105 protein-coding genes (2 of these 105 only partly in view) are annotated in these 115,343 nt (G+C 62.7%); 57 read left to right on the forward strand and 48 right to left on the reverse strand.

The window, feature by feature from the left end:
* The 19 genes from CH278_RS05880 to CH278_RS05965 form a co-directional block, all read left to right on the forward strand.
* A protein-coding gene (locus CH278_RS05880) for a lipase family protein (protein WP_032366990.1) crosses the window boundary here: on the forward strand, positions 1-518 show its end. Its footprint begins 727 nt before the window's first position; the window shows 518 of its 1,245 coding nt (coding positions 728-1,245); its start codon lies beyond the left edge, outside the window; its stop codon occupies positions 516-518.
* Positions 515-1,186 carry a YveK family protein gene (locus CH278_RS05885; RefSeq protein ID WP_094621406.1) on the forward strand — a complete coding sequence of 224 codons (672 nt, stop codon included), beginning with the start codon at positions 515-517 and terminating at the stop codon, positions 1,184-1,186. Before CH278_RS05880 ends, CH278_RS05885 begins: the two co-directional genes overlap by 4 nt.
* Complete coding sequence (locus CH278_RS05890) at positions 1,183-2,427, forward strand: lipase family protein (RefSeq protein WP_256991765.1); 1,245 nt, start codon at positions 1,183-1,185, stop codon at positions 2,425-2,427. The genes CH278_RS05885 and CH278_RS05890 overlap by 4 nt, the downstream gene beginning before the upstream one ends.
* A 17-nt stretch (positions 2,428-2,444) precedes the next feature.
* Positions 2,445-3,731 (forward strand): acyltransferase family protein, encoded by a 1,287-nt coding sequence (locus tag CH278_RS05895; RefSeq protein WP_094621407.1) that lies wholly within the window; start codon positions 2,445-2,447, stop codon positions 3,729-3,731.
* 4 nt (positions 3,732-3,735) lie between these two features.
* A complete protein-coding gene (locus CH278_RS05900; protein ID WP_256991764.1) occupies positions 3,736-4,953 on the forward strand; it encodes a lipase family protein in 1,218 nt (405 codons plus the stop codon).
* A 9-nt stretch (positions 4,954-4,962) separates the two neighbouring features.
* A complete protein-coding gene (locus tag CH278_RS05905; protein WP_094621408.1) occupies positions 4,963-5,814 on the forward strand; it encodes a sialate O-acetylesterase in 852 nt (283 codons plus the stop codon).
* Positions 5,815-6,095: 281 nt separating this feature from the next.
* Entirely contained in the window at positions 6,096-7,586 is a 1,491-nt protein-coding gene (locus CH278_RS05910; protein ID WP_094621409.1) for a sugar transferase, read from the forward strand.
* Between the two features lie 55 nt (positions 7,587-7,641).
* Entirely contained in the window at positions 7,642-7,941 is a 300-nt protein-coding gene (locus CH278_RS05915) for a hypothetical protein (RefSeq protein WP_143536216.1), read from the forward strand.
* A 200-nt stretch (positions 7,942-8,141) separates the two neighbouring features.
* On the forward strand, positions 8,142-9,461 hold the full coding sequence (locus CH278_RS05920; RefSeq protein WP_094621411.1) for a UDP-glucose dehydrogenase family protein: 1,320 nt from the start codon (positions 8,142-8,144) through the stop codon (positions 9,459-9,461).
* A gap of 492 nt (positions 9,462-9,953) precedes the next feature.
* Positions 9,954-11,462 (forward strand): sugar transferase, encoded by a 1,509-nt coding sequence (locus CH278_RS05925; RefSeq protein WP_094621412.1) that lies wholly within the window; start codon positions 9,954-9,956, stop codon positions 11,460-11,462.
* A 284-nt stretch (positions 11,463-11,746) separates the two neighbouring features.
* Complete coding sequence (locus CH278_RS05930; RefSeq protein ID WP_256991763.1) at positions 11,747-12,799, forward strand: glycosyltransferase; 1,053 nt, start codon at positions 11,747-11,749, stop codon at positions 12,797-12,799.
* 137 nt (positions 12,800-12,936) lie between these two features.
* A complete protein-coding gene (locus tag CH278_RS05935; protein ID WP_306436691.1) occupies positions 12,937-13,824 on the forward strand; it encodes a glycosyltransferase family 4 protein in 888 nt (295 codons plus the stop codon).
* On the forward strand, positions 13,821-14,888 hold the full coding sequence (locus CH278_RS05940; RefSeq protein ID WP_094621413.1) for a polysaccharide pyruvyl transferase family protein: 1,068 nt from the start codon (positions 13,821-13,823) through the stop codon (positions 14,886-14,888). Before CH278_RS05935 ends, CH278_RS05940 begins: the two co-directional genes overlap by 4 nt.
* 136 nt (positions 14,889-15,024) lie before the next feature.
* Positions 15,025-16,296 carry a hypothetical protein gene (locus CH278_RS05945; protein ID WP_143536217.1) on the forward strand — a complete coding sequence of 424 codons (1,272 nt, stop codon included), beginning with the start codon at positions 15,025-15,027 and terminating at the stop codon, positions 16,294-16,296.
* Positions 16,293-16,916, forward strand: coding sequence for a CatB-related O-acetyltransferase (locus CH278_RS05950; protein WP_094621415.1), 624 nt, complete (start codon positions 16,293-16,295; stop codon positions 16,914-16,916). Before CH278_RS05945 ends, CH278_RS05950 begins: the two co-directional genes overlap by 4 nt.
* 145 nt (positions 16,917-17,061) lie before the next feature.
* Positions 17,062-18,174 (forward strand): hypothetical protein, encoded by a 1,113-nt coding sequence (locus tag CH278_RS27190; RefSeq protein ID WP_143536218.1) that lies wholly within the window; start codon positions 17,062-17,064, stop codon positions 18,172-18,174.
* The gene (locus CH278_RS05955; protein ID WP_094621416.1) at positions 18,158-19,060 is read left to right on the forward strand and encodes a glycosyltransferase family 2 protein; all 903 of its coding nucleotides are present in this window, start codon (positions 18,158-18,160) and stop codon (positions 19,058-19,060) included. Before CH278_RS27190 ends, CH278_RS05955 begins: the two co-directional genes overlap by 17 nt.
* A 152-nt stretch (positions 19,061-19,212) precedes the next feature.
* Positions 19,213-20,085, forward strand: coding sequence for a glucose-1-phosphate thymidylyltransferase RfbA (rfbA, locus tag CH278_RS05960; RefSeq protein WP_094621417.1), 873 nt, complete (start codon positions 19,213-19,215; stop codon positions 20,083-20,085).
* A complete protein-coding gene (locus tag CH278_RS05965) occupies positions 20,082-20,672 on the forward strand; it encodes a dTDP-4-dehydrorhamnose 3,5-epimerase family protein (protein ID WP_094621418.1) in 591 nt (196 codons plus the stop codon). The genes rfbA and CH278_RS05965 overlap by 4 nt, the downstream gene beginning before the upstream one ends.
* Positions 20,673-21,422: 750 nt before the next feature.
* Here CH278_RS05965 and CH278_RS05970 read toward each other — a convergent pair.
* The 8 genes from CH278_RS05970 to CH278_RS06005 form a co-directional block, all read right to left on the reverse strand.
* Complete coding sequence (locus CH278_RS05970) at positions 21,423-22,106, reverse strand: SGNH/GDSL hydrolase family protein (RefSeq protein WP_094621419.1); 684 nt, start codon at positions 22,104-22,106, stop codon at positions 21,423-21,425.
* A gap of 22 nt (positions 22,107-22,128) precedes the next feature.
* Entirely contained in the window at positions 22,129-23,223 is a 1,095-nt protein-coding gene (locus tag CH278_RS05975; protein ID WP_094621420.1) for a glycosyltransferase family 4 protein, read from the reverse strand.
* Positions 23,220-24,452, reverse strand: coding sequence for a hypothetical protein (locus CH278_RS05980; protein WP_094621421.1), 1,233 nt, complete (start codon positions 24,450-24,452; stop codon positions 23,220-23,222). Before CH278_RS05980 ends, CH278_RS05975 begins: the two co-directional genes overlap by 4 nt.
* On the reverse strand, positions 24,449-25,714 hold the full coding sequence (locus CH278_RS05985; protein ID WP_094621422.1) for a glycosyltransferase family 4 protein: 1,266 nt from the start codon (positions 25,712-25,714) through the stop codon (positions 24,449-24,451). Before CH278_RS05985 ends, CH278_RS05980 begins: the two co-directional genes overlap by 4 nt.
* Entirely contained in the window at positions 25,711-27,042 is a 1,332-nt protein-coding gene (locus CH278_RS05990) for an O-antigen ligase family protein (protein WP_179274460.1), read from the reverse strand. The genes CH278_RS05985 and CH278_RS05990 overlap by 4 nt, the downstream gene beginning before the upstream one ends.
* 55 nt (positions 27,043-27,097) lie before the next feature.
* Positions 27,098-28,498 carry a polysaccharide biosynthesis tyrosine autokinase gene (locus CH278_RS05995; protein WP_179274461.1) on the reverse strand — a complete coding sequence of 467 codons (1,401 nt, stop codon included), beginning with the start codon at positions 28,496-28,498 and terminating at the stop codon, positions 27,098-27,100.
* Positions 28,499-28,554: 56 nt separating this feature from the next.
* Positions 28,555-29,418 (reverse strand): TylF/MycF/NovP-related O-methyltransferase, encoded by an 864-nt coding sequence (locus CH278_RS06000; RefSeq protein ID WP_094621424.1) that lies wholly within the window; start codon positions 29,416-29,418, stop codon positions 28,555-28,557.
* Positions 29,419-29,484: 66 nt separating this feature from the next.
* Positions 29,485-31,626: an acyltransferase family protein gene (locus tag CH278_RS06005; RefSeq protein ID WP_179274462.1), complete on the reverse strand. Its 2,142-nt coding sequence runs from the start codon at positions 31,624-31,626 to the stop codon at positions 29,485-29,487.
* A 324-nt stretch (positions 31,627-31,950) separates the two neighbouring features.
* Here CH278_RS06005 and CH278_RS06010 point away from each other — a divergent pair, with 324 nt between their 5' ends.
* Positions 31,951-32,655, forward strand: coding sequence for an acyltransferase (locus CH278_RS06010; protein ID WP_032389830.1), 705 nt, complete (start codon positions 31,951-31,953; stop codon positions 32,653-32,655).
* Positions 32,652-33,632, forward strand: coding sequence for a glycosyltransferase family 2 protein (locus CH278_RS06015; protein WP_032389742.1), 981 nt, complete (start codon positions 32,652-32,654; stop codon positions 33,630-33,632). Before CH278_RS06010 ends, CH278_RS06015 begins: the two co-directional genes overlap by 4 nt.
* On the opposite strand, the gene CH278_RS06020 is transcribed toward CH278_RS06015, so the two are convergent.
* Positions 33,560-34,696 (reverse strand): glycosyltransferase, encoded by a 1,137-nt coding sequence (locus CH278_RS06020; RefSeq protein WP_094621426.1) that lies wholly within the window; start codon positions 34,694-34,696, stop codon positions 33,560-33,562. The genes CH278_RS06015 and CH278_RS06020 overlap by 73 nt on opposite strands.
* Positions 34,697-35,479: 783 nt before the next feature.
* Between CH278_RS06020 and CH278_RS06025 the strand changes: the two genes are divergently transcribed.
* Positions 35,480-37,084, forward strand: a complete 1,605-nt coding sequence (locus CH278_RS06025; protein ID WP_094621427.1) for a polysaccharide biosynthesis tyrosine autokinase — start codon at positions 35,480-35,482, stop codon at positions 37,082-37,084.
* A 1,161-nt stretch (positions 37,085-38,245) separates the two neighbouring features.
* Here the strand turns inward: CH278_RS06025 and CH278_RS06035 are convergent.
* Both CH278_RS06035 and CH278_RS06040 read right to left on the reverse strand, forming a co-directional pair.
* Positions 38,246-39,160: an SGNH/GDSL hydrolase family protein gene (locus CH278_RS06035; RefSeq protein ID WP_094621680.1), complete on the reverse strand. Its 915-nt coding sequence runs from the start codon at positions 39,158-39,160 to the stop codon at positions 38,246-38,248.
* 395 nt (positions 39,161-39,555) lie between these two features.
* The gene (locus CH278_RS06040; protein WP_094621429.1) at positions 39,556-41,331 is read right to left on the reverse strand and encodes a DUF4012 domain-containing protein; all 1,776 of its coding nucleotides are present in this window, start codon (positions 41,329-41,331) and stop codon (positions 39,556-39,558) included.
* A 207-nt stretch (positions 41,332-41,538) separates the two neighbouring features.
* Here CH278_RS06040 and CH278_RS06045 point away from each other — a divergent pair, with 207 nt between their 5' ends.
* On the forward strand, positions 41,539-51,399 hold the full coding sequence (locus CH278_RS06045) for a non-ribosomal peptide synthetase (protein ID WP_094621430.1): 9,861 nt from the start codon (positions 41,539-41,541) through the stop codon (positions 51,397-51,399).
* A complete protein-coding gene (locus CH278_RS06050; protein WP_094621431.1) occupies positions 51,399-52,274 on the forward strand; it encodes a cyclopropane mycolic acid synthase family methyltransferase in 876 nt (291 codons plus the stop codon). The genes CH278_RS06045 and CH278_RS06050 overlap by 1 nt, the downstream gene beginning before the upstream one ends.
* A gap of 27 nt (positions 52,275-52,301) precedes the next feature.
* Here CH278_RS06050 and CH278_RS06055 read toward each other — a convergent pair whose 3' ends face one another.
* Entirely contained in the window at positions 52,302-53,096 is a 795-nt protein-coding gene (locus tag CH278_RS06055; protein ID WP_094621432.1) for an endonuclease/exonuclease/phosphatase family protein, read from the reverse strand.
* A 162-nt stretch (positions 53,097-53,258) separates the two neighbouring features.
* Between CH278_RS06055 and CH278_RS06060 the strand changes: the two genes are divergently transcribed.
* On the forward strand, positions 53,259-53,447 hold the full coding sequence (locus CH278_RS06060; RefSeq protein WP_139278405.1) for a hypothetical protein: 189 nt from the start codon (positions 53,259-53,261) through the stop codon (positions 53,445-53,447).
* A gap of 682 nt (positions 53,448-54,129) precedes the next feature.
* Positions 54,130-54,798 carry a hypothetical protein gene (locus CH278_RS06065; RefSeq protein WP_094621433.1) on the forward strand — a complete coding sequence of 223 codons (669 nt, stop codon included), beginning with the start codon at positions 54,130-54,132 and terminating at the stop codon, positions 54,796-54,798.
* A gap of 9 nt (positions 54,799-54,807) precedes the next feature.
* Here the strand turns inward: CH278_RS06065 and CH278_RS27380 are convergent, their stop codons facing one another.
* The 4 genes from CH278_RS27380 to CH278_RS06090 all read right to left on the reverse strand — a co-directional run bounded on the left by CH278_RS27380 (position 54,808) and on the right by CH278_RS06090 (position 60,466).
* Entirely contained in the window at positions 54,808-55,299 is a 492-nt protein-coding gene (locus CH278_RS27380) for a hypothetical protein (RefSeq protein WP_179274463.1), read from the reverse strand.
* Positions 55,300-55,465: 166 nt separating this feature from the next.
* Positions 55,466-57,403: a primary-amine oxidase gene (locus CH278_RS06080; protein ID WP_094621435.1), complete on the reverse strand. Its 1,938-nt coding sequence runs from the start codon at positions 57,401-57,403 to the stop codon at positions 55,466-55,468.
* Positions 57,400-58,860, reverse strand: a complete 1,461-nt coding sequence (locus CH278_RS06085) for an APC family permease (RefSeq protein ID WP_032366964.1) — start codon at positions 58,858-58,860, stop codon at positions 57,400-57,402. Before CH278_RS06085 ends, CH278_RS06080 begins: the two co-directional genes overlap by 4 nt.
* A 172-nt stretch (positions 58,861-59,032) precedes the next feature.
* The gene (locus CH278_RS06090; protein ID WP_373557322.1) at positions 59,033-60,466 is read right to left on the reverse strand and encodes an aldehyde dehydrogenase family protein; all 1,434 of its coding nucleotides are present in this window, start codon (positions 60,464-60,466) and stop codon (positions 59,033-59,035) included.
* Between the two features lie 457 nt (positions 60,467-60,923).
* On the opposite strand from CH278_RS06090, the gene CH278_RS06095 reads away from it, so the two are divergent.
* The 4 genes from CH278_RS06095 (at position 60,924) to CH278_RS06110 (ending at position 65,653) form a co-directional block, all read left to right on the forward strand.
* The gene (locus CH278_RS06095; RefSeq protein ID WP_094621681.1) at positions 60,924-62,369 is read left to right on the forward strand and encodes an APC family permease; all 1,446 of its coding nucleotides are present in this window, start codon (positions 60,924-60,926) and stop codon (positions 62,367-62,369) included.
* Positions 62,366-63,121, forward strand: a complete 756-nt coding sequence (locus CH278_RS06100; protein WP_032367380.1) for an IclR family transcriptional regulator — start codon at positions 62,366-62,368, stop codon at positions 63,119-63,121. The genes CH278_RS06095 and CH278_RS06100 overlap by 4 nt, the downstream gene beginning before the upstream one ends.
* A 215-nt stretch (positions 63,122-63,336) precedes the next feature.
* Positions 63,337-64,044, forward strand: a complete 708-nt coding sequence (locus CH278_RS06105; protein ID WP_094621437.1) for a GAF domain-containing protein — start codon at positions 63,337-63,339, stop codon at positions 64,042-64,044.
* Between the two features lie 166 nt (positions 64,045-64,210).
* Positions 64,211-65,653, forward strand: a complete 1,443-nt coding sequence (locus CH278_RS06110; protein ID WP_094621682.1) for a sugar transferase — start codon at positions 64,211-64,213, stop codon at positions 65,651-65,653.
* A gap of 12 nt (positions 65,654-65,665) precedes the next feature.
* Here CH278_RS06110 and CH278_RS06115 read toward each other — a convergent pair whose 3' ends face one another.
* Genes CH278_RS06115 through CH278_RS06135 form a run of 5 tightly spaced genes read right to left on the reverse strand, consistent with a single transcriptional unit; the run spans position 65,666 to position 69,238 of the window.
* The gene (locus CH278_RS06115; RefSeq protein WP_094621438.1) at positions 65,666-66,730 is read right to left on the reverse strand and encodes an isopenicillin N synthase family dioxygenase; all 1,065 of its coding nucleotides are present in this window, start codon (positions 66,728-66,730) and stop codon (positions 65,666-65,668) included.
* A 50-nt stretch (positions 66,731-66,780) separates the two neighbouring features.
* Positions 66,781-67,230 (reverse strand): preprotein translocase, encoded by a 450-nt coding sequence (locus CH278_RS06120; protein WP_094621439.1) that lies wholly within the window; start codon positions 67,228-67,230, stop codon positions 66,781-66,783.
* Entirely contained in the window at positions 67,218-67,997 is a 780-nt protein-coding gene (gene tatC / locus CH278_RS06125) for a twin-arginine translocase subunit TatC (protein WP_094621440.1), read from the reverse strand. Before tatC ends, CH278_RS06120 begins: the two co-directional genes overlap by 13 nt.
* Entirely contained in the window at positions 67,994-68,200 is a 207-nt protein-coding gene (tatA, locus tag CH278_RS06130; RefSeq protein WP_032366957.1) for a twin-arginine translocase TatA/TatE family subunit, read from the reverse strand. The genes tatC and tatA overlap by 4 nt, the downstream gene beginning before the upstream one ends.
* 33 nt (positions 68,201-68,233) lie before the next feature.
* Complete coding sequence (locus tag CH278_RS06135) at positions 68,234-69,238, reverse strand: dioxygenase family protein (RefSeq protein WP_094621441.1); 1,005 nt, start codon at positions 69,236-69,238, stop codon at positions 68,234-68,236.
* A 170-nt stretch (positions 69,239-69,408) separates the two neighbouring features.
* Between CH278_RS06135 and CH278_RS06140 the strand changes: the two genes are divergently transcribed.
* Positions 69,409-70,431, forward strand: a complete 1,023-nt coding sequence (locus CH278_RS06140) for an ABC transporter substrate-binding protein (RefSeq protein WP_094621442.1) — start codon at positions 69,409-69,411, stop codon at positions 70,429-70,431.
* Between the two features lie 72 nt (positions 70,432-70,503).
* Here CH278_RS06140 and CH278_RS06145 read toward each other — a convergent pair whose 3' ends face one another.
* Positions 70,504-71,478, reverse strand: a complete 975-nt coding sequence (locus CH278_RS06145) for a GGDEF domain-containing protein (protein ID WP_094714669.1) — start codon at positions 71,476-71,478, stop codon at positions 70,504-70,506.
* Positions 71,479-71,730: 252 nt separating this feature from the next.
* Between CH278_RS06145 and CH278_RS06150 the strand changes: the two genes are divergently transcribed.
* On the forward strand, positions 71,731-72,654 hold the full coding sequence (locus CH278_RS06150; RefSeq protein ID WP_094621444.1) for a GGDEF domain-containing protein: 924 nt from the start codon (positions 71,731-71,733) through the stop codon (positions 72,652-72,654).
* A gap of 10 nt (positions 72,655-72,664) precedes the next feature.
* Here the strand turns inward: CH278_RS06150 and CH278_RS06155 are convergent, their stop codons facing one another.
* Entirely contained in the window at positions 72,665-73,459 is a 795-nt protein-coding gene (locus CH278_RS06155) for an SDR family NAD(P)-dependent oxidoreductase (protein ID WP_094621445.1), read from the reverse strand.
* A gap of 155 nt (positions 73,460-73,614) precedes the next feature.
* Between CH278_RS06155 and CH278_RS06160 the strand changes: the two genes are divergently transcribed.
* Together CH278_RS06160 and CH278_RS06165 are read left to right on the forward strand one after the other, a co-directional pair.
* On the forward strand, positions 73,615-73,938 hold the full coding sequence (locus tag CH278_RS06160) for a hypothetical protein (protein ID WP_141215110.1): 324 nt from the start codon (positions 73,615-73,617) through the stop codon (positions 73,936-73,938).
* 163 nt (positions 73,939-74,101) lie between these two features.
* Positions 74,102-75,070, forward strand: coding sequence for an AurF N-oxygenase family protein (locus CH278_RS06165; protein ID WP_094621446.1), 969 nt, complete (start codon positions 74,102-74,104; stop codon positions 75,068-75,070).
* On the opposite strand, the gene CH278_RS06170 is transcribed toward CH278_RS06165, so the two are convergent.
* From CH278_RS06170 to CH278_RS06180, 3 genes are read right to left on the reverse strand one after another with little or no spacing between them, the layout of a single operon-like run.
* On the reverse strand, positions 75,043-75,780 hold the full coding sequence (locus CH278_RS06170; protein WP_052057102.1) for a TetR/AcrR family transcriptional regulator: 738 nt from the start codon (positions 75,778-75,780) through the stop codon (positions 75,043-75,045). The genes CH278_RS06165 and CH278_RS06170 overlap by 28 nt on opposite strands.
* Positions 75,781-75,833: 53 nt before the next feature.
* Complete coding sequence (locus CH278_RS06175; RefSeq protein WP_032366952.1) at positions 75,834-76,190, reverse strand: ArsR/SmtB family transcription factor; 357 nt, start codon at positions 76,188-76,190, stop codon at positions 75,834-75,836.
* Positions 76,191-76,220: 30 nt separating this feature from the next.
* Complete coding sequence (locus CH278_RS06180) at positions 76,221-77,426, reverse strand: MFS transporter (protein ID WP_094621683.1); 1,206 nt, start codon at positions 77,424-77,426, stop codon at positions 76,221-76,223.
* 135 nt (positions 77,427-77,561) lie between these two features.
* Between CH278_RS06180 and CH278_RS06185 the strand changes: the two genes are divergently transcribed.
* A complete protein-coding gene (locus CH278_RS06185) occupies positions 77,562-78,788 on the forward strand; it encodes a GGDEF domain-containing protein (protein WP_179274465.1) in 1,227 nt (408 codons plus the stop codon).
* Positions 78,789-78,794: 6 nt separating this feature from the next.
* Here the strand turns inward: CH278_RS06185 and CH278_RS06190 are convergent, their stop codons facing one another.
* The 5 genes from CH278_RS06190 to CH278_RS06210 all read right to left on the reverse strand — a co-directional run bounded on the left by CH278_RS06190 (position 78,795) and on the right by CH278_RS06210 (position 83,385).
* Complete coding sequence (locus CH278_RS06190) at positions 78,795-79,778, reverse strand: ornithine cyclodeaminase family protein (RefSeq protein ID WP_094621449.1); 984 nt, start codon at positions 79,776-79,778, stop codon at positions 78,795-78,797.
* A gap of 2 nt (positions 79,779-79,780) precedes the next feature.
* A complete protein-coding gene (locus tag CH278_RS06195; protein ID WP_094621450.1) occupies positions 79,781-80,701 on the reverse strand; it encodes an ABC transporter substrate-binding protein in 921 nt (306 codons plus the stop codon).
* A gap of 33 nt (positions 80,702-80,734) precedes the next feature.
* Entirely contained in the window at positions 80,735-82,210 is a 1,476-nt protein-coding gene (locus CH278_RS06200) for an MFS transporter (protein ID WP_256991870.1), read from the reverse strand.
* A 179-nt stretch (positions 82,211-82,389) separates the two neighbouring features.
* Positions 82,390-83,016: a GntR family transcriptional regulator gene (locus tag CH278_RS06205; RefSeq protein ID WP_057473518.1), complete on the reverse strand. Its 627-nt coding sequence runs from the start codon at positions 83,014-83,016 to the stop codon at positions 82,390-82,392.
* A gap of 75 nt (positions 83,017-83,091) precedes the next feature.
* On the reverse strand, positions 83,092-83,385 hold the full coding sequence (locus CH278_RS06210) for a hypothetical protein (RefSeq protein WP_094621451.1): 294 nt from the start codon (positions 83,383-83,385) through the stop codon (positions 83,092-83,094).
* Positions 83,386-83,462: 77 nt separating this feature from the next.
* Between CH278_RS06210 and CH278_RS06215 the strand changes: the two genes are divergently transcribed.
* Together CH278_RS06215 and CH278_RS06220 are read left to right on the forward strand one after the other, a co-directional pair.
* Entirely contained in the window at positions 83,463-83,645 is a 183-nt protein-coding gene (locus tag CH278_RS06215; protein WP_094621452.1) for a hypothetical protein, read from the forward strand.
* Positions 83,646-83,908: 263 nt separating this feature from the next.
* Positions 83,909-84,295 carry a hypothetical protein gene (locus CH278_RS06220; RefSeq protein ID WP_143536219.1) on the forward strand — a complete coding sequence of 129 codons (387 nt, stop codon included), beginning with the start codon at positions 83,909-83,911 and terminating at the stop codon, positions 84,293-84,295.
* Positions 84,296-84,345: 50 nt separating this feature from the next.
* On the opposite strand, the gene CH278_RS06225 is transcribed toward CH278_RS06220, so the two are convergent.
* Together CH278_RS06225 and CH278_RS06230 are read right to left on the reverse strand one after the other, a co-directional pair.
* Positions 84,346-84,831 carry a hypothetical protein gene (locus tag CH278_RS06225; protein WP_094621454.1) on the reverse strand — a complete coding sequence of 162 codons (486 nt, stop codon included), beginning with the start codon at positions 84,829-84,831 and terminating at the stop codon, positions 84,346-84,348.
* 46 nt (positions 84,832-84,877) lie between these two features.
* Entirely contained in the window at positions 84,878-85,210 is a 333-nt protein-coding gene (locus tag CH278_RS06230) for a hypothetical protein (RefSeq protein ID WP_094621455.1), read from the reverse strand.
* Between the two features lie 41 nt (positions 85,211-85,251).
* Here CH278_RS06230 and lepB point away from each other — a divergent pair, with 41 nt between their 5' ends.
* On the forward strand, positions 85,252-85,992 hold the full coding sequence (gene lepB, locus CH278_RS06235) for a signal peptidase I (protein WP_094621456.1): 741 nt from the start codon (positions 85,252-85,254) through the stop codon (positions 85,990-85,992).
* A gap of 4 nt (positions 85,993-85,996) precedes the next feature.
* On the opposite strand, the gene CH278_RS06240 is transcribed toward lepB, so the two are convergent.
* The 4 genes from CH278_RS06240 to CH278_RS06255 all read right to left on the reverse strand — a co-directional run bounded on the left by CH278_RS06240 (position 85,997) and on the right by CH278_RS06255 (position 89,361).
* Complete coding sequence (locus CH278_RS06240) at positions 85,997-86,314, reverse strand: hypothetical protein (protein WP_027495536.1); 318 nt, start codon at positions 86,312-86,314, stop codon at positions 85,997-85,999.
* Positions 86,315-86,342: 28 nt separating this feature from the next.
* Complete coding sequence (locus CH278_RS06245; protein ID WP_027495537.1) at positions 86,343-86,717, reverse strand: PLD nuclease N-terminal domain-containing protein; 375 nt, start codon at positions 86,715-86,717, stop codon at positions 86,343-86,345.
* 215 nt (positions 86,718-86,932) lie between these two features.
* On the reverse strand, positions 86,933-88,261 hold the full coding sequence (locus CH278_RS06250; RefSeq protein ID WP_094621457.1) for a glycosyltransferase 87 family protein: 1,329 nt from the start codon (positions 88,259-88,261) through the stop codon (positions 86,933-86,935).
* A gap of 65 nt (positions 88,262-88,326) precedes the next feature.
* On the reverse strand, positions 88,327-89,361 hold the full coding sequence (locus tag CH278_RS06255; RefSeq protein ID WP_094621685.1) for a LacI family DNA-binding transcriptional regulator: 1,035 nt from the start codon (positions 89,359-89,361) through the stop codon (positions 88,327-88,329).
* 246 nt (positions 89,362-89,607) lie between these two features.
* Between CH278_RS06255 and CH278_RS06260 the strand changes: the two genes are divergently transcribed.
* The 6 genes from CH278_RS06260 (at position 89,608) to CH278_RS06285 (ending at position 94,392) form a co-directional block, all read left to right on the forward strand.
* Entirely contained in the window at positions 89,608-90,549 is a 942-nt protein-coding gene (locus CH278_RS06260; protein ID WP_057473529.1) for a dihydrodipicolinate synthase family protein, read from the forward strand.
* 353 nt (positions 90,550-90,902) lie between these two features.
* Positions 90,903-92,081, forward strand: a complete 1,179-nt coding sequence (locus tag CH278_RS06265; RefSeq protein ID WP_032386797.1) for an Nramp family divalent metal transporter — start codon at positions 90,903-90,905, stop codon at positions 92,079-92,081.
* Positions 92,082-92,281: 200 nt separating this feature from the next.
* Complete coding sequence (locus CH278_RS06270; protein ID WP_094621686.1) at positions 92,282-92,755, forward strand: DIP1984 family protein; 474 nt, start codon at positions 92,282-92,284, stop codon at positions 92,753-92,755.
* Between the two features lie 258 nt (positions 92,756-93,013).
* On the forward strand, positions 93,014-93,583 hold the full coding sequence (locus CH278_RS06275; RefSeq protein ID WP_256991871.1) for a cysteine hydrolase family protein: 570 nt from the start codon (positions 93,014-93,016) through the stop codon (positions 93,581-93,583).
* Between the two features lie 26 nt (positions 93,584-93,609).
* A complete protein-coding gene (locus tag CH278_RS06280; RefSeq protein ID WP_094621458.1) occupies positions 93,610-94,053 on the forward strand; it encodes a hypothetical protein in 444 nt (147 codons plus the stop codon).
* Positions 94,054-94,056: 3 nt separating this feature from the next.
* Positions 94,057-94,392, forward strand: a complete 336-nt coding sequence (locus CH278_RS06285; protein ID WP_094621459.1) for a hypothetical protein — start codon at positions 94,057-94,059, stop codon at positions 94,390-94,392.
* Here CH278_RS06285 and CH278_RS06290 read toward each other — a convergent pair.
* Positions 94,379-95,023, reverse strand: coding sequence for a TetR/AcrR family transcriptional regulator (locus CH278_RS06290; protein ID WP_094621460.1), 645 nt, complete (start codon positions 95,021-95,023; stop codon positions 94,379-94,381). The two genes, CH278_RS06285 and CH278_RS06290, sit on opposite strands and share 14 nt — an antisense overlap.
* A gap of 225 nt (positions 95,024-95,248) precedes the next feature.
* Between CH278_RS06290 and CH278_RS06295 the strand changes: the two genes are divergently transcribed.
* Genes CH278_RS06295 through CH278_RS06305 form a run of 3 tightly spaced genes read left to right on the forward strand, consistent with a single transcriptional unit; the run spans position 95,249 to position 98,696 of the window.
* Complete coding sequence (locus CH278_RS06295) at positions 95,249-96,373, forward strand: DUF5938 domain-containing protein (protein WP_027495546.1); 1,125 nt, start codon at positions 95,249-95,251, stop codon at positions 96,371-96,373.
* A gap of 11 nt (positions 96,374-96,384) precedes the next feature.
* Positions 96,385-97,944, forward strand: coding sequence for an AMP-binding protein (locus tag CH278_RS06300; protein WP_094621461.1), 1,560 nt, complete (start codon positions 96,385-96,387; stop codon positions 97,942-97,944).
* A complete protein-coding gene (locus CH278_RS06305) occupies positions 97,941-98,696 on the forward strand; it encodes an SDR family NAD(P)-dependent oxidoreductase (protein WP_045841137.1) in 756 nt (251 codons plus the stop codon). Before CH278_RS06300 ends, CH278_RS06305 begins: the two co-directional genes overlap by 4 nt.
* 16 nt (positions 98,697-98,712) lie before the next feature.
* Here the strand turns inward: CH278_RS06305 and CH278_RS06310 are convergent, their stop codons facing one another.
* Together CH278_RS06310 and CH278_RS06315 are read right to left on the reverse strand one after the other, a co-directional pair.
* On the reverse strand, positions 98,713-99,645 hold the full coding sequence (locus CH278_RS06310; RefSeq protein WP_094621462.1) for a TIGR01777 family oxidoreductase: 933 nt from the start codon (positions 99,643-99,645) through the stop codon (positions 98,713-98,715).
* Entirely contained in the window at positions 99,642-100,313 is a 672-nt protein-coding gene (locus CH278_RS06315) for a TetR/AcrR family transcriptional regulator (RefSeq protein ID WP_094621463.1), read from the reverse strand. The genes CH278_RS06310 and CH278_RS06315 overlap by 4 nt, the downstream gene beginning before the upstream one ends.
* Positions 100,314-100,413: 100 nt before the next feature.
* On the opposite strand from CH278_RS06315, the gene CH278_RS06320 reads away from it, so the two are divergent.
* Both CH278_RS06320 and CH278_RS06325 read left to right on the forward strand, forming a co-directional pair.
* Complete coding sequence (locus tag CH278_RS06320) at positions 100,414-101,088, forward strand: class I SAM-dependent methyltransferase (RefSeq protein ID WP_218828690.1); 675 nt, start codon at positions 100,414-100,416, stop codon at positions 101,086-101,088.
* A gap of 66 nt (positions 101,089-101,154) precedes the next feature.
* Positions 101,155-101,457, forward strand: a complete 303-nt coding sequence (locus CH278_RS06325; RefSeq protein WP_045841141.1) for a helix-turn-helix domain-containing protein — start codon at positions 101,155-101,157, stop codon at positions 101,455-101,457.
* Here CH278_RS06325 and CH278_RS06330 read toward each other — a convergent pair.
* Positions 101,415-102,044: a ClpP family protease gene (locus CH278_RS06330; protein WP_032383043.1), complete on the reverse strand. Its 630-nt coding sequence runs from the start codon at positions 102,042-102,044 to the stop codon at positions 101,415-101,417. The two genes, CH278_RS06325 and CH278_RS06330, sit on opposite strands and share 43 nt — an antisense overlap.
* Positions 102,041-102,649 carry a ClpP family protease gene (locus CH278_RS06335; RefSeq protein ID WP_032366937.1) on the reverse strand — a complete coding sequence of 203 codons (609 nt, stop codon included), beginning with the start codon at positions 102,647-102,649 and terminating at the stop codon, positions 102,041-102,043. Before CH278_RS06335 ends, CH278_RS06330 begins: the two co-directional genes overlap by 4 nt.
* Before the next feature lie 98 nt (positions 102,650-102,747).
* Between CH278_RS06335 and CH278_RS06340 the strand changes: the two genes are divergently transcribed.
* Both CH278_RS06340 and CH278_RS06345 read left to right on the forward strand, forming a co-directional pair.
* A complete protein-coding gene (locus tag CH278_RS06340; protein ID WP_032374961.1) occupies positions 102,748-103,215 on the forward strand; it encodes an SRPBCC family protein in 468 nt (155 codons plus the stop codon).
* Positions 103,216-103,322: 107 nt separating this feature from the next.
* Positions 103,323-103,772, forward strand: coding sequence for a YdeI/OmpD-associated family protein (locus CH278_RS06345; protein WP_048317593.1), 450 nt, complete (start codon positions 103,323-103,325; stop codon positions 103,770-103,772).
* A gap of 37 nt (positions 103,773-103,809) precedes the next feature.
* Here the strand turns inward: CH278_RS06345 and yczR are convergent, their stop codons facing one another.
* The gene (gene yczR / locus CH278_RS06350; RefSeq protein WP_094621465.1) at positions 103,810-105,273 is read right to left on the reverse strand and encodes a MocR-like transcription factor YczR; all 1,464 of its coding nucleotides are present in this window, start codon (positions 105,271-105,273) and stop codon (positions 103,810-103,812) included.
* 315 nt (positions 105,274-105,588) lie between these two features.
* Between yczR and CH278_RS06355 the strand changes: the two genes are divergently transcribed.
* From CH278_RS06355 to CH278_RS06370, 4 genes are all read left to right on the forward strand, one after another.
* Positions 105,589-106,536, forward strand: coding sequence for an AraC family transcriptional regulator (locus CH278_RS06355; RefSeq protein WP_179274466.1), 948 nt, complete (start codon positions 105,589-105,591; stop codon positions 106,534-106,536).
* Positions 106,537-106,667: 131 nt separating this feature from the next.
* Complete coding sequence (locus tag CH278_RS06360) at positions 106,668-108,455, forward strand: FAD-dependent oxidoreductase (RefSeq protein ID WP_094621467.1); 1,788 nt, start codon at positions 106,668-106,670, stop codon at positions 108,453-108,455.
* A complete protein-coding gene (locus CH278_RS06365) occupies positions 108,452-109,528 on the forward strand; it encodes a maleylacetate reductase (protein ID WP_032392236.1) in 1,077 nt (358 codons plus the stop codon). The genes CH278_RS06360 and CH278_RS06365 overlap by 4 nt, the downstream gene beginning before the upstream one ends.
* 8 nt (positions 109,529-109,536) lie before the next feature.
* Positions 109,537-110,433: a dioxygenase family protein gene (locus CH278_RS06370; RefSeq protein ID WP_094621688.1), complete on the forward strand. Its 897-nt coding sequence runs from the start codon at positions 109,537-109,539 to the stop codon at positions 110,431-110,433.
* A 4-nt stretch (positions 110,434-110,437) separates the two neighbouring features.
* Here the strand turns inward: CH278_RS06370 and CH278_RS06375 are convergent, their stop codons facing one another.
* Genes CH278_RS06375 through CH278_RS06395 form a run of 5 tightly spaced genes read right to left on the reverse strand, consistent with a single transcriptional unit; the run spans position 110,438 to position 113,849 of the window.
* Positions 110,438-111,070: a TetR/AcrR family transcriptional regulator gene (locus CH278_RS06375; RefSeq protein ID WP_094621689.1), complete on the reverse strand. Its 633-nt coding sequence runs from the start codon at positions 111,068-111,070 to the stop codon at positions 110,438-110,440.
* Positions 111,071-111,080: 10 nt separating this feature from the next.
* Positions 111,081-112,295: an NAD(P)/FAD-dependent oxidoreductase gene (locus tag CH278_RS06380; RefSeq protein ID WP_094621468.1), complete on the reverse strand. Its 1,215-nt coding sequence runs from the start codon at positions 112,293-112,295 to the stop codon at positions 111,081-111,083.
* Positions 112,292-112,465 carry a rubredoxin gene (locus tag CH278_RS06385; RefSeq protein ID WP_027495558.1) on the reverse strand — a complete coding sequence of 58 codons (174 nt, stop codon included), beginning with the start codon at positions 112,463-112,465 and terminating at the stop codon, positions 112,292-112,294. Before CH278_RS06385 ends, CH278_RS06380 begins: the two co-directional genes overlap by 4 nt.
* A complete protein-coding gene (locus CH278_RS06390; RefSeq protein ID WP_094621469.1) occupies positions 112,462-112,626 on the reverse strand; it encodes a rubredoxin in 165 nt (54 codons plus the stop codon). Before CH278_RS06390 ends, CH278_RS06385 begins: the two co-directional genes overlap by 4 nt.
* The gene (locus tag CH278_RS06395) at positions 112,626-113,849 is read right to left on the reverse strand and encodes an alkane 1-monooxygenase (protein ID WP_094621690.1); all 1,224 of its coding nucleotides are present in this window, start codon (positions 113,847-113,849) and stop codon (positions 112,626-112,628) included. Before CH278_RS06395 ends, CH278_RS06390 begins: the two co-directional genes overlap by 1 nt.
* 772 nt (positions 113,850-114,621) lie before the next feature.
* Here CH278_RS06395 and CH278_RS06400 point away from each other — a divergent pair.
* The gene (locus CH278_RS06400; RefSeq protein WP_094621470.1) at positions 114,622-114,840 is read left to right on the forward strand and encodes a hypothetical protein; all 219 of its coding nucleotides are present in this window, start codon (positions 114,622-114,624) and stop codon (positions 114,838-114,840) included.
* Between the two features lie 98 nt (positions 114,841-114,938).
* On the forward strand, positions 114,939-115,343 hold the beginning of the coding sequence (locus CH278_RS06405) for a GGDEF domain-containing protein (RefSeq protein WP_094621471.1). 705 nt of this gene lie beyond the right edge of the window; the window shows 405 of its 1,110 coding nt (coding positions 1-405); the start codon lies at positions 114,939-114,941; its stop codon lies off the right edge, out of view.

Raw genomic sequence — 115,343 nt, forward strand, 5'->3', positions numbered from 1 at the left:
CAGGCCTGGCCGACGCCGCCGCGAACGAAACCCTCACTCGGGCTCAGTACCCACTGTTGATGTACGCCCTGCATTCGTTGGCGATCTCGCATCCCGAGATGAACCTGGACGACTATCGATCCGGCTTCGCCCGGGAGCGATGGGACGACCTGATGGAGTGCGTCCCGCCCGGGTCGTTGGACGTTCCGGACCTGCAGACGCGGGTGCAGGCCGCGGATCTGAAGCCGGTGAGCGTCGAGGCGACCGATCGTCTGCGCGGGTACCTCTCGGATATGGCACTGCCGCAGCAGGGTTCGAGCACACCACTGCTGGTCATGTACGGCAGCGAGGACGATCTGATTCTTCAGCCGTGGACGGAGAAGGCGCTGCAGCGAGCGTGCGTGTCGGGCGACGTCGTCGAGTACGAGCTGCATCAGGGAGAGGGCCACGGTGATCTGGACAGCAGTAGGTCGCTGCCGTGGGTCAAGAGCATGTTCGCTGGACAGCGCCCCGTCGATACGTGCGAGTTGAATCGATGATCGCTCCTGCCGGTGTGCCGAGACTCAAGGATTACGGCCGAATGCTGTTGTCCGGCTGGGCACTGATCCTCGCGGCCGCTGTGTTGTCGGCGGGTGCCGCGTGGCTGGCGACGTATCTGGTGGAGCCGTCGTACACCGCCACCTCGCGCGTGTTCGTCACTGCGCCGGGCCCGGTGTCACCGAAGAACTCGCTCGACGGCAACCGGAGCTCGTTGGTTCGGGTGGAATCGTATGTGCAGCTGGCCACCGGTGAGCAGGTGTTGCGACGGGTCATTGCTTCGCAGGGCTTACCGGTGGAACCGGCGGACCTGAAGAACGACATCACCGTGGTGCCGAGCCCCGGTTCGGCGCTTATCGACATCTCGGTGGTGAACACCGATGCAGAGCGTGCGCGCGACATCGCCAATTCGGTTGCAGTACAGCTCATCAAGCTCGTCGGGGAGATCGATCTGGGGAACAACGGGCCGGTATCGGCGGTGACGTTGGTCGACGCGGCCACAACACCGAGCTCGGCGTCGTCCCCGATCGTGGGCAACAACGTGATGCTGGGGGCCGTCGCGGGGATCATGGTGTCCGGCGTGCTCGTGCTGGCGCGGGGCATCGCAGGGGATTCGATAGTCCACCGCGATCAGGTGGAGGACATCGTGAAGCAGAGCATGGGGGAATGACTGTGACGAAGGATCGAATACCGCTGTTGCGCAGAGCCACCGGGGCGGGTGCGCTGGCACTGATGCTTGCGGCGTCGGGCTGCTCGTCGGACGCACCCGCGGTGGACCCGGAATCGGCGGCGTTCGGTGCGTCGTTGACGGCCGATTTCAGCGACGACGGCCCAGGATCTCTCGACAGCGCGGAGGAGCTGCTCACCATCGACCGACGGTTGAGCGGTATCTCCTCCGTCGCCGCGCGGGTGGTGTACGAGTCCACCTCGGGTGTCGACGGTTCGACGCAGCGGGTATCAGGCACCATCTTCGCCCCGGAAGGCACTGCACCCGAGGGTGGTTGGCCGATCATCGCCTACGGTCACGGCACCACGGGCGTGTTGCCCGATTGCGGCCCGTCGACGGACCCGGAACTGCTCGGGAGTTCGCAGATCGTCGCCGCGCTGGTGCGTTCCGGACACGTGGTGGCGGTATCGGACTATCAGGGTCTCGGTCTGGACGGCTCGTACCATCCTTACCTGGACGCGCGGACCGTCGGAAACAACCTGATCGATTCGGTACGTGCCGCGCGCAAGCTGGTACCGAACACCTCGACGCGGTGGGCGTCGTTCGGCGGCTCGCAGGGTGGCCAAGCAGCCTGGGCGGCAAACGAACTCGCGTCCACCTACGGAGCCGGCCTGGACATGGTCGGCTCGGTCAGCCTGGTACCGGCAGCAGACATCACCGGGCTGGCGGCGGCCGCAGCGAACGGCACACTCACTGCAGACCAGAAGCCGCTGCTGCAGTGGGTGCTGGTGGGGCTGTCGAAGTCCTATCCTGAGCTCGATCTGGACGACTACCGCAGGGGAATCGTCGCCGAGAAGTGGGAGGAGTTCTCCGCGTGCGGCGGAGCGCTCGCTGCAGATCGCACCTCGCTCGCCGCGCAGATCGACGACGACGATCTGCGTCCGGCAACGCCGGAAGCCACCGCGGTGCTCGAGGGCTACCTCCGTGCGATGAGCCTGCCGAAGTCTCCTGCTGCGGCTCCGATGCTGGTGATCTACGGTGGCCAGGACACGTTGATCTCGCAGCCGTGGACCGATGCCGCCATCGCGGCCGGGTGTGGCAGCGGCGACACCATTCAATCTGTACTACAACCCAATTCCGGTCACGCAGACATCGACGGTGCTGCTGCGTTCGGATGGCTGAACGACCGGTTCGCCGGCACTCCGGCCGTCAACTTCTGCCCGGCTTCACCGCCGGCACCGTGACCTCGAAGTAGGTACCCATGACCGCCACGCCAGACAGCAGCGCAGCCGCAGCCGTCGATCCAGTAGCGACAACGCCGGCCACCCCACAGGTCGATGCGCCGAAGCGTCCGGCACGCATTCTCGGTCTCGACGGACCACGCGGGTTTGCGTGCCTGTGTGTGCTCGCCGTGCACGTCGGCGGCCATTACTCGCCGCAGACGGTGGCGACGTACAAACTCGGGCTGTTGGGGCAGGGGCTCATCTTCTTCTTCGCCCTGTCGGGATTCCTGATCTTCCTGCCAATGGTGCGAAAGTTGTTCGCTGGCAAGCCGATGCCGAACAACGTCAGCTACGCGCTGCATCGCCTGCTTCGCGTGTTTCCGGCGTATCTGTTCATCTTCCTGTTCGCGAACTTCGTGATGCGGGCGGTGTTCGTGGAGAACGCGGCCGTGGCCGAGCGTCACTTCACCGACAACGGCCTGGGTGTGCTCACCGATCCGTTGACGCTGCTGGCCAACCTGACGTTGGTGCACTCCTACATTCCGAGCATGCTGCAGACCGGCATCAACCCGTCGTGGTCGCTGTCGCTCGAGTTCGCGTTCTACATTGCACTGCCGCTGCTGACCGGTATCGCATTCTTCCTCCGCAAGCGCACCTCGATACCGGCACCGGTACTCGCGATGATTCCGGTGGTGGTGATGTTCGTCGTCGGCGTCACCGGCAAGCTCTACACCGCCTCACGGGTCGGGCCGTCGGGCATCACCGATCCGAAGCTGCTCGACTGGGGTCCCAACGAGATTGCGGTACTGAGTCGGAGCTTCTGGTCTCTGGCAGACAACTTCACGTACGGAATGCTCGCGGCCGTCGTCTTCGTAGCGATCGACACCGGCATGTTCAAGGGCGCGATCGCCACCGGAATGCGGTGGTGGACCGGTATCGCGATGATCCCGACGGCGGTGATCTCGTTGAAGCTGATCGACGACAACTCGCGCTGGCAGAGCTCCACTGTCGCCTTCGGTTCCGCGCTGCTCATCCTGTTCATCATCGTGCCGCTCGCGCGTGGGGAGAAGTCCGCACTGGCCGAGCGGGCGGACTGGGCACCGCTGAGCTATGTCGGCATGATCTCGCTGAGCGTGTACCTGTGGCACTTCCCGGTGCTGATCATGATCGGGCGCTTCGGGTGGTTGGCCGGCGACAGCGTGCCGGGCATGGCCTGGAACTTCCTCGTGATAGCCGTAGTGAGCATCGCGTTCGGTTCGTTGACGTACCGGTTCATCGAGAAGCCGGCGTTGACGTATGCACGTAGATTCAAGGCCAGCAAGTAGATCCATGCGCATCCCACGCCGCGCGGTAGCAGCGCTGCTGGTGCTGCCGCTGCTCGGCGGATGCGCCGCCGCGGTGCCGATCGGCGCTCAGGTCCAGGGAGCAGTGGCCGCTGCAGTACGGGGATCGGACCCGGAACCGCTGGTGATCGCCGATCCCGGTACGGGTAGCGGCTCCGTCGTCAGTGCCGAGACCATGCCCAATCTGCCGGTGCAGGTGCGCCTTTCGGGTGTACACGCAGCACGCGTGGTGTACCGGTCGTCGCAGACCGATGCAGGGGAGCGGGAAGTATCGGGCACAGTCTTCACCCCCGACGGCGATGCCCCCGACGGCGGGTGGCCGATCATCTCCTACGCCCACGGCACGACGGGCATCGAGAAGGAGTGCGCTCCGTCGAGGTCGGGCTCTCTGCTCGGTGCCTCGGCCCTCGTACAGGGTTTCACCGCAGCAGGATTCGCAGTGGCTATCACCGACTACGAGGGACTGGGCCACGCCGGACATCATGCGTACCTGGACAACATCACCGCCGGATACGACGTCATCGACGCGGTGCGTGCCCTGCGCACTGTGTTCCCGAGCGTCGGAACGCGATGGGCCGCATTCGGTGGATCGCAGGGCGGCGGCGCAGCATGGGCGGCGAACGAACTCGCCGCGACGTATGCGCCCGAACTGGACCTGGTGGGGGCTGCGGCTCTGGCCCCGGCAGCGAACATGGTGGGTCTGGTGGACAAGGCCGCCGCGGGTACGTTGACGACGGACCAGGGGCCGTTGCTGCAGTGGGTTCTCGAATCGTGGGCTCGACGTGACCCGCGCGTGAATCTCGACGACTATCGCAGCGGCACTGCGGCTCAGGACTGGACCGCGCTCTCGGGATGCACGCCGGACCGGGCCGGTGCCCGAGACGATGCAGTGAAACAACTGGGCAACAACGACTTTGCGCCGACGTCTCCGGCGGCCGCCGCCACGCTGCGGGACGAGCTGGCGTCGATGGCTGTGCCCCAGGGACCGGCGTCGGCACCGATGTTGGTGGCCTATGGAGATTCCGACACCTACATCGACGCGGCGTGGACGGACGACGCACTGGCGCGCGCCTGTGCGTTGGGAGACGTGATCACCATCGACCGGCAGGCGGGGCGGGGACATGGAGATGTGAACGGCGACGCCGTCACTCAGTGGCTCGCCGATCGATTCGCCGGAACGTCGGCACACAACGATTGCGGGTGAGGGGGACTCATGGGGTTACGAGAGGACCTGGTGGTTCGCGCGAAGGATGTCGTCAAGAGACGTCTCGGTCGTGGCATCCCGGTGGAGGTGTTCGACGAACCGTATCTGGTGGTCGCGGTACTGGGGCAGTCCAATGCCCACGGGGCTGGGGTGGGGCTGGATCGCGACGGGCTCGACGCCCCGCATCCGCGGGTGCATCAGTGGGCGGCCTCGGGTAGGTCGAAGAACACCGTCGTCGCGGGAAGTAACCCGCTGTTCCACGAAGTGCCCTCCAAAGCAGTCGGATTCGGGCCAACCTTCGCAGGACATCTCGCCGATGCAACCGGCAGGCCGGTGTTGTTGGTGCCGTACGCGCGTGGTGATTCCGGGTTCGCTCGCATTCACGGTATCTCGTGGGATCCCTCGGACACCGGAGCCCGGATTAATCTGTTCCACAATGCGATGACGCGCATTCGCTCGGGTCTGAATATCGCGCCCGGCAACGAGCTGGCCGCGGTGCTGTGGCATCAGGGTGAGAGCGACGTGCCGCTGCTGACGGGGCCGGCGTATGCGGAGAAGCTCGATTTGCTGATCGACACGGTACGGGCGTATTTCGGGGAGGTGCCGTTCGTACTGGGTCAGATGGTGCCCGAGGAGATCGAGGGAGGGCACGCGAACTATTCCGTGATCGACGCGGTGCATGCTGATACCCCGCGGCGTCGGGCATCGGTGGCATACGTCCCCGGGCCGAGGGATCTCTACAACAGCGAGACCGAAAAGATTCACTACAACGCGGCCGGTCAGCGGGAGTTGGGCCGGCGGATGTGGGACGCCTTTGTGGGCATGCAATCGAATGTCCGACGTTCGACCGACACGGCTTGACATCGGCAACGAATGCCAGTCTTAATGAGCCGAGGGGAGGGCTCTCACACCACATCGGGCGGCGTGCGCAATGCCGTGGACGCGTGTAGTTAATACGAGAGAAACATGTAACGACCTGGGGATTCTGTTCGATCAACACACAGGATCTCAAGGCTGTTACCAAGTGACACAGCAAGTATCCAACGATAGGCTTCACGACGGGGTGGCACGGTGCAGTGTCGATCACGCAGGGGTTCGGCAACGCAGAAGTACCAAGGGGAAGAAACGTGTCGATCAGCGATATGGGAATGCAGAGTTCCGTCGTGTCGCGCCGTGATGCCAGACGGCTGCGCAAGGTGACGTCGCGTCGCGAGTGGGAAACGCAGTACACCGAAGGCCTTCGGGTTACCGACACTTTGGTTGTGCTCGGCGCGGTGACTGTCGCGCAGATCATTCGGTTCGGTGAGATCGACTTCGGTAGCCCGTGGTCGATCGCCGGCTACATCGGTGTCTCGGGTGTGCTGGCAATTCTGTGGCTGGCGTTTCTCGCCATCTTCCGTACTCGCTCGCCGCGAGTGATCGGCAACGGTTCCGAGGAATACCGTCGTATCGTCTCGGCCGCGTTCCGACTGTTCGGCACAGTCGCGATCCTGTCCTTGCTGTTCCGCTTCGATATCGCACGTCTCTATCTCGCCATCGCGTTCCCCGTCGGCTTGATCGGACTGCTGCTGAGCCGGTGGGCGTGGCGGAAAGTAGTGTCGCGTAGGCGTTCTCGTGGTGGCTATCAGACGTCGGTGCTCATCGTGGGTAGTCGCAGTTCTGCGCTGTCCATGGCGCAGTCGTTCGAGCGTTCACCCGAGTCCGGCTACAGCGTGGTGGGCATCTGCTTACCCAACTTCGAACCCGGCAACGACACCTCGTTCACCATCGACGGCGTCGAGATCCCGGTACTGGGCGACGAGCACAGCGTGGTCGAGGCCATCGAGGTTTCCGGAGCAGACACCGTGGCGGTGACGGCCACCGAGCACATCGGCCATCACGGGCTGCGAAAGATGGTGTGGGACCTCGAGAAGAAGAAGGTGGACCTCGTCGTCTCGCCCGGTGTGGTCGATGTGGCCGGCCCCCGTCTGGTGATGCGTCCGGTGGCGAATTTCCCGCTGATCCACGTCGAGAAGCCGCAGTACAACGGGGCCAAGCGGTTCAGCAAGACGGCGTTCGACTTCCTGTTCGCCACGTCGGTCCTGCTGCTCATCTCGCCGATCCTGATCACGCTCGCCGTGATCATCAAGTTCACCAGCAAGGGCTCGATCTTCTACAAGTCCGAGCGAATGGGCATGGACGGCAAGCCCTTCCAAATGATCAAGTTCCGCAGCATGGTCCAGGACGCAGACCAACGGGTGCAGGAACTCACTGCCCTCAACGAGGGCGCGGGCGGGGTGCTGTTCAAGATGCGCGACGACCCCCGCGTCACTCGCGTGGGCAAGGTGATGCGCAAGTTCAGCCTCGACGAGCTCCCGCAATTCGTCAACGTTCTCAGACGCGAGATGAGCGTGGTGGGTCCGCGGCCGCCGTTGCGCAGCGAGGTCGAAACGTACGACGGCGAAGTGCGACGACGGTTGCTGGTCAAGCCGGGCATCACCGGACTGTGGCAGGTGAGCGGCCGATCGGATCTCTCGTGGGAAGAGAGCGTGCGTCTGGACCTTTCTTACGTCGAGAATTGGTCCATGACAGGCGATTTGCTCATCATCGCCAAGACGGCGGTGGCTGTGCTGGGGAGCGAAGGGGCGTACTGACCGCACCGGCCGTATTCACCCTGCAGTGGGTCGGTTTTGTTCGTATCATTCGGCAATGACCACTGTTTCGGAGAACGGACGTGATGTAGCCATGGCGCAGAATTCATTTCACGATTTTCTGGCCGATCGCATCGACCGAATAGCGCGGGTTCATCTGAACAGGTCGACGTCATTGCATGCAGTGATCTCGGACAGTGTCGATGCCTACACCGCGGCGTTCGCCGAGTATCACGGCACCGAGTCGCCGTTGGATCTACTGGACCCGGAGGTTCGCGCCGAGCTCAGCGATTTCATCCACCGTTGCGCCGAGGCCGTCGAGGAGCCGGAGAACCCGCAGTTCCCTGTCCGACGATAGTGCCTTCCCTCCGCTGCTGACGTAGTCTGGCCGGGCCTGGAGAGTCACTCAGTTTGGCTCCCCGACTCCCGGGTACCTCCTCAACGCTCATTTGTCATTCAGCCGGCATTGTCCGGAAGTTGTCTTTGGGCGCTCACAATGTCGACCCGATACTGCGGAACCGTCAGGGTTGCGTTCGAGACCGAGGAGATTGCCGACGTATGCGCATCACAGTGTTCGGAACCGGGTACCTGGGCGCTACCCACGCGGCGTGTATGGCAGAGCTGGGACACGACGTACTCGGAGTCGACGTCGACGAGTCCAAACTCCGCAAGCTGGAATCCGGTGAGGTGCCGTTCTGGGAGCCCGGGTTGACAGAGGTTCTGCAGCGCAACATCGCGGCGGGCCGTCTTCGCTTCACGTCGTCTTACGCGGAAGCTGCCGAGTTCGCCGAGGTGCACTTCCTGGGTGTGGGAACTCCTCAGCGAAGGGGCGAGTACGCCGCCGACATGAAGTACGTCGACTCAGTTATCGAGACGCTCGCACCGTTGCTCACCAAGCCCGCCGTGATCTTCGGCAAGTCCACCGTTCCCGTCGGCACCGCCCAGCGGCTCGGCAGCATGGCCCGCGAACTAGCGCCGGCAGGCGACGGCGTCGAGGTTGCCTGGAACCCCGAGTTCCTTCGCGAAGGCTATGCCGTCAAAGACACGCTCCGCCCTGACCGCCTGGTGCTGGGTGTCGATCGTGAGCGGCCGGGCAGGGCAGAGGAGCTGGCCCGCGAGGTCTACGCGCAGCTGCTCGAGGAGCAGATCCCTTTTCTGGTGACCGACTTGGCCACGGCCGAGCTGGTCAAGGCCTCGGCCAATGCGTTCCTGGCCACCAAGATCTCGTTCATCAACGCCATCGCAGAGGTGTGCGAGGCAGCCGGAGCGGATGTCACCGTCCTCGCCGACGCCATCGGCCACGACGAGCGAATCGGCCGCAAATTCCTGAACGCCGGTATCGGCTTCGGCGGTGGCTGCCTGCCCAAGGACATCCGGGCGTTCATGGCCAGGGCCGGCGAGCTCGGTGCCGATCAGGCGCTGACGTTCCTCCGCGAGGTCGACAACATCAACATGCGACGACGCACCCGCATGGTCGAGTTGGCGCGGGAGGCGTGCGGCTCGCTACTCGGTGCGCGGGTGGCTGTGCTGGGCGCGGCCTTCAAGCCCGACTCCGACGACGTTCGTGATTCACCGGCCCTCAACGTGGCCGGTCAGATCCAGCTCCAGGGTGCAACGGTCAACGTGTACGACCCGAAGGCGATGGAGAACTCCAGGGCGCTGTTCCCCACACTGGCTTACAACAACACCGCTCTTGAGGCCTGCGAGGGTGCCGATGTGGTGCTGGTTCTGACGGAGTGGAAAGAGTTCAAGGCCCTGGTTCCCGGCGACCTGGACGGCGTGGTGCGCAGCAAGAAGCTGATCGATGGCCGTAACTGCTTGGACCCTGAGCAGTGGCGAGCGGCGGGGTGGAACTACCGAGGCCTGGGTCGTCCTTGAGTGCGAGCAGGCACATCGATCGCGCAATTCATTCGATGGAATGAATTGTCGGCCTGTTGTGCTTGCTGGTAGCTGTAATCCGCATTAACGCACACTGCCTTAAAAGGCAAACGTCTTGCTTTGCACTCGTCGACAAGAGCTGATGTTCGTTAAAAGCGGTCGACGCCGGGATTGACGGGTAAATCACCCGATAAACAGCGCTGAACACTGTGAGTGGTCACCAAAGTGCGTTGATCGTACTCGTGTGTAGCGTTTTTGGACCTCGCGGCGGTTACACCTTGGAAGTCTCAGTTTCCCGTTTCGCCTAGTCAGCGCATGTGTGGTAAACCGAACGGACGCTGTTATTTATCTGTGATCTGCGCCGCTCGCGTGGTGCTTCGTATTGCAGCGTGGGACTATTTCAATTCGATACAAGTGGCATTCCGGATTGGTTCGGATGTCAGACCAGCGGCCACCGGAGGTGGTCGCAGAAGCGCAGAAGGAGGGGAGCAGGTGGCATCTGTCGGGGCGGCACCACGCTCACTCTGGGGATCCTCGCGGTCCGGGGAGTTGAAGACTCGCAAGCTCACGTCGCGGCATGTGTGGGAACGTCAATACATCGCCCGTCTTCGGGTGACCGACGTGCTAGCAGTGGTCCTGTCCGTTGCCGTTGCTCAGATCGTTCGTTTTGGAGGGGTCGAAACCACCGGACTGACCAACTCGGTTATCTACACCGGTGTCTCCGTCGCTGTGGCGAGTGTCTGGATCGCGTTTCTCGCGATCTTCAGAACCCGGTCGACGCGGGTGATCGGCAACGGTGCCGAGGAGTACCGCCGCATCGTCTCGGCCACTTTCCGACTCTTCGGTGTTATCGCGATCGTCTCCTTGCTGTTCCGTATCGACTTTGCACGCCTCTACCTGGCCATCGCGCTACCAGTTGGGTTGGTGGCGCTACTTGTCAGCCGCTGGCTGTGGCGCAAAGTGGTCACTCGACTCCGCAGCGAGGACAAATACAAGACATCGGTTTTGATCGTCGGAAGCCGCGCAGCTGCGGTCTCGATGGCAGAGTCGTTCGAGCGTTCGCCGTCCTCGGGCTACGCGGTGGTGGGAATGTGCATGCCCGGCTACGAGGTGCCGAGTGATGGAATCGTTCACGTCGAGGGTGCCGACATCCCGGTACTCGGTAGTGAGCGGGACGTCCTCGCCGCGATCGACGAGTGCGGCGCCGACACCGTCGCAGTCACCGCGACCGAACACCTGGGCCACAAGGGTATTCGCAAGATGATCTGGGATCTGGAGAAGAAGGACGTCGACCTCGTGGTTGCGCCTGGGGTCGTAGACGTTGCCGGCCCCCGGTTGGTGATGCGTCCTGTTGCAGGGTTCCCGCTGATTCACGTCGAGAAGCCCCAGTACAACGGAGCGACCCGATTCAGTAAGACCGCGTTCGATCTGACATTTGCGGCGCTCGTTCTCTTGATGATCTCGCCGGTATTGCTTGCGGTGGGGATCGCAGTGAAGGCGACGAGTCGCGGACCTGTGTTCTACAAGTCGGAGCGGATGGGCATCGACGGCAAACCGTTCTCGATGATCAAGTTCCGCAGCATGACCGTGGATGCGGACCAGCAGGTTGCACATCTTCTCGACCGCAACGAGGGTGCCGGTGGGGTGTTGTTCAAGATGCGCGACGATCCGCGGGTTACTCCTGTCGGCAAGATCCTGCGACGCTTCAGTCTCGATGAGCTTCCGCAATTCATCAACGTGCTCAGGCGCGAGATGAGCGTCGTGGGACCGAGGCCGCCACTGCGGCGTGAGGTCGAGACTTACAACGGCGAGGTTCGTCGTCGCCTTCTGGTCAAGCCTGGTGTCACCGGGCTGTGGCAGGTCAGCGGGAGGTCCGACCTGTCGTGGGAAGAGACGGTTCGGCTGGATCTTTCATACGTCGAGAACTGGTCGATGGTGGGGGATCTGCTCATAATCGCGAAGACGGCCAAGGCCGTGGTGCATAGCGACGGCGCTTACTAGAATGACTCTGCCTGAGACGCCACAACGATTAATGAGATCCGCCACAAGTGAGCCTGCAGACTACCCGCATACCCTAGGCCATATTGAATGTGACTATCGCTCACTGGGGCAGACGGGAAGTCTTTCGATGAAAAGCGAACACACGTGAAGGGCTGTCGGGAACCACAGCTGCTTGACCTTGAGACAAATAAGGGCGCTGCCTTTGTTTTAGCGCGAACAGGTTTCAAAAATGTACGAATGCAGCCACGCGATTATGCTCGCGAGCAAATGGGGGATCTACAGTAATGAATGCCCAGCCTTTACGGTTACAGAACCGCAAGGCGGTCTTACACGTCAGTGAAGCGTACGGCGGTGGCGTGCAGGCAGCTATCCAACAATATGTCAAAAATTCGCCTGGACTCAAACACCGGCTACTGGTCCGAAATAGAGTAGCGCACGACATAGACATTGAAAGCGGAATCGAGGAATCGAGCTTCGACGGGTCAGTCTTATCATTTCTGTTCGCCGCACGTCGCGAGATACTGAGAACCAAGCCTCAAATAGTCCACCTTCATTCAAGTTTTGCTGGCCTATTGCGAATCTTCAAATTCGATCCAGAAGTCAAGGTAATTTACACGCCGCATGCATACGCATTCCTGCGCGAAGACTGTTCGCTGACGGCCAGATTATCCTTTAAGCTGATAGAAATTGCACTAAGTACGACGACGCAAACTATCGCCGCGATCAGCCCGTTCGAGGTTGCTCAAGCAGTAAGGATGGCTGGCCGACGTGCCACCGTAAAGTACCTACCCAACATTGTCAGCAATATTGGAGAAAATCCGCAAGATGAGTCATCGGCTACTTACAGAGGCGAAATCGTCACGGTTGGCCGCATTTCCCCACAGAAAGATCCCGGGTTTTTCGCCGAGTCTGCTAGATGTTCAAAATTGGACCTCCGGTGGACGTGGGTAGGAGATGGCGACCCGGAAGCTAAAGCGCAACTGCGCGAGGCCGGGGTGATTGTCACTGGCTGGCTACCTAACTCAATGGTCCAGCGGTACGTCGGCTCTGCCGATCTATATTTGCACACAGCGAAATGGGAAGGGGCGCCCGTCACCCTGCTGGAAGCCGCCGCGCTTGGGACTCCAGTATTGGCTAGGAAGATAGTTTCTCTTACTGGCTTGGGCTACGCGTTCGCCGGCGAAACGCCGCAAGGTGTAGCCATGGCTGTCGACCGGTTCTTCGAGGATCGCTCGTATCGGGACCATACACACGCGACCACCATCGAATCAGTGGGCGTGCACTCAACCGAGGCGCAATCCGTAGCTCTGGCCGACCTTTATGGAGGAGAAAAATGAAGGTAACGATGCCAGGGCGAATCTTAAACAAAAATGTTGGCGGAAACACGACGTATGCTAGGTCGCTAGCCGATGGGCTTTCCCGTCGAGGGTTGACTATTGGGGTGTTACAGCATTACTCCAACCCAGCGTTGACAATGATCTGTGAGACCGCCGCAGGCCTGTCGAGCCGTAACGGAGAAGTAATTCACTACGTGGCCGACACAGGGCCGCTAGTCAAAACTCGCACACCTTCAGTTGTGACAGTTCACGGAATTGCCAGCCGGTGGATAGACGGGGTGCGAACCCCCATACAGGAGCGAATCTGGCGAACGCGAGTGAAGCGCGCAATCGAATCAACCGACGCGTTAATAACTGTCTCAACGTCAAGCGCCGAAGATATCGCTGACGTCTTCGACGCCGCGGTCGAGGATATCACGGTCATCCCCCACGGAATCGATACCGAGAAGTTCGCGCGACACGCAGTTTTGAGTAGTGATGTTGATAGCGTACTCCCGCATGACTACGTTCTGTACATTGGCAACATAGAGCCTCGCAAGAATATCGAACAGCTTATAAAGGCAATGGAGTGTCGAGCAGTCCGCGAGCTGGGGTTACCTCTGGTGATAGCAGGCAAGCCGGCATGGAACTTTAAAGACGCGATGTCCGCAATCGAGTCGAGCGTTGACATTATTTATTTGGGATTTGTGTCTGATAACGACCGGGCTGCTTTAATGCAGAAATGCGCACTATTTGTGTTCCCCAGCAGGTATGAGGGATTCGGATTTCCCGTCTTGGAGGCAATGGCCGCGGGTGCGCCCGTGCTGACCACTAAGAATGGAGCGCTTCGCGATATCGCGGGACCTTCGAAAATTATCGACCGCTGCTCGACCGACGCCATCGCAGACGGGCTAGTGGACGCTCTGACTGATACCAGCTGGCGACGTGGAGTCGAGGAGCAGGGTCGCGCCTGGGCATCGAAATTTACATGGGACGAAAGTATCGATGCGCATGTATCGGTTTACAATGCGATTGGTCACAAATGAAGATTGTCGTTCTCCACTGCTACAGCGCAGCAAACGCCGGTGATGGCTTGCTTGTCGACGAGACCATAGATCTCATACGGAGCGCATTTGGCTCCGCGACACAGATTATTATCGCCGCCTCCCATCCTGACAGTTTCCACTATCTAGACGTTGACGTTGTTGACTCCGGCTTATCAAAGCGTGGGTACAGCTTCAAGTATATTCAGCTACTTCGGAGCCTTGACTCGGTCGACATCGTGGTGGCGGTGGGTGGAGGTTATCTTAGGGCCGGCTTCCCGATCGAGACTGCAAAAACGATTCTAGTTCACGGACCTCAGTTGGCGGCGGCAGCTCGAACGCAGACACCGACCATCTACATGCCTCAGAGTGTGGGACCCGCCAATCCGATTGTTGCGCGCTGGCTATCGAAGCGTATCCGAAAAATTGATCGATTTTATGTTCGTGATGACCGTAGCGCGAGTGATTTCTCTGGCGCAAACGTCATTAGATCGAGTGACTTGGCGTTGCTACAGCTCGGCAACGTGGTTCGGAATGATTTGGATGTACATCCGACTCCTGTCCTTTCCATACGTGCAGTGCGAGGAAGAGTGAGCACCTTGGTTCAGGATCTCGCTTGCCAACTTGCAGAATTCGACGGCTATATCCAGAGTGCGACCGCGGGAAATAACGATACTGACTCGATGAATTCGATCGGTCCGCAACGTATCCTTAGTCGTTCAGAATTAATAGTAGACCCGGTCCGACCCCGGGTAGTCGTCGCAGTTCGTCTACATGCGGCTCTGATGGCGATCCGCTCTGGCCACTTCGTCATTCATTTAGCCTATGAGAGAAAGGGATTTGGCGCGTTTGGTGACTTGGGTTTGGAACAGTACGTTCACAACGTCAACATGTTCGAGCCGGAGCGTGTTCTGAGGCAAGTCCGCGTTCTGCTCACCAGCCAAGTCGAAAGAGAGGCATACAGCGCATCCGTGCGGGCGGCGGCACGCCGGCTCAAGCCTGTTCGTGACCAACTGGTCCAGGAGCTATCCCTGATGCACAAGCCTGGTAATGAGGGCACAGAATGAGACGACAAGCAACGCATCTCACGGAAGGTGGTTCTCGCATAATAGGTCGCCATACCGGTTCCGTTACAGCGGGAAGTAGAACCCTCGGTGTGCGTATTGGCGTCCCAATTTTCACAAGAGGGGGGCGTAAGGCATAGTGGATCCGATCAGCCCGGAGTCGTCCCGACGGGCGTTAGTTGGCCGTTTGTTAAAAGGCGGTTTGCCCGCCATCGCAGCAAGTGCCTTTGTTGCATTCGTCCCGATTATTGGTTCTGCTTACCTGAGCGTCGACGACTATGCTGTTTGGGCGCTCGCGGCGACGTTGTCTACGATCTTTATCGTATTTGATTTTGGCACACCTACTCTAGCCACGAAGCTCGCAGGATCGAGAGATCTTGACTTTCGCACGGCCGTTACCCTATGTGGATTGTCGGCGGCACCACCGATCGCTTTAGGTGCTATAGCAATCGCCGTGTGGCCGGCTTACTCCGCGGCCGCCGACCTCCAAGCCGATAACTCGACTGCAATTCATCTAATATTACTTGTCTCCGTTGGAGGCGTACTCCGTAGCATCGGTGTGGTTTACGGGGCTGCGGCTTTGGGTCGATCCCACTTTCTGCGGCGAACCGCCGTCCTTTTTCTTGGCGGTTCTATTCAGTTGGTTTCAACCATTGCAGCGTTGGAGTATGACTTGGGCATCATGTCGCTCGGGATAGGCACTGTTGCCGCGGGATTCGCACAGTTTTCGGTAGGCATAGTTGCGGAAGGCCTGCGTTGTCGAAATGATCCAAGACTTGACCGCGCTAAGTCAATTTCCGTTAAAAACATGATAATACTATTCATGAGAACGCGGATCGTCGTCGCGATGCTCGGTCTCTTTATCACTCAGTTGGACAGGTGGAGCCTCGGACTCGTAGGCGACGCCACACTTCTTGCCAGGTACGACGTAGCGACCAGATTCATTATGATCCCGAAAATTATTCTCATCGCGTTGGCTGCCGGTCTGGTCGCGGACTCAAGTAGGTTGCGGAATGCGGTCGACGCTCGACTGCTGTTGATGCGTGTTCAAAAGCTAGTGACAATTGCTATGATCCCGCTACTTATCGGTGCTTCAGTCGTCGCTTTCTTGGCGCAGAAGCTTATGCTAGACGTTGCTCCGTCTCTATTAATTGTAGCTTTAGTAGCTCTAGCTCATGGTGCGAACTGCATGACTATCGCCCCTGTGAATATTATGTCAGGAGTCGGCAGGCCTGATTTTGAGTTGCGATATATTGTCCCACTCGCATTGCTTGTATTGTTATCGTATGGTATTGGAATTGTGTCAGGAAGCGGTATTTCTCAGATCGTTGTTTGGGCCATTGCGATGACGGCCATGTCGGCGTGGTTTGCTGCTATTTCCAACAAACTTTTGAGAGAGGTGTTTGTATGATGGACCGTCTTATACGCATCGTGGATCCTGCGCGGTTCCGCAAGCGAGAGTTTCGGAAGTTGATTGGTGCCCGCCGTGTTTTCGTTGGCGAGCACACATATGGTGTACCGACCGTTCATTTATATAGCAATGACCACGAAACGTGTCTGTACATCGGTAAGTACTGTTCGATTGCTGCTAACGTCAACATTTTGCTGGGAGGCAATCATCCCACAGATAGGATTACGACGTTTCCTCTCCGAGATAAGCTGAAGCTAGAAGGCGCAGGTAGAGATGGATATCCCTCCAGTAAGGGCGACATCCGGATCGGGAACGACGTATGGATTGGTTTTGGTGTCACAATCGTGTCGGGCGTAGAGATTGGAAATGGCGCTGTTGTTGCGGCTGGAAGTACTGTCGTGTCAAACGTGGCGGCCTACTCGATAGTGGGAGGAAATCCCGCTAAGACCATTCGGATGAGATTTGACGACGCCGCCGTGGACTGGCTTACGCGGTTGCAGTGGTGGAACTGGAGCGAAGCTAAAGTTACTGAGCGCGTATCGCAGTTGTGCTCGACCGATCTTGCTGAAGCAATGAGGTTTATATGTCAGGCCGAGGAGGGCGATCCGATTGGAGATTAGGTCGTCTTTTGTAAACAAGTCTCGGGTCGAGAGTGAAGGGCGTTCGATACCTTTAGTGATGGTCCTTTGCGCAGCAGTCGCCGCTCTGGTTCCGGTGGACTTTGTTCGAGTCAGTCAAACTTGGCTATACCTTTCGTTGGGCAGTTTGGCCGTTGGTGCTATTGTCGCGCTACGGCTTTTGTTGCGTGAAGATACTAGGCTGGTACGTCCCGTAATTGGCGTATTCTGCCTAGTGCTGTGCCTCAATCAGCTAATAAGACTCAACTTGGTTGGTTTTGTGACGCTGTTAGCACCTATTATGGTGGGGGCCGCTGTTGCTATATCAGCAAAGCGTCCGTTGGCGATTTTGACATCTGCGTCGGCCGTCCTCTCGGTCAGCATGGTTGTCGAATATGCGATGAAACAGCACGTCTTCGGTCAACTATTTGGGCAGGTCAATTACGTGGCCTTCTCGCAAGATATATTCCGCGCTAGAGGTATTGTCGGACAGCCAGTCCCGGCCAGTATGGTTGCAGTTGGTCTGGCTGCGGGAGCGTTAGTGTTGACGTCTGGTGCGAGGCGGTATTCTGTCGCTACCCGACTAGTTATTGTTGTTGCGGCTGCGGCGTCGGTCTACACCTCTGGTACGCGTTCTGCAGTAATCTGTTCTGCAGCGCTGGCACTCATCCTGTTGGGGGGTCATTACATTCGTACTCGGTCGGGTGTCGCAAAAATAGGTGTCGGTGCGTCGTGGGGCTTTCCTTTGATCGGGGCTCTAGTTTTATTAGTTGGTTCGTTCACCTGGTCTGCCATATCTGGTCAGCGGGTGTTCAGTTTCGCGTCGCTGGCTGGCTCTGCATCATTGGACAATCGCAATTATGCAGGGCTTGTATTTGACGAATGGAACGAGAATTGCCAAGGTGTCTGTCAGCTTTTTGGGTATGGCGCACGAAATCTACTAGAAACTCTGAGTAGCGGGCTGGGATTTAGAGGATTCACTACAGTCGACAATCTATATCTGAGTATCTTGTGGGACTTTGGCGTTGTTTTGGTTATCGCCTTAGGAATTCTTCTCGTTGTCGCGATTCGAGTAGCGGTTAAATCTGGTTCCCAACTGAATCGTGCGGGCGCGATTATTGTTTTATCGGTGCTGATGTCGGGTGTTTTTTACGATGCGCTATACATCCGGCCGGTACTGTTGCTGTTCGGTTTCGGCGTCGGTCTAATGGGCAAGGTTTGCACCGAGAACAAGGAGGCCAAGTGTGTTGAAAATCCGTAGAGTAGATGTGATTATTGTGTGTTTCAACTCGGACCTCCAACTGCTCCAAGGTTGCATTGCTTCCGTAGTCGATTCGTACGCGGCGTCGGAAATGCAGGGAAACGTGATACTTGTTGACAACGCAAGCGTTCTGCCGGTCAGTGAAGTCATGGATTGTTCTGGTCTAGTTGTGTTTAGGATGGACGAGAACGTGGGTTTTGGGCGTGCGGTCAATTATGGAGTTTCCATGTCGGATGCTGATTTTGTTCTGATGCTCAATCCTGACGCTGCAATTAAACCGAATGGGCTGCGGTTGCTGGTTGACGCGTCGGAATCCGTGGGGAGGGGGATTATCGGTGGTTGGCTGCAAAAAGATGGCCGGGTCCAGTCGGACGCTTACATGCAGTGGGACTTCTCTGTTGCGCGAATGCTAAATCGACGGAGGTTTTCTGACAGGTTGGCGGAGATGCAGTCAGACCTCATTCCGGTGGATAAAGTATGTGGGGGTGCACTTTTTGCCAGGAAGAGCATACTGCATGAACTCGGCCCCTTCGATCCTCGATTCTTCCTCTATGGAGAGGATGCTGATTTATCGCGAAGGGCCGCGCGCAAAAGTATCTCTCTATTTGTGGCTCGTCGCGTCGAAGTGGAACACATCGCAGCTTCTTCCCAGAAGGAATATGGCACCTTGGTGGAGCGGGCGCGCGCTGATGCGGCCATACGAATAACGTCATACCACCGGGGTCGGTTGGTGAGTTTGCTGCAGCGTATAGAGCTGGCAACCATTACTCTGGTCGGCGCGGTTGCCGGTGGTGCATCTTCATCAAACCGGCGTGCCCGGTTGGCGCGCCTCGGGCAAATATGGCGCTGGGGTCTGAGGGCCGAAACGCCTGCTTATCGCCCGTAGTCTCATTTAGTTACCGCACTAGTCTGGGTATGCCCAGTTGTTTTTGGTGTCGTGGAGCATGTTGCCCACGCGGCCTTTCGGCTGATTTTCTAGTAGTTGCTGATCTTCAAATGCCAGTTATCTAGTCAAGTAAAGTGGGAGACTTCGGGCTCATGCGGGGAATCATTCTGGCGGGCGGCACGGGCTCACGGCTTCATCCGATCACGATGGGAGTGAGCAAACAGCTGGTCCCGGTCTACGACAAACCGATGATCTACTACCCCCTCTCGACCCTGATCCTCGCCGGCATCCGCGAGATCCTCATCATCACCACACCCCAGGACGCCGACCAGTTCGCACGCCTGCTCGGCGACGGCTCCCAATTCGGCATCTCCTTGACCTACAAGGTCCAACACGAACCCAACGGCCTCGCCCAAGCCTTCGTCCTGGGAGCCGAGCACATCGGCACCGACAGTGCAGCCCTGGTGCTCGGCGACAACATCTTCTACGGCCCCGGCCTGGGCACCCAACTCTCACGCTTCGACACCATCGACGGCGGAGCCGTCTTCGCCTACGAGGTCTCCGACCCCACCGCCTACGGCGTCATCGAATTCGACGACAACCGAAAAGCCATCTCGTTGGAAGAAAAACCCACCGCCCCGAAATCGAACTACGCCGTCCCCGGCCTGTACTTCTACGACAACGACGTCATCGCCATCGCCCGCGACCTCGCCCCCTCCGCCCGCGGGGAATACGAGATCACCGACGTCAACCGCCACTACCTCGACGCCGGCCGCCTACAGGTCGAAGTCCTCCCCCGCGGCACCGCCTGGCTCGACACCGGCACCTTCGACTCCCTCCTCGACGCCTCCAACTACGTGCGCACCATCGAACAACGCCAAGGACTCAAGATCGGGTCCCCCGAAGAAGTCGCCTGGCGACGAGGATTCATCACCGACGACGAACTCCGCGCCCGCGCCGAGACACTCGTCAAATCCGGCTACGGCCGCTACCTGCTCGATCTGATCGACCGAGGAAACAGATGACCTTTCGTGAACTGACAATATCCGGCGCCTACGAATACACCCCACGCCAGTTCGGTGACGACCGCGGCGTGTTCTTCGAATGGTTCAAAGCGAGCCTGTTCGAGGAAACCACCGGGCGAGCCCTGGATCTGAAGCAGGCGAACTGCTCGGTCTCCGCCGCCGGAGTGCTGCGCGGGATCCACTTCACCACCAACCCACCCGGGCAAGCGAAATACGTCACCTGCGCCCGCGGAGCGTTCCTCGACGTCATCGTCGACCTGCGCGTCGGCTCCCCGACGTTCGGGCAATGGGACAGCGTGCTGATCGACGACATCGACCGGAAAGCGGTGTTCCTCGCCGAAGGCCTCGGGCACGCCATCTTGTCGTTGGAAGACAACTCCACCGTCATGTACCTGTGCGGCCTCGAATACACCCCGGCACTGGACCGCGACATCAACCCCCTCGACCCCGCCCTGGGCATCGACTGGCCCACCACCGGCCGCGACGGATCGCCCCTGACCTACGAGCTCTCCGCCAAAGACAAAGCCGCCCCCACCCTCACCGAAGCCCTCGAAGCGGGAAACCTGCCCATCGTTATCCGTCGGTGATTGCTTAACAACAGACTCGCGCGGGTTTGGTGGTGTCCGGCATAGTGCGTAAGCCGGAGCTTGCTCTAAGAGTGCATATTGAAGGGTGATAACTAGTTGGCTCCAATCAACTCCTGTTGAGCTCCGGTATATTTTGTTTTTCTGTACACGTCCAATCTTGTCCTTGCAGTTGCTTCAGCGCGATCGATGGTTTGCCTTTTAGAGACGGTTGGAATTCATCGCGACGCTCAACGCGGGTCGGTGTACGTGGAGTTCAGGAACCGTTCGTTCGCCAGATGATTGGCGTTGCGGATTCAGCCGCTGGTCGATGTCAAGTCCTGTATGGGGCTGGTGCCGCACGATCTGGGTAATGAGGTACGAAAATCGAAAGAATTAGATGTTTCTGCTGTGATTCACAACGGCTGCAACTGTGATCGGCGTACGCCTCATTCCGCCCCGTACCGGTACCTCTGAAGACGTTTAGGTTCCGCCCCGCCGGATCTGATGCGGGTCGGTATATCGGACTCGCGCGGGGCCACCCGACCGCGTATCCATGCGGTGGGCTCTGGTTGGTACTGCGTGTTTGCTTCGCTGGCGGACGGCGCGTCGGGGGCACGGTCAAGAAAGTGGTGATCAGGTTCTCGCTGCTGTTGTTACCACGTCGCTGCTGGAGGGAACTGGCGATCGCGAGTGTTCTGTCGGAAGGTTTGCTCTACTACGGGTGGTGTCGTCAGCCCTGGGCTTTGACCCGCCCAATTGAGTCGGCAAGTCTCACGCCAGAGCATTTACGACCGCGCTCGCGATGGCTCGGTGACCCGCGTTGTTCGGATGTAGGCCGTCGGGGTCGATCATGTCCGGATGACCCGACAGTGGCTCACCGATATCGAGATATCGCGCCTCTGCGCTTGCGGCCTTCACCCCGTCGATCAGGGTTGCGAAGTCCGTCGGAGGTTCGGTCGAATCCCAGATCGGTCTGGTGACTATAAGTTCCGTGTTCGGTGCCGCAGCCTTGATGGCCGCGAACAGCGATGATGCAACGGTGCCGGTGACGCTCGCGGTACCGGCCTCGTAATCGTTGCGGCCACCGGACACGACGACGACGTCCGGCTGGGCCGCGGCAACCACATCCAGCTTGATTCCGTAGTCGGTCTTCTGCCCGAGATAGCTCGTGGTGTACCCGGAGCCGCCCTCAGCGAGGTTGAGCTCCGACCACCCCATCGCCGCCGACACGAGCGTCGTCCAGCGCTGTCCATTCGAGGACGCACCGATGCCCTTGCTGTACGAGTCACCCAGAAATGCGACCACGCGCACGGAATCCGGAATGGACACAGGTGGGGGTGTTGCTGCCTGGGGAGCCTCCGACCGCGACCCGATCTGCCATCCCACGATTCCGCTGAACGCCACGACCAACACCGAGACAGCGATAGAGATGAGCACCGTCCTGCGCGCCGTCATGATGCCCGCACTTGCCGCCGCGTCACGAGATCGACCGCCGGCGGGACACGTCCTTCGGATGGGTCATCGCGACCCGCATCGTGTGGACCATGTGCTCCCACGATGGAAACTCGAAACCGGACGGCAGTGGGCGCGGACCGCTGGATAGGCTCATTGTCATGGCTTGCGCTACCGCGTCCATGTCGGTGGGATCGCAGTACCGCACCGACTCACCGAGCAATTCTCGAAAGATGGGGCGGTCGCTCACCAACACCGGTGCCCCGAGGCGTAGCGCCTCGAGTGGAGGCAGACCGTAGCCCTCGTTCAGCGAGAGGTATACGAACAGTGCGGCGTTGCGATACAGCCATGCCAGCTGCTCGGTCTCTACGAAACCGGTGTAGCGAATGGAGCCGTCGTCGATTGCAGCGAGTACCTCCTGCTCGAGCTGGTCGGCCTTTCCGTTGGCCGGACCCACGACCACGAACGGGCGGTTGGGTGAGATTGCACCCGAACGTACGGCTGCGGAGAGTGTTGTTGCCAGATTCTTCCGCGTATTCAACCGACCGACGGACAACATGAAGGAGCCGGGGCGGAGGTCGAGTGCGGGAGGTGATTGCGGATGCGCGTCGAGCAAAGCGTGAGAGATGCCGAAGCCGGTCACTGCGGAAGGCACCAGGCGTGGGTTGTGCTCAACGATGCGGGCCGCCTCGGTTCGACTGCTGACGAACAGCACACTCGCCGCGCGTGCGGCGATCATGATGGGAGAGAGGTAGATGCGCTCGATTGTGGTGAACCACTCCGGGTTGGACTGGAACAACGCATCGTGCACGAAGACGGCCGACTTACCGAGCAGCGGAGAATAGTTCGATCCCCACGCCATGTCGTACGGGCCGAGGCGAACTCGAAGCGACAGCTCCACCATGTTCTTCAGCGGCTGCGTCGGCAGGTATGTGCGGATCCATCGCACACCTTGCCGTTCCAAGTCTGCCGCCTCCGCCGGTGTGGGACTGCGCCGCAGCGCGACGGTCAGCACATCGCCCGGAAACTCGCGTCGCCACGCCGCGATCTTCTCGTGTGTGATGACGATGCCGGCGGGTGGACCGTCGAACCAGTAGTACCCGTCGAACAGGACCCTCATGTCGTCTCCGTTCTGTCGCGTCGGGGCAGTACGACGAGCATCGCCACCGACACCGCGATGCGTAGCCCGCTCAGGACGATCAACGTCCACACCAAACCTGCGGCACCGCCGACGAATACGCCGATCGTTTGGCTACCTACGTCGACGAGCACCGACGCCAGTCGGGCTCGATGTGTGAATACAGGGCCGACGAAGAATCGGGTGGCCATCAGTGCCACCTCGAAGGTCTGCGCAGACAGGATCGCCATTCCCACTGGAACCACGTACGGCAGCGCGGCGGCGGGACCGATGTCGGAGAACACCGTCGAAAGCGCCGTGTAACCCACCACCCCACACGCGCCGAGGCCGAGGGCCACCGCGAAGTTCCAGCGCACCGAGACCGCGAGTACTGCACGGGTGCCCTGCGCGCTGAGTGTGGCGAACTGTTTGAAGATCAACGGCTGGATGCTCTGGATGATCACGAACGCCGGCGCGAACACCAGTGAATAGGCGAACCGGATCCCGGCAGTGGCAGTGTCGTCCTGAATCAGATATAGCAGCATTGTGGCGATCTGGCTTCCGAATCCCAGGTAGACGGCCTCTGCGGTGATCCGCCACGCGATGGAGAAGTGCGAATCGGACTTACTGGTGGAGGTGGCTGTGCCGCAGAAGACGAGCCCGGCCGCGAGCACGATCAGCAGCGTGCAGAACCAGATCGGCAACAGCGCTGTGCTGTCGACACCGAGTGCGATCGTTCCCGCGGCCAGGAGCGCGCCGACGGCGTAGAGCCCCGCCAACAGTGCCGCACGCGAGTAGCTGCCACGGATGATGAGGACCTGACGCGGGAGATCGGAGATCACCATCGTCGCAGCCAAGGCCCCCACTGCGGCGGCGTAGCCCCATTCGCCGCCGTGGCTTATCCACGCGAACGAAGCAACACCGACGACGGTCGCGAAGACAAGGGTTCCGCGCCAACTCGACCATCGGTTGATGGATTCCTCGGGGCGGATGCCAATTCGTGCTGCGTCGACGATGGGGGCGTAGATCCCCCACGCTCGTGAGGTCCCGACGGCGATGAAGCCCAGTGCGGCACCGACCGACAGCGAAGCGAATTCGCCGACCGTCAGCGACACACCGGCCGTGACGTTGAAGACGAAGAAGCCGAGTGACCACAAGCCTTGGTCGAGAGTGCGGACCAGAATGCCGGCTCGGGTGACGGCCGAGTTCTCCACCGAGGGGCTCGCGGTCATCGTGGCCGACCTACCCGGCCCGACATCACTGTGCTGAATGCCAGTCCCTCGGCGTAGAGCTGCGCGGCGAGGTCGACGAACCGCTGCTTGGTCCACTGCGTCGTGCTGATGCGTGGCATGGTCGACGCGCGGACTACGGCTTCCGCCAGCATGTCCCGGGTGGTCGTCGGGTCGGCAGCGAGCACGACCCCGGACGTTCCCGAATCCTCGAGCACCGAGCTGGCACCGGTTCGCTCGAAGCACACCACCGGGAGTCCGCACGAGGCCGCCTCGCCCACCACGCCGCTCGCACCTTCCCGACCCGAGGGATGCATCAGCACATCCGAATGGACCATCATGTCCAATACCGCTGCGCGGTCCAGGGATCCGTGGAAGGTCACTCGATCGTGCACGCCCAGAATCTCTGCCCTTCTGCGCAGGTACGCGCCGTGGCTCGTACTGTCGAAGCCCACGATGTGCAGGTGGGCGTTCTGCAGCATGGTCGACGCCAACGCCTCGATCGCCAGTTCTTGCCGCTTGCGCGTGATGAGGTGCCCGACCACGAGGATCTCGATTCCGTCGTGGTCGGCCCGAGACGGCCGTGCGGTGGGAAGATCAACCACGACATTGGGAAACCGCCGGAACTGGGTATCGATGTGTCCGACAGTCGCTTCCATCGCTCCGTTCTGCGCGAGTACGAGATCGCATTGCCGCGCGATGCGCGTCGCCGGAATCGATGCCACACGGTCCCGAACCGTCTGCAGAATCCTCTGTCGACGTGATGCGGGCGAGGTGGGCGAAATGGCGAAGACCGCGGCGACGCCGCCCGCCCCGACCGGACCCCAGACCTTGTAGGTGTTCGGTGACATTCTGGTGATCGGTGTCGAGAGAATCTCCGATGCGAACGTCACGTGATGCGCGTAGACCACCGATTGTCTCCGCTCGATCACGCGAATGTGTCTGACAGCCAGTCGAACCCATAGTTCGTGCTCGAGCCGGGTGAACCGAGGATAGTGCCATCGGAAGAACGGCGGTGCCAGCGGAATCTCGACGGTGACGATCTCGAGGTGCTGCTCGAGCTCGGCCGGAACCCGCCCGGCGCAGGCTTGGGCAGAACGGCGCATCGTCAACAGAACCACCGTTGCATCAACGGTTCGAGCGTGCTCGAGGGTGGCGATCAAGAACTGCCAGCCGATCCCCGGTTCGCTGGGCATGTCCGGGTGAACCGTGAACGAGGACAACACGATTGCACGCGGTCGACCATCGGACGCCGTGAAGGTCATCGCGTCCCCGCGAGGCGGTGCCGTCTGCGCCGTCGGGGCGATCCTTGGGACGCCGGCGTCCGGGCATGCGTCTCTGCGTTCCGAATCGGTGTGGTCGCCGTCAATGCGAGGAAGACCCAGGGGAATGCAAACCAAATCACGCTGGTCACGGATGTGCAGATCGCCAATCCCAGAAACAGGGGAAGGGCGTGCGCTTTGTCTCGGGCGGCCAGGAACAGTGCGACGGCGAAGACGGCGAAGAAGGCCGAGCCCACGAAGCCCACGTCGTACAGAAGTGACAGCCACATCGAGCTGAGATACGCGGGGCCGATATTGGTCGGGTCGACGGGGTTGAACTGCGAGAACGTGTTCAGTCCGGTTCCGAACGACGACGCGCCCCAGCCGCGTGCGGCAATTTGATCGATCGCGTTGTTCCACAGTTGGACGCGGTAGGCACCGGTCCCGCTCTGTGTGTCGATCACGTGGACCACGCGCCACAGAAACGTGTCCTCGTCCCCCACGCGGTAATACACGTCCTGCAGGTAGAAGGCGACGAGGGTGAACGCGGCCACCGCCGAGACTACGGCTATGGGATAACGCTTGACGCAACGGAACAAGACGCAGACGGCGAGGAGCGCAAGGGCAATCCAGGCCGATCTGGTGGACGTCAGTATCAGTGCGATGGTGATCGGAATAGTCATCACCAGAATGCTTTTCGTCACGGCCGGTGTACCGGCGAAGTAGTAGACGATGCCCAGCCATCCGAAGCACAAGCAGCCCATGATGTTGTACTCGAAGGCCAGGCCGTCGATGCGGGTACTCGGATCGAGTACGAAGGCAGCGATGCTCACGACGCAGATGAACCCGAGAATGGTTGTGCCGGAACGGACGATGAACCTCAGGTCGAGGGCCGAGGTGACCAGTGGAACCACCGCGACGAGCGCGACGAGCAGCTGGATGGCCATGCGCAGGCTCGCTCCGGGGTCGAGAGCGAAGACCATGCTCGACGCGAGTCCGACTGCGATGAGCCCGACCCCGCCGAGGACGAGACCCGGACCGAGTGAGTTGCCGACGTTCGCGGACGGGTTCCGCCGTACATGGGCGTGCAGGGCGAGCAGGAACAACGGTGTTGCGAAGTATTCCGGACGAATACTCAGCCCTGCGACCGTCACCTGAACACCGTTGGAGCACAACGCGAAGAAGAAGACGCACCATGCCCATTCCATGCTTCTCAAGGATCCGACAGCGAGGACAACAGCAATCGCCGCAGCCAGCGCGATCGAGGCGATCGTGGGAACGGCCAGCGCCAGGTACACGACGACGGAGGCAGCGCAGACGAGTCCTGTCATTTCTGCAGAGGATGGGCCTGCTTTGCGGCCTACTCGCCCGGTGAGGAACATCGGGTCAGTGCCGGTTGGTGCGCACGGGTGCCGATTGCGTCGGCGGTGTCGGCACTCGACCAGGCTCGAAGTCGTAGCCGTACTGATCTCGTCCGCGTCCCGTTGCCGGGACCATCGACATGACCACACCGAGCAACGAGGCACCCACGTTCTCGAGGTTGGCCGCAGCGCGCGTCAATTCCTCGCGGCGGGTGTATCCGTACCGCGTGACCAGGATGGTGCCGTCGCATTGCGTGGCGAGAGTGGCGGCGTCGGTGACCGGCAACAGGGGAGGCGAATCCACCACCACGTAGTCGAAGGCCCGCCCCAGATCGCGCAGAAGTGATTGCGCGGTGGAGCTTCCCAGCAGTTCGCTCGGATTGGGCGGGGCCGGGCCCGAACCCAATGCCCACAGATCGGTGTGGCCGGTGGTCTGCACCACCTCGTCGAGACCGGCGTCGTGTGCGAGCACGGAGCTGACACCGACCGAGCCGACGATGCCGAGGTAGTCGGCAATGTGTGGCCGTCGCAGGTCGGCATCGACGAGGACGACCCGGTTGCCGGATTCCGCGAGCGAGAGGGCAAGGTTGACGGCAGTGGTCGATTTGCCCTCGCCCGCAATGCAACTGGTGACCAGCAGGATGCGGGGCGGATTGTCGACCGAAAGGAATTTGAGGTTCATCCGCAGTTGACGGAACGCCTCGGCGATGGGCGCGGTGGACGAACCGAAGTCGATGGGAGGGGTGTCACGGATCTTCTTGTCCAACGGGATTGACCCGATGAGCACGCTGTCGGTCAGCGCCTGGAGTTCGTCGGGTTCCTTGACGGTGTTGTCCATCCTGTCGCGAACCAGTGCGCCCGCGATGCCGACCAGAAGTCCGAGGACGAATCCGAGTGCAACGTTGCGGACCTTTTTGGGCGAGACCGGCGTGGTCGATGCCTCCGCGGTCTCGGCCACGGTCACCGCAGCGCTGGCCGTACCCCCGTCGACAGGCTTCTCCAGTTCGCCCACCAGCGTGGGGAACAGCTCGCCGATGGCGTTGGCGATGTCGCGGGCCTGAGCCGGAGACGAATCGACAACGGACGCGTCGAGTAGAACCGAATTGGGTTTGGCCGTGGCGGTGATGCGGTCGGTCAGTTCGTCCGGACTCATGGGCAGCCCGAGCTGGTCGACGACACGACGGGCCAACTCCCGGCCGGTGAGCAACTCGGTGTAGGAGACGACTCGCTGCTGCGACGCCAAGTTGTTCTGGTACACGTCGCTGGACGACACCGCCGTCGTCGTGACGAAGAATTGCGTGGTCGATTGATACATCGGCGTGGACACGAGCGAGAACACGACAGCGATGAGTGTGCCGACGATGGTCGTGGCCACGATGACGAGCCACCTCGCGCGCAACGCGGCAGCGTACCGGCGAACCGTCATTCGCATCTCTCCCTCGAATTGCAGACCCTCGAACTTCGGTGTTGCGCGCCGAGCGGTCAGGGAACGGTGCGTCGCCAGAATGCGCCGGAACCGTCGATGTCGATGATCTCGTCCTGAATCGAGTGAGCCCGGCGGTAGTCCCGGACAGCTTGTCCGGCCTGAGAGGAATGACTTCCGTAGTCGTCCACGATGCAGAACCCGCCCGGTGAGAGCTTGGGGTACAACGACTCCAGAGCTTGAATCGTCGACTCGTACATGTCGCCGTCGAGTCGCATCAGCGCCAGCGCATCGATCGGTGCGGTCGGAAGCGTGTCCTTGAACCACCCCACGAGAAATTGCACTCGCTCGTCCAGAAGGCCGTATCGCTCGAAGTTGTGCTGCACCGTGCGGGGGCCCACCGCGAGGCCGCCGAGTTGATGGTTGCGATCGCCAGCGTCAGCGGGATACCGGGTGGCGTCTGGGGGCGGGAGTCCCTCGAACGAATCCGCAACCCATACGGTCCGACTCCGGTCACCCCATGCGACCAAGTTCGCCTTCATGAAAATCGATGCGCCGCCCCGCCATACGCCGGTTTCGATCAGATCGCCGGGGACCCCATCCGAGACGATCGTTGCGACGCACTCCTCGATGTTGGTCATCCGGCGCAGACCGATCATGGACTCCGCCCGGGAGGGCCAGTCGAGGCCGGATTCTCGCTCGCGCTCGTCGTACGGTTTCTTGATCGCAATCTCGACACCGAATCGGCCGGCCGCATGGGCGAAGTAGCTCGCCAATCGTTTTGGTAGCGATGGATTTCCCTGCCACCGAACGCCGCCCAGCACCGAATCGTTGTCTTCCGCCAGAGCGCCCGTCAAAGCGCGTTTGACCGTGTTCAGATAAAGACCTCTGACCGAGTCGATATCGGTGACTTCCGTCGTCATTGGCAAACCATAGCAACGCATTACGTGAGTCGTCGGGTGCAAGAACGATATTCGTGGCGGGACAATTCAGGTCGGTAGCAAAGCTTCTTGCATTCTGGGAATCAGGTATTCGCCGTATTGTCGGGTGATGTGACCGGTATCCCAGCTGATTACTATGCCGGATACGACCAATGGGCACGTGTTGCGATAGCAGAACCAGGAACGAGTGTCGATCAACGTGGCTCCCGTTTGTTGTGCGGCTGCCTCGTCGGCGCTGCGTTTGGTCAGCCAGTTCTCGGAAATGGTGCTGACGCAATTGGATGGAACGGCCAGCCTGCCCGCGCATTCCGTGGCGGCCTTGCCGAGTGGGTTCGGGGTGAGGATCACGACGGCGGCATCGCTGGGCGCGATCCGCTCGATGATCGCGGTGCGCGCGGCCGTCCACGCCTGCACCGAGCCCTTGTTGTCCACCATGGCCTGGATCCCGTATTCCATATCCACCATCACCACCATGCTGGGCCGGGCGGTGTTGATCTGATCGACCATCTCGTCGCGGCTGGAGTTGCATCGATCGGTGGACTGCTCGTCCACGCCGATGGTCACGTCGGAGGCGACGAACGGGCAGTTGTTGAGTCCCATGCCGTGCACCCGAAAGCCGTTGGGGATCAACGCTCCGACGATGGCGGGCAGCCAGGAAGCCGAGAAGGAGTCGCCGACTACGATCGCAGAACGAGGCGCGTCGGGAGGTCCGTAATTGCACACATCGAGGCTCAGTTCCGGGGGATCCAAGCACCCGGTCTCCGGGCTCATCTCGACCGGCTTACCGCTCTCGACGTCGTCGAGCGGGGGAGTTGTGACCGGAAAGGACGTGGCACCGAGCGACTCCACGATGGCGGCCTCGAGGGGGTCGCGGTCCTCCTCGACGGATGCTGCGGCGAGAACCGGGGCGGGCCCGCTCGCGGGTAGCACGACGGACGGCTGATTGAACAGGGCGACCAGGAGAAAGACCATGACTGCCCCCAGCGCGGCTACGAACACGCGTTGACCGTCGTGACTGTCGCTCGCAACGGAGCGGTGCCCGGGGCGTCTCGATCGGGGAGCCAGGAAGTCCGAGTCGAGTACGGCTTTCTCCACCAGGTGGTAGGACGCCACGGACAGCAGAACGGTGCACACGATGACGGTGACGTAGTACGTGACGCCCACATTCATGACGGTGAGGAGAAGCACGACAAGCGGCCAGTGCCACAGATACAAAGAGTACGAGATGGCACCGATGTACACCACGGGTCGTAGCCGAAGCGGTTTCGTCACCGCCAGGCCGGTGGATCCGATACCCGCTGCGATCACCAGACACGTGGCCACCACGGGGACGACGCCGTAGGGCGCAGGGATGGTGTACGTGACCTCGAAGGTGAACTCGGAATAGAAGATTCCGACTAGGCCGGTGACCGCCATGGCGGACCGGAGCCACACGGGCATCCGGTGGAAGATCGGCGCAATGGATGCCAGCAATGCCCCGGCTGCCAGTTGCCACACCCGGCTGAAGGTGGAGAAGTAGGCCGCGGTGGGGCTGGCGACGCTCTCGTCCATGGCCCAGAGGAACGACACCGCAATCGCGACCACAGCGAATCCGCCGACGAACGGCCGCAGCGGCAGGTTCTTTCGCCATCTCGTAGCGATGAAGAGCAGGCCGACCATGAGTAGAGGCCACACCACGTAGAACTGTTCCTCGACGGCAAGAGACCAGTAGTGCTGCAACGGAGAGTGCGGCAATGCCGTCTGAAAGTAGTCCGTCCCGATCGAGATCAAATGCCAGTTCATCATGAACGCAGCCGACCACCACGTATCGACTACGATTGCCTCGAACCTGCTGGTGACAATCAGCACGTACGACGCGGTCAGAGTTGCGCCCAGGACCAGCAGTGCAAGGGGCAGGATCCGGCGGGCACGTCTGCGATAGAAGTTCGCTATGGACACCCGGCCGTAACGCATTCCCTCTCGCAGTAGCAGGCTCGTGATGAGGAACCCGGAAATGACGAAGAACATGTCCACGCCGACGTATCCGCCTTCGGGCCAACGAACGACGTGATGCAAAATCGCGAACGTCACGGCGATCATCCGCAAACCCTGAATATCGAGCAGAAATCCGAAGTCGTTGGACTTGCCGGGAATACTCGGTGGCGTCGAAACAGCCGGCGGTTGGCCGGCTTTCCTTTCGTGCAGTGACATCTGCAGTCCTCGAGGCATGTGCGTGACTTCCGGAAAACCCCGGTCGGTGAAGCGAATACTAGCCGGATTCGGAGCTTTGGTAAGCGAACACAGAAACCGTCAACGATCCGAACGGCGGTTAGAAGGCGGAATGCGTTCAGGGTGGTCCGGCGAATGGCCCGCTAACCTTCATGTTGGTTGTTTCTTGCCGTCGACTGATGATGCCCATCTGGTTCATGTTGTGCGACAGACTAGTTCGCCAAGCTCATAGCGTCCGAACGGGGTGCCGATCCTGGCGTGGACGGTTACCGTGAGCGCACCGAATTGCGTTCTAAGGAGTGCAAGATGCTGCACGCGTTGATCGACACCATCTACTGGAAGCTGCGTCGGAGGCGAATGCCCGACGACATTCCTTCTACGGCCTTGTTGACCTTCGTGGTCGATCGAGTCGGTCAGGCGCTCCGGGGGCAACTGCTGGGCCTGCCCTATTTGAGGGGACCGGCACTGCACTTTCGGGGCCGCGGCGTGAAGGTGCGCAACGCAGCCAAACTGCGCGTGGGCACCGCCGTGGTGTTCGGCGACGGCGTGGCCATCGACGCGCACTCGGCACATGGAATCACGTTCGGCGACAGGACCACTGTGGGTCGTGGGTCGTCGATCAACGGATCGGGTGTTATCTCGGAACCCGGTGTCGGCGTCGTGATCGGCGAGGGTGTCGCGGTGGGGATGTACAACGTGATCTGGGGTCAGGGCGGGATCACGATCGGGGACAACGCCATGATCGGGCCCCATGTGTCGATCTTCAGTGAGGATCACCGTTTCGCCGACATGTCGGTGCCCATGAACAGGCAGGGTTACCTCCGGAGCCCGACGGTCATCGGAGCGGACACGTGGATCGGGGCGGGCTGCGTGATCACCCGCGGGGTCACTATCGGCGAAGGCGCTATCGTCGGCTCCGGTTCGGTGGTCACCAAAGACGTTGCGCCTTACACAATCGTAGGAGGCGTGCCGGCCCGTTTGATCAAGGCCCGCGAGCACACCGCCACATGACTCGACCCGAGGTCTCGGTTCTGATCGTCACCTACAACAGCGCCCACGTCGTCTCTGCATGCCTCGATGCGCTCGAAGCGGGGCACGGACGGGACGGCGAGATGGAAATCATCGTGTACGACAACGCCTCGACGGATGAGACGGTGCTACTGATCGAGCGGAATTGGCCGGCCGTGCGCGTGATCGCGGGCGCGCGCAACCTCGGATTCGCCAAGGGTGTCAACAGAGCTGCGGAAGCAGCCACCGGCCGGAACATCATGCTGCTCAATCCCGATGCCGTCATCGCCGCCGCGGACGTACTGGTTCTGGCCAGGACGGTGCCATCGACACACGGCGGGATCGTCGCGCCCGTCATCCATACCGGCGGCGTGCGCGTGATGGCAGCCGGCCGGATGCCCACGATCTGGGCGATGGCCAGTCACTATTTCGGGATCTCCCGGCTCTCGCGGGGCCGGACGCGGTTGCAGGGGCACTATTTGCTGCCCTCGGACGTCGGGGAGGGCGTGGTCTCCACCGACTGGGTAACCGGTGCCTGTCTGATGGTCGATTCCGAAACGTGGTGGCGAGTCGGCGGATTGACCGAGCGGTGGTTCATGTACGCCGAGGACATCGAATTCTGCTGGCGCGTAGGCCGCGCAGGGGGCGTGGTGTTGATCCAGCCGCTCGCACATGCGCAACATCTGGTGGGCAGCAGCAACGGTGCGCCGGAGGCAGGCACCAACTCCGCCTGGGTGCTCAATCTTTACGAGTTCTACCGCGCAGACCTTGCCGAGTCGCGCCTGCAGCGAATCGTGTGGGCGCTCGTGGTGGGATGTGGTCTACGGTTCCGGGCCGTCGTCTTCCTGTTGCAGTCTCTGTTGCATCGATCGGCCGAATTACATGGCGCAGCCGGAGATTTCACTCGTCACTCAAACGCGGTGTTCCGGGCACTGACGGCGTCCGCCGACGACAGGTGGTCGCGCAGCGCACGGTCGTAATCGGCACAGACTCGTTCCCAGGTGTAGTGGTCGTGAGCACGGCGGATCGATTCTGTGCTCAACTCCTGTTGTAGTTCGCTGTCGTCCAGCACGGTTTCGAGTCCGGCGCTGATGCACCGCGGATCCGGGTCGACGAACACCGCTCCGTCGCCGAGAACCTCACGGTTGTAGACGGTGTCGCGTGCGACCACCGGCGCACCGCAGGCCATGGCTTGAACCAACGCAGGGTTCGTTCCTCCCACGCTGTGCCCGTGGAAGTACGCACCGGCGTTCTCCCATAATGAGAACAGCATGTCGTCGTCACTGAGGTGCCCGTACCACCGCACGTTGGTCTCTCGGGCGGCTATGTCGGCCACCCGCTCCTCCAGGGCACCGCCGTACCCTGACGAACCGACGATCACCACTTGCCAACGCTCGCAGAGTGTTTCGATCGCGTCCAAGAACGGCCCGATGGTGTTCTCGGGAACAAAGCGAGCCACCATCAGAATGTACTTCCGGCGCGCGAGCCCATCGGGTGGATCGTCTCCGGTTCGAGGATCGCCGCCGTACGGAATGAATACACCAACCCGGCCGGAGAGTTCCTCCCATCGAACACCCAGCGCTCGGGAGTCGTAGATGAGAGTGGTCGCGTACCGCGCTGTCGCACGGCCGCCGATGGCGAAGATCGCCTTGGCTATGCGTCCCCACTTCTCCCGTTCCCACTCGATTCCGTCGACATTGACCAACGTGGGGATTTTGCGAAGCCGAAGCAACGGCAACCAGAAGCCGTTTGCCACGTTCATTACCAGTGCCGCATCGGGTTTCGTCGCCACCGCATGGATCGACGACGTGGCCCCGTACGTGATGGTGCTGGCCGACTTGCTGTCGACGCCAGGGGTCACCACGGAACGCACACGAGAATCCATGTCGATCGGGTTGGTGCTCAACGCCTTTTCACGGCCGTACACAACCACGTTCCAGCCGTGATCGGCCAGGTAGGGGGCCAGATGTCGGACCAAGGTTTCGAAACCGCCGTAGAAACTCGGGTATCCCCGTGTGCCGATGATGGCGACCGTACGAGTCATAGTGCTCCCACTGAGCGTCGACATACCAGTGCGCTCGTCGATTCCCTGACATTCGACATAGCAATTTGAAAGGGATGTTATACACGCGGCAACGCTTTTGTCCGTCCAACGTGTGAAAACGAAACATTGCGTGCACAAACCGATTTCGCGAACTCGGTGTCGGTTTTGAAAGATACTCTTAACAGAATCAATTCTGTCTAGTGGGCAGTTTTGCGAGCCCGGAAGTTTCTTTGTGGTTCTTTCGAGGGACCCGCGGTTTGTTCCAGCGTGCCGGGGTTTCCGGAAGGTGAAGGACATCCGCCCTAGCTGTTCGCGCAGTAGCGCCGTGGTCTACGGGGCCTGGCGTCGCGCTCTGGCGGTTGCGGAGAGAGGCGAGCGGCCGTGGCCATGGCAAAGCGGGGGTTGCCGGAGCAGAAACGCTGGGCTCGCCGGGGTCCGGGCTGCCTCGCAGCTCCAACGAGAGGGATGCATGGACTCGAGTGTCGAGAATCACCCTGACTTGGGCCGGGGTGGCGAAGCTTTTTATGGTTCCTGCTCTAGCTGGGTCGAACGCTACCGGCAATCCTTGTCCGTTCGTGATTTCTGAAGTTGAAATTGGGGACGCGGATTGTCGTGACACGTCACAACAGGGAATTCGCCGAGTAGATCTCGTGAATCAAACGAATGAGTGACTGGCTCCAGGGGCGATACTGATCCGGTGCACGGCGATCGAATACTTATGTAACGATTGAGCCACACAGTAGCCCGTTGCGGGGTTGTACGAACGGACGAGGAGCTCGAAGCATGGAGATACAGGATTATCTGAAAATCCTGAAGGCGAGGTGGATCATCATCGCCGTAACCGTGGTCGTAGCGATCCTTGGCGCCTTGGGTGCGTCCCTGCTGACGACGCCGCTGTACGAGTCGAGCGCAAGAATGTTCGTCTCCACATCTGGAGGAACCTCGGTCAACGAGGCATACCAAGGCAACCTGTTCTCGCAGCAACGCGTTGCCTCGTACTCCGAACTGGTGACCAGTGAGGCGCTAGCTGCCCGGGTTCTTGCTGTTCTGCCGCTCAACCTCACTCCATCGCAATTGGCGGCGAAGGTGAAGGCATCGTCGACTCCCGACACAGTTTTGTTCGATATCACCGTCACAGACGCGTCCCCTGCGACTGCTCGCGACATCGCCAATGCGTTGGCGTCCGAGTTGACCACACAGGTTGAGGAGTTGGAGACACCCGCAGACGGCGGGAGTCCATCGGCCGGCGTCAAGACCTTCCAGCAGGCGGATGCGTCTTCCTCTCCGGTAAGCCCGAAGACCAAGCGCAACCTCGCCCTCGGTGCGGCGGTGGGTTTGTTGCTCGGCATCGCGTTGGCGGTTCTGCGCGACCGGCTCGACAACACCATCAAGGGTCGTCGCGAGATCGAAGTAATCTCCGGTAAGGCGCTCGTCGGCACTATTCCGTTCGACAAAGAACGTAAGGCGCATCCGGCCGTCGACTTTCAGGACCTCACTCAATCGGCTAGCGCCGAGGCGTTCCGTGAGCTGCGCACCAACTTGCAGTTCCTTGAGGTCGACCATCCACCACGAGTCATCGTCGTCACGAGTGCGATTCCCAGTGAAGGCAAAACGACCACCGCAGTGAATCTCGCTGTGGCCCTTGCCGAAGCGGGCCACCACGTGGCTCTCGTGGAGGGCGATCTGCGTCGGCCGCGGGTCTCGAAGTACATGGGTCTGATCGGCTCGGTCGGAATGAGTACCGTTCTCGCCGGCCAGGCAACGGTCGAGGAGGTGCTGCAGCCGACCAAGTACGAAGGCCTACAGGCCATGGCGTCCGGTCCCATTCCGCCCAACCCGTCCGAGTTGTTGGGCTCCGAGGCCTCGCGTGCTCTGTTGGTCGAACTGCGTTCGAGGTTCGACTACGTGATCGTCGACGGTGCCCCGTTGCTTCCGGTGACCGACTCGGCCGTCCTCACCACCCATGCTGACGGTGCCCTGCTCGTCACGCGTTACGGACACACGAAGTCCAACGAACTCGCGCGAGCCATCAGCAACCTCGAGACCATCGGTGCACATGTTCTCGGCGTTGTGCTGGCGTTGACCCCGTCGAAGAAGGGGGACATGTACAGCTACTCGTACAACTACACTGCAGACACAAACCTGCCGCGTCAGGTAGTGCCCCCGGTGCCCGCACCGGCACCTCAAGGCCCGGTCCAGCATCCGACGCCGGCCGCCGTACCCACTTCGACGCAGTCCCCGTCGACATACGCCGGATCGGCGCAACCTGCACCGACTGAGACTGCACGCACGGCCGCCAGCGCGGCACCGTACGCACGGGCACGCCGTCCCGAGGTGTCCACCGACCCGTCGAGAAACGGTATGGGCAACCCGCGATTCGGTAAGTAGTCGTGAGGTGGTCGCAGCTTGTCACGATCGCCCTGAGTTTCGCGTCGGTCGGCAGTTCTTGCCGAGGGCGACTCCTGCAACGCCCACGGTCGCTAATAGCACTGGCGTCGTCACGTTCGATACCTGTGCGGGATGGCGACCGTAAACAGAACTTGAACAACTGCCGGTCAGCTTGTTGTTGATGCTGGATTCGATGCGCTTCGCTTCGGGTTTGTGAACGCTGAGTGTAATAGCCGAAGCGGCTTGCCCTCTGTCTAGTGAAATTGTTCTTTCACGACGCTTTTCGACGCTTGGTGTCATGCGTCCGTTGCGATGGTGCCCTCGACGAACACTTGGGATATGCCGACGGGTTCGATCGAGACCCATGGCCGAGTATTTCCCACGACCGCTAGGTGATCACTTCTGGACGCACGGCGGTTACAACGCCGCGGGCGACCCGACAACCCCGCTTGATCCGGACGCGAGTCCTGGGCGATTGCACACGACGCAGCCGGTAACCACCAGTCGGCGAAGACGAAGGTGGTGGCGTAATGCCAGACCATCCGCATCCCAAGTGTTGCTGCGCTAGTGCACACCAATGCAGCCACTCTGTCGAACGTTAAGTACAACTGGGAAAGCGGAGTTGCCGACGCCGATACGCCGTCAGTTCTGATGCGCACCCAGCACTTGCCGTGGATTACTCGGCATACTTCGCAACTCTGCTCATCACCGACGTCGGGGTCGCCGTGCTGAACTCGACCATTCTGACGTCGCCGCTGAACACGGGAGCGGGCATCGTTGTCGACCTGTCTGTGCTGGCCAAGTGCGCATCGATTGTCGCGGCCGACAAGCTCTCCACCCATCCGGCAAACGGCACCGCCGCATCGCGGAGCTGTGCACTGCGGCCGTCCGTTCTGCGCGGCGGTTGTGGAGTCCGGCCGCACGCCCGCACCGCGAGTCGGCTACGGCACGGCTGCACCGATCGGAATGGTGACGTTCTTCTATGTTGGCGACGAGGTCCGGAACAGCGCTCCGGTCGAGGGAACGGCGAGCGTGAAGTACGTCGCCTATCGGTGGCTCTGCACCGTCAACTGCAGACCAGGAACGTGGCTTCCCCTCCGCTACCTGACCGGCAACTAGGCGCTGGTGGAGTGTGGGGCTAAGTTATGCAGCACCGCGGCCCTAAGTCACCGGGCCCGGAACGGGAACGTTCCGGGGTAGGCCAGCAGTGATCAGCTCTTCGATCACCACCTGCGCCCACAAACGGTAACCGTCGGCATTGGGGTGGATTCGCGTCGGCTCATCTAGAAGCCGGTTGAACTGCCCGTAATCCACAAAAGCCTTGTTGACGGGCATGCTCGGGAAACCCCGAGTAACCGCCCAATTAGCGATGTGGCGCACGTTCTGCTGCTGAATGTCCGCGGTGAAAGACGGGCTCCAGTCGGGGTTCTGCTCGATGTTGACGACGGTCGCATTGGGATAGTCGGACTGCAGCGCATTCATGAAGTTGGCGACGTGGCCCTTTGCTTGATTGATCGGTTCGGTGTGACCGAAGCTGACGAAGACCAGGTCGAGGTCAGCAGATGTGAGCGGCAGGATGCGGTCGACGCGCTGGCTGATGTAGGTGACATTCTGACCTGGGATGGACCCGTTGTAGACGGTGATCGGGGCGCGGCTGCCGTTTCTCAGAGTCCAAGTGGCTTCGTATTCGTCGGTATTCTTGCCCCATGGCTTGATGTAGGTCGGCCGGTCGTAGGTCTTTCCGATCCAGTCTGGCACGAGAACCTGCCAGCCTTTCGACGAGATGCCGGTGGAGTCACCGAAGACCGCGATGTTAAAGGGGCGGTCGCCTTTTTGGAGTTTGGCCAAGATGCTGTTCAATGGCACGACCGGTGCCAGGACGGGCTCCGGTGATGGCGCAACGGTGCGGGCAGGGCGTGACACTTCGGCCGTCACCGTTTGGTCGCTGCGGTGGTCGATGTAAACGAACGTTGCTGCGGTGGCGACTAACGCGATCACAACCGCGACAGCGAGAATCGTCTTGTCTCTCTGAACCTTGTCGATCAAGCCCACTTCGCGTCCCCGACGTTTCGCCATGTGGAGCATCATGCCGTACCGCCCGGTCTAGCGCGCTACGGTGCCCAGGTGCAATTTGTTGTGTCACTGACGATTGTTCTAGATCAGTCCGACCTCGTACAGCGTTTCCAGGTTTCCACCCAGGAGACCTCGTAGAAAGCGGTCGCGCACGAGGTGGAGTCCGCGATTGGGTCATGCAGAAGGACTATGGTCTCCTTGTGCACCGGACCAGCTTTCGGAGGGCCAATTGAGTAGCTGATCAAACGGTGCATAACGAGAGCTATAGGGCTGCGTTGGGCGGGCTTTAAAGGGCGTGCTGCCCACAACGAAAATTCCTTCGATTGAACGACCAGTTCGATCGATGTCGGCGGACGGCGGCTTGAGCGACCAGATGGCAGGAGCGAACTATTCCGCGATCAGCACTGTGGAACGTCGACCGTCACCATCGGCTGATCCACCAAAGGCTGCACGGGCACTGTCGCCTCACCCGGAGCCGAGGGCTCCTCGAGCTCCCAGGTAACCGTCTGCGACTTACCTGGCGGGATGGTGAGATACGCAGCCTGCACGGGGCGACCCAATTCGGTGCCGGCCTGGATGGAGAATCCGGAAACACCGTTCACCTTCATGGACGTGATTTTCGCGCCCTGAGTGCCGTACAGATAGACGATCGACTCGTTGGTGCCGTACGGGACGTTGGGCTGAAATGTGCTCGCCACGTAAGACGTCAGGCCGTTCGGATCGACGTTGTTGGTCAGTGTCGCCGTCACTGTCGACTTACGCGTCCCGGCGGTGCAGGATTCGGCCGAATATTTGATATCGCGCGCCAGGTAGTAATCGAGCTTGTTGCCACCGGCATTGTTGACCACCACATTGGCGTAGGGAGCCGGGCTGTCGGGCAACACGTGACCCACCTTCGTTCCGGCCAGAATTGCCTCCTCGGCCGGATCTGCGCTCCACACCGAAATGCGACCTTCACTGCCGGCGCGGCCCACCGCGTCGAGCAAAGATCTGGTGGGGGCAGCGCCCGTCGTCATCTTCTGCACCACCGCGGACGCGATCTGCTGCAGATACGCTTTGCGGGCCAATTGGTCGTCGCCGAACCTCGAATAGGCTGTGCTGAGAGTGATTTCGACGACGTTGTCGGCGGTGATCTGCTCTCCGTCGGCCAGTGTGACCGGCCCGGTGGCTCCGAGGATGTAGCTCAACGCAATCGGATCGGTGGCGATGGCACCGTTGAGCACCTCACCGGTCTGCTCGGTCCACATCGACGACCAGATCTGGCCGGCATACGGAAAGTGCGGGCTCGCATTCGAGTTGCGGAAGTCGATGGTGGTGTTACGCGGTGCCCACAGTGCGTTGTACTCCGGCCCCAGGTCGATGGGCTGCTTCGCGAATTCGAGTTCGCGATTGCTGCCGAGGGTATCGACACGGGCGGTGCCGTTCTCGGCCCGAATGATGCCGTAGCCGCCGATCAAACCACCGGTACCGCGGGCCTCCGCGTTGGTCTGGAACGCGAGAAAGTAACTGCGCGGGCCGTTGTCGCCGAGCATCGACGGCAACAGCTGACTGGCGATGCGCGTGTTGGTGAGCAGGCCTGCGAGGTCGTGTGTTTGATCGATCAACGACGTACGTGCATCGCTGACGACACTGAGGAATGCGGGCTCGTCCACCTGCTGGGCTTGGAGGCTCAATTCCTCGGCTGCGGCGGCGGTCTGCTCCAGCACGGGTTGTGCGTCCCGGAGAGCGGCGGTATCGACCTTGCCGCCGCCTTCGACGAGGCTGCTCGGATTCAGGCTTTCGCCCGCCGTCGATGCGGGGGTGAGGACGTCCACGGCCAAACCGTGCACCACATCGGTGATCTGAGCTACCGATTTCAGCGGACTACCAAGGTAAGGAACGGCTTTCGCTATCGAAAACGGGATGGACGTCGTTGCCGACACCGCGTCGTCCGCTGATTCCGAAGCCCGAGCGGCCGCGGCCTCGGCACCGGCCGCATCACCGTCGAGCAGAGCATCTTTCGCCTGCGTGGCGGAGTCGCGCGTCGCGTTCAGGCTGGACTGAGCGGTGTAGGCCTCGTAGCCCAGCCACACCAGAAATGCGACGAGGACGACCAGCAGCACCCCCACCGTGAGGAGAATCGGCCGCTTCTTGCCGGATCGAGAACCACGAACATCGGTGGAACTGGTCGCCATTGTCGGTGGCCTCTCGGTCATAGGAAGTCGGTCGAGTGCATAGCCTAAAGGGGAGCGGCGGTTCCGGCGTACCTGTCGTTCGATCCGGGTAGAGCATTCACAATGGGTCGACTAGGTTTGTCACGGGCGATGTAGATCGACGTTGCTGGGCGGCACGTCAGCCGAAAATTCACGCCGTCGAAGCATATGCGTTGAGGAGGTCATCGAGTGTCGCCAGAGGTTGGTGAGCTGTTCGAGGATGGCCGCTTCCCTTTGTCCGCTGCGCAGATGAATATCTATCTCGCCCAGCAGCTGGCACCGGACGTACCGTTCACCATCGCCCAATACGTCGAAATTCGCGGCGATATCGATCCGGCCGTCCTGATCCGAGCCACGGACATCGCGTGCAGGCAACTCGAATCGCCCGCAGTGCGGATCGGGCTGCACGACGGGCATCCGTATCAGTGGCGAGACCTCCGGGTGCCGTACGCGATGATCTATCGCGATTTCCGAGACCGCGAGAATCCCGTCGAGGATGCTCAGCGCTACATGGACGAGCAGTACCGTCGCCCCGTCGATCTGGTTCGCGATCAGTTGATCGCCTCCGAGATCATTCAGGTGAACGAGGCGCACTACTACTGGTACAGCCGCGCCCACCACATCGTCATGGACGGACTCGGCGCGATCTCCGTCCAGGAACGCACCGCGGCGGTGTACACCGCGTTGACCGACGGCACCGAGATACCCAAGACGCGCGCCATCGGCGTCCGTGAGATCTACGACTACGAGGCCGCGTACCCCAACTCGTCTCGCTACGACACCGACCGCCAGTACTGGCTCGGCCGCCTAGACGGCCACCTCGACGCACCCCGACTGGCAGGCAACACGTACACGCGCGCGGCACCGAGCGGCGTGACGGTCAGTGTCGGTGCCGTGCTGGACGCAGACCTCACCGAAGCCGTGGCGGCCGTGGCACATCGGTACAACAGCTCCGACGTTCCCGTCGTGCTCGCCACGTTCGCGCTGTATCTCGCGCGCATGACCGACACCGACGACGTGATGCTCAGCCTCCCGGTATCGGGCCGAGCCACCACCAAACTGCGGGAATCCTCCGGCATGATGTCCAACGTCGTGCCCCTGCGCATCGGCGTCGAACAGGGTGTGACCGTCGAAGAACTCCTCCGACGTATTCAGGTGGAACTCACCGGCGCGCTGCGCCATCAGCGATTCCGCGTCGAGGACATGCAGCGTGAGACCGGCGACGGCATCGGCAGCGCCGCCGCTGGACGCGGAGTGTTCGGCCCCACGGTCAACATCATGATGTACAACAGCACAATTCGGCTCGGCGATGTCATCGGCGAATACCGCGTGCTCTCCAGCGGCCCCATCGACGACATGATGGTCAACGTCTACCCCGGAGTCGCCGGCACCAGCACCCGCGTCGACTTCCTCGGCAATCCGGCCCTCTACTCCACCGATGAGCTCGCAGCCCATCACCGTCGGTTCCTGGTTCTGCTGCGTGCGGTAGTGAATGCCCCTGAGGGCCTTGCCGTATCGGATCTGGATGTGCTCGATGCCGCGCACGAATCGGCGTTGCTGACAGCGCGTCCAGCGGACACGGTGTCGCCTAGGCCGTTGCCGGCGCTGCTGCGACGCGGTGCGGTGGTGCGTGCCGCGGGTGTCGATCAGTCCAGTGAGGACTTCACCCGGGTCGCAGATCACATTGCAGCGCAACTGGTCTCGCTGGGCGCGGGCACCGAGAAGCGCATCGCCGTGGCGATGGAACGCTCCTACGAATCCCTGCTTGCCTCGTGGTCGATCTCCACGGCCGGGGCCTCGTTCGTACCGCTCGACCCCACCGAGCCCACCGAGCGGCTGGCCACGGTGCTGGCCAGCGCAGACATCGAATTCGGTATCACCACCAAGGATGTGCTGGAACAACTTCCGAGCACCATCGAATGGTTCGACATCGAGGATCTACTCGACGCGAACGAACGTGACCTCGCGCCGCCGGCGCTGCACGTCGACAACGAGGCCTACGTCATCCACACCTCGGGATCTACCGGAAAACCCAAGGCCGTCAGCGTCACTCATCGCGGCCTGGCGCAACTGGCCGACAACGTCGTCGATCGGTATGCCGTCACCGCCGACTCACGAGTGCTGCACCTGGCCTCGCCCGTGTTCGACGCGTCCATCCAGGAAATTCTTGCTGCATTCGCGGCGGGTGCCACCCTGGTGATCGCCCCGGCCGATGTCTACGCCGGGCCTGCCCTCGCCGAGTTCCTGGCCGCCGAGAAGATCACGCATCTGATCACCTCACCGACGGTGCTGGCGACACTCGACCCGGAGGATCTGCACTCCATCGAGGTCTTCGACGTCGGCGGCGAAGAGTGCCCACCCACGTTGCGAGACCGGTTCGCCTCTCCCCAACGAACGATGCTCGACGCCTACGGCCCCACCGAGACAACGGTATTGGCGACATTGTCTGCCCCGATGGTCGCGGGTGAGCGGGTCACGATCGGTGCGCCGCTGCCGGGTGTTCGTGCGCTGGTACTGGATTCGCACCTGCGGCCCACTCCCCACGGAGGCGTCGGCGAGCTGTATCTCGGCGGCGACGGGCTCGCCCGGGGATACGACGGCCAACCCGGTTCGACGGCGGCGCGGTTCGTTGCCGACCCGGGCGTGGCGGGTGCGCGGCTGTACCGGACGGGTGACATCGTCCGATGGTCGTTCGACGGGTCCTCGCTCGAATACCTGGGCCGCTCCGACCATCAGATCCAATTGCACGGGCGTCGACTCGAAATCGGTGAAATCGAATCCGCCGCAACCTCTTTCGCTGGAGTGACCGCGGCCGCGGCCGTCGTTCGTGACGATCGACTGGCCCTGTACGTCACCGGTGTCTCCGACGGGCTCGACAGCCACCTGCGGAACCGGTTGCCGGCATGGATGATTCCCCGTCACATCGTGGTTCTGGACGCACTGCCGATGACGGCAGGCGGCAAGGTCGACCGCCGTGCACTACCTGCCCCCACCGAGCCGACGGACACCGAGTACGTACCGCCGCAGACCGAGACCGAACACGCTGTTGCCGCAGCCTTCGCCGACGTCCTCGGCGTCGAGGAAGTGGGGCGCGAGCACTCCTTCTTCGAGCTCGGTGGTGACTCGCTCAGCGCCACCCGAGTTCTCGCTCGCCTCGGCTCGGGAGTCTCGCTCACCGCGTTGTTCGCCGACCCCACCGTCCACGCCGTCGCGGCCGCCATCGATGCGTCCGCCGATCGTGAAGCGTCGCTCGACTTGCTCGATACCGTTCTGCCGGAACATGTCCCGCTGTCGTATGCGCAGCAGCGCCTGTGGTTTCTCAACCAGTTCGACCCCACATCGCCCGCCTACAACATGCCCATCGCCATCCGGGTCGCAGCGGGTAGCGATGCGTCACTGGTCCTGACAGCACTGCGTGACGTTGCCGAACGACACGAAGCGCTGCGCACCTACTACCCTGACGACGGCGACGGTCCGCAGCAGGTGGTGCGGCCCACCGACACCGTCCTGCTCGACGTACCGGCCCGCACTGTGCCCGAGCACCACCTCGACGACGCCGTCACGGCTATTGCCGGGCAGGGATTCGACGTCGCTGCCGACGTGCCCATCCGGGCAGCGCTGCTGAGCGTGGAGGAGTCCGGCGACACGGTGGTCGTCGTGGCAGTGCACCACATCTCGATGGACGGATGGTCCCTCGACCCACTCGTGCGCGACTTCGCGTTTGCCCACGCGTCACGCACGGCCGGTCACGCGCCGACGTGGCCACGCCTACGCGCGCAGTACAGCCAGTACTCGGTGTGGAACCGCGCGACGGTGGATGCGGTTGCCGGCGAGCAACTCTCGTTCTGGACGTCGGTTCTGGGGGAGCGCGACACCGCGCTGGCGGAATTGCCATCCGATTTCCCCCGGCCCGCAGTACAGTCGATGACCACCGACGCGGTTCCGTTCGAGATCGGGCCGGACCTGCATGCGGGAATCCGTGAGCTGGCGCGGTCGAACAACGCGACCACGTTCATGGTGGTCCATGCCGCGGTGGCTGCAGCCCTGAGTCGATTCGGAACGTCGAACCGCGTGGTGGTCGGATCTCCGACGGCTGGGCGAGGCCACGAAGCGCTCGACGAGATGGTCGGAATGTTCGTCGGGACACTCCCTCTCGCAGTCACAGTCGACCCGGCCGGCAGTTTCGCCCACCTGCTGGGTGCCGTCCGTTCCGCAGACCTCGACGCCTTCTCTCACTCGAACGTGCCGTTCGAGCGCATCGTCGATGCCGTGACCACCGACCGATCCCTGGACCGGCACCCGCTGTTCCAGGTGATGCTGGCCTTCGACAATGCACCGCACCGGTCGGTCGAGGATCTGCCGTTCTCGGTGCTGGAGATCCCCACTCGCACCTCGGAGTTCGACCTCAATCTCGTGCTGGAGGAATCCTTCGCCGGACATGCCGAGTCGGCCGGTCTCGTGGGGCAGATCGAATATGCGCCGGACCTGTATCAGCGGGCGACCGTCGAACAGTTCGCGTCCGCGGTGACGGCAATCCTGCATGCGGCGGTGTCGGACTCTGCATTTGTCGTCGGCAACCTTGCTCTCGCCGATGCGCCGACGCAGCCGGCCGAATCCGGCACTGGCACGCTCCTCGACGTGTTGGTCGGTGGCACAGCCGATTCGGCGGCTATCGATGGCCTGGAATCGCTGACGTACTCCGAACTCGATCGCCGATCCAACCGGATTGCACGACTGTTGATCGCCCACGGCGTCGGACCGGAGACCCTTGTCGCGTTGTCCCTCGAGCGTTCGGCCGAGTACATCGTGGCGCTGTGGTCCGTGGTGAAGGCCGGTGGAGCATTCGTACCGGTGGATCCCCGCTACCCGGCGGCTCGCCGGGAGCAGATGCTGGAGCCCATCGACTTCGGCTTCGGCGGAACGGAACAGGGGGTGCTGTGGGTCGAGGAGAGCCACGCACAGACGTTCAGCGACGCGCCACTGACCGACGCCGACCGACTGTCGAGGCTCGACCCGGCGCACCCCTCCTACGTGATCCATACGTCGGGTTCCACCGGCACACCCAAGCCCGTCGTCGTGACGCACCAGTGTGTGTATTCACTCGCGCAGCAGGTCGTTTCGCGCTACGGAGTCGAAGTGACGTCGCGAGTGCTGCACGGATACTCGGTGAACTTCGATGCCGCGGTGCTCGAGCTCGTGCTCGCATTCGGGGCCGGAGCGACCATGGTGATCGCGCCACGTGATCTGCTCGGCGGTGAGGAGATGGCTGCCTTTCTCGCTCAGCACCGGGTGACTCACTACCTGTCCACGCCCGCGGTACTCGCGACGGTGCCGCCGGTGGACGGCGTCGAGACCGTCGCCGTCGGCGGAGACGTGCTGGGTGCCGGAGTCGTCGACGAGTGGTCGCCCGGACGGTCGATGCTCAACGCCTACGGCCCCAGCGAAGCCACGGTGGTGGCCACCCTGGCCGATTCGCTGCGCGCCGGAGAGCCCGTCACGATCGGCCGCGCGTTGGACCATGTCGGAGCCTTCGTGCTCGACGACCGGCTGCAGCCGGTGCCACTCGGAGGCGTCGGAGAGCTGTATGTCGCGGGGTCCGGCGTGGCCCGTGGCTACCGAGCCGATCCGGCTGCGACTGCCGCGCGCTTCGTCGCAACCGACGGCGGCACCCGGATGTACCGGACCGGCGATCTTGTTCGACGTGAACTCTCGGGACTGCTCGACTACCGCGGCCGGCGCGACGATCAGGTCCAGATCAACGGTGTGCGCATCGAACTCGGAGACATCGAGAGTGCGCTGACGGCACATCCCGACGTCAGCGCAGCAACAGCACTGCTGGTCGACAACAGAATTCACGCCTGGGTGGTGGGAACCAGCGAGTTCGACGCGGCCCAGTGGCTCCTGGACCGGCTGCCGTTGTCGATGCAGCCGGCCGTCATCACGACGATCGATCGTATTCCGTTGACCGGCAACGGAAAAGTGGACAAAGCGGCCTTGCTTCCGGCGGTACCGTCGGACTCCGAGTCTGGGGCCGGACGCACGTTGACGCAGGACGTCATTCTCGGAATCTTCGCCGACACGTTGGGGATCGACGCATCCGCAGTCGACAGCAATTTCTTCGTCCTCGGCGGAGACTCCCTCGCGGCCACCCGCGTCGCCACGCGCATCAGTGCGGTTCTCGGCGTTCGGGTGCCGGTGCGGACGGTGTTCGAGGCCCCCACCGCGGCGCAGCTCGCGTCGGCGATCGAGTTGCTGTCCGACAACTACACTGCGCTCCCTGCGCTGGTCCACCGCGCCGATGCGCGCTCCTACTCCGGCCTCGCGCCGGCCGAGCGACGCATTTGGCTGCAGAATCGATACGACCCGACATCGGCGGCATACAACATCGCCTTCGAGTTGACGCTCCCGGAAGGCCTCGACCTCGAGGTACTGCGCGCTGCGATTGCCGATGTGTTGGAACGGCATACGCCGCTCCGCACGGTGTACCCGTCGACGGGCGATGGGCCTGTGACCGTCGTGCTCGATCCGCAGATCGTGCTCTCGACACTGGACGACGCCCATGCGGGCATCGGAGGGGTGGCACAACAGGGCTTCGACCTGACCGTCGAGGCACCGCTACGACTCATGCTTGCCGAACGTCGCGGTGAGCGCGTGCTGACCGTCGTCGCCCACCACATCGCGATCGACGGCCTGTCGCTTCGCCCACTGAGCCGCGACATCGAGACGGCTCTGCTGGCTCGAACGGCAGGAGCTGCACCGCAGTTCACTCCACTCGCCGTCGACTATCCGGACTACCGCGTGTGGCAACGCGATGTCCTGGACGCGGTGGCGTCCGACCAACTCGACTTCTGGCGTCGCACGCTGGCCGGCCTGCCGGAATTTCTCGATTTGCCCACCGGCACTCCGGACACGGAGCGCGACGCGACTGCAGTGCAGTTCGCCGTCGACGCGGACACTCTCGCGAGTCTGCGGTCGCTCGCACATCGTCTGGGCGCAACGGTATTCGTCGTCGTCCACGCGGCGCTGGCCGCCGTACTCGCAGAAGCCAGCGGCACGCGGGACATTGCCATCGGAACCCCCGTATCGGGTCGAGCAGACCCGGCGCTCGACCACCTCGTCGGCATGTTCGTCGGCACCGTCGTCCTGCGGACCGACGTCGATCCGGCGACGACGTTCGAGGACTTCGTGACCGAGGTGCGCAACCGAGACCTCGATGCCTTCGCGAACTCGGACGTCCCGTTCGAGTGGGTGGTGGACGCAGTGCAACCCACCCGCGCCGTCGATACGCACCCACTGTTCCAGGTGCTTCTGGCCTTCGGTGACATCAGCACGCCCACAATCGAATTTGGCCCGAGCTCCGTCAATCCGCGTCGAGTGGATATCACGGCGACGCAATTCGATCTGGAGTTCGTCGTCGAAGAATCCGATGCCGGGCTGCTGGGCACTCTGGCGTACTCGGCCGACCGGTTCTCGCGGGCGGTTGTCACCGGACTCGCGGAACGTTTGGCGACGGTGTTGCACACGGTCGCCGTGGCACCGGACCTTCGGCTCGGCAGCGCAGAATTCGGGCAGGGTGGATCGGCAGTCGTATCCCGTCGGGACGGTACGGCCGATCAGTCCACACTGGCGCAAGTACTCGTGCGGGTGGCGAGTAGCTGGCCCGACAACATCGCGGTAATCGACGACTCGCGTTCGCTGACCTACCGTGAGCTGGACAGTCAATCGAATGCACTGGCCGACAAGCTCGTCCGGGCCGGCGTCGAGCCGGGGTCGCTGGTGGCGATCGCCCTGCCACGGTCTGTTGAGTACCTCACCGCGACCTGGGCCGTGGCCAAGACCGGTGCCGGCTTCCTGCCGATCGACCCGTCTCAGCCCGCCGCGCGAGTACGGGAGATTCTCGACCGCGCTGCCCCCGTCACGGGAATCACGTCCGTGGACTTCCACTCGGCCGGAAACGACTGGCTGACGGTCGATGGTGACGAGCTCGACCACGTCCAGTTACGCGAAGCAAGCGTCGACAGCACGGCGTACGTCGTCTACACCTCGGGATCGACCGGGGCACCCAAGGGCGTGCGGGTGACGCATCGCGGCATCGCGAATCTCGTTCAGAGCCAACGAGACCTGTTCGACGTCGAGCCGACATCCCGCGTGCTGCAGTTCGCGTCACCGAGTTTCGACGCGTCGATCTTCGAGACGCTGATGGCCGTCGGGGCCGGTGCGAGCGTGGTGATCGTGCCGCCCGACGTGCACGGAGGACGCGAGCTCGAAGCGCTCATCGACCGGCACCAGGTGACCCACGCCTGCCTCACGCCGACCGTGCTGCAGGTGACCGACTCCGCGGCCCTGCCCTCTCTCCGGGTGGTCGTCATGGCCGGCGAGGCCGCCAATTCGGCACTGCTGCAGCGATGGTCGCAGGATCGCTCGGTGTTCAACGCGTACGGGCCCACCGAGGGAACCGTCATGAGCACCTGCACCACGCATCAGCGAGACTGGGCATCGGCTGCGGTGACCATCGGCGAACCGACCCTTGGATTCGACACAGTGGTTCTCGATGCCCGTCTGCGACCGGTGGGCACCGACGTCGTCGGGGAGCTGTACCTGGGCGGGGCCGGTCTGGCCGAAGGGTACGTAGGCGACGCTGCGTTGACGTCGAGCAGCTTCGTCGCCAATCCTTTCGGCGACGGCCGGCTCTATCGCACAGGCGACCTGGTGCGGTGGGTGGCGCGCGAGACCGGCCGCGAACTCGAATACCTGGGCCGAGTGGATTCGCAGGTGAAGATCCGCGGCCATCGCGTCGAACTCGCGGAGGTCGAGGCGGCATTGCTGCGTCACCCCACCGTGCGCCAGGCCAGCGTGATCGGGCATGCGAACTCCTTGGCTGCCTATGTGGTGGGTGCGGTCGAACCGCGAAAGACTCGCGACTTCCTCGCGCGAACGGTGCCCGCCTACATGGTGCCCAGCACGGTGACCGTCGTGGATGCACTCCCGATGACGTTGTCGGGCAAGGTTGATACGAGCAGGCTGCCCGAACCCACAGTGATGTCGACCGAACGACGCGCGCCGGTCTCGTCCACCGAAGTACTCGTACACACCGTGTTCTCCGACGTGCTGAACATCGCTGGCGACGACATCGGCATCGACGACAACTTCTTCGACCTCGGCGGACACTCGCTGTCGGCGGTGCAGGTGATGGATGCGCTGGGCGACAAGCTGAGCCGTCGAATTCCGATCAGTGCATTGCTCGAGCATCCGACGATCACGGCATTGGCCGCGCGCCTCGATGTGGATGGCGAAGACGCCGACTCGAATGGCCCGTTCGATGTGCTGCTGCCCCTGCGGACCGACGGCGTGGGCGCACCCCTGTTCTGTGTACATCCGGCCATCGGAATCGCGTGGAGCTACCTGTCGTTGCTCGGGGAGACGGACCGCCCGGTGTACGGCCTGCAGGATCCGGGCATCTCGAACCGTGACGCTGCGCCGTCGTCGATCGAGGAGTTCGCCTTCGTATACGTGCGGATGATTCGAGATGTTCAGCCTCACGGGCCTTACCACCTGCTGGGGTGGTCGCTCGGTGGTGTGATCGCCCACGCGGTGGCCGTGCAGTTGCAGTCGGAAGGCGAGGACGTCGCGCTGTTGGCCCTCGTCGATGCGCAACTCGCGGCACCCGACGACGCCGAGGAATTCGGCGTCGACGATCTGGCTCGTCAGCTCGGGGTCGAGGCGACGTCATTCGAGGACATCGTTGCCGAATTGCGGAGTACGCGCACCGAACTGTTGTTCCTCACCGAAGACGACCTACGCGCCATGTATCGGCCGGTCGTCTCCGCTCCCAGCTGGGTCGCGTCGTACCGGCCGGCGGTATACGCGGGCGATGTCCACTACTTCGCCGCTCGTGGCTCGGACGGCGCGAAGCACTGGACGGGCCTCGTCGACGGGCGGATCTCGGTGACAGAGGTCGATGTGGAACACGAAGACATGCTGGGCGAGCAGGGTGCCCGTGCACTAGGCCGAGTGATCGGTGCCGATGCTGTGGGGAAGGGTGTGGCGTGATGAACCAACAACTGGAGCCGTTCGTCAACGATGTGCGGGCGCATTACGACTTGTCGGACGATTTCTTCGCGCTGTTCCTCGATGCGAGCATGACGTACAGCTGCGCCTATTTCGAGCGCGACGACATGACGTTGGAGGAAGCGCAGACGGCCAAGATCGACCTGGCGCTGGGCAAGCTCGATTTGAAGCCGGGCATGACACTGCTCGATATCGGTTGTGGCTGGGGTGCTCTCGTCAAACGGGCGGTGGAGAAGTACGACGTCAACGTCATCGGTCTGACGTTGAGCCGAAACCAGTACGACCGTGGCCGCGCGCTCGTCGCCGACCTCCCGACCGAACGTAACGTCGACATCCGGTTGCAGGGCTGGGAGGAATTCGACGAACCCGTCGATCGGATCGTCAGCATCGGCGCGTTCGAGCACTTTCGGCGTCAGCGGTATTCGGCGTTCTTCGCTAAGTGCCGTTCGGTGTTGCAGCCGGGTGGGCGAATGTTGTTGCACACTATCGTCATTACCCCGCCCGACCCGGCTTCCGGGGGTGGACTCACGCGCGAGGATGCACACTTCTCCCGCTTCATCCTGCGCGATATCTTCCCCGGTGGCCAGTTGACGTTGGTCAAGGTGGTGAAGGCGAAAGCGGCCGAGGCGGGATTCGAGTTGCTCCGCGAGCATGCACTGGGACCGCACTATGCACGGACACTCGACACGTGGGCCGAGAAGTTGATCGCGTCCAAGGACGAGGCCATCGCACTGTCGTCGGAAGCGACCTACGACAAATACGTGCAGTACCTCACCGGGTCGTCGGAGCGATTCAAGAACCAGCGCATCAACGTCGTACAGTTCACCCTCGAAGCGGGAGACACGCCTGCCGAGTGATGTTGAGACTGCGCTCGTACTCCCAGGTCAGATTTCCAGCATCAGTGCGCGGTGATCGGAAACCTCGGGCTCGGCCACGATCTCGAAATTACGCACAGCCGCGGTGGACGAGACCAGAACATAGCTGGCATGACGTACCGGTTTGGTGTAGCTCGATGCCCGGGTATCGGCGTTGCCGACGAGGTCGACCATCCCGTGTTCCCTCAGCACGTGGAACGTCGTGCTCGACGGAAGGAGATTAAGGTCGCCGCAGAGAACTGCGACATCACTTGTGCCACAGGCTTGTTCAATGATCACCGCTAGTCTGCGGGCCTGCTCGGCGCGGGCGGGGGTGTCCTGTTTACCCGCCGGATCTCGAAGGCCGTGCAGCTGGATTACGGAGACTGTCTTCCCACCGAGACGGTCTCGGACTGTCACCGTGAGTGCTGAGCGAGGTCGGTCCTCGACATCCCAGTCCGTGTAGTCGACGAACTGCGAGTGCACGAATCGGGCGTCGAGCCCGATAACGGGAATGTCGTCTCGAACCCATGTTGCGATGCCGAAGTCCTGTCGCAGCCGAACGCCTTCGTCGTCGGTCACCGGACCTGCGTCGTTCGCGACGAAATATGGGGTGTATCCGGGCAGTGCGGAGGACACGTCATCGAAGAGGTTCAACCGTTGCGGGAGCGTCCTCTCACCGTCGGCGAAGGTAGCCCATCCCAACCTCTGTGGAGTGCGCGTAACTTCTTGCAAGCAGACGATGTCTGCATCGACGGCGCGCAGCCAGGGTAAGAGCTCGTCGTACATCGCTCCACCCCAAGCGTTGACCGACACCACTCTCACAGACCAAAAGTACCCCAGCGGGTGGTCGAAGCGAATCGAAAATTTGCGCAGCAACTCTTGACTGCACTTTTCAACTATGTACTCTGGCTAACGACAATGGTCGTGTGCATCTCGTTTTCGTCGTCCGGTCCGAGTGAATCTGCTTCTGATGTCGGAGGATCCATGCAGACAGTTTTCTGGGCACCGCGTTTTGCGGCTGTGTATTTCCTCGCGGCTCTCGCGTCGCTGGTCCTGTTCACTACCATCGGCGCGAACATGGCGATAGCGGCACCGCTGATCCTGGCCCTCGTAGGGATGGGAATCGCTGTATTGATTCGTAGTCGCACCGGTTCGTCCGTGACGCGTTCCTGAAGCCGGCTTGCAGAGCCGGGACTCACACCGCTGGATTACGCGGCGTCTTTTTCAGGTGGTGGTTCGTACGTTGTTCGGCCCGGTGACTCGTCGGCGGACTCCTCGACATCCGCTCGACGGATGCCACGACCGATCCACACGGCGGCGAGCGCGCCGATCAGCAACCACAAGGCAACGAAGCCGAGAACCCACCACACGAGCCGCATTCGTTGCCGGGCACTGGTTGGATGGGTGCGAGTTTCGGCCGAAGTCGTAGCGCTCGCGGCGACGTTCACCCGAACCGCAGCTGCGCCATTCCGGCGGTCATCGGCTCCGTTGTTGGATTCATGGCGACCGAGGTCGCGACGACTCCATACGGCCAGACAGTGGGCTGAGGGTTTACGCTCGCTGACCCGAAAGAGGAACTAGACAAACGTTATGCGCCCGCAGTGGCACCCAGTAAGTTCGAGGATCAATGCGCTGGTCCGGGTGGTCATCGGGCCGCCCCAGCTAGTGGAATGGCCATGATATTCCGGTTGACGGTTGGTGCATAACGCGAGAAATGCTCCTCCTCGTGTGGCCCGCAGAGATGGGTTGGTCGTGTGCAAGGCTTTCGCAGCGCGCGTGCACGTGTCATCTGTGCCACGATCGAGCCGCGAAGAGGTGCCCCGCCCCAAATGTTCGTCGACGAGGAATGCCCGCCATGAAGACTGCTCGACTCGGTGTTGTCAGTGGACTGCTCACCACCCTGGCTCTCGCGTTCACAGCGGCCACCACCGGCACCGCGGCCGCAGCGCCACTTCCCTTGGTTGGCCCCGGTAGTGGGTTCGTCACCACCGGTGGGCTCGACGATCTCACTGTCTGTTCCATCGCGGCCGTCGGGCACGACGACGCGGGCCGGTTGGTCGCCCTCACTGCCGGACACTGCATCCTTCGGCCGGGACTTCCCGTCACGCTCGTCGGCTCGCCCACGGCCCCGGTCGGCACCACCGCCGTCGGGCATTGGGGCCCGGATTACGGCGTCATCGTTCTCGACCCCACCAAAGTCGTACCCGTCAACAGTCTGGGAGGAATCACCGTCACCGACATCGGTACCGGATCGGTGGGGCAGCCCGTCTGCAAGACCGGGCTCGGCAGCGGAGTGACATGCGGCAGCATCGTCGACGCGCGCGGCAGCGACCTGATGTCCGACGCGCTCACTGTCTGGTCCGACTCCGGTGGACCTCTGGTCGTCGGCACCACCCTCGTCGGCATCACGAGCCACGCCTCCGGGGTGCCGCTGCTCAGTCCCACCGCGTACGCGTCGGCGGCGGAATCTGTTCGGCTGCTGAATCAATCAGGTGCGCCGGGGGCCGGCTTCCGTCCGGTGTGAGCCGGTGCGCTAATGCCCCGACGTCGTCCCGTGATGGAGATGGTCGAGCGAGATCTCGAATGCAGCATCCAGGCGCACGTGGTCGTTCGTCAGGAGTAGGTCCAGTTGCAGGCCGCGGATCTGAGCAAGAAACAGCGTTGCCCGCGGGATGGCTTGTTCCTCGGTCCATCCATCTGCTCGAAGTCGGTCGGCGATCAGTTCCACCCAGTTCCCGATCATGAACTCGGACAGGTCGTCGCCGGTCAGGAAGCTTGCGGCGGCGCAGTTGGGCGTGTGGTGGCGAACAGGGCCGCCGTAGCGAACACCACTTCGGTCGCCGCGAGAGCAAAAGCGGCCGTCGAGCCCGGCATAGCCGTAACGGGGTGCGCTGTCGCTAACGCTCCATGATGACCGAGGTGAGATCCCGTCGAGCTCATGTTCTGGTGGAGGGCAATCATTGCGATGTTCATGATCGCTGTCAGGGCCCATCCAGTGGGCGTCGGTCTCTTCCACAGATGCCATGCGCAGTAGATACACCCGAGAGCCATCACGGCAAGAAGTGACGTGTGCACGATGCCGTGGCCAGCTATGCCTCCCGTGTGCACTGCTGCAGAGGCGACGGCCAGGACGGACCCCGCCCGCCCCGCCCATACTCGGGCGGGGCGAACGGGGAGAAGCGTCTCCATGGTCACTCCTCGGAGCAGCAGTGCTTCGCCGTGGACGCCGGCGCATTCAAGGTGGGGTTGCGATCGAAGAATCCCACCGGCTTGAGCTTGAATCCGGCGTAGTCGACCGGCATGACCGGCCAGTCCTCGGGCCGCGGGAAGTGCGTCAGCCCGAAGGTGTGCCAGAGAACCAAGTCTTCACCCTCGACATTGCGATCGTGTACGACATAGGCGGGCAGGCCACTGTTTCCGGGGTGTTGGTTGACGAAATCACCTGCCGGATAACGTTCCTTCTTGTCGTACGGTGTGACCCACAGGTGCTTGGTCGCGAACGCTGCGCGGGAAGCGATGGAGCTGCTGGGATCGGCAAGCAAGACCGGTTGACCTTCGGGATGCAGCGCGTAACCGACGTCCTGGCCGAGTCTGTTCTGCTTCTCCGGATTGGTGATGTGCCAGACCCGGGCTTTTGAATTGTCGGCCAGACGCTGCCCGTCGGCCTCGCTGCGAATCGTGGTCTTCTTGGGACGAAACGCGTTGCCCCACGGGTTGTCCGGGCCGATCGGCACCGGCACCGCGTCCACCTCGGTGACCGTGTTGGTCTGCCCGTCGACTTCCATGTCCAATCTGGCCGAGAACAGGTGCTGATGGAATGGTGCGCCCAGACCGGGGGCCATTTCGGTCGAGAAGCCGTCCTCGCCTCGGTAGGCCGAGGTGAACACGATTCCGGTGGCCTTGGCTTCGAGCTCGATGGTGCCGTCGAGGTAGAGGTACCAGTAGAAACCGTAGTCGTAGTTGCCGATGGTCAGGAAGAACGAGATGACCAGTCGGCGTGATCGTCTCGTCTCGGCCATACCGTTGAACAGGTCGGTGTGCTTCCAGAGGATTCCGTAGTCTTCCTCGTGCAGGCAGATCGCGTTCTTCATGACCTTGGGATGCCCGGATTCGTCGGCGACGGTGACGTCGAAGTACTGGATCTCACCGAGGCAGTCACACCCCAGTTCCAGGGCGTTGGTGTAGCGGCCGAACAGGTACTCACCCTGATCGAAATAGTTCTGCCAGTACCGCACGGGCGAGGGGTCGGCGTAGGGGACGACCATCTCGGCTATCGAGGCTCGGTAGATGACGGGTCGCTCGATGCCACCATCGTTGAACGAGAGCTGATGCAGCGTCAGTCCCTCTCGGACATCGAAACCGAACTTGAACTTCCAGTCGGCCCAGGTGATTTCGTTGCCATCGACGGAGAAACTTGCTCCGTCGGGTTGGGTGATCTCGATCGGCTTGAGGTCGGTACGGGTGGTGGAGGCGTGCGGTTCGGCGTTCCACTCGCCGCGTTCGGCCGGAACAGGCAGTACGACGTCGTCGACGACCTTGAGAATTTTGCGTCCGGTGAGGTCGACGTAGGCCACGACGCCGTCGATCGGGTGCGCCCAGGGCAGATCCGCCTCGTCTTCCTGGTAGAAAGCCAGCACTCGAACGATGCGGCGGCCCACTTCGTCCTCGTGCCCGAATACCCCGGCCGAGAGGGGAACTGCGCGCACTTTCGACGGGTCGAGCGAGCGGAGTTTCATGGCAGCAAGCCAGTCTGCACTCTCGAGCATGAACGATTCGATGTCGTCGAATTCGGCATCGAGAATGGGTACGTGCCCGTCGTTCGCGGTATCGATGATGGTCGATGTGACGACTTCCCCTGCGGTCACCGAGACGATGTTGTCGGTTCCGATTCCGGTGGCACCGTCCAGGAGTAGTGCCCGAACCCGTCGGTCGATGTCCAACCCGGGTTCGAAGGCGTGCACCACCGATTTTTCTGGTTCGTCGAGACCGACGTAGACGAACTGCGTCGACGTCGTCACGAGCCCGGCTTCGCTGAGAATTTCTCGTGCAGTGGTGATTTCGTCGGCAGTCAACGTACTCAGCGGGTGCGTGACGGTCCGTTGAGTGATGTCAGAGTCGAGCATTGTCATCGTGCGGGTTCCTTGTTCTGTGTGGAGTCGATGGATGCAGCGTGTGGACGAAGGACGGCGACGACGACGCCCCCGAGGAAAACTCCGACGAGGAGTACGGCGATGAGCGCCGCGAGAGTGGTCGAGCCGCCGACCAGCAGCGGCAGGTTGATGACTGTCATCACCAGTAGCGCGGCCAGTCCAACGAGCCCCAGTAGCGGTGCGACAACAGTGTTCCAAGGGCGCGAGATAACGTCGTTGCGCTGGAAATAGACGAGCACGGCCACCGAGGTGATGGTCATCAAGGCGACGATCCCCACCGAGGACACACCGGCGAACCACGCGAACACCTCGGTAACGGGGTCGAGCCCGGCGACTGCCGAAACCAGCACGAGGACCAACGCGGACACGGTCTGAACGACGGATGCAATGTAGGGGGAAGAGTGCTTGACGTGGGCACGTCCGCATCGAGCGGGCAGAGCGGAACTGTTCGCCAGGGAGAAGATGTAGCGTGCGAGCACGTTGTGAAAGGCGAGCAGAGCCGCGAAGAGACTCGAGATCAGCAGGATCTGAACCAGGTCGCCGGCGACCGCGCCGACGTAGCGGGTCGCGGTCTCGGTAATCATTCCTTCGGGATTGTCCGTGGCGATCGCGACGGCACCGTCATCGCCCCACGCGCTCACCATGGCCCAACTGGAGACAGCGTAGAACACGCCGATGATGATCAGGGCCAGGTAGGTGGCTCGCGGGATCGTACGTGCGGGGTCGCGAGCCTCGTCGCGGAAGACGGCAGTCGCCTCGAATCCGATGTAGCCTGCGATAGCGAAGATCAGCGCAATTCCCGGTGCGCCGGAAAAGAATTCGCCGGGGTTCAGCGCGGCGGTGGACAGTCCGGTCTCTCCGCCACCGTGAGCGATCACGGCGGCGTCGATGACCAGCACGACGCCGACTTCGCAGATCAACAGAACGCCGAGGATCTTGCCGGACAGGTCGATGTGGCGGTAGCCGAGTGTGGCGACCACTGCCATCACGGCGACGGCATATGCGTACCACGGTATTTCGGGCCCACCGTGGGTGGTGACGAAGTCGTTGATCGCGGCACCCATGTATCCGTATACCGCACCTTGCACGGCCGTGTACGACAGCAGTGCAAGGAACGCCGAACCGAGGCCGGCATGGCGGCCCAGACCACGTGTTATGTAAGTGTAGAAGGCACCGGCACCAGGTACGTGCTTGGCCATCGTCGTGAAGCCGACGGCAAAGAGCAGCAGAACGACCGTGCACACGACGTACGACGCGGGGTACGCTGCGCCGTTTCCGACGGCGATGCCCAACGGCACGGTGCCGGCGATGACGGTCAACGGGGCAGCGGCGGCCACGACCATGAAGACGATGGCACCTGGTCCGAGCGTGCCGCTCAACGTCGGCGGGCCCCCGTTCGGGGCGGCGCGACCCGCGGCGGAAGATGTTGTTGTCATGGTGTTCTCGTATCTTTCGAAAGAGTAGGAGGTTCGTGGACACAAGCGTGGTCGGCAGATTGGTCGAAGCAATTGCCGGCGCGTCACAGTTGCTCGACAGCGAACGGGAGCGGTGGGTGACGAATTCTCATTCGCATCGAGGCGGCCGTAACATCACCCACCCCGCACCGTCTCAGAGTGAGATATTCACCGACTTGCCCTGGGTGTATTCGCCGATGGCACCCTCGCCGAGTTCACGACCCCAACCGGACTGCTTGTAGCCCCCGAAGGGCAGGGCGGTGTCGAAAGCGTTGTGGCAGTTGATCCACACCGTCCCGGCCTTGATTTCTGCGGCGACATCGTGCGCCTTGGACACATCGCGCGTCCACACGCTGGCCGCCAACCCGTACGGAGTGTCGTTCGCTGCAGCCCGCACACCTTCGCTGGGTGAGAACGGGACTGCGACGGCAACGGGTCCGAAGATCTCTTCCTGATAGACGCTGAAATCGTTCCGCACGTCGACCAACAAGGTGGGCTCGACGTAGAAGCCATGCTCACCGTGGCGCTTTCCGCCTGCAAGTGCACGAGCGCCGTCGGCAATACCTGCGTCGATGTAACCGGTGACCTTGCCGAGCTGCTCTCCCGAGATGAGTGGGCCGATGTCGTTGGTCGGGTCCATGCCCGGCCCGATTTTCTGTGAACGTGCGAAATCGGCGATACCTTCGGTGAATTCGTCGAAGATTCGATCCTCGATCAACAAACGTGTTCCCGCGGTGCAGGCTTGCCCGTGGTTGAACAGGAAACCGCTGGCAACCCCAGGTATGGCCGATTCCATATCGGCGTCTGCGAAGATCACCTGAGGACTCTTGCCGCCGAGTTCGAGTGAGACCTTCTTCAAATTTCCCGAGGCGGCCTGCACGATCTTCTTGCCGACCTCGGTCGAACCGGTGAAGGCAACCTTGTCCACGTCCTGGTGGGACGACAGCGCGGCCCCGGCATCGCCGAAACCGGTGACGACATTGAAGACACCATCGGGAATACCGACGTCCGCGATGACTTCGGCGAGCAGTAGAGCCGTCAACGGCGTCTGCTCGGCCGGCTTGAGGACCAGGGTGTTGCCGCACGTCAGGCCAGGTGCGACCTTGAACGCGGCCATGACGAGGGGAAAGTTCCACGGAATGATCTGCGCGCACACACCGATCGGTTCGCGCAGTGTGTAGGCGTGGAATCGGCCACCCGGAGCCCACGGCACCGACACCGGAATCGTGCGTCCTTCGATCTTCGTGGCCCACCCGGCGTAGTAGAAGAAGATCTCGGCCGCCCACGTGACATCGACTGCCTGAGCGACAGCCACGGACTTACCGTTGTCGATCGACTCGAGCTGCGCGAACTGCTCGGCCCGAGCGAGGATGCCCTCCCCGATCTTCCACAACAAACGCTGGCGTTCCGCAGGCGTGACCCGCCGCCACTCGCCGGAATCGAACGCCCGGCGAGCCGCCGAGACCGCACGATCTACGTCCTCGGCCCGGCCATGTGGAACGGTGGTAATCGCCTCTCCCGTAGCAGGGTCGACCGTCTCGAACGTTTCTCCAGAGGCGGCGTCGACCCAACATCCGTCGATGAACATCTGTTTGGGCGTGGAGATGAAGTCTCGTACATCGGAACGAAGACCGGTTGGTGAGCTCGTTACTGAAGTCACGGATTTCCTTACAGTCGGATCGAAAGTTACTGAGGCAGAGTGTCGTTGGGCCTGAATAACCTGGCTCGTCAGGCGTCCCGAAACCGACAGTAGAACAATGCGTGCTCCAGGTCACCGCAAATTTCGAGTGAGTATGTGCCCCGAAGTAATTCTCATTCGACTGCAGGAAGCATTCTCATTTCGAGATGCGCACCGCGACCATGTCAGGGGCACTTCCGATGTGCCGACCGGCGGCATTCGCGTCCCGGGTGCGCTCGCATTCTCATTCGAGGCAACCAAGCGTTCACTGCTTTCGCAGATTCGTAACCAACGGACGGGCTATCGTGCAGCATCGACCGCCGCGTCGGATCGTGACCCAGAGAAGAGGTGCCCAGTGAACAAGAAAATGTCGATACGGACTCGTTCACCGGTCGCGGGACTCGGACGGGCACGACTGACGTTCGCGCAGGTGCTCGCTCAATCGGTGTCCGCCGTGGCTCCCTCTGCGGTGATGGTGACCCTCCCGGCGCTCGTGATTCCGGACGCCGGAAGAGCAACGATCGCGGTCTTCGCTGCTGCCGCCCTGTTGGTGACCTTGGTGGGCTACAGCGTCGGGGTGTTCGCCGAGCGCATGGTCTCGGTGAGCGGCCTGTACAGCTATGTTGCCAAGGGGCTCGGCGCAGTTCCCGGTTTCGCAGCCGGGTGGTCGTCGGTCATCGGTTATGCCGCAGCAGCTATGGCGAGCGTGCTCGGTGCAGCCAGTTATTCGACTGTTCTTCTCGGTCGACTGGGGGTGCAGACAGGAACGGCGACGGTGGCCTTCCTGTCGGTTGTCGTGGGCGCGGTGGCCCTGATCTTGATGATTCGAGGCATCCGCTTTTCCACTCGCATCACTCTTGCCGTCGAAGTATTCGCGATCGTGGTCGCGGCCGTAGTGCTGGCAGTCGTGTTCGTTCAGACCGTCGGCGGGGTTCCGGCAGGTCCGGATCCGCCGGCGGGGGAGGGCAGCCCGGCCAGCATCGGATTCGTTGTCCTGCTTGCCATCACGTCCTACGTAGGTTTCGAGAGCGCGGGAACGGTTGCGCGCGAGGCTCGCAACCCGCTCACGTCGGTGCCGCGTGCGATCAGGTGGACGCCGATCGTGCTCGGTGTGCTGTACGTGGGCGCGGCGGGCGCGCAGCTATCAGCTCCCGTGCACCAGAACGAGATGTTGGCCATGGTGTTGACTCTGCCGGATTCGTCCGGCGCAGCGGCCGGCGCGCTGTCGGTCATCATGGAACTCGGGATCACTGCCTCATGGTTCGCATGCGTGCTGGGATCGACGACAGCATTGTCGCGCATTCTGTTCGCGATGGGACGCGAAGGCGTCGCACCGACCGCCATGGGGCGCACACATCGACGGTTCGACACCCCGCATGTCGCTCTCGCCGTGGTGATGCCGGTGATCGTCGCAGTACCGGTGATCTACCAACTGTTCGCTGCATCGACCAGAGAGGTCCTGTTGGGATTGTTGACAGTCTCAGCGCACGGATATGTCGTTGCGTACATCTTGGTGTGTGTCGCTGCACCGAGCTTTCTGCGCAGAATCGGCGAGTTGACGATTGTCCCTTTGCTCGTTTCGGGAGGGGCAGCACTTCTGTTGGCCGCGGTGGTGGTGTGGGCAGCGGTGTCGCCGGCCTACACGTCGGGCGTGGGAACAGCTGTGTACTCGGCACTGATCGCCGCGGGTTTCGGAGTCCTTCTCGTTCGGTGGCGGGCCGAACGCGGGGTGTTGGAACGGGTGGGTGTGTACGACGAGACAATCGCCGACGACGTCGTATCTCGGTACCGTCCGTGGGAGGTGCGCAGTTGAGCGGCGGAGACAGCTCGTTCTCGGGCCGACAACCGAAGGCGGTCCAGAGTGCATTGAGAGTTCTCGAGGCCGTGGCCAGAGGCGGTACCGGTATCACGGCGAAAACCGTTGCTGCCGAGCTGGACCTGCCGTCGGCCACCACGTACCGACTACTGAACATCCTCGCTGGGGAGGGATATCTTGTACGTCTGCCGGACCTGTCCGGATTTGCGCTCGGTCACAAAGTCGGAGTGCTGATCGACGCAGCAGTAGCACCGACGGTGTGCACTGCAGCAAGGGAGCTGCTCGCCGAATTCAGACTCACCGTGCGGTTCGGCGTACATTTGGCCTACTTCACCAACTCGGGCATCCGGATCGCGGACGAAGACCCCGAATACCCACTGCAGCACGACGAATCGTTCCTCAATCGGAACCTGCACGCAGGCGCCCTCGGCAAGATGCTTCTCGCCGAGAAGGACGACCCCCTGTCGCTGCTATCGGCATCCGGATTGGCTGCGATCACGCGCGCGACCATAGTGACGCGTAGCGAACTGGCAGCATCGTTGACCACGGTCCGAGCGGAGGGGTTCTCACAACAGGTCAACGAAATTGCCTTCGGCACTGCATGTATCGCCGTGCCGCTGAGAACCCCATCCGGATCGCTGTTCGCCGGTCTCGCATTGTCCGGTAGTGCCCAGCACGAGCACGCGTTGCGGCGTTGTGTCCCGTCGATGGTCGAGACTGCAACGCGATTGGTGCCACTGCTCGTCTGAGGTTCCCAATCGGCAATGGACTACGAGACCGGCATCAAATTGCGGCCGAAGAAGTCAAGCGGTTCATCATAGGAATTGTCGATCAACGAAGAACCACCCATCCCCATTCGTGCTGAACCGGATCGAAACAAGAACACACGAGCCAGGCTCCAGTGAGCCGGGGTCGCCGTCCGATCGCTGCGCGCAACAGCGCGTAGTGAACTACCGTCCGATAGGTGGACTTGGGAAGAACCGGATTCGGAGATCGAATCAACAGGCTGTTGACGCACCATGCCGACAAGGCCGGCGAGTCCCTCAACACCTACGCACGTCGGGCAATCATCACTCGCCTCGTCACCGAACTCGAACGAGAGTCCTCACCGGAAGTGGCCGCCGTGCTCGCGGACGCCCGCAGCTTCGAGTACGAGAACATCGAGTTGTCCGACCCTGATTCGACGTCGCTTCCGCAGACGTACCTGCAGATCGGCGACGTCGACCGTCTCGCCGCGGTACGAGCTACGGGCATGATCGGCAGTTCTCGTGACGAGCAGTTCGACAAACTGGCCCGGATGACACTGCGAGCCATGGGAGCACAGGGTGCGTCGATCTCGTTCGTCGACGATCACACGCAATTCATCAAAGCCAGCGTCGGAACATCGGGAACGGCAGCGCAACCACAGACCGTAGCGGTGGAACGGTCGGCGTGCCGTGTCGTGGTGGAAACCGGCGAAACGCTGGTAGCGCAGGACATTCGAGAGCATGCGCTATTGAGGGATCATGCGACTGCGGATCTGATCGCCTATATGGCAGCGCCGATCAAGTCCGACGCGGGTTTCACCGTCGGAATGCTGGATGTGTGGGACTACCGGCCACGTAAATGGACGTCGGGCCACGTGAAGACCCTTGAAGACATCGCCTGGCTCATTCAACAGCGAATTCGTTGACAGCAGCGCTGTTTCGACAGTGACAATGCTTGCGTTGCACGCCGGGAGAACGTGAAGGGTGATATGTCTTCGCTGTACGAAATGTCGACTGCCGAACGGCGTCACCGCTCTGAGGACATGAAACGTGGAAGGACCGGATATCGAGTCGAACTCGCGCGGATCGACGATGACGATATCGACACCGCAGTCAGTGAAAGCCCGCTTCGGGAGGAACGTATCGGATCGAATACGGAGCAACTCTGTTCGTACGATCCTCACCGTTCTTTTCGACGCGCTCGCCGCCGCCATCGGCGTAGCCGAAGGCGTCCAGTGGCGCTCCGGTAGCGTCTCTGCATTGGGGTGGTACCCATGGTTGTTCGTGCCCACGGTCTTGGTGCTGCTCGCGTCGAGAAAGCTCTACCGACGTGGGCTTCGACGAAACTTCATCGATGAAATCGGCCCGGTGCAATCCGCCGTCGCTTTCGCGACCCTGATCACGCTCGCCCTGATTCTGGCCATCGAGACTCCCTATCGCCCAGGTGCGGTCATGGTCCGTGTGTGGCTGTGCGCAGCTGTTGCGCTCGCGATCGCGTGCCTGGCACGGGCGTGGGGGCAGCGCTGGCTTCGCGCGAAGCACCATGCGAGTGCACCGACTGTCATCGTCGGTAGTGGTCCCGTCACAGAGCAACTGGCGCGCAGAATGAAGCAGTCCTCCGAATATGGGATGGATCTCGTCGGGACAGTCGACTCCTCGCCCGACGTCGACCCCTCTGTGCAACAGGGGCTTTCGTATCTGGGACCGCTCACCGACCTGACTCGAATACTCCGAGCGCATCGGGTGGAAGAGGTGGTGATCGCGTTCGCGTCGGCTCCGCACGAACAAATAGTCGACGCGATCCGTGCGGCACAGCATGCCGGTGCCCGCGTCTGGCTCGTACCCCGCATGTTCGACACCGTCGGAATGCACGCGCGCATAGAGCATCTGGGCGGGCTGCCCCTGATGGTGTTGCGGCACGTCGACCCGAGGGGGTGGCAGTTCGTCCTCAAGGGCGCGCTGGACCGCGTCACTGCGGGACTGGCTCTGCTGCTGCTGTCGCCGGTGTTCCTTGTGCTCACCGTGCTGGTACGGGCGAGTTCCCCCGGGCCCATCTTTTTCGCGCAAGAACGAATCGGCCGAGACGGAGTTCCGTTCGACTGCTTGAAGTTCCGATCCATGCGGCCACCACGTGACTCCGATGCAGACTTCGTCCGGACCGAGGGAGCGGCACCCGGCGGTGTGGAAGGCGTGGATCGACGCACCCGGATCGGCAAGATCATGCGGCAGACCTCGCTCGACGAGCTGCCGCAGCTCATCAACGTGCTGCGCGGCGACATGAGCCTGGTCGGCCCCCGTCCCGAGCGGCCGGAGTACGTCGATCTGTTCGCAGCGCAGATCAGACGCTACGGAGAGCGACATCGCGTCAAAGCAGGTCTCACCGGATGGGCTCAGGTGAACGGACTACGCGGTCAGACCCCCATCGCGGATCGTGCGGAATGGGACAACTACTACATCGAGAACTGGTCCCTCCGGCTCGATATCAAGATCGTCTTTCTGACGTGCATCGCCGTGCTCAAGAGGTCGGAAGACTGACCCAAGCGTCCGTCATCGGCCTTTCGCCGCGCGTACGCGTGCGGCCTCGCGGACCGCGCCGACATTCGCCTTGCCCTGCCGCGATCCGGCGAGCTTGGCGGCGATGTGATCGCGTACCGACACCGGCTCGTAGGCCAGGCCGGAATCCGCGTCCAGGTGCGACGGCAAGGTGGAGATCACCGCGTCGACATTGCCGTCGTGGAAGAACGCTGCCGACCGCCGACGCACGATGGTGCCGTCGACGACGGGTGGCTTGACGCGATGCAGAGTGGACAGCCACCGGTCGTTGGTCAATCGCGCAGTGAGGTCTCCCAGGTTCACCAACAGCGCGCCGTCGCGAGGAGTGACGTCGTGCCACACGCGGTCGGTACCCAGCACCTGAAGACCGGCCACCTGGTCGGCCCACAACACCGTCACGATCCCGAAATCGGTGTGCTCGCCCATCCCGGTGAGGTCACCGTCGAGGGTGACCGTGCCCTCGGGCAGGGCGTAGTTGTTCATCCGCAGCACGTCGATCGAGTGGTCGGTGAGCGTGTCGAAGAAGTCGACCGGTAGCTCGAGTGCCGCAGCGAAGATTCCGGTGAGAGTGCGGGCGACCCGAGACGCCTCGGCAAAATATCTGTCGACGTCGCGGCGAAAATCTGGCAGCTCGTCGGGCCACACGTTGATCCCGTAATCCGATTCGTCCAGATCGAGGGAGTCGAAGGACCGCGCTTCCACCCCCACATTGAATGCCTCGAAGAAGTCGTTCATTCGCGACGCCGACTCGACTCCCACACTGAGGCTCAATGATTCGCTCTTCGGCGGGCTGTATCCACGATTCGCGTCGGGTATCCGGTACTCGTTCTTGGTCGCAAGCGGCAAAGCGAAGAACGAGTCGATGGATCGCGCCAGACCGTCGAGCACATCGTCTCCGATGCCGTGCCCGATGATCTGCATGAATCCGGAACGGGTGCAGGCATCGTCGATCTCGGCCACCACACGAGCTCGGGCCCCCTCATCGGCCGTACTGCCCGAGACGAAGGGGCCGATGTCTATCGTGGGGATCTCGAACTCGTCTGCACGGTGATCGGACATCGGCGTTCACACTCCTGTAGTCCTGGCTGCTGAGCCGACAATTTACCGCCTCAGCACGCATTCTCGCGCGTCGATGCCTCGGCAGCGATCCGGCGTGGATCGTTCTCGGGCAGTGACTCGATGAGCACGCGACGCGGATGCGATGACGGTCCGGTGATCAGATACTTCTGACCGGGTCGCACTCGTGCGGCCTCTGCGACCAGTTCCGGATCGGTCGGAGTCCCCGTGTCGTGCTCTCGCAGTGCGTCGTTCTCTCGCAGTGCGTCGGCGACGATGCGGCGTGGGTCGTACTGCCTGAGGTCCAACGACTCCCACTCGCTGCGGCGCAGCGGGACGCCCATCTCGGCCTCCGCCGTGCTGCGGGTGCTGTCGACGAAGTGCCGCAGCGTGCGCACCGCCCGTCCGAGTCGGTGGGCGTAGCCGGGCAGTCTCTGCGGGCCGAGGACGAACCCCGCAATGATCGCGACGAGGAACAATTTCTCGAATGTCAGGCCGAACATGATGAATTCTCCTGTGCAGTAGCACGTCTGGACGATCGTCTGTCGTGTATCTCGGTGATCGCGAGAGCCGCGCCGAACAGGGTGACCATCGGCAGCGCGACGAGGAACATGGACAGCACGTCGGCCGCGGGGGTGACCAGCGCGCTGAACAGGGCGATCGCCACCACGCTGACACGCCAACTGCTGCGCAGCCTGTGCGCGGAGACGATGCCGAGGCAGTTCAGCATCACCAACACTGCCGGCAGGACGAAGGCGATACCGGTTGCCAGCACGATCTTCATGACGAAATCCACGTAGTACGACGCGTTGAGGATGGTGCTGTCCTCGTCGGAGGAGAAGCCCGCGAGCACGCTCACCATACGAGGGAAGATGGTGAACCCGAATGCGCAGCCGGCGACGAACAGTGGGGTAGCAGCCGCGGAGAATCCGAGAACATACTTTTTCTCGCGACGGGTCAATCCTGGAGTGAGATAAGCGAAGATCTCCCGCAACCACACCGGACTCGACACGAGAACGCCGGTGAACAGTGCGATCCGCAGCTGGAGATCGAATGCGCCCGTGACGGTCTCGAAGTTGAGGCTGGCCTGGCGGGACAGCGCCAGTTCCTCGACGGGGCCGCGGAGGATGTCGAGAATCCGATCGGAGGTCGCGAAGCCGATCATGACGCCGACGAGCAGCGACACCGCCGCACGGATCGCACGGCGACGTGCCTCGCGCATGTGCCCGGCAAGGGGCATCGCACCCCGCACGGCGGTGGCTGCGGTCATGAGGCGTGTCGGTACGGAACCGGGACCGAGACGTCGTCGGGCGTCGCCGATGTCTTCGCTTTGTCCTCACGCACTTCGTCTTTCAGGATGCGCATCGACTGACCGACACCCTTGGCGAGCGAGGGGAGTTTGGTCGAACCGAACACGAGCAGAACGATGGCGAGAACGACGAGGGCGTGCCATCCAGTGAGGTTGTGCAACATGATGTTTCCTTCGGTGGGTAGTGTCGGGGAGGGTCAGTTGGTGGGAGCGGTTCCGGCAGGTCCGCCGGCCGGGGGTGTGCCGCCCATCGGCGGTTGTCCGCCCCCGCCGCCCGCACCGCCGCCGGAAGGCGCTGCGCTCATGGCGGGTTCGGTGGTGGTGTCGATCGCGACTGCCAGCGAGCCGACGTAGCCGCTCGTGGGGTCGCCGGTGAAGGTGCCCATCTCCAGGTCGTAGCCGTCACCGAATACGTTGTCGTTGTCGAGACTGCCGAGCTGGGCCAGGTTGGTCGAAGAGCCCGGATAGGTGTCGAGCTGGTAGATGTCGTTCAGGATCTCCTGGGGGAAGGCAACCTGCGACGTGGCAATTGCGTTCTCCGCGTTGGTTGCCGACGCTGCGTCGGGGTAGACCTCGAAGTGCATGTGCGTCCAGCGGCCGGAGTAGCAGCCGGGCACGATGGTGTCGAAGGTGGCGCTCCCGCTCGCATCGGCCGTCTGCACACCGCGCAGGTACGTCTCGTCCTCGGCACCCTCGGAGTACATCGAGTACTTGCCGTTCGCGTCGCACTGCCACAGGTACACCGCTGCCCCCTCGAAGGGGCGGTTGTCGTTCGCCATGTCGGTGACGGTGAACGTGAACGACAGTGGGACACCGCTGATCGTGGTGCCGCCGTCGAGGCTCGACGTCACGTCGCGACGAACGATTCCCGATTCTTCGAGAACGTTGACGCCGTTGGTGCCGTCGGCGGGATACGGGCCGTTGGTCTCCTGCGGAATCTCGCTCGTGGCCGAGGCGGTGGTCGCCGTCGTCGATGCAGCTGTGGTGGTGGTACTTCCGGCGTTCGACGTGCTCGAGCACGCCGCGAGGGCGAGTGCTCCGGCACCGGCACCGACGATGCTCAGAACGCGTCGGCGGGTCAACAGGGTGGTGATGTCGAACGCGGCACCCTGATCGACCACCTCCTCGTCGGGACGGTCGAGCAGTCGACCTTCGTACGCGGGTCCGTCGGGGGTGTTCGTGGGTTCGGGAATGCGAGGCATCGCGCTCTGTCTCCTTCGATGTGGCACTGGATGTTTCGGTAGTGCCCATACTCTGCGGAGATCCGGGGAGAACCCTGGGCTCCGGCTGGGAGGTTCCTGCGAGGCCGATTTCGCGGTTTAGGCAAGCTAAGGCTAACCTCTAGTCACTACCCCGACATACAGGACTTTTCATGACTCATCGTGTACTGACCAGCCTCGTTGCCGCTGTACTCACCTCGCTCGCTCTGGTGAGCTGCAGCTCGTCCGATGCCTACGACGCTTCCGCCCCCGCCGCGTCGTCCACCGACTCGTTTCCGTTGACCGTGCAGCACATGTACGGCGAGACCACACTCGACGCCGTGCCCGAGCGGATTGCCACGTGGGGCTTCGGCACCACCGACGCCGTGCTCGCACTGGGTGTGGTGCCGGTGGCCATGCCGTCGGCCGAATACGGCGGCGGAGAGGACCTGATCTATCCGTGGATCTCCGACGCCATCGACGCGAGCGGTGGCCCCGCTCCGACGTTGCTGGACAACGTGACCAACGCATTGACGGTCGAGAAGGTGCTCGCCGCCGACCCCGACGTTCTGCTCGCCCCGCATTCGGGTCTGACCCAGGCCGAGTACGACGCGGTGACCGATGCCGGAATCCCCGTCATCGCACCGCCGGAAGAGCTGTGGTCGACGCCGTGGCGCGACGTCATCACCACCACGGGCGACGTGCTGGGCGTGCCGGATCGGGCTCGTGACCTGGTGGCCGATCTGGACAAGCAGGTCACCGACGCAGGCTCGCAACACCCCGAGTTCGAGGGCCGCACAATCGCTTACGTGTCCGAGGCCGCAGATGTCTACTACCTGCTGCTGCCGTCCGACCCGCGGGTGGAGTTGCTCGAGAATCTCGGCTTCACCTCGGACCCGTCGGTGACGGCCCTGGCGAGCGGTGACTCGACGTTCTCGACCACCGTCTCGGCGGAGAACATCTCGAAGATCGACGCCGACGTGGTGTTCACTCAGGTCGATACCGACGCTGCACTGGCCGAATTCACGGGATCACCGGTGACGCGGCAGATCCCGGCCGTCGCCGGGGGAGCAGTGGCAGGATTCGTCGGTCAGGAAGCCGGGGCCGCAGTAGGCCCGACGGCACTGTCGATTCCGTACTTCCTGCCGACCCTCGTCGACGGACTCGCTCGGGCTACCGAGGTAGCCGGGAACTGACGCAGCAGCGATGCGGGTAGGGATTTGCTTTGGCGGCGTGGTGGTTTCTCCAGGGCACCGTCGACTTGATCCTCAAGGGCGTTCTCGGCGAACATGTTTGACGCCGTACAGATTTTCGTCCGCGCGGGCGAGGATGTCCGAGACAGACTCCTGCCGATCCGTGGACTGAGCTGTTCCGACGCTGGCGTAGGGCAACGACTCGGCGGTGATCCGGGCGAACTCGTCGACCACGTCACGGCTGTGCCCTGTCAGGAGCGCCGCGAACTCGTCACCGCCCAGACGTGCGATCACGGCGTCGGAGGGAGCTGCGCGGGTCCAGGACTGCGCCAGATCGATCAGCAATTCGTCACCCGCACGATGTCCGCCCGAATCGTTGACGGCCTTGAAATTGTCCACGTCGACGATCACCACCGCGACCGGGAGCTCCGCAGTCCTGTTGCCTGCCACCTCCGCCGCGGCCATCTCCCATCCCGCCCGGTTGAACACTCCGGTCAGAGGATCGGTGCACGACGCCACGATGAGAGCCTTGGTCACCACACCGAACGCCTCGCCTGCGGCAATCACCGCGACGCCGAAGATCAGGTACGAAATCGGATACATCGGAGCAGGAGAAGCCCACACCGCCGACAGCACACTCACCACGAGCACGCCGACCAGCACTCTGCCGGGTCCGTCCCGATGGAACGCACGGATGTACATCGCCAGAAACATCGCCGCGATCAGACACTGGCTCTGTGCCGCCGCGAGCCGATGGAACGCCATCACCGCGGGTGTCGCCACCATCGCCGCGGCCAGGGCAAGCCGAAGCGCCACCGCGGTACCGGGTCGAACCCACAGCACCACCACGCCGGCCGCTCCCAGGCCGACAGCTACGACACCACCGGTGACATCGGACGTCACCCGGTCCCCGTGAGGCAGCAACGTCAAGATCACCCCTACTGCATAGAGACCGGTTGTGGCCAGCAGAAAGTACATCAACAGCCGCGTCCGTAGACCCGCCGTACCGTGCACCGAACTCGGATGCGGAACGTGAGGGAACGAGGGCATGGCCAATACCCTGCCAGGGCGCACGGCACCTGTCTCGACCACGACCCCGCCGTTCCGTTGCCTGCGATGATTTTCGCAACGGACGAGCTCATCGGCGGCGGTGAATGCCGCCACAGCGTGCCCGCTTTTTCGGCTGATCGTGTTGCTGGTGCAGGAAAAGTACGGGGCAGTCCGGTAACGCCAGCGGGTAGGCGGCGATGATGAGCTGTGTCCCCACGGCGAAACAGGCAGCCGGCGAGCGCGGGGTCGGTGGTGATCGACTCGCGTCGCCGCGTTCTGTCGTCCCTGCTCGCTGTACAGCTGGTGCTCTATTCGGCCGCGTTCATCGCATCCTGGGCCGACACGAACGGTGCCGGGGCCGTGGGTGAGATGTGGGCCGCAGTGGTCGCTGCGGTGGGATTCGTCGCGATCCTGTCTCGTCGACCAGGCCCGGTGCGGCAGGGGATCGCCATTGCCTGTGCGGCATTGGCTCCAGCGCTGACGATGCTGACCCATCAGAATCTCGCTGCCCAGGTGTGGGCGTTGATTCCCGCGATGTTTCTGGCGCTCTACCTGCGCGCGACGTACCCCGTCGTCGTAGCACGGGTCCTGTGCGTGGCGCTGGCCTTGCTGTCGGCCACGGCGCTGCTGCTCGCGCCCGCCCCGGCACCGATGCTGTGGGGCGCGCTCTACGTCGTGTGCATTCTCGCTGCCGCCGAGGTGTTCGGCGCTCTCGGCGCCGCCCTGATCGCCGGCGCTCTCCGTGACCCGCTCACCGGGGTGTTCAACCGCGCCGGTGCCGTCGACGCGGCGACGAATCTTGCTGCCCGAGCGGCTCGTCGATCGGAGAACATCGCCGCGATCGTGTTCGATGTCGACCACTTCAAAGCGGTCAACGACAGGGATGGCCACGCTGCGGGCGACCGCATTCTCATCGGACTCGCCGACACACTGACCGAGAAAGTACCGGCCGGAAGTGTGATCGCCCGGCTCGGCGGCGACGAGTTCATCGTCCTCGTCGCCGGCCTCGACGCGGTGCAGATCGACGCTCTCGCGCAGGAACTCGTCGCCGGGCATGTCGTCTCGGTCACGTACGGCATCGCCGTCGGTTCCCCCGGACCCGACGTACTCGAGGCGCTGACCCAGGTTGCCGACGCCGACATGTACCGCCGAAAGATGCTGCGCCGCAAACACTGACAGTGCTCGATCAGGGCAGGATGGAATCGACGTAACCGCCGTCGACCCGCAGAGCGCCACCGGTGGTGGCCGACGCCTGATCCGAGCTCAAGTAGACGATCATGTTGCCGACTTCCTCGGGCTCGATCAGTCTGCCTATCAACGAGTTCGGGCGATGGTTCTTCATGAACGTCGCCTGAGCCTCGTCCCACGGGAGGTCGTCGCCGACGAGCTCGGCCACGAAATCCTCCACCCCGCCGGTATGGGTGGGGCCGACGATGACGGAATTGACCGTAACTCCGGTCCCGGCCGCAGCTTTGGCGAATCCGCGACTCACGGCCAGCAACGCGGTCTTGGTCATGCCGTAGTGGATCATCTCCTCGGGAATGACCACGGCGGAGTCGCTACAGATGTTCTGCACTCGACCCCAACCGAATTCCATCATCCCGGGCAGGTAGGTGCGGATCAGGCGGACGGCCGAGAGCACGTTGACCTCGAAGTAGCGACGCCATTCGTCGTCGTCGATGTCGAGGGCGGGCTTGGATCCGAAGATGCCGAGGTTGTTGACGAGGATGTCGACCGCGGGGACGCGCGCGGTGAGTTGCTCGACGCCCTCGGCGGTGGCGAGGTCGGCGGCGACGCCGATGACACGCGCGCCCGGAACGGTGTCGAGTATCTGCTGCTCGGCTTTGTCCACGGTGGCCTGCGAACGCCCGTTGATCACCACGCGGGCACCCGACTGTGCAAGCGCTGTAGCGATCGCCGAGCCAATTCCCTGCGTGGAGCCGGACACCAGGGCGGTACGTCCATCGAGATCGATGTGCATGGAGCCTCCTCGTCGTGTTCGTTGTGAGCCTACGCCGTTATAGCGCGTATGCAACTAATTTGGGATTAGCACTCTCGGGCATCGGGTGCCAAAATGGAGAGGCATACTTTCGTGCACCAAACCCCAGCTCAGCGAGCCTGAGGAAGGAGAGAACAGTGACAGTGACATCCCCTGATTTCGACGCTCACGACATGGATGACGTGCCGCCGCGGTGGTGGAATCGACATATTCGCACCCGGACGCAGGTGACCGAGATTGCCGTGATGTTCGGCGCTCTGTCGATTGTGTCGTTCTGGGCCGCCGGCCTCGGCATCGCAGCCGGCCTGATCGCCATCGCGTCTGCGCTGTGGGCGGATCGAAGCCCGGATCTCTCCGGGGCGCGCGCCGAACGCAGCGATACCGCGCTCGCCATCGGCACCGGAGCGGTCGGCGTTCTCATCGGTCTCGGCTTCCTGTTGATGGTGCTGCCGCACTGGTGAGGTAAGGATTCGTGGCGAGAGCCGGTCGACGACGCGTCGGCCGGCTCTCGTCGTCTTCGGCAACATTTCGGTAAGTATCTGCGACGGTCCGTTGCACTAACGGGATTTATATGTGACGCTCTGTAGCGTAAAGATTGTTCGGGACGCAGGCGGAAGGACCACCATGACTGCAGTCGACGACGCACGAACGCACTACCGAGACACCTTGCACTCCTTGTCGACGGCATCGGTGCATCAGCACTTCGACGCTTTCCTCGACATTCCCTGGGACGAGCCCGAATACGCGATCGTTCCCAACGATCCCCGGTGGGTACTCCCGGACGAGGATCCTCTCGGTCACACCGATTGGTACAAGTCGCTTCCCCTGGAGCGGCAGATCCACATCGGCATGTATCGCCAGGCCAGCATGGTCAAGGTAGGCCTGCAGTTCGAGCAGATCCTCATCAGCGGCCTCATGCAGTACGCCCTGACGCTGCCCAACGACTCACCGGAATTCCGGTACTCGACGCACGAGGCCACCGAAGAGTGCCACCACACCCAGATGTTCCAGGAGCTGGTGAACCGCATCGGCATCGACGTGCCGGGTGGACCCGGATGGTTCCGCAAGATCGTGCCGATGCTCACGGTGTTCGCCAGCCGCTCGGCACCGTTCGGATTCTTCGTCGGGGTCCTCGCGGGCGAAGAGCCGATCGACCACATGCAGAAGGGCGTTCTGCGCGGAGGCTCAGTCGGCCACCCGTTGGTCCAGCGCGTCATGCAGATCCACATCGCCGAGGAAGCGCGCCACATCGGCTTCGCGCATCAGTACCTGCGTTACAAGGCACCTCGTCTCGGTCCCTTCGAGAAGGCGTCGATCTCGATCCTGACGCCCGTCATCATGCGGCTGCTGTGCGACGTCATCATGAAGCCGAGCAAGCAGATGCGACGCGAACTCGACATCCCCGACGAGGTAGTGGATGCCGTGTGGTGGAACAGCGAATCGTCACGAAAGGCATTGCGCGACACCTTCGGTGACGTCCGCATGCTCGCCGGTGAACTGGGACTGATGAACCGCGTCTCCAAGCGCGTGTGGCGCGCCCTCGGTATCGACGGACGACCGTCGCGCTACCGCAGTGAGCCCTCGTTCGGCTGAGCTGTCTGGGGGCCGGTGACAGATTCGAGAGGGACTTGGGGTATCGCGATTCCGCGGGATGCCCCAAGTCCTTTGACCTGCAGCCAGATGGTGTCGGCCAGGAACGTCGCGAAATGATCCAGGCCGGTGCGTGATTCGGTTTGCGCGCTCCAGCTGCGCACCGCGCCCATGCATCCGGAGACCAGGCCCGCGACCCACGGCCGCACCAGCGACCAATCCTCCGGCGACAGATCCGCATTCACCAACGCGAGGAACGCCGCGACGCTGACCTCCAGCTGCTCGGCGAGCAGGGCATTGGTCTCCTCGAGCGGACTGGGCGACTCGGCACTGACATCTTGCTCGACGAAACGCGTCCACGCGGGATGCTCGGCGACCCAGCGGACGTAGGTACTCACCACACGATGCACCACATCGCGTGGAGTGCCGGTCAACGCGAACGAGGCGACCAGCGCAGCGCTCAACTGCTTACAGATGGCACGTTGAATCGCGGTGTCGAGATCGGTGCGATCGTTGAAATACCGGTAGAGGCCGGTGCGATGAACGCCCGCCTCGGCCGAGATCTGTGCAGTGGTCAGCCGCTCCCCGGGAGCGATGTCACGGGCCAGTACCGTCATCGCGGCCTCGATGATGTGGCGTCGACGATCGGTGTTGTGCTGTTCCCACCGCCGCTTGCGGCCATCGGCCTTCGGGCGTGCGCCACCGTCACTCATGCTGCATGCTCTCATGTTCCACGGGCTGCTGTGGGCGCGTTGGGGTTCGGAGGTCACTCGTGCGGGGGTTCACCGGTGACCTTGTGGTCGGCAAAATTGAGGCCCTCACGCACCAGCCGAGCGAGGTGCCCGTCGGCCAGGTTGTAGATGACGTTGCGCCCGTCGCGGCGAGTCTCGACCAGACCGGTGAACCGGAGCTTGGCCAGATGTTGGCTGACGGCAGTGCGGGACGTGCCGGTGGCCGCGGTGAGCTCGCTGACGTCGGCGGGGCCGCGATCGAGTAGCCAGAGTATGTGCAGCCGAGTGGGATCGGACAGCATCCGGAACGTGTCGGTTGCCGTCGCCAGTCGCGCGGAGTCGGGTTGTGCCTCGTGATGGAGACTGATGCGCTGCTCCTTCTTCGGTGGCATCGAGGTGTCTCCTTTGCGGATTGTGTCTCCTCATGCGGAGGCGGCGACCGGGATTCGGGAGCGACTCCACAGACGTGCTGCGGACAGTGCCGCAAGTGTAGCCAAGGCCGTGAGCACCGTCGCCGCGGCGAGCAGTCCGAACTGCGCCCCGACCCAACCGGCCAACGGATACGTGAGCAGAAACGCCGCATGGGACAGGGAAAACTGAGCAGCGAAGATCGAGGTTCGGCTGTGTTCGTCCGACTCTCGTCGCAAGATCCTCGCCGACGGCGTGTTGATCAGCGAGGTGCCGATACCCAGGATCGACCATGTGATCGCCAGAGCGGTCCACGCGGTCGGCCCGCCGCCGAGGGTGGCGACGAGTGCTGCGGCTGCGGTGCCGACGACAGTGACGGCGGCACCGGCGAGCATGAGGCGATGGTCGGATATCCGCTCGAGGACTCTCGGAACGAGCAGCGCCGCCGCCATCGACCCCGCACCGAAACAGCCGAGGGCGACGGCCAATTGGGTGCTCGAACCGCCGAACAGATCACGAACGTAGACAACGGTATTGACGAGTACGAGTGCCGTGGCTGCGGCGACCACGATGTTCAGTGCCAGCAGACCCTGGAGTTCCCGCTGCCGGACGAACGTCGCTATGCCGTCGAGTGGTTTCTTGTGTTGTGGTGCAACGTATCTCGGAAGGGCTGTGCCGACCACCATCGCTGCGGAGACGACGAACCCCACCGCCGTCCCGACGAACAGGGTGTGGAAGGTGACGACCGTCAGCAGTGTGGCGGCGATCAGCGGGCTCACCAGGGACTCGAGGTCGTAGGCCAGGCGGGAGAGCGTGAGCGCGCGGGTGTACTGCTGTGCGTCCGGCACGACGGACGGGATGACGGCCTGAAAGGTGGGTGTGAACGTGGCCGACGCCGCCTGCAGCACGAATATCAGGACGTAGACCTGCCACACCTGATCGACGAAGGGCAGCGCCAGCGCGGTGAGCGCTCGGATGGCGTCCGCGATGACGAGGACGAGCTTGCGCGGCACTGAGCCGGTCAGTGACGAAACGACGGGCGCAACAACCACATACGAGATCATCTTGATCGCCAATGCGGTGCCGAGGACGGCTCCGGCGGCGCTGCCGGCGATGTCGTAGGCCAGGAGCCCGAGCGCCACCGTCAACAACCCGGTGCCCACGAGTGCGACCACCTGTGCGGTGAACAGGCGTCGGAAAATGTGATTGTGCCGAAGCATGCGTTCACTGTACATACGCGTGCGCACTTGCGCACTTGTGTGTTTTATTGAAGATGCACCGACGAACGCCCCACGATGGGGCTATTTTCTGTAGCGTTGTCGGTTGTCGGCTCAACGAATATCCAGGGGTGGTCAATGGCCGATCAGCGCACGTATCCAGTGGGGCAACTGGCACGCGCCATCGATCAGCTGCCGTCGATGATCGGCTACTGGGACAGCGCGCAGCGCAACGTCTTCGCCAACAAGGTCTATGCCGACTACTTCGGCATCGAGCCGGCGCGCCTGGTCGGTATGCACATCAGCGAGCTCCTCGGTGAGGGACTGTACGAACTGAACAAGCCCTACATCTCGGGGGCGCTCGCCGGCGAGCAGCAACAGTTCGACCGCACACTCATCGACGTCAACGGCGTCGTACGCGTCACCCAGGCCACCTACGTCCCCGATATCGTCGACGGCGGCGTCGTCGGATTCACGGAAATGGTCGTCGACGTCAGTGCCCGTGCCGAGGCAGAACGCGAACGCGACCGTGCCGTCCGCCTCTTCCAGATCGCGATGGAGTACGCACCCATCGGCAAAGCGCTACTGACAACCGACGGCCGCTGGCTGCAAGTGAACAAAGCGCTGTGCGATCTCCTCGGATACACCTCGGAAGAACTGCTGCAGAAAACTTTTCGAGACCTCACGCATCCCGACGACATCGCGATGGCAGACCACCACCTTGCCGGTTTGGCCGACGGGACGCTCACCAGCGTGGCATCGGAGAAGAGATACATCCGCAAGGACGGAGCCACCATCTGGGTCCAGCGGAACGCCACCGTGGTACGAGACAACGACGACGGCGACATCATCATCGCGCAGATCCAGGACATCACCGCACGCAAAACTGCCGAGGCGACACTGGAACGCCAGCTCCTCGTCGACGACCTCACCGGACTGGCAAATCGCCGACGCCTCATGGCCGAACTCGACGCACTCAAAGAATCCACCGACGGAACCCCCGTCGGAATCCTGTTCGTCGACATCGACTCCTTCAAATCCGTCAACGATCGATACGGCCACGCAGTAGGCGACCGACTGCTCGCCGCCATCGGAGCCCGCATCCGCGCCAACCTCCGCGCCGGAGACATCGCCTGCCGCACCGGAGGCGACGAATTCGTGGCCCTGCTCCACGGAAACCACTCGGCCGACAGCGTCGAACGCCTGGCCGCACGAACACGCCAACTCCTCGCCGGCCCCTACCTCATCGACGGAACCCCGATACCCGCATCGGTCAGCGTCGGATGGAGCTGGGACAAGCCCGTCAGCCCGGAGAAGTTACTGCACATCGCGGACGAACGCATGTACTCGTCGAAACGACGCTGACCCCTGTCAGGACGACAGATCGACGCGAGCGCCGATTCCGGTCGAGAGAGCGCGTTCGATGACCAGTTCTGCGACCGCGAGATCCTCGAGCCCGATACCCGTGGAGTCGAACAGCGTGATGTCGGAGTCGGCCGTGCGCCCGACCTTGCGTCCGGTGATCACGTCACCCAACTCGGTGTGGAAGTCGGATTCCTGCGCGGCACCGTCGGCGATCGCCAGTAGGGCGTCACCCGACTTGGACAGCGCCGTTGCGGTGCTGTCGACCACCACCCGTGAACGCGCGATCGCCGTTCCGTCGACCTCACGCTCGTCGGGGCGCGGCGCTGCACCGACGACGTTCAGATGGGTGCCGTCCACCAGCCAGTCTCCGAACAGCACGGGATCGACCGACGGGGTGAGCGTGCACACGATGTTCGATTGGCGCGCAAGCTGTTCCACGGACACCGCGTGCTCGATCTTCAGGTCCAGGTCGCTCAGAGCGTCTCGAAAACGTTCGACGGTATCGGCTGATCGCGACCAGACGAAGACACCATCGATGCCTCGGACGCTGTGGATGGCGCGGACATGTTCGACGGCGAGGTTTCCCGCGCCGACGATTCCCAGTATCGAACTGTCCATCCGAGCGAGGTGCTGGGTGGCCACCGCACTGGCAGCGGCCGTGCGAATCGCAGTGATTGCACGGCCGTCCAGTACCGCGACACATTCTCCGGTCCGGGTGGACGTCACCAGCATGGTCGAACGCTGCCGAGGCAGAGCGCGGGAACGGTTCCCCGGTAGGTCCGACAACACCTTCACCACCGCGAGTTCGGAGGTGCCGGACTGCGCCACCATCGGAATGACTCGACCGTCCTCGGCAGCCTCCATCGACGACGGTGCCGGATTCTGAGCGATGCCCGCCGACAGGTCGGCCAACGCGCGCTCGACCGCCCCGAACACCGTCGTTCGGTCGAGCAGGGCGCTGATCTCCGAGTGACGCAGTACCAGGGCCATGGTCAGCCGACCGTCGTCAGTTCTGCTGCATCGACGACGCGGGAGGTGACCAGATCTGCGAACGGAGGTGCGGTGTGAACCATGCCCTCCTCCTGGAGGATTCGCATCCAACGATCGCTGGCGTCGGCATCGATACGCACGGTGTCCCACGTCCTGGACTGTTGGATCTTGGTGCACGCAGCAGACAGGGTCGGCAGTGCGATGTTCGGCCAATGCTCGACCAGGAGGGGCTGCAGTTCAGTGACGGGTGTCGCCTTGACGGTCGCCATGGCTGCGTCCAGGCCGGAAGCGAACTTCACCAGACGCTCTTCGAGTTCCTCGAAACGGTCTGTGCGGCAGTAATACACACTGTTCGGGCCGAGCCCGCCCACCTCGGCGTATTCGACGACGATGTGGCCGGTCCCTCGATCCGACATGATCTGCGCAGTCGTGATGTCGAGAATGATCGCGTCGCCGAGCCCGTCCTCGAACAACTCCACGAACATCGGAGTCGACAGATCGCGGAGGAATGTGGTTCGTGAGGAGTCCACGCCACTCTCCCGCATCATGCCTGCGGTGATCGCGTACGGAGCGCTTCCGCCGATACCGGGAGCCAGCACGGTCTTTCCGGTGAGCGCCGACCAGTCGAACGGACCCTGAAGGTTCTCGCGCATGACCAGAGCTTTGGGGAACTGGTGGTTCAACTGCGCGAACACGGTGAGCTGACGCGATGTGCCCCAGTACATTCCGGGCACCCACAACCCGCCGAGGGCGATATCGGCTGCGCCGCTGGCAAGGTCGTCCAGCACGCCGGTCCAGGGGTCGCAGGCCTTGGCGTGGACCTCGAGGCCGTTGTCGGCGAAGAGTCCGGCGTGGTCGGCGTAGTACTCGGGAAGGTAGTTCAGGCCGTGTGCGGTGGCGGAGATGGACAGTGAATCGGTCATGATGTGTCTCTTTCTTTCGTATGAGGCTCTGGATTACGCTGCGACGAGTTCTTTTTCGGTCACCGCCTCGAGCGAGCGTCCGAAGGTCTCGGGGCCGAACTTCGCCGCGACGACGAGCAGGGCGTACATGCCGGCGATCATCAGGAACACTCCGGCCACACCGGCGATGTCGAAGAAGAACAGTGCCGCGAACGGCATCACCGCGCCGGCGACATTGCCGATTCCGTTGACGACCGAGGTGCCCATGCCGCGAATCGAGGTGGGGAACAGCTCCGGCGTCCACACCGAGAGCATGGTGTTGAGCATCATCGTGAAGAACTGGAAGACAGCGCCGAGGACGAGGATGGTCGCAACGTTGTGGGCCAGCGTGGCGAAAGCGATGGCAGAGATGCATCCGAGCACGGCGGCGGTCATCACGGTTGGTCGGCGACGTACCCGGCCGGCCAAATAGCATGCAGCACAGGCACCGAAGAGACTGCCGATGTTCATGATCATCGTGAACAGGAGTGAATCGGTGAGGGAGTAGCCACGGGAGACCAACAGAATGGGCATGAGGAACAGCAACGTGACCTGAGCACCGAACGACATCCACGAGGCAGCGCCGATGGCGGCAGTGCGGCGAAGATTCTGTCCTTTGAACACCTCTGCGTACGACGTCTTGCCGGTGGCGGGAAGGACATCCGCTGCGGTGACGAATTGCTTTGTCGGGCCCGGGTTTCGGAGGCCGGAGATCGATCCGCTGGCGAGTCGGGTGAGGCTGCGGTTCGCGTCGTCGATTCGGCCCTTGGACATGAGGAATCGTGGCGACTCCGGGAGATACCGCCGGAAGAACACCACGAGTACCGCAGGCACCGCCAGGATGACGTAGGTCCAGCGCCACGACGTGTCGTCGCCGCCGAGAACTCCACCGAGAGGGCCGAGTACGAGCATGAAGAAGCCGAACGACGCGATATTGCCGATGCCGCCGGACGAGATGTTGAGTGTGGCCAGCAGTGAACCGCGGTGCCTGGTTGCGACGAGTTCGGCGAGAATGGCCAAGCCGACGGTGAATTCGCCACCGAGGCCGATACCGACGATAAAGCGGCTCGCGAGCAACGTCTCGTAGCTCACCGCGGCAGCGCTGATGAGACCGCCGAGCGTGTACACGAGTAGGTTGAGGCTCAACGCCATTCGGCGACCCCAGCGGTCTGCGATGTATCCACCGATGAGGCGACCGACCAGTCCGCCGATCACGGTGGCGGTGTTGATGAGGGTCAATTGTGCATTGCCGATTCCGAGTGATTCCTTGATGAGCGGGCCCATCGCTCCGGTCGAGTTCTGCTCGAGGCTGTCGAAGAACAGTCCGGCCATCAGCAGCAGGATCACCGCACCTTGGACTCGAGTGAAACCGATGCGATCGAGCGCATTGGTCAGCCCTGACGCAGGGGCAGGCGGCTGTGTGTCGGTCGGCTGGGAAGTGGTCGGATGAGGGTCGGTCGGATGGACGGATTCCGAGGTAGAGGCAGACATGGTGTGCTCCAGCGGGCTGGCAGGCACCGGCAACGGGTGTTTTCCGGTGAGTCGCCTCCGGTGACACTCTGAAACGACTGCCTAATTTGTATACAAACCATGTGTCGTCACCGTTATCTTCCGCTACGAACGTGTTAAGGACTCCATATATCGCTCGTAATTGTATACAAAGACGGGCGCTATGACGGCCCCGGGGTTGCAGCGGACGCATCCTCGTCGCGCCGCAGGTGCTCATCCATCAGAAACCCTGCCTGTACAGGGGAGCCGTTCAGAATGGCTGCCGCCAGAGCAGCGTGATCGTGAACGGACGCGCCCGGGTCGTCGCCGAGACCCCACGCGACCCGGCGATTGACACCCGCCAGCATCTCGCGCAGCTGGTCGTTACCTGCCGCGGTCGCAACGAGATCGTGGAACGACGGCCCGTCGGTGGAGCCGGGAGTGTCCGATCGTGCTCCGTGGCGCGCCCGCTCCACCACCGACGCCAGTTCGGCGGCCACGGAACCGCCCCTGTTCCTGGCTGCCAACTGAGCAGCCAAGACCTCGAGACCATGACGAACCTCGAGAAGTTCCTTGTTCTCCTTGTGCAGGGTGGTGGACACCGTCGCACCCCGATAGCGAACAATGGTGACGAAACCCTCGGCCTGCAGCTGAGCCAGCGCCTCGCGGACCGGCACGCGAGACACGCCGAACGCCTTGGCAATCGACTCCTCGATCAGCCGCTCACCGCCGACGCGTCGACCCGACAGAATGTCGTCACGCAACGTCTGAGCAATCGTGTCGCCGGGTGATTCGTCGTCTGAATTCACGAAGTGGAGTCTAGTGCGGGCGGTGTCCAGGAGGCGGGCCGCCGGATTGTGGCCTCACGCGCAGGAGTCGGTGCCTCACAGCCGTGTCGGACGTGCCCCCAGTATCGGTGCGGGAGCAGGGTCTTGCTTCTTGCGTGAATCGACCCGATACGCGAGATAGAGATACAGAAAGCCGGTAACGGTGCCGCCGAGACATCCTGCTGCAATATCGAGGGCGGTGGATCCTGAGTTGACTGACAAGTGGAGCAGCAAGAATCCGATTGCTACGGCCGGGACGAGAGCCAGGGCGTTGATGTAGTCGGCGCGAGTTGCGCCGCACTTCTTGCTCAACGCGCCGGTCATGACCCACTCGCGAAATGGCTTCTGCATCTCAGGCTCCTCGTATGGGTCTGATTTGTCCCGTTCAGCCAGGATACCGGAGAGTTGGTTTAGGTAGGGTTCGAGTTATGCGCGCTGTTGTCTTCCTCGCTGTACTCGCGATCATCTACAAGTGGCCGGTGTTCGGAGACAGCCCCGGCCTCTGGTCGGCCCTGAGTCAGGGAATCATGTTCGGCGCGATCATCTGCACCGTCGTTACTCCTGCGGGATGGAAGGCCATCCGCCGCATAGACGGACGGATGCGTTCTTAGATCGATGCCCGTGGGGGTCGGCGTCGGGTCGGCGTGGCGGCGCAAACGCGCGCGCATTCGTCAGGTGCGCGCGGATTCGTCGCCAATTTCGACCGCCAGAGAGGGTCATTCGACAAATGCGTGCGCGTTTGCGGCGGGGTTCACTCTCGTTTCGTGACTCGGCCGGAGCAGTTCGGCGTGGGCACCCGTTGCCTCCCGATTCGAGGGTGGTGAGGCCATGTGTTTGGGTGAGTCCCATGGACTGGGTCGGCAGAGAGCTGTGCGTGGCTGCGGGTAGTGGAGCAGTCACATCGGCGGTTCTCATCGCGCCGGTCATCGATGGCAAGTGGTTGGATCTGACTCTCCCTGCCGTACTCGGTGCAATCGGTGGACTGCTGGTGGGATTCGCGGCGGTGGTCGGCGGAAAGTACGCACTGAAGACTGCAGTGCCGTGGCCACCGAGCGGTCGCACACAATGGCGACACCGATTTGCCCTGTGCACTGCGGCAGTGGTGACACTGTTCGTTGCCGGGCTCTCTGCATGGGCCAGCGCTGCCTCGGGGATGGTCGCGTCGGACAGCGCGGAGCCGCCGATACAGCTGATGGTGACGATTGCGTTGACTGCAATCAGTTACGTGTTCGCGTACTTCCTTGCGCCCGACGTCAACTGACTCCGGCTGGAGCGGTTCAGTCCGAACCGGTGAACGCGCCGAGGACACGCTCACCGACAGGCGTCAGGGCCGTCGAACGCGCCCACCAAGAGACAGGCGATATCGCGCGGGACTCTCCACTGATTGTCGTATCGCACGAATGACATCGGTCCGACGGGATAACTGTCCATGCTTCGGAAAGTTCCGACACCCATGGCCTCCACCGAATCGGGACCGGTCGAAGCGACGGTTGTGAATTCGATGTGTTGCGGATCCGGCTGAGCGCCCCAGGCGTGTGCGAGCCGCACGTTGTTCTCGGCCGGCCCGTCGAACAATCGAGCTCGATCTTCTTCGCGAATCGAGTAGTCCACGCTCGCTGCGAACAGAGCCGTCAACTGGGCTGCGGTCGGCACATCGTCGGTGATGGGCGGTGGCGGAGAGGCGAATTGCGTCGGGCTGACCGATGCGACTGGCGACTTCGGCTCGTCCACCTCGGCGGGGGAGCAGGCGCAGGCGAGCAACACCACAGCGACCGCGCTCACTCCGACAAGTTTCACCGGCCCAGTATGAACCGAAACAGCATGGTGGGTAGGTGAATCGGCGTCAGATACCCGACGTCGTCAGGCGCCGGTTGTGTTGGGCGGTGATCACCAGTACCGGCACGGCGATCGGCAGGATCAGGGCCGCCGCTGGAAGAACGAGGGCAGCAGAAGCAGTCGTCAGGTTGTGGACCGCTACAGCCACTATCCATGCACCCACGGCCGCGATGGCCTGCGCACCCAGTCGGAGGGCCGTCACTTTCCACGGTGAACGAACTGCGAATTTGCCGATGGTCATCGGCAGATAGTGGCCCTCGTTCACCTGTGACAGCTGCAGCGTAGCGACAGTCATCATGGCCGCGCTGATGGCGGCGATCACGAGGCCGAGAAACAACATGCTCAGTACGATACGCAAACTTGTGGCCCTAGGCTGCTGGTATGACTGCCGCTGCGAATTCCGATGCGACCCGTCGTCGGGTGCCGTCCTGGTTACGAGAGTTGGCGGTTCTGGTCGTGGTCGCATTGTTACTGAGTGTGCTGCTGCAGACTTTTGTCGGCCGTGTCTATCTCATCCCGTCGCAGTCCATGGAACCCACGCTGCACGGCTGTCCCGGTTGCACAGGTGATCGAATTGTGGTGGACAAGATGACGTTTCGATTCGGCGATCCGCAGCCGGGTGATGTGGTGGTGTTCAAGGCTCCGACGGAGTCGTGGAACAGGGGATACACGTCGAGCCGATCGAGCAACGCGGGAGTGAAGGCGTTGCAGGACGCGGGATCGTGGGCCGGACTCGTCGCGCCCGACGAGAACGACCTCGTGAAACGGGTGATCGCAACAGGCGGGCAAACCGTCCAGTGTTGCGATGTGCAAGGAAGAGTCGAGGTCGACGGGCAGCCGCTCGACGAGCCCTACATCGCGTTCGACTTCCCCTACGACGTGGACACACTTACCTGCGCAACAGTTCCGCAGTCCGGTCGCTGTTTCGGGCCGGTGACCGTACCGTCCGGCAATCTGTGGATGATGGGCGATAATCGAAGCGGCTCAGCCGATTCGAGGGCACACTCCCGTGACGAGCTGGGTGGAACGGTCCCCATCGAGAATGTGATCGGCAAGGCCAGATTCATCGTGCTGCCACCGTCGAGATGGGGAGTTATCGAATCGCCTGCGATACAGCGCTGATCGACTAGTCAGCGTCGCGTCTGCGTGTGATTCGAAAACCATTGCAGTACAGAACAACGGCGAGGACGGCTCCTATCGCCGATCCCGCGAACGGAGCGAGCCACAGCCACAACCAAGTGCGTGAACGCACCTCGAAGGACAGATCCAGCGCATTCATATAGTCCGAATTCATCGTGACTCCGGACAGCGGCGTGTACGTGCCGTAATAGATCTCAGGTGATGCGATGTCAGGGGCCAGCGCCAGCTCGACGAGGTGAGCGCCCATGGGAAGCAGCCCCACCACGAAGCCGAGGGTGGTGAGAATCAGAACGATCGAGCGCATTCCCACGATCCTGTCGAGTAGCGGCGTCTTAGAACCCGAGATCGCGCTTACGACGCTCGCGTTCGATGCGTCGCTGTTCCTCGGCGCGTTCGCGGCATTGCCGGAGGAATTCGGCGTCCGCATCCGGATTCTGGGCGGCCTGACGTCCCGGCCGCGTCTCGTATTCGGGGTACGCGGAGTTGCTTGCGCGACCGTAACCGGACCCGCCGGCACCTCCCCAAATCCCGGCACCGACGGGTCGGCCCGCAACGAGCCAGGCCAACGACCCAGCGAACGGGAGGAAGACGATGAGCAGAATCCAGACGATCTTGGGTAGATAGCGGATGCCACCCTCGTCTGCGGTGATCGCGTCGATCAGACAGAACACCCACAGCAGCATGACCAGCAAACCGAAATACGGCATTGTGTCCCTCCATGTCCAAGACCGCTCGGTCCGTTGTATCGAAGATCGTAGCGCTGTCCTCGCGATTTCGACAGACGAGTCGGTTTGGAAATCTGGGTGGGGCTCGGGCACGGCCGGATGTAGCGTCAATGTCCTGGGCAGTAGATGTACAGAGATGATCGCTGCCCATCCCTGGTGAGCAGGACGGTCACCGGATCTGTGGGACGCGTGTGCGCCTATTGGCGAGCATTGTCATGGCCCGCAGTGGGCCTGGTCCTCAGACCGACGAAAACCACGACAAGGGTCGCCAGAAACACCGCGGGATAGGTGAATTGGACGGCGAACTCGAAGGCGGGGGAGCCCTCGAACATGAAGATTCCGATGGCCTTGATGCCGCGGTAGTCGGTGAAGTACCAGGCGATCATCGGCGAGGTCACGGCGATCGGGGCCAGCCAACTCCACCAGGTTCGGTGTCGGTTGGCGTAGTCGAGAGCGAGGACGGTCAGCGGAATGCACCACACCCAGTGATGGCCCCACGCGAAAGGCGAGACCATCGGCGTCGCCATTCCACATATCGTCAGGGCCAGCAACGTCTTTCCGGCTGCCTGTGCGCGTGCCGCCACCCACAGCGCCAGGGCGGCGACAACGATGGCGAGCACCAGCCACACGGCAAATGGAGGTGTATTGCCCGGCCACAGTCGAGCCAACGCGCCATGGATCGACTGGTTGGCGGGTGAGGCGAGTGCGCCGATTCGTTCCGAGTCGATCATCGTCGACGTCCAGAATTTCCACGAATCGGCGGGAATGACGATCAGTCCGGCAAGCACGGTCACCGTGAACGCAGCGATCGCCGTGACGGCTGCTCGCCACTGTCTCTGTGCCAGTAGATGAAGCACGAAGAATGCGGGCGTCAGTTTCAGTCCTGCAGCGATGCCGACCCCCACACCGCGGAGCCGACTGCCCTCGCCGCGGGTGAGATCGAGCAAAACGAGAACCAGTAGAAGCATATTGATCTGGCCGAGCCAGATGGTCATGCGGACGGGCTCGAGCCACGTCAGTGCCACTGCCAATCCGACACTGACGAGATACATTGATGCGCTTCGATATCCGAGCGCGCGCCAGCTCGCGACCACGGCCACGTAGATCAGCAACAGATTGATCGCCTGGACCACCGTCACAGCGCTCGTGACCGAGAGGAGGGCGAGCGGGGCGAAGGCCAACGCCGCGAAGGGCGGGTAGGTGAACGGTAGGCCGATGTCGAACAATGCGAACTCGTAGAGCGGCTCGCCATGCTGAACGACGTACGCACCGTGTCGATAGACGATGGTGTCGATTCCGTTGCCGAACAGACCGAAGGGGGTCGACCATCCCAGGAAGTAGGCGTGCGCAACGACCGCGACGCACGCGGCGATGGCCGACGCGAGGAACCAGCGCCAACCGAGCCGGCCAACGCCCGTTGCATGCACTTCCGGTTGCGTCTCCCGGATGGCCGTCTCCTGGCCGTTCTCTACGCGCACGTCCGAGTCTGACCGCGCGTAGAGCGGCCGAAAACTGGACGTCGTCATGGCCTACACGATAGATCGTTGTATCTGATACAAGGAACTCGACACGGACAGACCGGTACGTTTTGTCAGCGGATTGCTCGGCTCGACGATTGCCTGGGTATCAGGGTGGGGAGCGCTTTGTGTACGGCCGCCGAGTCGTCGGTTCCGTTGATCAACAGATCCATCGCGGTGCCGGCGATCTGATCGAACGCGGTACGCACCGACGTCAACGGCACCGGCAGCAATTGGGCGAGGGGAATGTCGTTGTATCCGACGAGTGACAAGTCCACGCCGACGGCCAGATTGTGGCGGTGAGCTGCGGACAACACACCGAGGGCCAGATTGTCGTTGGCCGCGAAGACCGCGGTGGGACGTTCTGTGGCGTCGAACAATTCGTGTCCTGCGCGCGCGCCCGCTTCGATTCCGTAACCGGTTTCGACAGTCCAGTCCGACCTCGGTGACACGCCGGCCTCGTCGAGCGCACGTCGGGCACCCGCGAGCCGTCCGACGGCGCTGGAGGTGAACAGCGGGCCGGTCAGGACTGCGATGTCGGTGTGGCCCAGATCGATGAGGTGTCGAACTGCCAGGTACCCGCCTGTCTCGTCGTCGCCGATGGACGACGGACTCTTGCCGTCGGTTCGTAGGACGAGAACGTGCGGAATGCCGTTGTCGCGCAGGTGGCTGGGGAGAGGATCGTCGGTTCGGCTGGTGGCGAGAACGACGCCGTCCACATTGCGTTCGAGCAGGGATTGCGCGGCGTTCCACTCGTCGGTGGGGTCGTCGCCACTGGTCGCGACAATGGCGTGATAGCCGTCTTTGCCCGCGGCCCGATCGATCGCCTCGAACATCAGGGCCATGACGGTGTCGGACAGGCGGGGAACCAACACTCCGATGGTCGCCGTTGCACCGCGCCTGAGGTTGGACGCGAACGTGTTGCGCCGATAGCCCAGCTGCTCGGCAATCTCTCGCACCCGGACGGCCGTCGCGGTACGGGAGGGGGCGACGCGGTCGTCGAGCACGCGGCTGACCGTCGACACACTGACGCCCGCCGCCTTGGCGACGTCGCGGAGCGTGACGACGTCCGTCCGTTCCGCCGAGAGCCCGGTTCGAGTGGGACGCATCCACACCTCCTTGATCGATCGGCCCGATCGCACGACAGGACCGAACTTACCGATCCCCAGCTGATCGCACATGCAAACGTCCCAGGAACGTTTGCATGAAGTGTTGCATGAGGGGTCGGTGCCGTGTGCGAGCCCTGTCACCTCTCGGTCGGCGAAGTGATGGTTGACACATTCGGGGTCGCGGGTTTAGCGTCATGCAAACGTTCCCGACAACGTTCCCAACCGCCTCTCCAAAAGGACGTCACCATGAATTCACTCGATCTCCGCGGACTCAGCCCGGCACCGATCACGCCCTTCACCCGCGACGGCGAGGTCGACTACGACGCGATACAGCGACTCGGGTCGTGGCTCGGCAATGTCGACGGGGTCAAGAGCCTGGTCGTCCTCGGCCATGCAGGCGAGGGCACGTTCCTCACGCAGGCCGAGCAGGCCAAGGTCATCGGTGCGTTCCGCGATTCGGTGGACGGCAAGCTCCCGATCGTCGCCGGCATCACCGGTGAGGGCACAGCCGTATCGGTCGAGGAAGCCAAGCGTGCAGTCGACGCCGGTGCATCCGCCGGTCTGGTCTACCCGTCGCACGGATGGCTGCGTTTCGGATACCAGGACGGTGCGCCGCAGGACCGGTACAAGGCACTGTACGAAGGCTCAGGCTTGCCGCTCATCCTGTTCCAGTACCCCGACGTCACCAAGGCGACGTACAACCTCGACACCCAGCTCGAAATTGCCGCTCAGGAGGGCGTTTTCGCCACCAAGAACGGTGTCCGCAACATGCGTCGTTGGGATCGCGAGATTCCGGTGCTGCGCAAGGAGAACCCCGAACTGCAGATCCTCAGCTGCCACGACGAGTACCTGCTGCACACCATGTTCGACGTCGACGGCCTGCTGGTGGGGTACGGCGGCCTCGCACCCGAGCCGCTCGTCGAACTCATCGCGGCAGGCAAGGCCAAGGACTACCCGGCCGCGCGCGCCATTCACGACCGTCTGCTGCCCGTCACCGCGAACGTCTACCACCGCGGATCCCACATGGAAGGCACCGTCGCCCTCAAGGAAGGCCTCGTGCACCGCGGCATCCTCGAACACGCCACCGTGCGTTCACCACTGCTTCCGCTCGCTGCGGGTGCCCACGAGGAGATCGCAGCGGCACTCGATTCCGCGAACCTCGGCTCGGTAGTACCTGCGCTGGTCTGACCCGGTCGACGGTCACTCCCTACCCTCGGTGCCCTTCCGTAGTAGCCGCTACGGCCCGGAAGGGTACCGAGCACCACTTCTTTCGGCATGCATCACCGCACACGCGGACCGGGTCGAGTCCGTTCGGTTGGACTGCCGAGCTCTGCATCAGATCCACCCCACGTATTCGCCCCTTGCCACATCAGGCCGACAGCAGACGTGCGCCACGTCGCCGGCTCGAAAAGTGCTTCGAGAAAGGGCTCGCAATGAGTCAGCACCACGCAACACCGGTGGTACCGTCCGCAGCCGTGCGAACTTCGCAAACTCCCGCACCCCGCTCCGGCAAATGGAAAGCCTTCCTGAGCACCATCGCGATGGCCGGCCCCGCATTCATCGCCGGTGCATGGCAATTCGGCCCCGGCAACCTCGCCAGCGCCGTCGAAGCCGGCAGCAAGTACAGCTACAGCCTGATCTGGGTCATCGTGCTCTCGACGGTGTTCATGCTGGTGTACGCGGACATGAGTGTCCGGCTCGGCATTCGCACCCCGAAATCGATGATCAGCTCCGTCAAAGACGTCCTCGGCCAGAAGGTCGGTGTCGCTGCGGGATTCGGCGTCTTCATCATCACGCTGTGCTTCTCGGTGGGTAACGCCGTCGGCTCCGGCCTCGGGCTTTCGATGGTATTCGGCGGATCACCGCTGATCTGGTCGGCAGTGTGTACCGCATTCGTCGGCCTGATCCTGTTGTTCCGCAACGTCTATCGCACCGTCGAGCGCGTCCTGTTGGTCATCGTCGGACTCCTCGGTGCCACGTTCATCATCAGTGCCGTCATCTCCAAGCCCGATTGGTACGAAGCGGTCAGCGGTGTCGTCCCCAGCATCCCCCCGGGAGGAGCGCTCCTCGTCGTGGCCTTGGTGGGCACCAACTTCTCGCTCAACGCCGCCTTCTTCACCTCGTACGGCACCCACGAACGCGGCCGCACCCGCGCGCAGTACAAGCAGACGACCATCGCAGACACCATCCCCGGCATCATCGCTCCCGGAATCATGACGTCTCTGGTAATCATCGTCGCCGCTGCCGTGCTCGGTCGACAGAATGCAGAAGCGCAGACACTCGTCGGCCTCGCCAAGATTTTCGAGCCCATCGCCGGACCCGTCGGATCGACCATTTTTGCCCTCGGCCTGTCCGGTGCTGCCTTCTCGGCCATGGTCGCCAACGCAACCGCCGGCGGCACGATGCTCTCGGACGCACTCGGCAAGGGCCCGTCACCCAGCACAATGACCGCCAAACGCACCAGCGCGGCCATCCTTGCCTGGGGACTGGCCATCACGCTGATCTTCACCAAATCGCCTGTGCAGCTCATAATCTTCGCGCAAGCGTTGACCGTGCTGATCGCGCCGTTCCTCGGCTTCCTGCTCTACGTCATGAGCAACAACCGAGAACTGATGGGCGAACTCCGCAACACCTGGTGGAAGAACATCATTGGAGGTCTCGGCTTCCTCTCCATCCTCTCGCTCTCCGGACTACTGATCTACGAACTCGCGACGCGATAATTCGACTGAAACCCCGGGTGGGTGCTCGACGAGCATCCACCCGGGGCGTTCTGATTTCCCAACCGGATCTTGAAAGCAGGCCTATCGCCGGCCACAGAACTGTGGTACTTCTTGAGTCATGAACACATTCGACACGTCGAAAGGCGCATGAGCGCCCGTAGCTATCCCACCTCCGGTTCCACTACACAGAGGTGCAGATCATGAAGCTTGCCGAGGCCCTCGCTGAACGAGGGGAACTGATCAAGCGCACCGAACATCTGAAGGTTCGGATTCTGGCGAACGCTCGCCACCAAGACGGTGAATCACCGGCTGAGGATGCAGGGATCTTGTTGTCCGAGTACAATTCTGCGCTCGATCGTCTCGAAGTTCTCATCCGTAGGATCAACCGAACCAACAGTGCTGCCGCGGTGCGGGATGGAACCATCACCGATGCGCTCGAGTCCCGCGACGTGCTGCGTATGCGACACAAGGCGATCTCTGCGGCCGCGGACGCAGCATCGGGGCGCAACCAGGAGCACAGATACGGCCCACGTCAACTGAGGTCGGAATTGGTCTACGTCGCAGCTCTTCCGGTTGCCGAATTACGTTCTGCCGCAGATGATGTTGCCAAGCAGATTCGGTTGGTGGATTTGGAGATCCAACGCGTCAATTGGGAGTTCGACCTAGTCGAATAGCGTGCCACATGCCGGGTAGTAGGTAGTTTTCGGTCGAGGCGAGCACGTACCGCGGGTCGGCGGTCTTCCGGCCCTTCTCCTGCGTGGTGAGCAGCGTTCCGGGCATTCACTCGGTCACAGTGCAGCTCAGTACAATTCACGCAGAACGGTGCACAGCATACCTTGCACTACCGTGTGCTGATCGAACGGAAACGAGGGTGGGTAAGGGGCCACCCGGCATGATGGTTTGCGCCTGTGTTCGCGACTAGTCTGGTCAGAATGACGGCTCTATCGATGTCCCTCAGCCGACCTGCACTGATCGTCGTCGATGTGCAGGCCGGTTTCGACGATTCGGAATTCTGGGGTCCACGGGACAACCCGTCGTGCGAGGCCAATATTGCTGAGCTCGTTGAATTCTGGCGATCTCAGGCTTGGCCGGTGGTATTCGTTCAGCACGATTCCGACAATCCGCAGTCGCCGTTGTCGCCGACACAGGACGGGCATCGCTTCAAGGACATGCTCGACGGGACTCCGGATCTGCTCGTTCGCAAACGCGTCAATTCGAGCTTCTACGGAACTCCCGATCTGGACGCCTGGCTACGAGGCGAGGACATCGACCAGGTGGTCATCTGCGGAATCACCACCAATCACTGTTGCGAGACCACCGCGAGGATGGCCGGGAATCTCGGCTACGACACCTACTTCGTCATAGACGCGACGCATACCTTCGATCGCGTCGCGCCCGACGGGACAGTCGTGCCTGCCGTAACACTGTCTGCCATCACGGCCACCAACCTGCACGGCGAGTTCGCGACGGTGATCGAAACGAAAGACATAACTTCCCACTGACGTCGCCCAATTTGATACCGTTCGGTATGGCCGATCGGGGAGCAGTAGCAGGGCTCGCGGGACCCATTGTGCTGCTGTATCTGGGGTACTTCGCGTCGGTGCCGACCCTCTCATCGCTGATCCACGGGATCTTCGACCCACGAATAGGCTGGGCCGACAAGGGCTTCGGTGAAGTGTTGCTGTTCTCGTTCATGATTGTGGGCGGTCTCGCTGCATGTGTTGCGGCAGTTCGCGCACTGGCCGAGTCTCCGAGGTTCCCAGGAATCGTCGTCATACCGGGGTCGTCGATCGGGCGGAAAGTCGACGCAGTAGTGGTGACACTGATTGCCTACGCCGTCGTTGTTCTGGTGTTCGCGACCGCTACCGCATCAGCCGGATTCCTGGTGCCCCTCATTGCGGCGTGGGCTTGCTCCAACACGATTCGGAATTACCGTGAACTGAAGAGTCGACGTCGAGCGTCCGCAGCATAGCGCATGAACACCGTGCTGATGCTGATGCTGATGCTGTGGTTCGTCGTGTTCGCGTACGCGGCATCCGTCGGATTCCGAGGCAGGGCAACGAATCCCGACTACTACGGTGCACGAGTGTCGGACACGGTGAAATCGACACCCCGACTGCGTGCACGAGCCAATCGATCGGTCGGAATCTGGTGCACGGTCAGTTCCGTGATGGCTGTGGTGCCAATCGTATGGATCGGCTCCGACTTTCATCGTGAAAGAACGACTTGGGAGCTGGCCGGTCTGGCTGCTTACGTCTTCGTCGTCGTGGTGGTCGGCGGTTACCCGTTGGAGAAGATCAAGAAGTCGTGACGTTGGGATGGTCCAACAACGCGAACGCGGCCTTCAATTGCGCTCGGGCTGCGTCGACTTCGGATGTGTTGCCCGCCAGATGGTGCAGCAAGGCGCGTTGGAAGATCCCGTCGAGCAGGATGTAGGCGGAGGGGCGGTCGAGGGCGGATTCGGAGCCGCGTAGCTCGCAGTACTTCGTCACCACACGCCAGATCATGTCTTCGCGACGTTCCTCGATGTCCAGGACGTCGCCTCGAAAGGAACCGTCGAACAGGGCTTGGTTGCGGAGGTCGTACCAGAGTCGATGAATTCCGGCGTCCGCCACCAGGGTGGCGAAGTACTTCGTCTCGAAGTCCGCGTACAGGCCGGGGGCGTCGACGGCGTTGGCCACCACCTCGTCGTACCGGGTGACGCAGATGGCCTCGTACTGGCGAACTGCGTGGGTGATGAGGTCGAGCTTGTCGGTGAAGTAGTAGTGCAGAACGCCGTGCGAGTACTCGGAGTTCTGCGCGATCTCCCGCAACGAGGTGCGGGCGTACCCCAGCTCGGCCAGCGTGTGGAGCGTCGCCTCGGCCAGCTCGGTTCGTTTGGACTCGAACTTGTTGCGGGCGCGTTCTTCGATGCGCGCGCGCGGATCGACCGTCTGGGTCATGTTCGGTGTCCTTTCCGCGCGGCGTTTCGCTGATCAGTGTATGCCCGAGCCGTTGAAAACCGGATTTTGGGCAGTCGTCAAGAAAAACCTTGACGTGTGTACAAATTCTAACTTAGTGTGATCCGCAGCACACGTCAGAGGGGTGGATGCACACCTGCCTCCGGTGCTTCACGGCTCGATCAACCTCGGCCCGTCCGACGACGGCCGATCACGAGAGGACTCTTCATGCCAACCGACAAGCGCGTCGTCGTCTACGGGGCATCGGGATACACCGGGCGACTGATCTGCGAATACCTGCGCGAGTACAACATTCCCTTCCTGGCCGCCGGCCGCGACGAAAGCCGAGTCAAGGGCATCGTCGACGCCGTCCCAGGCGTCGAGACGGTTGAATACGATGTCGTCGAGGTCGAGCACACGGCTTCCGCACTGGCAGAAGCGTTTCGAGGAGCCGCGATCGTGCTCAACACGGTCGGTCCGTTCTCGCGGTTCGGACACGAGGTGGCGCAGGCATGCATCGAGATCGGTGCGCACTACACCGACACCACCGGTGAGCAGGACTGGATCATCGATGCCGAGAAGAAGTACGGCGCAGAATTCGCCGCCCGAAACATCGTTCTGACACCGGGTTTGGCGCAGATGTACAGCATCGGCGAGATCGCGGCCAACATCTGCCTCGAGACCCCGGGCCTCGACACCCTCGACATCGAGGTCTTCTGGAAGGGACATCCGACGGTCGCGTCGACCAACACCATCCTGACCAATGCCGCCTTCTCCAAGGCGTACTACCTCGAACAGAACGAGTACGTGGAATGGCCCGACGACGGGGTGTTCCAGGTGGTCGTGCCGGGCCAGCACGATCTGGGCTTGGCGCTGCCGTGGGGCGGTACGTCGCATCCGGTGTGGTTCAAGAACGATCCCCGAGTCGCGAACGCACGCGCCTACGGCGGGGTGATGAACAAGCCGCTCATGCTCGCCGTGCCTCAGATCATCGCCGGCGCAATGGCGCAGATGGAAGGCAAGACCGACGCCGAGAAGTACGACATCATCGATACGGTGTCGGCGTCGGTGCGCAGTGAGACACCGCCGCGGGAGAATCCCCGTATCAACACCTCCCTCGACTCGGTCTACGCATCGGGCCCACTCGGCCGCGTGCACACGGTGATTCACGGCAACTGCAACTACAAGCAGACCGCTCTGCTCAACGCATTCGCAGCGGCACACGTGTTGCAGGGGCCGCCCAAGAAGGTCGGATTCGCCTCGAGCTGCCAGGCGTTCGGACACCGCGAACTGCTCGGCGTGCTCCGCGCCTTCGGTCTGGTGCTCGACCCCGTCGTCACAGCACACAGCTGAGGACCCGGCCGATGCGGCTATCCGACTACCTCGACAAGGGCATGTCCCTGGGCCGAGACGCCCCCTGCCTCACCATGGCTGACACCACGAAGAGCTACGGCGAGGTGTACGACTACACGGTCTCCATCGCCGGAGCGTTGCAACACAACGGTATCGAGACCGGGGATCGTATTGCGGTGCTCTCCGGCAACGACCCTCTCGCCCTGACCTGCGTTTTCGCAATCTCCCGCGCAGGCGCAGTGTGGTGTCCGATCAATCCGCGAAACGAGGCCGACGAGAATCGACAACTGTTCGATCTGTTCGGGTGCCGACTCCTGTTCTTCCAGAAAGCATTCGCGGATCTGGTCGGCCGCATCAGAGACCAGCTGCCGCAACTGGAATGGCTGGTCTGCCTGGACGGCGACGTGCCGGGAGCACTGTCGTACGACCGATGGCTCGTCGAACACCGCTCGGACTCGGTCGTCGACAGGCGACCGGCCGACGGGCTCGCCATGATCGCCGGAACCGGCGGAACGACGGGAAAACCGAAGGGCGTCAGACTCACCGAAGAGAACATGATGACCTCGACGGCGACGGCACTGATGAGCTACCCGTTCGGGGACCGGCCCCGATACCTCGCACTGGCACCGTTGACCCATTCGGCGGGGGTACTGACATTCCCCATCCTGAGCCTGGGTGGCCACGTGGTCGTGATGCCGGCTCCGGACATCGGCCAGTTTCTCTCGCTCATCGAGCACCACCGGATCACGCACGCATTCTTGCCGCCGACGGTCGTCTACGGGGTACTCGACCATCCCGACCTCGACACGCGGGATCTGTTGTCGCTCCGATGCCTCTGGTACGGGGCTGCGCCGATGTCGCCAACCCGTTTGGAGGAGGCGCTGACCCGAATCGGGCCGGTGCTGGGGCAGCTCTTCGGGCAGACCGAGGCACCGAACATGATCGCGACGCTCGCACCGGCCGATCACTTCCGTAGTGACGGTTCCATCGCGGTCGAACGGTTGACCTCGGCGGGCAAGCCGACGCCACTGACGACGGTGGCGATCATGAACGAGGACGGCGGCCTGCTCGATCGAGGGGATCGCGGCGAGATCGTGGTCCGAGGGCCTCTCGTGATGCAGGGCTATCACCAGAATCCCGATGCCACAGCCGAAGTCGGCGCTCATGGCTGGCACCACACCGGAGACATCGGGTACCTCGATCAAGCCGGTTACCTCTACGTCGTCGATCGTGCCAAGGACATGATCATCACCGGCGGATTCAACGTGTACTCGGCCGAGGTGGAACAGGCCCTGCTGTCGCATTCCTCGGTGAAGGAATGCGCAGTCGTCGGCCTTCCCGACGACAAGTGGGGTGAGCGAGTCACGGCTGCAGTGCTTCTGCGCCCCGGTCGCGACGCGTCCCCCGAGGATCTGATCGCACACGTCAAGGCACGGGTCGGGAGTGTCAAGGCTCCCAAAGAGATTCAGATATGGACCGATCTGCCCCGCTCGAAGGTGGGAAAGATCCTCAAGACCGAAGTACGCAGCACGATGTCTGCACCGTCACCAGCGAAGGGAAGCACAGTATGAGCGAGTTCGAGGGCAAACGAGTCTTCGTCACCGGGTCCGGTGCCGGAATCGGAAAGGCCATCTCCCGGATGTTCATCGAGCGGGGCGCGCGCGTCGTGGTCAGTGACATCGACGAAGATGTCGCAGCGACGACGGCCCAGGAAATCGGTGCCGAGGGCACCGCCAACTGCGATGTCTCCGACGAGAGCCAGGTACAGCGAGCCGTCGCCGGCGCGGTCGCGATTCTGGGCGGACTGGACATCGTCGTCAACAACGCGGGCATCGAGGTCTCGTCCCCGTTGCTGCAGCAGTCCACGGAGAGTTTCGACAAGATCTACGCCGTCAATGTGCGGGGCACATTCCTGGTGATGAAGGCCGCGATCGGTGCGCTCGTCGAGTCGAAGGGCAACATCGTCAACATTGCATCGCTGGCCGGTGTCGGCGGCACGGCGCTGCTCGGGTCGTACTGCGCCACAAAGGCAGCCGTCATTCAGCTGACACGCGTCGCGGCCATCGAGATGCGTGCCGCAGGAGTACGCGTGAATGCGGTATGCCCCGGGTTCGCCGATACCGCCATGGTCGAACGCCTCGTTCCGGACTTCGAAGCGGCAACTCAGGTCCCGTTCGGTGATCTCGTTGCCGCCAAGCAGGGACGGCTGGGAACACCTGAGGACATCGCAGAAGTGACGCTGTTCCTGGCCTCGGACCGCGCAACATGGATCACGGGCAGTCACTACATTCTGGACGGCGGCCTCTCGGCGTCGCTGGTGTAGCGCTCGGAGCTCCCCGTCAGCCGAGGGCGACGGGGAGCAGGCCGGGTCGCGTCCGAGATGCGATGTCGGCCAACGCACCCTCCAGCGTCGGGTATCGGAAGTCGAACCCACTGTCGGTCAACACCTGCGGCTGGACCCACCGACTCTTGAGGACCAGCTCGGGTTCGGTTCGGATCACCCGTGCGCCCAGCTTCAGCAGCCATGCCGGCGTCGCCAGTCCGTGATCGCGACCGAGAGCAGACCGAACCTGGTGCATCAGAACCTCGTTGGTCACCGGGAACGGTGTCGCCACGTTGACAGGTCCGACGATGTTCGAGGTGGCGTACAGATGGTCGAGAGTCCGAGCGACGTCATCGACGTGCACCCAGCTGAACATCTGGCCACCATCACCCATGCGGCCACCCAATCCCACTCGAGCCAGATCGATGATCGGATTGATCGCCCCGCCGCCCGCGCCCAGCACGATCGACAACCGCAGTGCCACTCTGCGGATCGACACGTCGGCGTCGAACAGTTCGCGCTCCCACGACCTGGCCACCTCGACCGAGAAGCCCGATCCCAGTTCGCCGTTCCGTTCGCTCATCGACCTGTCGCGGGCATCGCGATAGATGGTTCCGGTGCTCGCGTTGACCCACAGCGCGGGCGGATTCTGTACTTGTGCCAAGGCAAGCCCGAGCTGGGCTGTGGTCTGAATTCGCGACGACATGATCGCGTCGGCGTTGGCCTTGTTGTAGCGACAGCTCACCGAGCGGCCGGCGAGGTTGACCACCAGATCGGACCCGTTCAGGACCTCGACGAGGCCGCGATGGTCGGACCATGGTGCATCGCTGGACGATCCGCGTCCGACCGTCCTGACGCCGATGCCGCGGTCCTCGTAGTAGCTGCGCAGATACCCGCCGATGTAGCCGGAGGCACCGCACAGGACGACGGTCGATGGTGAATCGGTCATCGACTCAACCCTTCTGGAGAGGTCATTCGTTTCAGGAGACCGGCGACATCGGCTACCAGGCCGCGCGCAACTGGGAGTCGGGCGAGACGAACCGCCTTGGATACGACGGGCACGAGCCCGTCGACCAGAGTGCGGGTGCGAGCCTGGTTGTCGGACGAATCGGTGACCCAATGCAGCGTGACGCCCATGTAGATCATCCAGAGCAGCAGCGGGAGTGCATCGTTCAGTGACGCGGGTACCTTCTGCTTCGATGCGTCCAGCGTGGTGCGCATCAGATCGATGGCCATGGCTCTGGCGTCGGAGGATTCCTCGGAGAACGGACTGGAGCTGGACCTCGTCGGTAGCGCCAGCTGGAGGAACGCGCCGCCGAACGCGTGATACGGCGTCAGGACGTCCAAGCCGGAATGCAGAACCGCGGCCAGGTTCTCAGGCAGCGACCCGCCCTGGGTGATGACCTGCTCCGCACGTTCGCGGTGATCGCGCTGGATCACCACATACAGCTCGTTGACCAGCTCGTCCTTGCCGGCGAAGTAGTAGTACGCATTGCCGAGCGACACGCCGGCCTCGTCGGCTATCCGGCGCATGGTGGTGGCCTGGAACCCCTCTTCGCGAAACAGCCGAAGAGCCACTTCGACCAGCTTGTCGCGCGTCTCGGATGTGCGGGCCATGCGGTCACCTCGTTTTCTGAACGTGTTCAAAAAGGACGGTAGACCCATTTTTGAACATGTTCAAGCGCAATGGCCGGGGACCGACCTGGATACTCGACGCATGCTCAGACGAATGGGAACCTCGCTGATCGGAGGCAAGGGGGCTCAATGGGTACAAGCGCTGAACGCGCGGCATCCGTGGAGTCACAACGACTACTTCCACAGTTGGATTCTCGCCAACCTGCCGAGCCGACGACGCGAGGCACTCGACGTGGGTTGTGGCCGTGGCGGTCTCGTGCACTCTCTCGCACTGTATTTCGATCACGTCACCGGAGTCGACATCGACTCCGACATGCGCCGCCGCACAGGTCTTGCGTGCTCCGACGTCACCAATGTGGCCGTCACCGAACGCCAACTCGACTCGTGGGCGGACGAATCCGTCGATCTGATCACGATGATCGCCGTTCTCCACCACCTCGACATCGACGACACGCTTCGCCACGTCGAGCGTGTTCTCGCGCCGAACGGCCGGCTGCTCGTCGTGGGTATGGCTGCGCCACGAAGTCCCCGGGATCTGCTGTGGGACGCCGTATCCATCGTGACCAACCCGCTGATCGGCTTCGTCGGCCATCCCTGGCCGAGCTCAGCGGGAAAGCAGCCGGCACCCTTCCCGGTCAAGGACCCGGTGCTCAGTTTCGACGAAGTGAAGCGGTCGGTCGACGCGATACTGCCCGGAGCAACGATGCGACATCGCGTCGGATTCAGGCACACCATCGAATGGACGAAGCCTGGGTGATCGGAAGGTTCTCTGCTCTGAGCAGAATCGCCGACCCTTGATGGGATCGAGGCTTAGGCTCCGATCATGGGCGAGGTCATACGAATCGATGAGCGCCGAGCAGCACGCGCAGTAGAACCGCTGTGGCGTGAGGTGGTCGGTCGCCGGCTGCGCGAGCGCAGACACTCCCGCGGCGACACACTCGCCGACACAGCGGCGCGAGCAGGCATTGCGCCGCAGTATCTTTCGGAGCTGGAACGCGGCCGCAAGGACCCGTCGAGTGAGATCCTTGCGGCCGTCGTCGGGGCACTCGGCACATCGATGGCCGAAATTTCAGGTCTGGCGCATCACGACCTGTCCCGCGGCAATGCCACGTTGATGGCTGCCTGACGTCGTCCTTCGAGGACCTGGTCGACCAGGCCGTACTGCAGCGCCGACGGAGCCGTCAATACCAGGTCACGGTCGGTGTCGTGCCGAATCTTCGCGGCATCGCGTCCGGTGTGTTTCGCCAGAATCATCTCCATCTCGGCGCGTACCCTGACGATCTCGTCGGCGGCGAGAATGAGATCGGGAATGGTGCCTCGCCCTTGCCCTGCAGGCTGATGCAACACCACCCGGCTGTGCGTCAACGCCGAACGTCGACCCGGTGCACCTGCGGCGAGCAGCACCGCGCCGGCCGCCACTGCCTGCCCCACACATGTTGTGGCGACGGGGGATCCGATGAACTGCATCGTGTCGTAGATCGCCAACATGGCCGCAGTATCGCCGCCCTCGCAGTTGATGTACATCGAGATTTCCTGATCGGGCGAGTCGGCCTCGAGATGTAACAGCTGCGCGATCATCGCATTCGCAACACCGGCATCCAGTGCGGTACCGAGGTACACGATGCGTTCGCTGAGCAGATGCGAATAGACGTCGACGACGCGTTCGCCGCGCGAATCACGGGTGACGACATTGGGAATGGTGTACGTACTCATCGGGCCATCTCCATCCCGAACGACACCCGACGCGCAGGCATGACCTGATCGAACGAACTGACGATGGCGTCGACGAACCCGTAGTCACGCGCGGCGTCCGCGGTGAACCAACGATCGTGCAAGGAGTCGTCGAATATCTGTTCTCGTGTCTGCCCGGTGTCGTCGGCGATGAGGCCGAGCACCGTATCGCGGGTATGTCGAAGATCGTTGGCCTGCACCTCCACTTCGACAGCAGAACCTCCGATGCCGGACGAGCCCTGGTGCATCAGAATCCGCGAATGCGGTAGTGCGTAGCGCTTTCCGGGTGTGCCCGACGACAGCAGGAATTGACCAGCGCTGCAGGCCAATCCAAGTGCCAACGTCGAGACGTCGCAGGGAATCAGGTGCATCACGTCACGGATGGCGAGCATGGCAGGCACCGATCCGCCAGGGGAGTGAATCCACAGGGCGATATCGGCCGACGGATTCTCGGCCGCCATCGTCAACAGGTGGGTGGTGAGGACGGTGCCGTTGTCGTCGTCGAGTGGGCCGTCGAGCACGAGGATTCGATGACGTAGGAGTCGGTCGCGCAGTTCGGGTGGGAACATTCGGGGTGTCTCGCTCATGGTTCGAGTGTGAACTCCAATAGCGCTGTGTGCCAACGATTCTGCTGTCGGCAGCGACGCTGCTCAGAGCTGCGCGACGCTCGAGGGACAATGGAGGCATGACCACACTCGAATTCTCCGATTCCGTCGTCGTCGCCGCATCGCCCGAGGATGTCTATGCCGTCGTATCCGACGTCACCCGAACAGGTGAATGGAGCCCGATCTGCCAGGCGTGCTGGTGGAACGAACCCGACGGCGGCGGTGTGGGATCGACGTTCACCGGACGCAACGTCACTCCCGACCGCACCTGGGAAACGGTCTCGACCGTCGCAGCGGCCGAGCCCGGACGCGAATTCGCGTGGGTCGTCGGCGACAACTTCGTGCGCTGGGGATACACACTCGAACCGGTGGACGGCGGCACCCGACTGACCGAGAACTGGAACTTCCTGCCCGACGGCATCTCTCTCTTCCACCGCAAATTCGGAGACTCCGCGCAGGAGCAGATCGACACCCGCAGCAAGGCCGCGCTCGACGGCATTCCGCGCACCCTGGCGGCAATCAAGCGCATCATCGAATCGGAGTCCTGACAGGCAGGTGCGCTGGCTGTCCACTTTGTGCGTCGGCGTGCGGGAGAATCCGCCTGTCGACGCGAATTGTGGACACTCAGCCCTGTAGTCGCGCCTATTCTGTGCCGATGACGTCCACGGTTCTTCAACTGACCACGGTCCTCGAGCCTCGCGGCCCAGCGGCTGCGATCGTGCTGACCGACGCCCAGGTCGCGTCACTCGGCAGCACCAAGACGCCGCCGGTGCGGTTCACGATCGGTGGGCAGACGGTGGCAGGACGCATCGGGCGCATGGGCGGGGAGAACCTGCTGGGCCTGAACAAAAGTGTGCGCACCACGCTCGGAGTCGAGGCCGGCGACACCGTCGACGTGACCATCGAACTCGACGACGAACCGCGCACCGTCGAGCTACCGGCCGAGCTCGCCACTGCCCTCGACGCCGACCCCGCGGTGCGCGCCGCATTCGACGCACTGTCTCCATCGAAGAGAAAAGAACACGCACGATCGGTCGCCGACGCCAAGCGCGCCGACACCCGCGACCGACGCATTGCGTCGATCGTCGAGGCTCTTCGGCCCTGACGTACCACCTGGCATGGGGCGCGGGTGCCCGCGTCGATCAGACCACGGTCGCGGGCCTGTTCGATGGGACGACCTCCGTCGACCTGTCCGCCGTAGACAGGCGCGCGAGAATATCTACAGCCGAGGTGATGTCGGGAAGTGAACGAGTGAAGGGGATGCGTTGACGGTCGTCGAAGGCATATCCCGTCCCGAATCGTAGTCCGGGTGCCAACAGCACGCCGTGCGATTGAGCTTCGGCGACAAGGGCACTGGATCGAAGACCGTCGGGCAGGGAACACCACAATGCCAGCCCGCCGCCCGGAACGCGAAAGTGCCAATCAGGCAGCAGATCTCGCATCAGAGCAACGGTGTGATCACGTGCGACTCTCGATATGTCGGCGCGCACTCGGCGTACCTCGTCGTACTTGCCCATCAACTCGACCGCAGCGAGTTGATCGAGAATGGACGTCGAAAGCTGGCGTCGCGCATAGGTGGCGGCAATTCTCGCCAGTAGCCCTGCCTCGGCGCGAACCCACCCGACTCGCAGCCCACCCCACACCGTCTTGCTCGTCGACCCGATCGTCACCGTCGCACTATCCGGCGTTGCTGCCCCGAAGGGTTCGATGTCGGGCGACCCGTCGAGGGACAGGTCCGCTGCTACCTCGTCGACGATGGTCAGTACTGCGTGGCGGTGCATCGTCGCGGACAGCTGTCGGCGGGTGCCGAGGGGGAGTCGAGCTCCCGATGGATTGGAGAAGTCGGGCATGAAATAGGCCAGGGTCGGTGCGCTTTGACGTGCGGCCCGGTCTGCGGCCGGCACGAACGCCTCGGTCTCGTCCGGGTCGATGGGCACCGGGATGCATCGGCCGCCGAGTGAGTGGACGAGTTCGACGACACCCGGATACGTCGGGTGCTCCACCAACACGCGGGCACCCGGCTCGGTGAATGTCGCCAACACCGCATGGATGGCGTCGGTGGCACCGGAGGTGACGAGGATGTTCTCGGCCGTGGTCGGCACTCCGCGCCCACGGTAGTAGGCGGCGATCGATTCGCGGAGCTCGAACAGCCCGAGTGGGGCATAGCCGCCGGACGCGAATCGGCCCTGAATCCTTTCGGCCGCGGTTCTGTACGCATCGGCCAGCAGAGGAGAAGCCGACGGTGACGCGTTGACCAATTCCACTGTGGCACCGTCACGGTCGCCGGCGAGGGAACTCCACGCCGGCATCGACCCCGTCGGGGAAACGTATGTGCCCGAGCCCCGTTGGGCGCTGATCCAGCCACCTTCACGAAGGTGGCGATAGGCCGACGCCACCGTGACCCGACTGACGTCCAGACTGTTCGAGAGTGCCCGCTCGGCGGGTAGCCGCGTCTGAGCCGGTACCTCGCCGTTCTCGATCAACCGCCGCAACTCGTCGGCGATCTCGAGGTAGAGCGGACCACCGGATCTGTTGCGCAGCGTCGACGGGCCGATACGTGCTGCCAACTCCGGGGCCGAGATCGCGGTGGCGTCGAACGAGTCCATGCAGTCCACTCTCGCACACTGGACTGAACTATTCACGGTAAAACCAGTCCATTGTTGTCGCATGATCGCAATTGGAGCTGTATTGGCCTTGTCTTTGGTTGGAGCGGGATGGACTGTGGTCGCCCTGCGGGAGGGAGGGAGAAGCGCCCCTGCTGGTCCGCCGCGCAGTCGTATCGATGTCGACTGAGCTCACCGCCCACTATTCGACTCCAACCACGGGATTCCGCCTTCGCCTTCGAATTGTGGACACTGAGCGCACCACCCTCGACTGCAAATCGCCGACGCAACCGGCGTACGCGGAGGACAATCGAGCCCATGCCCGTTCCCGTCGAGTTCTCCACCCTCGATCTCCCGCGCGAGGAGCGGATCGAGCGCTGGGAGGGACACAACGCGGACCTACTCATCGGGCTGCGGTGCCGCATGTTGGAGGTCGAGCAACTCGAGGCGACGGGTACCAATCTTCGACTCGATTCGGTCGACCTGGCTCGGGTCATCGGAACTTCGCACGTGGTCGAGCGCGACGCCGAGCTGATCAGACAGCAGCCGTCGGATTCGGTGATGATGTACTTCAGCCTCGTCGGCGATGCGTTCTTCTACTCCGCGGACGGCATTCGCTCCGTCGGCCCGGGGCAGGGGCTGGTGTTCGACGCAGACCGAGCGTTCATGCGCGGCTTCTCGCACGGGCTCGAGGAGCTGGTGCTGAAGCTGCCGCGGTCGGTGTTCGCGGACGTAACGGGAGCGGCGGTGCCCTCGGAACCCACGGTGCTCGACTTCTCGCCGAACGGAAACGTGCACGCCGCAGCACTCGCTCGGCAGGTAGGGCGTGCCACCAGTCGACGCGACCCGACACCGCCGGACGAGCGCGCGATCCTCGAACTCGTCTCGGTGCTGACCACCGGTGCTCGCGCAGACCTGAACTCGGCCCATCGAGCGGCGGCGCGATCGTTCATCGAACTGCGACTGTCCGACGCGTCGCTGTCCGCCGCGCAGGTGGCACGTGCGGTCGGAATCAGTGCCCGACACCTGTCCCGGGTGTTCGCCGACGACGGCACCAGCGTGCCCAAGTACATCCTCGAACGTCGGCTCGAGCGGGCCCATGCGCAGCTCACCGGCAAGTTCGACGCATCGATGACGGTCGCCGATATCGCTCTTTCGTGCGGATTCACGTCGGCCACTTACTTTTCGCGGTCGTTCGTCGCGAGATTCGGCCGTCGCGCATCCGATGCCCGACGCGACGCCGTGATCACCAGGGCAGCCGGGTGACACCCGAAAAAATCGGCCATGTCTGTCGATTTGCGCCGACCTCGCCGGCATTCGGGTAATCCCGATACGTGATGCAGGACACTCGGTCGTAGGGCCCGAGACCAGAGTCGGGCACGACGAAGGGTGATCCGATGCCGGTATTCGACGACGGTCAGAAGGCGACTGCACTGCCCGATTCCTCGGTGGTGGAGACCGACGTGCTCATCGTCGGATCGGGACCCGCGGGCGGTTCCGCGGCCCTGCTGCTGTCCACTCTCGGCATCCCCAACATCATGATCACCAAGTACCGCTGGACGGCCAACACTCCCCGCGCGCACATCACGAACCAACGGACGATGGAGATCTTCCGGGACGTGGGAATCGCCGAGCAGGTGCTCGCCGACGCGACCCCGCACGAACTCGTCGGCGACACGGTGTTCTGCACGTCCATCGCGGGCGAGGAGATCGGCCGAATCCGTACGTGGGGAACGGGTGCCGACCGCGAGGCGGACTACCAGCTCGCATCTCCGTGCTTGACCGTCGACATCCCGCAGACCTACCTCGAGCCGATCCTCGTGAAGAACGCGACGATGCGAGGAACACAGACCCAGTTCTCGACCGAATACCTCTCCCATGTGCAGGACGACTCGGGAGTGAGTGTGTCCGTGATGGATCGGCTGACCGGCAATCGGTACACGATCCGAGCCAAGTACCTCATCGGCGCGGACGGAGCTCGGTCGAAGGTCGCAGCCGACATCGACCTGCCGTTCGAGGGCGCGATGGACATCGCCGGGTCGATGAACATCACGTTCAAGGCCGACATCGCCGAGTACGTCGGGCATCGACCGTCCGTGCTGTACTGGGTGATTCAGCCCGGATCGAACGTGGGCGGTATCGGTGCGGGCCTGGTGCGGATGGTTCGGCCCTGGAACGAGTGGCTCGTCGTCTGGGGATTCGACATCTCGGTGCCGCCGCCGGTAGTGGACGAGGACGCCGCCATCGCGATCGTCCGGAACCTGCTGGGCATGCCGGAGCTGGAGGTCGAGATCACGGGAACCTCGTTGTGGGGCAACAACGAAGCCCACGCCACACATCTGCAGAAGGGGCGGGTGTTCTGTGCCGGTGATGCGATCCACCGACATCCGCCGAGCAACGGTCTGGGGTCCAACACCTCGATCCAGGATTCCTACAACTTGGCGTGGAAGCTCGCCGCGGTATTGAAGGGCCGTGCCGGTGAATCCTTGCTCGATACCTACAGTGCCGAGCGGGCCCCGGTGGCGAAGCGGATCGTCGAGCGGGCCAATCGTTCCAGTCGTGAATTCGCAGGCCTGTTCGACGCGCTGGGCGTCACCGACGCGAAGACCGAGGCCGAGATGATCGAACGGATCGAAGAGCGCAAGGCGAACACGCCTGCCGGCGCTGCCAAGCGAACGGCACTCGCCGCCGCGATGGAGACCAAGAACTACGAATTCAATGCGCACGGAGTGGAATTGGGGCAGTTCTACACGTCGTCGGCCATCGTATCGGAGGGGGCGCTGCCCGAACCTGCACGAGACCGCGACCTGTACTACCAGGTGTCCACCCTGCCCGGATCTCACCTTCCCCATGCCTGGGTGGGCGATCATCTGAACAAGCGCGCAATGCTCGACATTGCGCCTTACGCGCGCTTCACGCTCATCACCGGAGTTGCCGGATCGGCGTGGGAGGCGGCCGCGGCCGCGATCACCCAGGAACTCGGTGTGCCGCTCGAGACCGTCGTCATCGGACCGGGACGCGAGGTGACCGATCTGTACTTCGACTGGGCTCGGCTTCGCGAGGTGTCCGAGAGCGGCACGCTGCTCGTGCGTCCCGACAAGCACATCTGTTGGCGTGCAGAAGAACTCGTCGACGACCCCGAAGGTGCACTTCGGAAGGCTCTGACCTCGGTGCTGTCGCGATGATCGGCGACTTCGCCTACGAGGCCAACCCGATGCGAGTGCGATTCGGCTCCGGTTCTCTGGAGCGCGTGGCCGACGAACTCGATCACCTCGGACTCCGCCGGGTGTTGGTGCTGTGCTCTCCGAGCCAGCAGAGCGTCGCAGACCGGGTGGCATCCATCCTCGGCGATCGTTGTGTAGGAATACGTTCGGACGCCGTGATGCACGTCCCGGCCGACCTGGCCGCCCGAGCCAACGCGGAGGCCGTCTCACTCGGGGCCGACGGCTGCGTGACCGTCGGCGGCGGATCGGCAATCGGGCTCGGTAAGGCCATAGCACTCGAACACCGTGTGCCCATCGTGGCCGTGCCCACCACCTACGCCGGGTCGGAGATGACACCGGTGTGGGGCATGACGACCGAGGGACGCAAGGAAACCGGCCGCGACACAGCGGTATTGCCGCGCAGCGTCCTCTACGACCCCGACCTGACGGCAGGTCTTCCAGTGGGGTTGTCGGTGACCAGCGGCATCAACGCCGTCGCCCATGCGGTGGAAGCGCTGTACGCACCCGACATCAGCCCGATCATCGCACTGATGGCCGAGGACGGGGTACGAGCACTCGCATCCGCGCTCCCGGTGATCGTCGCCGATCCGTCCGACCCACAGGGGCGCAGCGACGCCCTCTACGGCGCATGGCTGTGCGGCGCGACGCTCGGCAGCACGACGATGTCGTTGCATCACAAGCTGTGTCATGCACTGGGGGGAACGCTGAATCTGCCGCACGCCCCGACCCATACCGTGGTGCTTCCGCACGTGTTGGCCTTCAACCAGTCGCACGCGCCGGAAGCGGTGGCAGCTCTGACCCGGGCGCTACCGGGCACAGCAGACCCGGCCCGACGACTGTGGGACCTGTGCCGGACCCTCGGCGCGCCCCGATCCCTGGCCGAACTGGGCATGCAGGAGAGCGACATCGACCGGATCGCCGAGGAAGCGACGAGCCGATCGTACGGAAACCCCCGTCCCGTCACCCGCGAGGCCGTCACCACAATTCTTCGAGCAGCGTGGGCCGGCGAGCGGCCGAACGAGAGCGAACAGTGAGCGAGAGTATGACCGACGAGACCGTCTCCGAAGCCCAAACCGCCGTCGAAGAACGACTGGTGGACACCGTCATCGGCTCGTTCGGTGAGTGCACCGATCCGCGACTGAAACAGGTGATGACGTCGCTGGTGCGGCATCTGCACGGATTCATTCGGGACGTGCGCTTGACCGAAGGCGAGTGGAACACCGCTGTGTCGTTCCTGACCGAGGTCGGGCACATCACCGACGATCGTCGTCAGGAGTTCATTCTGCTGTCCGACGTACTCGGTGCGTCGATGCAGACCATCAACGTCAACAATCCTGCCCACGTGGGTGCGACCGAAGCAACGGTGTTCGGCCCATTCTTCGTCGACGACGCACCGCGCATCGAGAATGGTGGCGACGCGTCGGGAGGTGCTGCAGGACAACCGTGCTGGGTAGAAGGAACCGTACGGGACACCGACGGTAACCCGATTCCCGGTGCCCGGCTCGAGGTGTGGGAGGCCGACGAGGACGGCTTCTACGACGTTCAGTACGACGATGCCCGCGTCGGCGGTCGAGCGCATCTCTACAGCGACGACGACGGGCGCTATCGATTCTGGGCGCTGACTCCGACTCCGTACCCCATTCCGCACGACGGGCCGGTCGGGCGAATGCTCGCTGCAACCGGCCGCTCGCCGATGCGGGCATCGCACCTGCACTTCATGGTCACGGCACCGGGGATGCGAACTCTGGTGACGCACATCTTCGTTCGCGGTGACGAACTGCTGGACAGCGACACGGTGTTCGGGGTCAAGGATTCGTTGATCAAGGACTTCGTGGAGCAGCCGGCGGGCACCCCGACACCGGACGGTCGAGACGTGGGCGACACGACATGGGCGCGGGCCGATTTCGACATCGTGCTCGTTCCTGCCGACAGATCGTGACGGGTCAGGACTCGGCTGGAGCGCCACCGGCGATGGAGTCGATGAACGGGGACAGCAGCAGTGCGAGATCGTCTGCGGCAGAGGCGGCGTCGTCGGGAGGCTCGGGAATGTAGCTCAGGGCCAGGCGCACGATGGACTTGCTGATGACGTCGGCCTGTCGTGGACTTGCGCCCACCCAACCACGCTGGAACGTCTCCGCCAGACGCTCGCCCGCACGGTCGATCAGCACCTCGCTGTCGGTGGTGATCAGGCGCAGAAGATCCTCCGGTGCGTCGCCACTGTGCAGGGACCGGACGAGTGGGTCCAGACCGCTCAGCTCGAAGAACGACGAAAAGCCCTGTCTCAGAGCGGCCGACGCATCGTTCTCGTGTTGGTACAGCGCCGTCTCGCACATCGCGACGAACGCGTCCGTCAATCTGATGGCGTACCCCTGTGCGACGCCGCGCCGCGAACCGAACTCGTTGTACAGGCTCTGTCTGCTCAGCCCCGCTGCTTTGGCGATATGGCTCATCGTGACGTTGCGCCAGTTGCGCTCGTGCAACAACTCGCGCAGCGCATCGAGCGCCACATCGCGCGCCAGAGTGGACGCGGCTTCACGGTATCGACCGGGAGTCGACGTCTGTTCGGCGGCGGGCATGAACACGACTCTATCGAACGACCGCATGTGGCCTGTCCAGCCAACCTTCTTCGAGACTGTTCCGATCGACGGGGTCCGCGCTCGCGATGAGGGTGCGGACCTGCCGGATGTCCTTGGGATGACCTACCCCGATTGCCCCGACGAGCCTGTCCTCGCGCACCGCGCAGGCCGTGAACCGACGGCTTTCGATGGAGCCGCGAACCACGAAATACTCGTCGCGTGCATCGGTCCACCCCGCGAATTGCAGGTTGACGCCGTGCTGCATGGACCATCCCCACGGAACATCGAGAGCACCGACGTCGAGACCGAGGATGGATCGCGCCGCCCGGGTCGCCTGATCGACGGCTCCGTTCCAGTGCTCACTCCGATACGTCCCGCCGAGTACCGAGTTGGGAACTTCGGCGACGTCGCCCGCGGCGTAGACGTTCGGTCTCGACGTGCGCATGCCGGCGTCCACCAGGATTCCCGACGCGGTCTCGAGGCCCATGTCCGCCCCGAGCTCGGTGTTCGCGACCGAGCCGACAGACACCAGCACGGTGCCCGCGGACCATGAACGACCGTCCGCGGAGGTTGCGAGAACGGTGCCGTCGGCCAGCTTCTCCAGGCCGGTCACGGCGACGTCGGTGTGCATCGTGACGCCGTTGTCGGCATGCAGGTCCCGGTACATCTGCGAGATCGCGGCCGGTGCGATCCGGTTCAGCGGAGCCGATGCCGCCTCCACCACCGTGACCTCGGCACCGAGCGATCGTGCCGCTGCCGCCGCCTCGCACCCGATCAGGCCGCCGCCTATCACCAACAGTGATCTCGTTCGGGCGATGTCGGCCTGCAGCGGGGCGACATCGGCTGCGGTGCGAAGGGTGAACACGTGCGCGGCACCCGGTAGGTCGAGTTGCCGTGCACGAGAACCCGTTGCCAGCAGCACGGCGTCGTACGGGACCGGAGCACCCTCGTCCAGGTGCACCTCGGAATCGGTAACGGCGGTAGCCGTGACGCCTGCGCGAACGTCGACCCCGTCGATGGCTGCACCGAGCTGAACCTGATCGACCGATTTCGTACCCAGCAGCAGTTCCTTGGAGACAGCCGGTCGACGGTACGTGGTCTCCGGTTCGCTACCGACGATCGTGATGGATCCGGTGAAACCCTCGGCGCGAAGCACTTTGGCGGCGGTGTACCCGGCGGCCCCGGTGCCGACGATCACGACGGTGCCGGGTTGGCGAGCGGTCACCCGCGCTCGACCTCGACCATCTCGAAATCGGCCTTGGCTGCACCGCAGTCGGGGCACGACCAGTCGTCGGGAATGTCGTCCCAGCGCGTGCCGGGTTCGATGCCGTCCTCGGGCCAGCCGAGCTCTTCGTCGTACTCGAATCCGCACTGCACACAGCGGTATAGCTTCATTTCTTGCTCCGGAAGTCGATTTTCTCTCGGACGCCGCAGTCGGGGCACGGCCACTCGTCGGGTACCGCGGACCACGGAGTTCCGGCCGGAAAGCCCTCGCGTGGTGCGCCCGTGGTCTCGTCGTAGACGAACTCGCAGACCGGGCACTCGTAGGCAGCCATCACTTCGCTCCGTATGCGGCGAGGATCTTCTCCCGCTTGGACGGCGCGATGTTGACGCGAGTGATGTCGCCGTCGTAGTGATCGAGAACGCGGTGATCCATCACCTTGCGCCACACGGGCGGGAAGTAGGCCAGCGAGATCATGCTTGCGTAACCGCTCGGCAGGTTGGGTGCTCCGTCCATGCTGCGCAGAGTCTGGTAGCGCCGGGTGGGGTTGGCATGGTGATCACTGTGTCGCTGAAGGTGATACAGGAAGATGTTGGTCACGATGTGATCGGAGTTCCAGCTGTGCTCGGGGGTGCATCGCTCGTAGCGGCCGTTGTCCTTCTTCTGGCGCTGCAGGCCGTAGTGCTCGAGGTAGTTGACCGTTTCGAGCAGCGAGAAGCCGTAGATTGCCTGAACTACCAGGAACGGCAGCACGATCGGGCCGAACACAACGGCAAGGACGGTGTAGAGGACGACGGACATCAGCCACGCGTTGAGCACATCGTTGTGAATACTCCACGTGCTCTTGCCCAGTCGCTCCATGCGGGTCTTCTCGAGTTCCCAGGACGACCGCAGGCTTCCCCACACGCTGCGGGGGAGGAAGGCCCAGAAGCTCTCACCGAACTTCGAGCTCGCCGGATCCTCGGGAGTAGCGACACGTACATGGTGACCGCGGTTGTGTTCGATGTAGAAGTGGCCGTAGAACGTCTGTGCCAGTGTGATTTTCGACAGCCAGCGCTCGAGGTCATCCTTCTTGTGACCGAGCTCGTGCGCGGTGTTGATGCCCACGCCGCCCATGACACCGATGCTGATGGCCAGGCCGATCTTCGAGAGCAGCCCCAGACCGCCGTCGATGCCGAGCCACGAGAGGTTGTCAGCGGACCAGAGGTAGCAGGCGAACACCAGGCTGGCGAGCTGGAACGGAATGTAGGCGTATGTGCAGTAGCGGTAGTACTTGTCTTCCTCGAGCGCCTTCATCACCTCGTCGGGCGGGTTGTCGCCGTCCGGCCCGAAGAACCGATCGAGGATCGGGAGCAACCCGTAGACGAGCAGCGCGCCGATCCACCACCAGACCGGCGCCACGGCGTTCCAGCCGAGCTGGTTGAAAGCCCACACCAGGCCGGTTGCCAGAAACACCGCCGTCGGCGGGATCAGGCCCATGAGCCAGAGGTATCGCTTGCGGTCGTGCCACTCGTCGACGGGCGCCTGTGCCTGATCGTCGACATTCGATGCCGTCATCGTCACTCCTCGTGTAGGGCGGATCACTGTGCTGTGGACAATACGCGCAATTTGTATCCCGTGTGTACAAATCAAGATATTTGTACATCAGGCGGATGGATTGTTGCGGCAGTCACAGCGTCACCGTTTGGACGAATCGGCCTGCTACCTTCCGACTCGTTGTGATCGGTCACGAATGGTCACGGCACTCGCAGGTCCGTCTGTATCCCGTCGGGGGTACTTCACATCAGGAGTAGTTATGGACGCATTCATCGCCAAGATCATCGTCGACGTCATCCTCGGGCTCATCGGCAGCGGAAGTGCCGAGAGCGGCAGTACCGCAGTGAGCGCAATCCTCGGATCCTGACCCGAAGGGGCTGCGTCGGCGAGAATGCCGGCGCAGCCCGCGGAGCGTCAGTGGCGAAGCGGTAGGAGTGAACGCGGGGCATCGCCGCACACGCTCGATGGCGAACAGCTAGAAGCGGCCCTCGGCGATGGCGAGTACGACAAGAGCGATCGCCGCGATAATGAGTATTGCTAAGAGTGCCAACTGGATTGGGCTGGTCGAGCCTGGCGGCCGAACGCCGTTCGGACCCCTTTTCTGGAGCATGGCACAGACTGTAGGTCACTTCTCGGGTTTGTGCACAAGTTGGATGGTACAAACCGGCGAATGTGCCGATATGATTCGCACACCTGTTCGATCGGGAGTAGAGTTCGAGTCGGTGGAGCGAGGAGGGAAGCCTTGCTCCACCGCTCCTACATATGACACCCGAGCGAGTGGACGGTGACGGCGATGGACGACGTGTTGCGCAAGGTAGCGGAGCTCAAAGCACTGGTCACCGAGCTCGAGGCGCTCGACCGTCAACGCGTCGGGATGGGTGACCGGCTGGTCGATCTCGAACATTACTTTCGCCGAGCTGGTTGCCCCGAGTTGTCGCAGCAGGCACTCGACGCGTTCGTCGGCACCTATGCCGGCCGAGTGCTCGAATTGGCGGATGGCATGCGCGGCTGACGCCTGCCGAAGACATCTGCCGTTCGCGTACCAGGCGGTATCTTCTGTGGTTCACTGGTTCATCCAAGTCGGGACACGAGGAAAGCCGCTCGAGATACGTGAACAGTCTGCGCGAATGGTGGGCACTTCCAGTCGACTACGGATGGAACGTTGCCTTCGCGCGCTCGCAGCAGGCGCTCGAGATCACGAAGATCCTCATCGGCCTCTGGTGCTGGCTGTTCGGCGCGGCGGCGGCCATCGGATTGGTGGTGCCCGGCCTCGCCGAAGGCAGTCTGGGTACGGCTGCACTGTGGTTCACCGTCGCCACGACAGTCCCGGTCGGGGTCGCCTGGTGGGTCGGTGGCTGGCCGAGCTGGCAGATGTCGATCGCCTTCGTCTTCTACGCCGACGTCGTCCTCGCGGCCGTGGTGCTTACCATCGGTGTTCCCACGACGGTTCTGCCGACCGCCGCCCTGTTCACCGTCATCGGCAGTTACGTCGTCGGGTTCCACGGTCCCAAGCTG

The organism is Rhodococcus sp. 05-2254-5 (assembly GCF_002258575.1).
Lineage (GTDB): Bacteria > Actinomycetota > Actinomycetes > Mycobacteriales > Mycobacteriaceae > Rhodococcoides > Rhodococcoides fascians.

Coding starts and splice junctions, on each gene's coding strand:
- CH278_RS05885 (WP_094621406.1), top strand. CDS start 515: ATGATCGCTCCTGCCGGTGTGCCGAGACTCAAGGATTACGGCCGAATG.
- CH278_RS05890 (WP_256991765.1), top strand. CDS start 1,183: ATGACTGTGACGAAGGATCGAATACCGCTGTTGCGCAGAGCCACCGGG.
- CH278_RS05895 (WP_094621407.1), top strand. CDS start 2,445: ATGACCGCCACGCCAGACAGCAGCGCAGCCGCAGCCGTCGATCCAGTA.
- CH278_RS05900 (WP_256991764.1), top strand. CDS start 3,736: ATGCGCATCCCACGCCGCGCGGTAGCAGCGCTGCTGGTGCTGCCGCTG.
- CH278_RS05905 (WP_094621408.1), top strand. CDS start 4,963: ATGGGGTTACGAGAGGACCTGGTGGTTCGCGCGAAGGATGTCGTCAAG.
- CH278_RS05910 (WP_094621409.1), top strand. CDS start 6,096: ATGGGAATGCAGAGTTCCGTCGTGTCGCGCCGTGATGCCAGACGGCTG.
- CH278_RS05915 (WP_143536216.1), top strand. CDS start 7,642: ATGACCACTGTTTCGGAGAACGGACGTGATGTAGCCATGGCGCAGAAT.
- CH278_RS05920 (WP_094621411.1), top strand. CDS start 8,142: ATGCGCATCACAGTGTTCGGAACCGGGTACCTGGGCGCTACCCACGCG.
- CH278_RS05930 (WP_256991763.1), top strand. CDS start 11,747: ATGAATGCCCAGCCTTTACGGTTACAGAACCGCAAGGCGGTCTTACAC.
- CH278_RS05935 (WP_306436691.1), top strand. CDS start 12,937: ATGATCTGTGAGACCGCCGCAGGCCTGTCGAGCCGTAACGGAGAAGTA.
- CH278_RS05940 (WP_094621413.1), top strand. CDS start 13,821: ATGAAGATTGTCGTTCTCCACTGCTACAGCGCAGCAAACGCCGGTGAT.
- CH278_RS05950 (WP_094621415.1), top strand. CDS start 16,293: ATGATGGACCGTCTTATACGCATCGTGGATCCTGCGCGGTTCCGCAAG.
- rfbA (WP_094621417.1), top strand. CDS start 19,213: ATGCGGGGAATCATTCTGGCGGGCGGCACGGGCTCACGGCTTCATCCG.
- CH278_RS05965 (WP_094621418.1), top strand. CDS start 20,082: ATGACCTTTCGTGAACTGACAATATCCGGCGCCTACGAATACACCCCA.
- CH278_RS05970 (WP_094621419.1), bottom strand. CDS start 22,106: ATGACGGCGCGCAGGACGGTGCTCATCTCTATCGCTGTCTCGGTGTTG.
- CH278_RS05975 (WP_094621420.1), bottom strand. CDS start 23,223: ATGAGGGTCCTGTTCGACGGGTACTACTGGTTCGACGGTCCACCCGCC.
- CH278_RS05980 (WP_094621421.1), bottom strand. CDS start 24,452: ATGACCGCGAGCCCCTCGGTGGAGAACTCGGCCGTCACCCGAGCCGGC.
- CH278_RS05985 (WP_094621422.1), bottom strand. CDS start 25,714: ATGACCTTCACGGCGTCCGATGGTCGACCGCGTGCAATCGTGTTGTCC.
- CH278_RS05990 (WP_179274460.1), bottom strand. CDS start 27,042: ATGACAGGACTCGTCTGCGCTGCCTCCGTCGTCGTGTACCTGGCGCTG.
- CH278_RS05995 (WP_179274461.1), bottom strand. CDS start 28,498: ATGACGGTTCGCCGGTACGCTGCCGCGTTGCGCGCGAGGTGGCTCGTC.
- CH278_RS06000 (WP_094621424.1), bottom strand. CDS start 29,418: ATGACGACGGAAGTCACCGATATCGACTCGGTCAGAGGTCTTTATCTG.
- CH278_RS06005 (WP_179274462.1), bottom strand. CDS start 31,626: ATGTCACTGCACGAAAGGAAAGCCGGCCAACCGCCGGCTGTTTCGACG.
- CH278_RS06010 (WP_032389830.1), top strand. CDS start 31,951: ATGCTGCACGCGTTGATCGACACCATCTACTGGAAGCTGCGTCGGAGG.
- CH278_RS06015 (WP_032389742.1), top strand. CDS start 32,652: ATGACTCGACCCGAGGTCTCGGTTCTGATCGTCACCTACAACAGCGCC.
- CH278_RS06020 (WP_094621426.1), bottom strand. CDS start 34,696: ATGACTCGTACGGTCGCCATCATCGGCACACGGGGATACCCGAGTTTC.
- CH278_RS06025 (WP_094621427.1), top strand. CDS start 35,480: ATGGAGATACAGGATTATCTGAAAATCCTGAAGGCGAGGTGGATCATC.
- CH278_RS06035 (WP_094621680.1), bottom strand. CDS start 39,160: ATGGCGAAACGTCGGGGACGCGAAGTGGGCTTGATCGACAAGGTTCAG.
- CH278_RS06040 (WP_094621429.1), bottom strand. CDS start 41,331: ATGGCGACCAGTTCCACCGATGTTCGTGGTTCTCGATCCGGCAAGAAG.
- CH278_RS06050 (WP_094621431.1), top strand. CDS start 51,399: ATGAACCAACAACTGGAGCCGTTCGTCAACGATGTGCGGGCGCATTAC.
- CH278_RS06060 (WP_139278405.1), top strand. CDS start 53,259: ATGCAGACAGTTTTCTGGGCACCGCGTTTTGCGGCTGTGTATTTCCTC.
- CH278_RS06065 (WP_094621433.1), top strand. CDS start 54,130: ATGAAGACTGCTCGACTCGGTGTTGTCAGTGGACTGCTCACCACCCTG.
- CH278_RS27380 (WP_179274463.1), bottom strand. CDS start 55,299: ATGGCATCTGTGGAAGAGACCGACGCCCACTGGATGGGCCCTGACAGC.
- CH278_RS06080 (WP_094621435.1), bottom strand. CDS start 57,403: ATGACAATGCTCGACTCTGACATCACTCAACGGACCGTCACGCACCCG.
- CH278_RS06085 (WP_032366964.1), bottom strand. CDS start 58,860: ATGACAACAACATCTTCCGCCGCGGGTCGCGCCGCCCCGAACGGGGGC.
- CH278_RS06090 (WP_373557322.1), bottom strand. CDS start 60,466: ATGTTCATCGACGGATGTTGGGTCGACGCCGCCTCTGGAGAAACGTTC.
- CH278_RS06095 (WP_094621681.1), top strand. CDS start 60,924: ATGTCGATACGGACTCGTTCACCGGTCGCGGGACTCGGACGGGCACGA.
- CH278_RS06110 (WP_094621682.1), top strand. CDS start 64,211: ATGACGATATCGACACCGCAGTCAGTGAAAGCCCGCTTCGGGAGGAAC.
- CH278_RS06115 (WP_094621438.1), bottom strand. CDS start 66,730: ATGTCCGATCACCGTGCAGACGAGTTCGAGATCCCCACGATAGACATC.
- CH278_RS06120 (WP_094621439.1), bottom strand. CDS start 67,230: ATGTTCGGCCTGACATTCGAGAAATTGTTCCTCGTCGCGATCATTGCG.
- tatC (WP_094621440.1), bottom strand. CDS start 67,997: ATGACCGCAGCCACCGCCGTGCGGGGTGCGATGCCCCTTGCCGGGCAC.
- tatA (WP_032366957.1), bottom strand. CDS start 68,200: ATGTTGCACAACCTCACTGGATGGCACGCCCTCGTCGTTCTCGCCATC.
- CH278_RS06135 (WP_094621441.1), bottom strand. CDS start 69,238: ATGCCTCGCATTCCCGAACCCACGAACACCCCCGACGGACCCGCGTAC.
- CH278_RS06140 (WP_094621442.1), top strand. CDS start 69,409: ATGACTCATCGTGTACTGACCAGCCTCGTTGCCGCTGTACTCACCTCG.
- CH278_RS06145 (WP_094714669.1), bottom strand. CDS start 71,478: ATGCCCTCGTTCCCTCACGTTCCGCATCCGAGTTCGGTGCACGGTACG.
- CH278_RS06155 (WP_094621445.1), bottom strand. CDS start 73,459: ATGCACATCGATCTCGATGGACGTACCGCCCTGGTGTCCGGCTCCACG.
- CH278_RS06165 (WP_094621446.1), top strand. CDS start 74,102: ATGACTGCAGTCGACGACGCACGAACGCACTACCGAGACACCTTGCAC.
- CH278_RS06170 (WP_052057102.1), bottom strand. CDS start 75,780: ATGAGTGACGGTGGCGCACGCCCGAAGGCCGATGGCCGCAAGCGGCGG.
- CH278_RS06175 (WP_032366952.1), bottom strand. CDS start 76,190: ATGCCACCGAAGAAGGAGCAGCGCATCAGTCTCCATCACGAGGCACAA.
- CH278_RS06180 (WP_094621683.1), bottom strand. CDS start 77,426: ATGCTTCGGCACAATCACATTTTCCGACGCCTGTTCACCGCACAGGTG.
- CH278_RS06185 (WP_179274465.1), top strand. CDS start 77,562: ATGGCCGATCAGCGCACGTATCCAGTGGGGCAACTGGCACGCGCCATC.
- CH278_RS06190 (WP_094621449.1), bottom strand. CDS start 79,778: ATGGCCCTGGTACTGCGTCACTCGGAGATCAGCGCCCTGCTCGACCGA.
- CH278_RS06195 (WP_094621450.1), bottom strand. CDS start 80,701: ATGACCGATTCACTGTCCATCTCCGCCACCGCACACGGCCTGAACTAC.
- CH278_RS06200 (WP_256991870.1), bottom strand. CDS start 82,210: ATGTCTGCCTCTACCTCGGAATCCGTCCATCCGACCGACCCTCATCCG.
- CH278_RS06210 (WP_094621451.1), bottom strand. CDS start 83,385: ATGCAGAAGCCATTTCGCGAGTGGGTCATGACCGGCGCGTTGAGCAAG.
- CH278_RS06215 (WP_094621452.1), top strand. CDS start 83,463: ATGCGCGCTGTTGTCTTCCTCGCTGTACTCGCGATCATCTACAAGTGG.
- CH278_RS06230 (WP_094621455.1), bottom strand. CDS start 85,210: ATGTTGTTTCTCGGCCTCGTGATCGCCGCCATCAGCGCGGCCATGATG.
- lepB (WP_094621456.1), top strand. CDS start 85,252: ATGACTGCCGCTGCGAATTCCGATGCGACCCGTCGTCGGGTGCCGTCC.
- CH278_RS06240 (WP_027495536.1), bottom strand. CDS start 86,314: ATGCGCTCGATCGTTCTGATTCTCACCACCCTCGGCTTCGTGGTGGGG.
- CH278_RS06245 (WP_027495537.1), bottom strand. CDS start 86,717: ATGCCGTATTTCGGTTTGCTGGTCATGCTGCTGTGGGTGTTCTGTCTG.
- CH278_RS06250 (WP_094621457.1), bottom strand. CDS start 88,261: ATGACGACGTCCAGTTTTCGGCCGCTCTACGCGCGGTCAGACTCGGAC.
- CH278_RS06255 (WP_094621685.1), bottom strand. CDS start 89,361: ATGCGTCCCACTCGAACCGGGCTCTCGGCGGAACGGACGGACGTCGTC.
- CH278_RS06260 (WP_057473529.1), top strand. CDS start 89,608: ATGAATTCACTCGATCTCCGCGGACTCAGCCCGGCACCGATCACGCCC.
- CH278_RS06265 (WP_032386797.1), top strand. CDS start 90,903: ATGGCCGGCCCCGCATTCATCGCCGGTGCATGGCAATTCGGCCCCGGC.
- CH278_RS06270 (WP_094621686.1), top strand. CDS start 92,282: ATGAAGCTTGCCGAGGCCCTCGCTGAACGAGGGGAACTGATCAAGCGC.
- CH278_RS06275 (WP_256991871.1), top strand. CDS start 93,014: ATGACGGCTCTATCGATGTCCCTCAGCCGACCTGCACTGATCGTCGTC.
- CH278_RS06280 (WP_094621458.1), top strand. CDS start 93,610: ATGGCCGATCGGGGAGCAGTAGCAGGGCTCGCGGGACCCATTGTGCTG.
- CH278_RS06285 (WP_094621459.1), top strand. CDS start 94,057: ATGAACACCGTGCTGATGCTGATGCTGATGCTGTGGTTCGTCGTGTTC.
- CH278_RS06290 (WP_094621460.1), bottom strand. CDS start 95,023: ATGACCCAGACGGTCGATCCGCGCGCGCGCATCGAAGAACGCGCCCGC.
- CH278_RS06295 (WP_027495546.1), top strand. CDS start 95,249: ATGCCAACCGACAAGCGCGTCGTCGTCTACGGGGCATCGGGATACACC.
- CH278_RS06300 (WP_094621461.1), top strand. CDS start 96,385: ATGCGGCTATCCGACTACCTCGACAAGGGCATGTCCCTGGGCCGAGAC.
- CH278_RS06305 (WP_045841137.1), top strand. CDS start 97,941: ATGAGCGAGTTCGAGGGCAAACGAGTCTTCGTCACCGGGTCCGGTGCC.
- CH278_RS06310 (WP_094621462.1), bottom strand. CDS start 99,645: ATGACCGATTCACCATCGACCGTCGTCCTGTGCGGTGCCTCCGGCTAC.
- CH278_RS06315 (WP_094621463.1), bottom strand. CDS start 100,313: ATGGCCCGCACATCCGAGACGCGCGACAAGCTGGTCGAAGTGGCTCTT.
- CH278_RS06320 (WP_218828690.1), top strand. CDS start 100,414: ATGCTCAGACGAATGGGAACCTCGCTGATCGGAGGCAAGGGGGCTCAA.
- CH278_RS06325 (WP_045841141.1), top strand. CDS start 101,155: ATGGGCGAGGTCATACGAATCGATGAGCGCCGAGCAGCACGCGCAGTA.
- CH278_RS06330 (WP_032383043.1), bottom strand. CDS start 102,044: ATGAGTACGTACACCATTCCCAATGTCGTCACCCGTGATTCGCGCGGC.
- CH278_RS06335 (WP_032366937.1), bottom strand. CDS start 102,649: ATGAGCGAGACACCCCGAATGTTCCCACCCGAACTGCGCGACCGACTC.
- CH278_RS06340 (WP_032374961.1), top strand. CDS start 102,748: ATGACCACACTCGAATTCTCCGATTCCGTCGTCGTCGCCGCATCGCCC.
- CH278_RS06345 (WP_048317593.1), top strand. CDS start 103,323: ATGACGTCCACGGTTCTTCAACTGACCACGGTCCTCGAGCCTCGCGGC.
- yczR (WP_094621465.1), bottom strand. CDS start 105,273: ATGGACTCGTTCGACGCCACCGCGATCTCGGCCCCGGAGTTGGCAGCA.
- CH278_RS06355 (WP_179274466.1), top strand. CDS start 105,589: ATGCCCGTTCCCGTCGAGTTCTCCACCCTCGATCTCCCGCGCGAGGAG.
- CH278_RS06360 (WP_094621467.1), top strand. CDS start 106,668: ATGCCGGTATTCGACGACGGTCAGAAGGCGACTGCACTGCCCGATTCC.
- CH278_RS06365 (WP_032392236.1), top strand. CDS start 108,452: ATGATCGGCGACTTCGCCTACGAGGCCAACCCGATGCGAGTGCGATTC.
- CH278_RS06370 (WP_094621688.1), top strand. CDS start 109,537: ATGACCGACGAGACCGTCTCCGAAGCCCAAACCGCCGTCGAAGAACGA.
- CH278_RS06375 (WP_094621689.1), bottom strand. CDS start 111,070: ATGCCCGCCGCCGAACAGACGTCGACTCCCGGTCGATACCGTGAAGCC.
- CH278_RS06385 (WP_027495558.1), bottom strand. CDS start 112,465: ATGAAGCTATACCGCTGTGTGCAGTGCGGATTCGAGTACGACGAAGAG.
- CH278_RS06390 (WP_094621469.1), bottom strand. CDS start 112,626: ATGGCTGCCTACGAGTGCCCGGTCTGCGAGTTCGTCTACGACGAGACC.
- CH278_RS06395 (WP_094621690.1), bottom strand. CDS start 113,849: ATGACGGCATCGAATGTCGACGATCAGGCACAGGCGCCCGTCGACGAG.
- CH278_RS06400 (WP_094621470.1), top strand. CDS start 114,622: ATGGACGACGTGTTGCGCAAGGTAGCGGAGCTCAAAGCACTGGTCACC.